This is a genomic window from Sphingomonas suaedae, assembly GCF_007833215.1.
GTDB lineage: Bacteria > Pseudomonadota > Alphaproteobacteria > Sphingomonadales > Sphingomonadaceae > Sphingomonas > Sphingomonas suaedae.
In genome coordinates this window covers 2,996,764-3,107,657 of record NZ_CP042239.1, presented here as the reverse complement: position 1 = coordinate 3,107,657, position 110,894 = coordinate 2,996,764, and the positions used below count along the sequence as shown (strand labels likewise).

The window sequence follows — 110,894 nt, the reverse complement described above, 5'->3', positions numbered from 1 at the left end:
GAGCTTCCCCAGAAACCCGCCCATCTTCTTGTCCGCCTCGGCCAGGAAGCCGCGTTCGGACAATTTCATCATTCCGGCTTCCTCGCTGCGCTTCACCGACCACACGATCGCCGAGCGATGCCCGGCCTCGTCGTCGTTCAGCGGCAGGATCGCGAACGGCCCCTGCGGGTAGAAAATCTCGAACGCGGTATTTTCGTGACTATGCTCATGGTGGAGGGAGGTCACGATCGCGGCATGGTCATAGGTCCAGCGCGCCACCCGCAGCAGCGCCGCGTCGCGCGTCGGCGACGCACGCCCCTCCGCACCGATCAGCAATTGCGCGCGCACCGTCTCGCCCGAATCGAGTGTCGCGGTGACGCCATGCGCATCGCGATCGACCGACAAGGCGCGGGTCTTCATCCGCACATCGACCAGCGGTGCGCGCTGTGCCGCCGCCATCAGCGCCCGGCGCAGGTCGCGATTCTCGAACATCGTGCCGAGCGCGCCCTCGCCCTCCTGCGGGTCGAAGTCCAGCTTGCCGGGCTTCAACCCGTCCGACACGCGGATGCTCTCGATCGGGCACCCCTTGCCCGCCAGATCCTCGGCCAGCCCGATGGCTTCGAGCATCCGCAACGGCGCTGCCGCAATCGCCGATGCGCGCCCGTCATGGCTCGCGGCGAGGATCGCGTCAGGATCGGCGGGATCGATCACGATGCTGGAAATGCCGTGCGCGTCGAGCGCCACGGCCAGCGCGCTCCCGACCAATCCGCCGCCAAGGATGAGAAGGTCTGCCTGGGTCATATCCCGCACCTAATCGCTCGCTCGGCTTGACGCCAGACTCCGCAGGGGGGATGATCGGAACGATTACCGAACATGCGGGTGGGAATGATGGCGAGCCGGGCGCAGCCGATGCTGTGGCGTGACACGATGAAGGCGGGGGCGCGGCGGAGCGGGGCGCTGATCGGCGCGATCGCGCTGTTCCTGTTCACGCTCGCGGCAGTGCTCGCGATCGGCACCTATAATGGTGAGGATCCCTCGCTCAACACCGCGGCGGGCGGCCCCGCGCGCAACCTGCTCGGCACGCCCGGCGCCTGGCTCGCCGATCTGCTGCTCGCGATCGGCGGGCTTCCGATCGTGCTGCTCGCGCCCGTCGGGCTGATCGTCGCGACCCGGCTGTGGCGGGGCGAGCCGGCGGGGCGGTGGCGGCGAATGCTGCTTGGTGCCCTGGGCGGCATCGCGCTGATGGGCGCGGCGCTGGCCTTCGTCTCCAGCCGGGCGGTAATGGAACTGCCCGGCGGCTGGGGCGGCGTGGTCGGGCTCGGCATCGCCGGGGCGGCGCGGGCCGCACTGGCCCTGACGGGCGAGCCGCAAGTCACGCTTTGGGGCGCCCGCGCGATCGGCCTGCTCTGCGGCATTGCCGGCGTCGTCATCTGGGCGCGCAGCGTACAGATCGATTTCCGCCAGCATCTGCGAATGCCCCGACTCCCTCAGCGTGAGGGCATGACGGCCGCGCCGTTCGATGCCGACGAAGTCGATGACGCGGCCGATGTCTTCACCCCCGCCGCGCCACGCCCACGTAAGGTCGCTACGCCCGATGCGCGCCCCGGCCCGGTGATCGCCGAACGCACGCCCGCCCCCGCACCGCCCAAGGCGAAGCCGGTGCAGGCCAGCCTCGACTTCAAGGGGACGTACCAGCTCCCCCCGCTCACCCTGCTCAAGGAGCCGCCCAAGAGCGGCAATGCCGCGATCGACAAGGCGGCGCTGGAGCGCAACGCCCGGCTGCTCGAAAGCGTGCTCGACGATTTCCATGTGAAGGGCCAGATCGTCGAGGTGCGCCCCGGCCCGGTCGTGACGATGTACGAGCTGGAACCCGCGAGCGGCATCAAGGCGAGCCGCGTGATCCAGCTCGCCGACGATATCGCCCGCAACATGTCCGCCATCTCCGCGCGCGTCGCGACCATCCCCGGGCGCAGCGTGATCGGCATCGAGCTGCCCAATGCCAAGCGCGAGACGGTGAGCCTGCACGAGCTGATCGGCAGCGAAACTTTTGTCGACATGGGCGCGCAGCTGCCGCTGGTGCTGGGCAAGAACATCGCCGGCGATCCGGTGATCGCCGATCTCGCCCCGATGCCGCATTTGCTCGTCGCCGGCACCACCGGTTCGGGCAAGTCGGTCGGCCTCAACTGCATGATCCTGTCGCTGCTCTACCGGCTGACCCCCGATCAGTGCCGCATGATCATGATCGATCCCAAGATGCTGGAACTCAGCATGTACAAGGATATCCCGCATTTGCTGGCGGACGTGGTCACCGACCCGCCCAAGGCGGTGCGCGCGCTCAAATGGGCGGTCGAGCAGATGGAGGAGCGCTATCGGATGATGGCGAGCGTCAACGTCCGCTCGCTCGGCAGCTTCAACGACAAGGTGCGCCAGGCGCTGGCCAAGGGGCAAAAGCTCGGCCGCAAGGTGCAGGTCGGCTACGACCCCGAAACGCGCCAACCGCTCTATGAGGAGGAGACGCTCGACCTCACCCCGCTGCCGCAGATCGTCATCGTCGTCGACGAGCTTGCCGATCTGATGATGACCGCGGGCAAGGAAGTCGAATTCCTGATCCAGCGCCTCGCGCAAAAGGCGCGCGCCGCGGGCATCCACCTCATCATGGCGACCCAGCGCCCCTCGGTCGACGTCATCACCGGCGTCATCAAGGCGAACCTGCCGACCCGGATCAGCTTTCACGTCACGTCAAAAATCGACTCGCGCACGATTCTGGGCGAACAGGGCGCCGAGCAGCTGCTGGGCAAGGGCGACATGCTCTACATGCCCGGCGGCAAGCAGATCGCCCGCGTCCACGGCCCGTTCGTGTCGGATGAAGAGGTGATGGCGGTCGCCGATCACTGGCGCGCGCAGGGCGCCCCCGATTACATCTCTGCGGTCACCGAGGAACCCGAAGGCGGCGAATTCGCCCTCGACGGCGCCCCGACCGGCGAGGATTCGCCCGAGGAACAGCTCTACCGCCGCGCGGTGCAGCTGGTGGCGGAGAGCCAGAAGGCGTCCACGTCATGGCTCCAGCGCCAGCTGCGCGTCGGCTACAACAGCGCCGCGCGCCTGATCGAACGGATGGAAAAGGACGGCCTCGTCTCCCGCCCCGACCATGTCGGCCGGCGCGAGGTGCTGATGGATCAGGACGGGCGACCGCTGTGATCTCTCGATGAACCGGATCGACGACGCCATTCAGTCCGTTCGAGAAGGGACTTCGCTGTACTGGGCCTTTTACGATCCCGGCCAAATGTTTGTCGAGGTCAGGTTCGACGCCGAGGCCGATTCAAGCCCCACCTTCATTGCCCCGCCGGGCTGGCAGATCGACCGCATCGAACAGAACGGCGTGATGTATGTGCGCCGTTATCAACCGATAGGCCGCGCCGCAATTGAACTCATGCTGGAAGAGATGCTTCAGCACGCGGGGACCTATCGGTATCGCTTCCATTCCTGGCTCCACGGCGACGGCCTCGTATAGCCACGCCGCAGCCCTCACCCCTCGATATCGATCAACCCGATCAGCCAATCGTGGAACAGCTTCACCGGCCGCTGCTCCAGCGCACGGGGGCGGCAGACGAACCAGTAGCTGTACGGGCTCTTGACGCTCGGCTCGCCGAACAACGTCGCAATGCGGGGATCGTCCGGATCGATTCGGTGCGAATCGAGCATGAACGCAACGCCCACGCCCTGCGCCGCCGCCTCCAGCATCAGCGATCCCGAATCGAACAGATCGATCGACACCGGCTCCAGATCCGGCAGGCCAAGCGCGGTGCGCCAGATCTCGAAACTGTCCGCCATGTCGCGATGCGCCAGGATCGAATAGCCGGCCAGTTCCTCGGGCCGCCCGATCGCCTGCGGCCCCTGCGCCAGCCGCCGTGCCGCTACCGGACGGATGCGGTTGCGGTCGAGGCGGCGGCCGTACAGCGTCGGTTCGATATCGCGCGCCAGCACGATCGCCGCGTCCAGCCCGTCGCCCAGCCGGGACATGCCATGCCCGCCGGTATCGATGTCGAGATGGAGCTGCGGGTGCACCGCACGCAATGCGGTAAGGTGCGGCAACAGCCGCTGGGTCGCGAACAGCGACGGCGTGCCCAATCTCAGCCGCAGCAGTTCGGCACCGCTGTTCATGCTCTCGATCGCGTCGCTCATCGTGTCGAGCGCGGGGGCGATCAGGTGCAGCAACCGTTCGCCCTCGGCATTCAGCTTCATCGCCTGATGCCGCCGCTCGAACAATTGCTTGCCGATGAACCGCTCAAGCGCCTGAACCCGGCGGCTCAGCGCGGGGGAGGATAGCGCCAGCTCTTCCGACGCCGCCTTGACCGATCCGAGCCGTGCGACCTGGACGAACGCTTCGATGGCGGTGAGGGGCGGAAGCCTGCGCATCGGTTATATTTCTGTGGTGCAGCGTAGCACTTTGCAACCCAATCTCGGGCGGGGCGTCCCCATGACACCCCTGTCATTGGCTATAACGCGTGAATGTTACAGATTGCAGAAATTGCAATCGCACGCGACTCTCTTCGCACTTGCACAAAAACTCGCCGCACTGCACATAGGGCGTGCCTTTCAGGCATCCTCTCCTAAACCTTTCATGGGCTGGTCCACGGACCGGCCCTTTTTTTTGCCCGAATCGCGCGCGAAACAAATCCAAACCTAGGCGATCCGGAACCCGCTGCCTATCTGGCGCGTCACGGATGCCAGGAAGGAGAGCCGATGGCCGACACCGAAGACGCCCCGACACGCAAGCTCCAGGTCGCCAATGCGCGGCCCGAGGACAGCGGCCGCGGGCTGGCGCATCTGCCCCGCGCAATGATGACCGATCTGGGAATTCAGCAGGGCGATGTCGTGGAGATCATCGGCAAGCGCACCACGCCGGCGCGCGCCGTCTTTCCCTATCAGGAAGATGAGGGGCTGGAATTGCTCCGCATCGACGGGCTTCAGCGTGCCAATGCCGGGGTCGGATCGGGCGATTTCGTCGAAGTCCGCAAGGCCGAATCGCGCCCCGCCACCCGGGTGGTGTTCGCGCCGGCCCGCCGCGATCTGCGGCTGGAGGGGTCGGGCGATGCGCTGAAACGCACCTTTCTCGGCCGCCCGCTCTGCCAGGGCGATACGATTTCGACGGTGGGGCAGCAGCGCGTCGCCGATATGCCGCCCAATGTGCTCCAGCATCTGCGCGCCCCTGCCTATGCGCTCCAGGAGATTCGCCTGCTCGTCGTCTCGGCGACCCCGCGGGGGATCGTCCATATCGATCCCGATACCGAGATCGAGCTGCGCAACGAGTTCGAGGAAGCGCGCGAACTGCGCCGCGCCGACGTCACCTATGACGATATCGGCGGTATGGCCGCGACGATCGACCAGCTGCGCGAGATGGTCGAGCTGCCGCTGCGCTATCCCGAGCTGTTCCAGCGGCTCGGCGTCGATCCGCCCAAGGGGGTTCTGCTCCATGGCCCGCCCGGCACCGGCAAGACGCGGCTCGCCCGCGCCGTCGCCAACGAATCGGATGCGCAATTCTTCCTGATCAACGGCCCCGAGATCATGGGCTCGGCCTATGGCGAATCGGAAAAGCGGTTGCGCGACGTGTTCGAGGAAGCGGCGAAGAACGCCCCCTCGATCGTCTTCATCGACGAGATCGATTCGATCGCGCCCAAGCGCGGCCAGGTCTCGGGCGAGGCCGAAAAGCGCCTCGTCGCGCAGCTGCTGACGCTGATGGACGGGCTTGAGGCGCGCGCCAATATCGTCATCATCGCCGCGACCAACCGACCCGAAGCGATCGACGAAGCGCTGCGCCGCCCCGGCCGCTTCGACCGCGAGATCATCGTTGGCGTTCCCGACGAGCGCGGACGCCGCGAGATTTTGGGCATCCACACCCGCGGTATGCCGATCGAGGAGCGGGTCGATCTCGATGAGCTTGCCCGCACGACCTTCGGCTTTGTCGGCGCGGATATCGCGGCGCTCGCGCGCGAGGCTGCGATCGAGGCGGTGCGGCGGATCATGCCGCGGCTCAACCTGGGCGAAAAGACGATCCCGCCCGAAGTGCTCGATACGCTCGCCGTCACGCGCGAGGATTTCGTCGAGGCGCTGAAGCGCGTCCAGCCCAGCGCGATGCGCGAGGTGATGGTGCAGAAGCCGAACGTGAAATGGGAGGATGTCGGCGGCCTCGACGACGCGCAGATGCGTCTCAAGGAAGGCGTCGAGCTGCCGATGCGCGATCCCGACGCGTTCCGGCGCCTCGGTATCCGCCCGGCCAAGGGCTTCCTGCTCTACGGCCCGCCCGGCACCGGCAAGACGTTGCTCGCCAAGGCGGTCGCGCGCGAGGCGGAGGCGAATTTCATCGCCACCAAGTCGAGCGACCTGTTGTCCAAATGGTATGGCGAGAGCGAGCAGCAGATCGCCCGGCTGTTCGCGCGCGCGCGTCAGGTTGCGCCCTGCGTCATCTTTATCGACGAACTCGACAGTCTCGTTCCCGCACGCGGCGCTGGGATGGGCGAGCCACAGGTGACCGAGCGGGTGGTCAATACCATTCTGGCGGAGATGGACGGGCTGGAGGAGCTTCAGTCGGTCGTCGTGATCGGCGCGACCAACCGGCCGAACCTGATCGACCCCGCGCTGATGCGGCCCGGGCGGCTGGACGAACTGATCTATGTCGGCGTTCCCGATGCGCCGGGGCGCGAGCGCATCCTCAAGATCCAGACGCAGAAGATGCCGCTCGCCGACGATGTCGATCTTGCCGCCGTGGCCGCGCGGACCGAACGCTTCACCGGCGCCGATCTGGAGGACGTTACCCGGCGCGCGGGCCTTGCCGCGCTGCGCGAACGTCCGCCCGCCAGCCAGGTGACGATGGCGCATTTCGAAGCGGCGCTCGCCGATTCGCGCGCGACCGTCACCGCCGAGATGGAGCGCGAATATGCACAGATCGTCTCGAAGATGAAGCAGGACGCGGTGGCGCTGAACCCGATCGGCTTTATCGGCCCGGGGATGCTTCGGGCGCGGAGTCAGACGTCCGAAGACTGAACCAGCCATAGACGACCAGCAGCGCCAGGGCGGCGGCCGCGACCATATAGGGGAGCGGCCGCCACCCACCGTAAAGCGCGACGCCGATCGAGGGGCCGAGGATAAACGCCGCGCCGTTGATCGACGTCACCTTGCCCGCCACCGACCCCTGTGCGTGCTGGCCCACCGCCAGCGACGATCCGGCGGTAAAGCCGGGGCGCGAGAATCCGAAGCCGAGCGTCGTCAGCGCATAGGCCGTGGCGATGCCATAAAGCGACGTCGCCACGCCCGTGGCGAAACAGCCCAGCGCACTGAGGCCAAGCCCGATCAGCATCAACTGACGCGGGTTGAGCCCCAGCAGCGGGATGATCCCCCATTGCGCGAGCAGCGCCGATCCCGCCCCCATCATCAGCACCAGTCCCGTCGCCTCGATCGCCTCCAGCGGCGCGACGCCCAGCCGGTCGATGATGAGAAACCCGATCACCTGCCCCGCCATCGCCTGGGCATGGCCGAGCACCAGTCCGCAGATCATCCAGGCGCGCACGCGCGGGTCGAGAAAACCGATCGGCTCGACCTTGTCGGCGGTCGCAGCGGTGACGCTGGCCCCGCTCGCCTGCCCGCCGATCGATGGATAGCTCGATGCGGCGCCATGGCTCAGCGGATCGTCGACATTGCGGGGCAGCAGCCGGGCGATCCCGATCAGCATCGCCAGCGCCACCCCGCTGAAGATCAGCGCCGGGCCGGCAAGCCCCACGGTCGGCCCGCCGCGCCACAAATCGCCCAGCACCAGATAGGGGGCGATGGCGGGACCCAGGATCGTGCCGAGCCCGAAAGCCGAGCCCAGCAGCGTCAGCGCCCGGGTCCGCTCCTCCCGGCTGGTCCGCGATGCGACGATCGCCTGGATCGCGGGCGGCGCCGCCGAGCCGAACCCGCCATAGAGCATCCGCGCGACGACGAAAAAGGCAAAGGCGGTGGCCGGCGCGATCCAGCCGTTGATTCCCGCAGCCAGGAACAGACCACAGAAGAACAGCGACGCGGTCAGCCCGATCTGCCCCAGCAACACCATGTTGCGGCGTCCATGCCGGTCGGACCGGTTGGCCCAGAACGGCGCGGCCAGCGTCCACAGCAATGCCGAGACCGAAAAGGCGGCCGCCACCGCGCTGTCGTGCACGCCGAGCGAGCGACCGAGCGCGGGTAGCACTGATTGCAGCGCGGTATTGCCCGCGGCGATGACGAACATCACCGCGAACAGGATCGCAAAGGTGCGATCGAATCGCGCCGGGTTCACCGCTCCCACACATGGCCGCGACGGATGTCGACGACCATCAGGTCATAGCGTTTGAGCCATTTGCCGCGCCCCTCATGCTGGATCCGCGCATGATCGGGATGCGTGCGCCAGGCCGCGGCGCTGGCATCGTCGGCCCAATAGCTGATCGTGATCTCACCGCCCTCGGCGCTGCCGACCCAGTCGACGCCGCAAAAGCCGGGCTGGCGCGCGACCAGCTCCGCCATCGCCTCCGCGGCAGCGGCATAGCCGGCTTCGTCCGAACCGGTCGATTCGGAGATGAAGATCACGGCGACCTGGCCTGTGCGCGGATGCGTCATGAGTTGCTGAATGAAACGATTCGCCTCCCCGCGCAACCGTCACAGCGCGAAGATCGTTAACGATCGCACGTCACTGATGACAGGAGCATGGCAACTGTCCTACAGCAGCGTGACACCGACAGAGGGAAGTTGATGACCGGTTCGACCACGATTGCCCGCGCGAAGCGCAAGCCCTCGCGCCCGCTCTCACCGCAGGCCATGTTCCTTCAGGGGTTTTTCAAACATCCGGTGATGGTCGGATCGATCATCCCATCCTCGGGCAAGCTCATCCGCAAGATGCTGGCGCCCGTGGACTGGGAGAATAGCAAGGTCTTTGTCGAATATGGCCCCGGTGTCGGCACCTTTTGTCGCGCCGTCCTCGACCGGCTGGCGCCGGACGCCAAATATATCGCGATCGACACCAATGCGGATTTCGTCGCCTATCTGCGCGCCTCGATCGTCGATCCGCGCTTTTCGGCGATTCACGGGTCGGCTGCGGACGTGAACGCGATCGTCGCCGATCACGGCGCGACCCATGCCGATTACGTTCTGTCCGGCCTGCCCTTCTCGACCCTGCCCGCAGGTGTGGGTGACACGATCGCGGCGGCGACGCATCGGGTGCTGCGCCCGGGCGGCCAGTTTCTGGTCTATCAGTTCAATCCCAATGTCCGCAATTTCCTGACCCCGCATTTCCCCCGCATCGACCATGCAATGGAATGGTGGAACGTGCCCCCGGCCCAGCTCTGGTGGGCGCACAAGGACATGCCTGGCGATTGACGGCGGGGTCCCGCCACCACACATCTGCCCGCATGGATCAGCTCAACCTTTCCGAGTCGGAGTGGCGCCAGCGCCTCACGCCCGCGCAATATCACGTCCTCCGCGAAGCGGGGACCGAACGCGCCTTTTCGGGCGCATTGTCCGACAACAAGGCCGATGGCGTCTATCGCTGCGCCGGATGTCATCTCGAACTGTTCGACAGCGACGACAAATATGATTCGGGGTCCGGCTGGCCCAGCTTCACCCGTCCGGTCGATGCGGACCATGTCAGCGAGCATCGCGACTCCAGCCATGGCATGGAGCGGGTGGAGGTGCGCTGCGCGCGCTGCGACGGGCATCAGGGCCATGTCTTTCCCGACGGCCCGCCGCCCTCGGGACTGCGCTATTGCATCAATTCGGTCGCGCTCGAATTCCGCCCGCGCGCAGCTTCTGACGACGATTGAACGCCGAATTGATTCGCTTGTGACAGCTCCGGTTCACGCATAGATCGGCACAGACCCCATCATGGCCACCCGCAAGCCAAAGCTCTCGCCCAAGGCGCGCCGCATCCTCCTGTGGGTGGGGGGCGGAACCGCGCTCGCCGCGCTTGCCGCCTTCATCGCGCTCCTGATCGCCGTCTATACGGCCAAGGCATCGCTGCCGAGCTATGAGGAACTGAAATCCTCGCCCAACGGCCAGATGATCCGCGTTCATGCCGCCGACGGCACGGTGATCGTCTCGCTGGGGCCCAGCTATGGCGAATGGATCGACTATGACAAGATCCCCGAGCCGATGCGCGATGCGATGGTGGCGATCGAGGATCGCCGCTTCCGCTCGCACTGGGGCGTCGATCCGGTGGCGCTGGCGCGGATCACCAAATTCGCGATCGACAATCGCGGCACCGGCCGCCGGCTTCAGGGCGCATCGACGATCACGCAGCAGGTCGCGCGCACCATCTTCCTGTCGAACAAATATGATGTCGGGCGCAAGATCCGCGAGATGATCCTGGCGCTCGCGCTCGAACGCAAGTTCAGCAAGGACCAGATTCTCGAACTCTACCTCAACAAGGTCTATTTCGGCGGCGGCGCTTACGGCATCGACGCCGCATCACGCACCTTTTTCGGTCACCCCGCCACCAACCTCACCCTCTCCGAGGCGGCGGTGATCGCCGGCCTCGTCAAGGCGCCGTCGCGCTATTCCCCGACCGCCGATGCCAAGGCCGCGGTCGGTCGCGCCAGCGTGGTGCTCGACGTGATGGTCGAGACCGGCGCGCTCACCGCTGCCCAGGCCGCCACCGCGCGCCCGGCCGAGGTCAAGCTGGCCGCCGCGCCGAAGCAGAACAGCGTCCGCTATTTCACCGACTGGGCACTGCCCCAGCTCGAGGTGCTGATCGACGAGACCGTCGCCCCGCTCGACGTTTGGACGACGATCGACCTCAAGATGCAGAACGCCGCGACCCAGGCGATCCAGGCGAACACCCCCGCAGGGGCGCAGGGCGCGCTGGTCAGCCTCGACCGCGACGGCGCGGTGCGCGCGATGGTCGGCGGTCGCGACTATGTGTCCTCGATCTACAACCGCGCGACCCAGGCGACGCGCCAGCCGGGTTCGGCATTCAAGCTGTTCGTCTATCTTGCCGCGCTGGAGGCGGGGCACAAGGTCGATGACCGGGTGGTCGACGAACCGGTGACGATCAAGGGATGGAGTCCGCGCAACAGTTCGGGCCGCTTCAACGGCGAGATGACGCTCCGCTCCGCCTTCGCCTATTCGATCAACACGGTCGCGGCAAAGCTCGGAAACGAGGTCGGCTTCGGTACCGTCGCCGACATGGCCCGACGCTTCGGCATCACCACGCCGGTCAACACCCAGCCCGCGATGGTGCTCGGCACGTCGAACGTGCGGCTGATCGATATGACGCGCGCCTTCGCTTCGGTGAGCCAGAAGGGCGTCGCGGTTACCCCCTATGCGATCACCCGGGTGACCGCGAACGGCGCGGTGATCTACAGCCATGAGGTGGATACTTCGCGCGTGCTGGTCGCCCCCTATGTCGCCGCGCAGATGACCGATCTGCTCCAGACTGCGGTCAATACCGGCACCGGCCGCGCGGCGCAGATCGGCCGCCCCGTCGCGGGCAAGACCGGCACCACGACATCGAACAAGGATGGCTGGTTCCTCGGCTTCTCCTCCGGCCTTACCACCGGCGTGTGGATGGGCCGCGACGATGCCAAGCGCGTCGGCGGGCTTCAGGGCGGCACTGCCCCGGCGCGCGCCTTTGCCGGGTTCATGAAGACCGCCGTCGCGGACCGCCCGGTCGAGGAGTTCGACACCGCAGTCACGCTGCCCGAATGGCAGATGGAGCCGGACGAGGAGGTGTGGGGCGAACCCGATAACGGCATCTATGTCGACGAAGACGGCAACCCGATCGCGCGCGACGCGCCGGTGACCGACCCGGATGCCGATCCTGCAGCGCCCGGCGTCGAGGGCGATGGCCAGATCGATCAGGACTGGATCGACCGGATGACCGGACGCGACGCTCCGCGCGACGCGCCCCCGCCACGGCGGGAACAGCCGCCGGTCGATCGCGTCCCACCCCGCGACATCCCCCGCGACCAACGCGATCAGCAGCGCGAGCCGCTACGCCAGCCTCAGGACATCCGGCCGAACGAGTGAAGCCGCATCGCATTGGCGCGCAGCCACGCCCGCTCGGGCGCAGGGTCGCGGCCATAGAGGGTGCGGACCAGCGCGTGGAATGCCCGGGCCGTGGTTCATATGGGTGCGGTGGGCCACTTCATGCGCCACGGTCGCGCGGCGCACCTCTGGCGGAGCCAGGATCAGCCGCCAGCTATAGCGGATCACCCCCGATGACGCGCAGCTGCCCCAGCGCCCCTTCGGATCGCCGACCGCGACCTTGCTGACCGATACGCCCGACAGCGCCGCATAGTCCGCCGTCTCGGCGCTCAGCGTGTCGAGCGCGGTGCGGCGCAGCCAGCGTTCGATCCGGCGTTCATAGCCCTCGCGCGGCCCGCCGGCGATGATCTGTCCGTCGTCGAGCAACGGCGTGCGCGGAAAGCCGCTGTCCCAGCCCAGCCCCACCCTCCTCGCCCAGATACAGGATCGTCGCACCCGGCGCGAACGGCTGGGGCGGGCTACGGTTGGCGAGCGCGCGGGCGATCCACTCGCTTTGTCCCTCCGCCCAGCGCATCGCCGGACCGACCGGCGCGCGCGGCGGCAGCGTCAGCCGGATCGTCCCCGTCGCATTGTCCACCGAAAGCCGCATCTGCCGTGCGCGCGGGTGGCGAACGACCTCGATCGGCGGCGTCACAGGATCCGGTCGACCATATGGTTCTCCAGCTCACCCGCCGTCACTTCGGACACGGTCCAGCCGCGTACCGATTCGCCCGCTTCATGAACCGACTCACGGCTTCCGCTCAGCAGATAATGCCAGTCGGGCAGCGGCTCCCCCGCCGCGCGCAGCCGATAGGCGCAGGTCTGGGGCAGCCAGGCGATCGACGCGACATTGCCCGCGCTCAGCCGCACGCATTCGGACACATAGGCATGGCGGTGGCGATAGTCGCTGCACCGCGCCTCATGCCGGTCCAGCAGACGGCAGGCGACATTGGTCGCATACAGCTCACCGGTATCGGCATCCTCGATCTTGTGGAGACAGCATTTGCCGCACCCGTCGCACAGCGCTTCCCATTGCGCGCGGTCGAGCGTGGCGAGCGGCTGCTCCCAGAAAGGCTTCACCCGATCCAGCGCTCGATCTCCGCGACGATTGCCTGCGGGTCCTGATCCTGCGGCAGCAGCGCGATCGGCTCGCCATTGGGACCCATCAGATAGGCCTGGCGCCCATGATCCATCAGATAGCCGCTCACCGTTTCGCGCTTGGCATAGGGCACGCGATAGACTTTGGCCGCCGCATCGACCTGCTCGGCGGTACCGGTCAGGCCGACCATGCGGGGATAGAAGGCGCTCGTGAATTCCTTGACCACCGCCGGCGTGTCGCGTGCGGGATCGATCGTCACGAAGACGGGCACGATCTTCGCGGCGAGTTCCGGATTCTGCTTGTCGAGCAGCTTCATCGCGCCGCCGATATTCTGGACATCGACCGGGCAGACATCGGGACAGAAGGTGTAGCCGAAATACATGATCCGGTATTTGCCCGCGAAATCCTTGTCGGTGACGGTCTTGCCGTCGCCATTCACCAGCGTGAAGGGCCCGCCGATCGAGGCGCCGGCAAGCGGCGCATTGGCGAGCGATTTCTCCGCCGGGGCGCCGCCGCCACAGGCGGCAAGGGCAAGGGTCAGCGGGAGCGCGAGAAGAAACATCCTGTTCATGACAAGGTGACCCATGATCTGATAGGGCGTGGCTGGCAAGACTTGCATCTGACCAGAGGTATGTTCCGACCATGTTGATCCGTTCGTCCGGCCTCGTATTCGCCGCGGCGCTGCTTTGCGTGGCGCTTCCCGCGGGCGCCCAGCGTTTTTCCGACAGCTACACCTTCCTCAAGGCGGTTCGCGAGCAGGACGGCAACAAGGTGACCGAATATCTCAACGAACCCGGTCAGACGATTGTCAACGCGAAGGATGAGAAGGGCGAGGCGGCGATCCATATCGTCACCAAGCGCCGCGACATGACCTATCTGCGCTTCATCCTGGCGCGCGGCGGGAACGTCAATCTTCAGGACGGGGCCGGCAACAGCCCGATGATGCTGGCGGTCGAAGCGGCCTGGCCGGAGGGCGTCCGCACGCTGATCGCGCTCAAGGGCGACGTCAATCTGGTCAATAATGGCGGCGAGACCCCGTTGATCCGGGCGGTCCAGCGCCGCGATTCGGAACTGGTCGAACTGCTGCTCAAGAACGGCGCGGACCCCGATATCGTCGATCGCATGGCGGGAATGAGCGCGCGCGACTATGCCGCCCGCGACACCCGCGCCCCGGCGATCGCCAAGGCGCTCAAGGACGCGCCCAAGGTGACGAAGCGCGCGGTTTCAGGGCCCAGCCTGTAGAGTCGTTTTCAGTCAGGCGGCACCGGCCCAGGCCGGGGCCCAGTTGCGAACGGCGTCAGGGACGGGATGAAGCCTCGTATTCGTCGATACCGGACCCCGGCCTCCGCCGGGTAATGATTCAGCTCAACCGGTTAGCGCTCCAGGGTCTAACGCTCAGCCGCTCCAGCCAAGCCCATCCGCATCGGGGTCGGTCAGCGTGATGACCCGCCGCGCGGCGCGGCGGGCAAAGGCGAGCGTGCATTTGCGCCGCGTGGCGCTGGCGAGCGGCACGGTGCGCGCCTCGCGCACGATCGCCGCGTCATAGCGATCCGCGACGATCACCCCTGCGCGTTCGGGCAGGAAATCGGGGCGTTCGAGCGGCGACAGGTCGAACCCGGCCGGGACCGCCCAGAAATAGCGGTCGCAATGTTGGAGATAGTCGGTCCATTTGCCGTCGCCCAGCAGATCGGCGCGCGAGACTTTCACCTCGACCAGCACGATCTCGCCGCGCTGATTGAGCGCCATCAGGTCCGCCCGCCGCCCATCGCCCAGCGGCACTTCCGCCATCGCGACGCAATCGTGGCGCAACAACATGCGGCACACGCCACGGGTGACGTCGGCGGCGATCAGCGGCGCGTCGATATCGACATCGTCCGCAACGGAAAGGGCCGGGGAAGGCGATGAAACCATTCCCGGCCCTTTAGAACATTTCACGAACGGGCGAAAGCCCGAACGCGCGCTCAGCGATAGAAGATGTGGTTGCCGACGCTGCCTACGCGCGCACGGCGCCAGCCGGGCGAGACATAGCGGGCATGAAAAAACAGCGCATTCGACACGCGGCTGTCCCAGGCGTCGTCGCGCGCGACCTGCGCCACTGCGAGCGCGGTCTTCCACGCGCGCGCACTGACCGACGGCTGAACGAGACGGCCACCCCGGACGAAGGAGAACTGGCCGCGCTGGGTCAGCACGCCACACACCGTCGAAGGAAAGCGGCCCGAGCGCACGCGGTTGAGGATCACCTCGGCGACGGCGAGCTGGCCTTCAAGCGGTTCGCCCTTGGACTCATAATAGACGCCGATGGCGAGGCAGTTGAGTTCGGCATCCTCGGCAATCGCGGGCTGCGCGGCGACAGCGGCGGCGAGCGACTGATAGGTCGCTTCCGACTCGTCGGTCGTGTCGGGAGTCTGGGCGTCTGCCGCATCTTCCTCGAGAGCGGCGAGCGATTCGGCCATCGTGGGAACCTGTTCGGGTTCCGCTTCGTTGATGGCTGCGACCGGGGTCGTTTCGGCCTCACCGGCAACGCCGGGAGCGGTCGCGCCAATGCCTGCGGCAATGGCAAGGGTCGTTGCTGCGATAATCGCAGCACGGATCGAGAAGGTCATTCAACTTCGATATTATGCGGTTGGTGCGCGATCCGGCCCTTCCCTTGCACTGATGCTTGGGCCGATCGGGCTTGCCCCCCGACTGCGTAACCGGCGGTCTCACACCCCGACGGCACAACGCTGTTAATGTGCGCGCGCCTTTGACGCCGCCGAAACGACTCGTCAACCGCTAATGGTCGTTTCAGCGGCGAACCGTTCCGCTTCAGCGATGTCCAGTTCGACCACCCATAGATCGGGATCGCGGCTGCGACGGCGCTGCCAATAGTCGACGACTTCACCCGGGTCCTCGGGCTGCAGCGGGCCGCTGCGCACCAGAGCGGGTATGCCTTCCGGGCCGATTCCACGCTCGAAAAAGCGCGGATTTCCCCCGCGTTCCGTCGCGAGGATCAGGATCGCCCCGGCCTCCGCATCGCCCCGTGCGAGCACCATCGCGCTCCCGCCCTCGGCATTGACGCGGCGGATCAGCGCATTGACGATCAGCCCGCTGGCAAGCCGCGGCGTCACGGCGCAGCGCGATAGCCGGGCAATCCGGCCAGCGGGATCCGCGATTTCATGAAGGTGCCGGTGCCGCGCGCCGCCTCCTCGCCCGATGCGTCGATCAGCCGCGCCTCCGCGACGAACACCCGCCGCTGCCCGCTTACCCAGCGGCCTTCCGCCACCACCGGCCCGGGCCCGAGCGGTTTTGTGAACAACAGGTTGAACGCCGTGGTCAGCAGGAACCGGTCCGTCACCAGACTGTTCGCGGCATAAAAGGCCGCATCGTCGAGCATCTTGAAATAGCTGGTGCCGTGCGCGGCCCCGCCGGCATGGAAATGCCGCGCGTCGATCGTAAACCGGATCCGGGCATGGCCCGGCTCCGGAATTTCCAGACGCGATTCGAACAGCTGATTGATCGGCGCGGCGGCGTAGAGCGATTCGAGCGCGCGATAATGCGCCTCCGCCCCCACCGCCCCGCCGGTCGCGTCAGGCGGCGGCGTCATGCGTTTCCGCTTCGGTCAGCAATGCATAGATCGCATCCGCCGACCCCGCACCGCGCAGCTTCGCGGTGAACGCCCGGTCGCGCAGCCGCCGCGAGACGCGCGCCAATGCCTTAAGATGCGCGGCACCCGCCGTCCGGGGGGAGAGAAGCATGAACACCAGATCGACGGGCGAATCGTCCACCGCACCGAAATCCATCGGCTTGTCGAGGCGACAGACGATGCCGCGCACCGACTCCAGCCCGTCGATCTTGCCGTGCGGAATCGCGATCCCACCGCCAAAACCGGTCGATCCCAGCTTTTCGCGTGCGCCGATCTGGGCCACGACATGCGCGGGATCGAGGCCATAGGCCCGCCCCGCGACATCGGCGAGCAGCGCAAAGAGTTTCTTCTTGCTGCCCGCACTCACGCCCGAGACCACCGCCTCGGGCGTTATCAGATCACTCAGGTCCAACATGATCCGCCGTCAGGCCGCCCGGTTGGGTTCGACCCATCCGATCGTGCCGTCCATGCGGCGATAGACCATGTTGTAGGTGCCGGTGCCGCTGTTCTTGAACAGCAGCGCGTTGGTGTTGCGCAGGTCCAGCATCATCACCGCGTCCGAAACGCTGGCGTCGGGCACATCGACCCGGGTCTCGGCGATGATCGGCGGAGCATCGACCGCTTCTTCCTCATCCGCCTCGGTCTGGAACACGGTGTAGCCCGCGTCGAACATCGCTTCCATTGCCGCCTGGGCCTGGCCGTTGTTGCGGTCCTTCAGGCGGCGCATATAGCGGCGCAGCTGCTTCTCGATCTTGTCGGCCGACCCGTCAAAGGCAAGATGCGCTTCCTGTGCGGAATGCGATCCCTTGAGCACCAGCCCCTGCATCACATGCGCGACGATATCGCAGGTGAAGCCATAATCGTGCGGGCCCTTGCCAAAGGTGACGTTGGCCGAAATCGCGCGGGAGAAATATTTGTCGGCGATACCCTGGAGCCGGTCGCTCACGTGCTGCCTGAGTGCATCGCCCGTGTCCACCTGATGACCTGAAACCCGGATATCCATATCGTCCTCCTAAACAAGAGGAGCACCTAGGAACGCGTCCAGACACCGTCAACCGGTGGCCGGAGCGCCCCATAATGCGTCCTCGAACCCGGCCATAAACGCCGAATGGCGGGCCAGTTCCTCGTCGCTCGGCACAAAAACACGCGCCGGGCGCAGATTGGTCTTCGCGACGCCGAATTCGATCCGTTCCGGCCCCGCCGCTTCCTCCACCGCCAGCCCGAGTGCGATCTGACGCCCGCCGGTCAATTCGATGAACACCTGCGCCAGCAATTGCGCGTCCAGCAGCGCGCCGTGCAGCTCGCGCGCCGACAGGTCGATGCCATAGCGCACGCACAATGCGTCGAGCGTATGCTTGGCGCCCGGGTGCCGCGCCCGCGCGATCTGCAGCGTATCGACCATCCGATCGAGCGACAGGATCGCCCGCCCGCACGTGCCCAGCTCGCCGTTCAGAAAGCCGAAGTCGAACATCGCATTGTGCGCGATCAGCGGACTATCGCCCAGAAAGTCGATCAGCTCGTCGCATACATCGTGAAAGCGCGGCTTGTCGGCCAGGAACGCCTCGGACAGGCCGTGCACGGCGAACGCCTCGACCGGCATGTCGCGGTCGGGACAGAGATAGCGATGGAAATGCCGTCCGGTCGGCACGCGGTTGATCAGCTCGACACAGCCGATCTCCACCAGCCGGTGCCCGGCGCTGAAGCTCAGGCCGGTCGTTTCGGTGTCGAACACGATTTCGCGCATGGCCTTCTTATCCTCCCGTTTCGGGCGTGAGGCAAGCGATGACCGCCGCAACTTCGGCGCGCGTCTCCTCTTTCGAGCCGGCGGTCGAGATGACGAAATCGGCGCGGGCACGCTTCTCCGCATCGGGCATCTGCCGTGCGCGGATCGCCTCGAACCGCTCCGCCGTCATTCCCGGGCGCGCCAGCACCCGCGCCCGTTGAACCTCAGCTGGAGCAGAGACGACGACGATCTTGTCGACCTGGCGCCATCCGCCCGCCTCGAACAGCAAGGGTATGTCGAGCAGCACCAGCGGCTTGTCGGCATTGGCCGCAAGAAACTGGTTGCGCGCATGGGCGACGGCGGGGTGGACGATCGCCTCCAGCCGCTTGAAGGCATCGGGATTACCGAACACCGCCTCGCCCAGCAGCGTGCGATCGACCCCCAATTCGGTCGTCGTATCGGGAAACGCCGCCTCGATGTGCGCGACCAGCGCCCCGCCCGGCCCTTGCAGCCGGTGGACCTCCGCATCGGCGTCGAACACCGGCACGCCTGCATCGGCGAACATCGCCGCGACGGTCGACTTCCCCATGCCGATCGATCCGGTAAGGCCGAGGACGATCGTCAAGGCCGTCGCCCCCTGATATGCTCCCGCGCAGGCAGGCGCCCGGAGCCGCAGGCGATTCGCTCTATCACGCTGGACCCCTGTCTGCGCAGGGGATCGAGAGCATCCTTGCTCATGCCGTCAACAGCGCGCGCAGCTCGGCATCATGTTCACGCGGCGCTGCGTTGCCGAAGAACAGCTCGAACGCCAGCGCCGCCTGTCCGATCAGCATCTCGAGCCCGTCGACGGTCTCCAGCTCGCGCGCCCGCGCCGCCGCGAGCAGCCCGGTCTCCAACGGCGCATAGACCGCGTCATAGACCAGAGCGTCATCAGGCAGACCGGAGAGATCGAGATCGAGCGGCGGATGTCCCACCATCCCCAGCGAACTCGCATTGACCAGCAGCGCCACGGGCGGCACCGGCGAATCGAGCGGCACCGCGTCGCCCTTGAGTCCAAAGGTCGCAAGCAATCCCATCGCCTTGAGCGGCGATCGGTTGAGGATCGTCACCCGCTCCACCCCGGCCCGCGCCAGCGCGAACAGCACCGCGCGCGCCGCGCCGCCCGCACCCACGACTGCCACCGGCGCGCCCTCCAGGTCGAACTCGGCGATCGGAGCATAGAATCCGGCCGCATCGGTGTTGGTCCCGATCAGCGCCCCGTCCTCACCGCGAAACACGGTGTTGATCGCGCCGATCGACTCCCGCACCCCGCCGGGATCGGGAACATGGTCGAGCGCCGCCACCTTGTGCGGGGCGGTAATGTTGCACCCGCGCCAGTCGGGATCGTCACGCCGGGCGGCGAAAAAGTCGCTCAGCCCCTCCGCCGTCACCAACGTCTTGGCATAGCGCGCGTCGAGACCCAGTTTCTCGATCCAGAATCCATGGATCAGCGGCGATTTGGACTGGGCAATCGGATCGCCGATCACTTCGGCAAACGGGGTGGTCATGACGTCAATTGGCCTCTGGTCCGCAGATAATCGAGGATGTTGAGCAGCGGCATCCCCAGGATCGTGTAGTGGCTGCCCTCGATCCGGCTGAACAATTGCACCCCCGGTCCCTCGACCCGGTAACAGCCGACGCAGCCGGAAATCGCGGGCCATTCCATGTCGAGATACTCGGCGATGAAGGCATCCGACAGCGGTCGCACCCACAACCGCGCGCGATCGACATGCCGCCACACCGCGCTGCCGTTCTCGGCGATCACCGCGGCGCTGTAGAGATCGTGGCGCTTGCCCGACAGCAGCTTCAGATGCCTCTGCGCGTCGGCGCGGTCGACCGGCTTGTCGAGCAGCGTCCCGTCCTCGAGTCCCACCACCGAATCCCCGCCCAGCACCAGGGTTCCCGGCACCCGCTGGCTGACCTTGACCGCCTTCATCTCGGCCAGCGCATCGGCCAGGTCGCGCGGCGCGACGTCACCCAGCGCCGCCTTGACCGCCTCCTCATCGACATTGGCCGCCAGTGCTTCGTGCGGCACCCCGGCGGCGGTCAACATAGCGCGACGCGACGCGCTGGTCGAAGCGAGAACGATCATGGCTGCCGTGCCGCCGTCGCGCGCTCGTTGCACAGCGTGATGATCGCCGCCGCAGTCTCCTCGATCGACCGGCGCGTCACGTCGATCACCGGCCAGCCATTGTCGGCGAACATCCGCCGCGCATAGGCGACCTCCTTCTGCACCGCGTCCTGCTCGACATAGCTGGTCTCGTCCTGCTGGTTGAGCGCGAGCAGCCGGTTGCGCCGCACCTGGATCAGCCGCTCCGGACTGGTGGTCAGTCCGACCACCATCGGGTTCTTCAGGCGATACAGCAGGTCGGGCGGCGGCGATTGCGGCACGATCGGGATGTTCGCGACCTTGTACCCGCGATTGGCGAGGTAGATCGACGTCGGGGTCTTCGACGTGCGCGACACCCCGGCCAGCACGATCTCCGCCTCCTCCCAATTCTCCCAATTGACGCCATCGTCATGCGCGATGGTGAACTGGATCGCGTCCACGCGCGCGAAATAGGCGGCGTCGAGCATATGCTGCCGCCCCGGCCGCGCCTTCATCTCCTGCCCCAGCAAATTGGACAGCGCATGGTTCACCGGATCGAGCGGCGCCACCGCGGGCAGGCCGATCGCGCGGCACCGCGTCTCCAACTGGCGACGGATCTCCGGATTCACCAATGTGAAGATCACCAGCCCCGGATTCTGCGCGATCTCGGCCAGAATCCGCTCGAGATGCGTCTCGCTGCGCACCATCGGCCAGAAATGACGCAGCACCTCGACATCGTCGAACTGCGCCAGCGCCGCCTTGGCGATATTCTCCAGCGTCTCGCCGGTGGAGTCGGACAGGAGGTGCAGGTGCAATTTCATGTGTCTTCGCTCCAGGCACCGGCCCGCTCCCCCATCTGGCCACCCAACGCCAGTACTCTAAGGGTGGCGGGGTGGGGGAGCGGGCTGGTGCCGCCATTCAGCGGAGCTGAATTCCCCCATGCGCATGGATCTGTGGAAAACATGGGGGAAATCGCTAGCGCAACCCGCCACCCCCGCCAAGCGGTGGAGTCCGTCCACGCTCCGGACGCTCCGTCCACACCCCCTTCCACAGCAGCCCGAAACCCCGCACAGCCTGTGGATAATGGGGACGGCCGATCCGACTCCCCGTGGAATCCCGCGACTCCCATCCGTCAATCTGTTGGCAGATCGGGGACGAACGCCTAAGCCCCGGCATCCACGCACCAACACACATCTACATCCTTCTTAGATTCTATTTCTTATATTGTTGAGAGACGAGCGGCCCTGTGACTCCCGAGCTGAATCCCAAGCCTTTGCTTCGCGTGCTCGCGGGGGAACGTGTCGATGCCCCGCCGATGTGGCTGATGCGTCAGGCGGGCCGGTACCTCCCCGAATATCGCGCGCTGCGGGCGGAAAAGGGCGGCTTCCTCGAACTGGTCAGCGACAGCGAGGCCGCAGCGGAGGTCACGCTTCAGCCGATCCGTCGCTTCGGCTTCGACGGCGCGATCCTGTTCTCCGACATTCTCGTCGTCCCTCATGCGCTCGGTCAGGATCTGTGGTTCGAGGCAGGCGAGGGGCCGCGCCTCGCCCCCAGGCTGGTCGATCATGCGCTGGAAAGCCTCACCGCGGCGCCTGAGCGGCTCGACCCGGTCTATGGCACCGTGTCCCGCGTCGCCGCCGCCTTGTCGCCCCAGGTGACGTTTCTGGGCTTTGCAGGCAGTCCCTGGACCAACGCGACCTATATGGTCGCGGGGCAGGGCAGCCGCGACCAGAGCGAGACGCGCCGCATGGCCTATGGCGACCCGGCGGCATTCCAGGCGATCATCGACGCGATCGTCGCCATGACGATCGACTATCTCGCGAAACAGATCGAAGCGGGGGTGGAGGCGGTACAGCTGTTCGACAGTTGGGCCGGATCGCTCAGCCCTTCACAGTTCGAACGCTGGGTCATCGCCCCCAATGCTGCGATCGTTGCCGGGTTGCGCGCCCGCTGCCCCCAGGCCAGGATCATCGGATTCCCCAAGGGTGCGGGCGGCAAGCTCGCCGCCTATGCCCGTGAAACCGGGGTCGATGCGATCGGCCTGGACGAAACCGTCGATCCCGCCTGGGCGCATCGCGAACTCCCCGCAGGGATGCCGGTTCAGGGCAATCTCGACCCGCTCGCGCTGATCGCCGGGGGGGATGAATTGCGGACCGCCGCGACCCGCGTGGTTGATGCGCTGCGCGATCGGCCCCATATCTTCAATCTCGGGCACGGCATTCAACAGGATACGCCGATTGCCCATGTCGAGCAGCTGATCGCGATCGTTCGGGGGACACCAGCAGCATGACCGGATTTCTGAGCTTCGCCTGGCTGTGGGTGAAGGCCGCCCACGTTATCTTCGTGATCTTCTGGATGGCCGGGCTGTTCATCCTTCCGCGCTATCTGGTGCATCATCAGGAATCGCTCGGCGATGCGGCGCAAGCAAAGGCCTGGGCGGAGCGCGAGGCCAAGCTGCGCCGCGTGATCCTCACCCCGTCGCTCGTCATCGTCTGGGTGCTCGGCATTGCACTGGCGATCAACCTCGGCCTGTTCGAGGGCGGTTCGGGTCTCGGCTGGCTGCATGCCAAGCTGCTGCTGGTCCTGCTGCTGTCGGGCTATCACGGCTGGGCCGTCGCCTATTCGAAGAAGCTGTCGGCGGGGCAGGGATCGCTCAGCTCGAAGCAGCTACGGCTCGCCAACGAGGTCCCGGCGATCTTCGTGGCGCTGATCGTCATCCTCGCGGTGGTGCGCCCCTTCTGAGTGCGCGCACCCTGCTTGTAATGTTGGACTTTTCTTGTTGTCCTCAGGGCGCATCCCCGGATGCCGCTCTTTGACCGGTTGAATCCTGTCATTCGACGGCGCGACAGCGTCGCTTCGCGGTCGATAACCGTCGCAAAGCGGCCTGTCGGTGTCGCGTCCGTGTCGCGCTGGAGGTGACTCGATGTCGCCCGGCTGTCGCGTTGGTGTCGCGTTCCGGGCCGCAACCGGTCGCAAACCCGTCCCGTCCGCCGCAAACCCGTGTGTTTCTGTCAGTCTGTCAGGCTGATGTCAGCCAGATGGGTTGACTTGCCACCGACCCAATTTTAATCCGCTGCTGTCGTGTCGCTGTCCAGTGGCACCGGCATCCTTCCTTTTCCTCAAGCCATCGCCGCGTTCCAACGCCCGGAATCCTCCAAAGCGATCGCCAGACGGACTCCCCCATGCATCTCAAAGATCTCAAGAAAACCGCGCCCGCCGAACTGGTGACGATGGCCGAGGAACTCGGCGTCGAGAGCGCATCCACGCTGCGCAAGCAGGACCTGATGTTCGCCATCCTCAAGGCCCAGGCCGAAAATGGCGAGCTGATCATGGGCGAGGGCACGATCGAAGTGCTCCAGGACGGCTTCGGCTTCCTGCGCAGCCCCCAGGCCAACTATCTCGCCGGCCCCGACGACATCTATGTCTCGCCCAACCAGGTCCGCAAATTCGGTCTGCGTACCGGCGATACGGTCGAAGGCGAGATCCGCGCGCCCAAGGACGGCGAACGCTATTTCGCGCTGACCAAGCTGGTCAGCGTCAATTTCGACGACCCCGAAGCGGTCCGCCATCGCGTCAATTTCGACAATCTGACGCCGCTCTATCCCGACGAGAAGCTGACCCTCGACCCGGCCGATCCGACCCAGAAGGACAAATCGGCGCGCGTCATCGACATCGTCTCGCCGCAGGGCAAGGGACAGCGCACCCTGATCGTCGCGCCGCCCCGCGTCGGCAAGACGGTGATGCTGCAGAACATCGCCAAGGCGATCACCGACAACCATCCCGAGGTGTTCCTGCTCGTCCTGCTGATCGACGAGCGGCCCGAGGAAGTCACCGACATGCAGCGCAGCGTGAAGGGCGAGGTGGTCAGCTCGACCTTCGACGAACCCGCCACGCGCCACGTCCAGGTCGCCGAAATGGTGATCGAAAAGGCCAAGCGCCTGGTCGAGCACAAGAAGGATGTCGTCATCCTGCTCGACTCGATCACCCGCCTCGGCCGCGCCTACAACACCGTCGTGCCCAGCTCGGGCAAGGTGCTGACCGGCGGTGTCGACGCCAATGCGCTCCAGCGTCCGAAGCGCTTCTTCGGCGCCGCGCGCAATATCGAGGAAGGCGGCTCGCTCTCGATCATCGCCACCGCGCTGATCGATACCGGCAGCCGCATGGACGAAGTCATCTTCGAAGAGTTCAAGGGCACCGGCAACTCCGAGATCGTCCTCGACCGCAAGGTTGCCGACAAGCGCATCTTCCCCGCGCTTGATGTCGGCAAGTCGGGCACGCGCAAGGAAGAGTTGTTGCTCGACAAGGCGACGCTGTCGAAAATGTGGGTGCTGCGCCGCATCCTCATGCAGATGGGCACGACCGACGCGATGGAATTCCTGCTCGACAAGATGAAGGATTCGAAGACCAACGAGAATTTCTTCGACTCGATGAACTCGTAAGCCAAGACAGGGGTTTAGCTGGATATGAGTGAAATCTGGGGCCATATCGTCAACGACTTTGCGGGTCTGTTCGCGGGCAACGCATCGGCCTGGCTCGCCTTCGGTCAAGTGATCCTGATCGACATCGTCCTTGCAGGCGACAATGCGATCGTGATCGGCGCGCTGGCTGCGGGTCTTCCAGCCGATCAGCGCAAGAAGGTGATCCTGATCGGCATCATCGCCGCGCTGGTGATGCGCATCGCCTTCGCACTGGTGGTGACCCAATTGATGGCGATCGTCGGGCTGATCTTTGCGGGCGGTGTGCTGCTGCTGTGGGTCGCGTGGAAAATGTACCGCGAGATCGGCCATGCCGGGGAGAGCGCGGGTTCGCCCGAAATCGTGGGTGACGAACATTCCGGCCTCAAGCCCGCCAAGAGCTTCGCCGGGGCCGCCTGGGCGGTGGCCTTGGCGGATGTGTCGATGAGCCTCGACAATGTCCTGGCGGTCGCGGGCGCAGCGCGCGAGCATCCGGGCATCCTGATGGTCGGGCTGGTGATCGCCGTCGCATTGATGGGCGTCGCGGCGAACATCATCGCCAAATATATCGAACGCTATCGCTGGATCGCGTGGATCGGCCTGCTGGTGATCCTCTATGTTGCCGGATCAATGATTTATACCGGCATCACCGACCAGGATGTGGGGCTGCTCCAGCTCTTCGTCTAAGGCATTGATCCAGAACTAGAAATGGGGCGGCATCCGCAAGGACGCCGCCCTTTTTATATCAGCCGATATGTTCGGCAAAGAAGGCTTCGGTCCGGCTGTCGGCCAGTCGCGCAGCGGCATCCGAACGCCGCTTTCCCATCTCGGTCGCAAAGCCGTGATCTTCGCCCGGATAGTCGTGCAAAGTCACCTTGGGATGATCGTCGAGCCCCTCATGCATCTTGGCCTGGACCGGGGCGGGGACGAATCCGTCATCACCGGCGATGTGGAGCATCAGCGGCCGGGCAATGGCGTGTTTCTCGCCCAGCAATCCGTCGATGCCGACGGCATAATAGCCGACGCTGGCATCGGCATCGGTGCGCGCTGCGGTCATATAGGCAAGGCGACCGCCCAGGCAGTAGCCAGTAACGCCAACCTTGCCGCCGCTTGCTTCCCGTGCCGCCCGGATCGTCGCCTCGATATCGGCGACTCCCTTGTCCTGGTCGAACTTGCCCATCCAGTCGAGCGCCTGTTTGAACTCCGCCTCGACATCGGGGTCGAGCTCGATGCCCGGCTCCAGCCTCCAGAACAGGTCGGGGGCCAAAGCGAGATAGCCGAGCGACGCGAAATGATCGCATTTGCGGCGAATCCCCTCGTTCACGCCGAATATCTCCTGGATCACGACAATCGCACCGCGCGGCGTGCCGCTGGGGTCGGCGCGATAGGCGCTAAAGGTCCCGCTTCCGTCCAGCGTCTCAATCTGGAGCCTTGTCATCATATCTTCTCCTTGGTCATCGGTAACGACGCTCATGCTCGAGCAGCCATTCTTTGGTGGCGGGTCCGTCCCCGGCCGAATAGGCGCCGAGCGTTCCGCCCGCCGCGAGCACGCGGTGGCAGGGGACGATGATCGGTAGCGGATTGCGTGCGCATAATTGGCCGATGGCGCGTGCTCCCGAGCCGAGTTCGCGGGCGAGCGCGCCATAGCTCATGGTTTCGCCGTAGGGGATTGCGAACAACCCGTCCCGCAACACACGGCCACGCGCAGAGTCGATCGGCGGAAGCGGCAGGTCGAACGCTTTCCGATCGCCGGTGAAATAGGCCAGAAGCTGGTCGGCGGCCGCTCGAACCGGCCCTGTGGTTCCGGCATTGTCTGGACCGTCGGAACCGATCGCCACGCGCAGCACATGGATTTCATCGCCCTCGATCCGGATCGGGCCGATGGGCGTTGCGATCTGGGCATGGTCGCGCGCATACATGGGGTGAGCGTAGGGCAGGGGATGCTCCCTGCTCAAGCGGAGAAGAGTGATGAAGATCAATGTCGAGGTGGACTGCACCCCCGAAGAGATGCGCCGCGCAATGGGGCTGCCAGATTTCACCCCGGTGCATGACCGCTATATCCAGATGCTGCTCGATTCGATCGACAAGGGCGGGGTCAGTCCCGAAATGGTTGAAGGGATGATGAAGAGTTGGATGCCGATGGGCGAGGCCGGGATGAATTTCTGGCGCGGCATGTTCGACATGGGTGGCAAGGCGACGCGCGGGTCCGAGTGAGCGACACCATCTTCGCGCTGTCGAGCGGGCAGCCGCCCGCCGGTATAGCGATCATCCGAATTTCCGGACCTGGCGCGTTTGATGCGGTCGCGGCGCTGGCCGGAACGTTGCCGTCACCGCGCCGGGCATCGCTGCGGAGGCTCAGCCATGGCGACACGCAACTCGATCATGCGCTCGTGCTGATCTTTCCCGGTCCCGCGACAGCGACGGGAGAGGATCTCGCGGAGTTGCATCTGCATGGCGGCCGCGCGGTCGTACGCGCGGTTGAGGCAGCGCTTGCAACTTTTCCGTGCCTTCGACCTGCGGAGGCGGGCGAGTTCACCCGTCGTGCGCTCATCAACGGGCGAATCGACCTGACGGAGGCGGAAGGGCTGAGCGACCTGCTCGCCGCGGAGACCGAGGCACAGCGTCGCGCTGCCCTGCGGAGTGCGGAGGGCGGCATTCGCGTTCTGGTCGAGCGATGGGCCGGTCGTGCGCTTTCGCTGTCGGCGACGGTGGAGGCGATGCTCGATCATGGCGACGAAGACGATGTCGTCGCGCAAAGCGATGCGCTGAAAGACGTGGTGGGTGGTGCGGCGGCGCTAGAAGCGGAGATCCTCGCGACCATTCACCAGCCAGGCGTCGAGCGAATGCGAGACGGGGTTCGCGTGGTCCTTGCCGGACCGCCGAACGCGGGTAAGTCGACCTTGCTCAATGCATTGACACAGCGAGAGGCGGCGATTGTCTCGCCGCTGGCCGGCACGACCCGAGACCGGATCGAAGTGCCGGTCATGCGCGAGGGTGTCGCCTATCTGCTGACCGATACCGCCGGGCTGCGCGCGGCGCCGAGGGATATGGTGGAAGAGATCGGTATCTCGCGCGCGCAGGCCGCTATTGCGGATGCCGACATTGTGCTGTGGCTTGACGACGCACCACCGCCGAATACCGACTATCTTGCACTTCATCCACGCTGCGACGCGGCCGGGCGAGGGGGATCCGCTCCTGGACGGCTCTCGCTATCCGCGACGACCGGAGAGGGTATCGCCGAGTTATGGGACGAAATCGCGGCGCGCGCCGCCAACCTGCTTCCTGCGGCAGATGTGGTTCCGTTCAACCAACGTCAACGCAACCTCGCCGCGGAAGCGGCACAGGCGCTGCGGGACGCATCCGGGATGGCCGATCCGCTTCTGGTCGCAGAGGAACTGCGGCGTTCGCTACGCGCGTTCGATCGAATCACGGGCACCGCAGATGTCGAGGCGATGCTCGACACCTTGTTCGGGCGATTCTGCATCGGCAAATGAGTGTTTCACGTGGAACGGTTTTGACCTCATCCGCTGGCGCCGCTAATGCCGCGACATGCGGACATTCGACGTGATCGTGATCGGGGGCGGCCATGCCGGTACCGAAGCGGCAGCTGCGGCTGCCCGGTGCGGCGCGCGGACCGCATTGGTCACGTTTGACCCAGCGTTGCTCGGCGCCATGTCCTGCAACCCGGCGATTGGCGGTCTCGGCAAGGGGCACCTTGTTCGCGAGGTCGATGCGCTCGATGGGCTGATCGGCCGAGCCGCTGATGCCGCGGGTATCCACTACCGGTTGCTCAACCGCTCCAAGGGGCCGGCCGTCCAGGGTCCTCGCGTCCAGGCCGATCGCATCCTTTATGCGCGCGCGATCCAGACGATGCTCGCGGCGCAAGACGGGCTTGAGGTGGTAGCTGGCGAAGCGGCGGCACTGCTGATCGAGGGCGGGCGGATCATCGGCATTCGCCGCGCCGGTGGCGAGCCGCTTCATGCAGGCGCGGTGATCCTCGCCACTGGTACCTTTCTAGGCGGTCGCATCTATCGCGGAGAAGAGCGCGAAACGGGGGGCAGGGTGGGTGAGCGCTCTGCGACCGCGCTGGGCGTACAGTTGCGCGAGTGCGGGCTGCCGATCACGCGGCTCAAGACGGGGACCCCGCCCCGTCTCGATGGTCGCACGATTGATTGGGCCGCGCTGGAGGAACAGCCTTCCGACACCGACAGCTGGCGTATGTCTCCGATGACGCGTGGTCCCCGCCTGCCCCAGCTCGCCTGCGCAATCACTCGCACCACCCTCGACACGCATGAGATCATTCGGGGTGGTCTCGACCGGTCTCCCCTGTTCAGTGGCGCAATCGAAGCGGGTGGGCCGCGCTATTGTCCGTCGATCGAGGACAAGATCTACCGTTTTGGCGACCGTGACGGGCATCAGATATTCCTGGAGCCGGAGGGGCTGGATACCCATCTTGTCTACCCCAACGGTCTTTCCACCTCGCTCCCGATCGATGTTCAGGCGGCGATGGTCCGCTCGATTCCCGGCCTCGCGCGCGCGGCGATCGTTACCCCGGGCTATGCGGTCGAATATGACCATGTCGATCCGCGCTCGCTGTCGCATGGTCTTGAGAGTCGGGACCTGCCCGGCTTATATTGTGCGGGCCAGATCAACGGCACTACCGGCTATGAGGAGGCGGCGGCGCAAGGGCTGGTCGCCGGGATCAACGCCGCTGGGGCGATACTGGGGCGCGCGCCGACCGTCTTTGCTCGGGACCTCAGCTATATCGGGGTGATGATCGACGATCTGACGCTTCAAGGGGTTACCGAGCCCTATCGGATGCTGACAGCGCGCGCCGAGCATCGGCTAAAGTTGCGCGCCGACAACGCCCAGACCCGCCTCGGAACGCTGGGACTGGAGGCCGGGTGTATCGGGCGGGAGCGCCAACGCTTTATTGAAGCGCGGCGAGCGGAACGAGAGAGACTGTACGCCCGCTTCTCCGTACAGCGTACCGCGCATATGCTGGGTCAGGCTGGCGCACCGGTGTCTCAGGACGGTGCGCGACGCTCTGCCTTTGAATGGTTGCGCTTCCCCGGCGTCACCACTGATCATCTCAGCGTCGATCTTGCTGGTGCCGACCCCGACCTGCTCGCCGAATTGGTCGAAGACGCGCGTTATGCCCCTTATCTGGAGCGTCAGGCGCAGGAACAGGCGGCGTTGGGCCGCGCCGATACCACCCCCATCCCCGTCACGCTCGATTACAGTACGATACCGGGCCTGTCGAATGAGATGGTCGAGCGGTTGGACGCGGCACGCCCCGTGACATTAGGCGAGGCGGCGCGCATTCGCGGCATCACGCCGGCTGCGCTCACAGTGATTCTACTCCATGTGAAACGCGCAGCATGACGGAAGATGACGCGCGCGATTGGATTCGTGCCCGCCACGATGTTTCACGTGAAACGCGCCTGGCAAAATTTGTCGATTTGGTGCGGCAGGAGGCTCCCCGGCAGAATCTAGTCGCTCCCTCGACACTCAATCAGATTTGGGCGCGCCATATCGTCGATTCGGCGCAGCTGCTCGACCATATCGACGGAGCAGGGGGTGTGTGGCTCGATATCGGCAGCGGTGCGGGACTACCAGGCCTCGTCCTCGCGATACTGCGCGATGACCCTGTCGAGTTGGTGGAGCCGCGCAAACTACGTACCGCATTTCTTGAAGCAGCTTCGGCAGAGCTAGGGCTCAACAACGTCATTGTCCGAACCGCCAAGGTCGAGCGCACAGAAGGGTATGCGGCGATTGTTACCGCTCGTGCGGTCGCCTCGCTCGATAGCTTGTTCCGCATCGCGGCGCACCGCACGGACTCGTCCACAATCTGGGTGCTCCCCAAGGGAAGAAATGCCCAATCGGAGGTGGAAGATGCGAGGCTATGGTGGCAAGGTTCGTTCCACGTGGAACCGAGCGTGACCGCACCGGACTCGCTCATCGTTATCGCGAAAGAGGTACGTCCCCGATGATCTGCATCGCCATTGCGAATCAGAAGGGCGGCGTGGGGAAGACCACGACCGCGATCAATGTGGGAACCGCCTTGGCGGCGACTGGCCAGCGGGTGTTGTTGCTGGACCTTGATCCGCAGGGCAATTGTTCGACGGGCCTCGGCATCGGCCGCGCCGAACGCGAGCGTTCGACCTATGATTTGCTGATCGGTGAGACGAGCCTTGAGGACGTCGCGGTGCCGACGCGCGTTCCGGGCCTCGATATCGTGCCCGCTACGGTCGACCTTTCGGGCGCGGAGATCGAACTGATCGAGTTCGAGGCGCGTACCCATCGCTTGTCCACTGCCATCGACCGAAGCGAAGCCCGATGGGACGTGGTGCTGATGGATTGCCCGCCCTCCCTGGGCCTGCTGACGATCAACGCCATGGTCGCATCCGATGCGCTACTCGTGCCCCTCCAGTGTGAATTCTTCGCGCTGGAGGGGCTCAGCCAGTTGCTCACCACCGTCGAGCGGATTCGCGGACGCTTCAACCCCGGTCTGTCGATTCTCGGCGTGGTCCTTACCATGTACGACCGCCGCAATCGCCTGACCGACCAGGTCGCCGACGATGTTCGTGCGGTACTTGGCAAAGTGGTATTCGACACCGTCATACCCCGAAATGTCCGTTTGTCCGAGGCGCCGAGCCACGGCCTTCCTGCGTTGATCTACGATTATCGCTGCGCGGGATCCGAAGCCTATATCGCCCTTGCGCGCGAAGTGATCGATCGTCTGCCCAAACTGAAGAAGGCCGCATGACCGAAGAGACGCCCCAAGGGACCGCCACGCCCGCTGCCTCCTCCCCCGCGCTCAGCACGCGCAAGACCCGCCCCGGCCTTGGCCGGGGCCTTAGCGCGTTGCTTGGCGACGCCGAGCGCGAGGAACCGGTCCGCCCTGGCACCGAACCGTCGATGGGCGTGCGGATGCTTCCGGTCAGCTCGCTTGCCCCGCATCCCGAACAGCCGCGCCGTCATTTCGACGAAGACGCACTGGAGGAACTCGCCAAATCGATCGCGATGCGCGGGCTGATCCAGCCCATCGTCGTGCGGCCGCATGGCAAGGACTATCAGATCGTTGCCGGCGAGCGCCGCTGGCGCGCGGCTCAGCGCGCGCGGCTGCACGAGGTGCCCGTGATCGTCCGCGACCTCGACGAGGCGCAGACGCTCGAAATCGCGATCGTGGAGAATATACAGCGCGAGGATCTCAACGCGATCGAAGAGGCGGAGGCCTATTCGAAGCTGATCAACGATTTCGGCCACAGCCAGGAGGCGCTGGCGAAGATCGTTCACAAGTCGCGCAGCCATATCGCCAATTTGATCCGCCTGCTCGACCTGCCGCAAAGCGTGCGTCAGCGCGTGGTCGAAGGCGGACTGACCATGGGCCATGCCCGCGCGCTGATCGGCGCGCCGGACCCCGAAAAGCTCGCCAGGATCGTCGTGGAACGCGACCTTTCGGTCCGCGACACCGAAAAACTCGCCCGCGAAGCCAAGCCGCGCACTGCGGGGAAGGGCGGGGACAAGGTCGGCGGCGCCAGCAACGCCGATATCGCCGCGCTGGAACGCCAGCTTGGCGATGTGCTGGGGCTGAACGTCAAGATCAGCTTTGGCGAAAAGGGCGGGGCGCTGACGCTGACCTATTCGACGCTGGATCAGCTGGATATGATATGCCAGCGCCTTACGGGGGAAAAAATCTAACTATCTGAAACGGTTGGATGGAAACCAAGGGGCGTCACCCTCGCGCCGCACCCCGCGCCAGTACCGCCAGCTCATGATCGGCGAGCACCTGGCCCGCATTTCCTCCGCCACGCGTCATCGCCCGTTCCGCCTCGCGCGCGCGTTCTACGGCACGCGCCAGCATCGGGCTGTTCCAGCGTTGTAACGCGCGGACCGTCGCGGCTTCTTCCTTGAAAAAGACGCGGTGCTTCTTGACCACTTCGCCAGGGCTCATCCCATGATCGATATCGGCGCGCATCTCGGACAGCGCCATCAGGCGCCGGACCAGCCCGCGCAGCAACGGGATGGTCGAGACGCCAGCCGCATCTAGCCGAGCCAACTCGACACCGATTTCGGCCGGACGGCCGCCGACCACCGCGTCGATTGCGCCCGACATCTCGGCTTCGCCCAGATCCGCGCCGATTGCGTCGAGCGCCTCGATCCCCGCCTCGCGCGGCCGGTCGGGGGCGGCATCTAGATACAGCGACAATTTCTCGATCTCGCGGGCCAGCACGGCGCGATCGCCTCCGGACATGGCGGCAAGGCGGTCCGCCGCCCCACCCACCAGCCGAAGCCCGTGTTCGCGCGCGATCCCGGTCGCCAGCTGCCCGGCGGTCCGCGCATCGGGAACGTAACAGGCATGTGCCATCACATTGGGCGCGGCGAGCGCGAGCTTGAGCAGCCGTCCAGTCCCCTTGAGCGCGCCGCCCACCGCGACCACCGGATTTCCGGCCGTCTCGGCCTCGACCAGTATTCGCACCGCATCGGTGCCGCTATCGTCGATTCCCGTCACGCGAATATAACGTGCGCCTCCGAATAGCGACAGCGACGCGGCCTCCCCGGCAAGCAAACCGGCATCGTCTTTCAGGTCGCTGCCGTCGATGTCGACCCGCTCGGCGTCATTCCCCATCGCCCGGCCCAGCCGCGCCGCCAGGTCGTTGGCGCCCGCTTCATCGGGTCCGTACAGCAGGAACAGCCGGATATCCGCCCCCGGCTTGTCCAGCCGCGAGCGGATTTGTGCCTCGTTTGCCTTCACTGGTTCGCGGAGGTGCGCGCGTAACGGGCGAGCCGCGCGACGATCTGATCAGCGACGATGCCCGACAGGCGTTCGAGCGCGCTCTTCTCGGCTGCGATCGTCGCATATTCCGACCCCGCAACGTCGATGCCGGCGTCGGACCCCGCCGTAGCATCCAGCACCGTTTGCCCGGTGGCGAGATCGATCAGCTGATAGCGCGCGCGCAAGGTGCGGCGCTCGCGCGTCACGACATCGTCGCTGCGCACGCCCAAGCCTTCGATCCGGTCGTCCAGCTTGATCTCCAGCCGATAGGTGCGCGCGCCACTGCGCGTCGCTTCGATCCGGTCGCGCACGGCGTTGGAGACCAGCCAGCCCGCCTCGCCCTCGATCGGCGCGACTTCCACGCCGGACAGCATTGTCTGCACCGGCCCGCCGACACCCCCGCCATAGAGCGGCCGCAGCCCGCAGCCCGAAAGAACGGGGCCGAGCGCGGCGATTACGATCAGGAGCGTTGCGCGCTTCATGCGACGATATTCACCAGCCGGTCGGGCACCACGATGACCTTTTTCGGAGTTGCACCCTCCAGAATGCGCTGCACGGCGGGATTTGCCAAGGCCATCGTTTCGAGATCGCCCTTGTCGGCACCCTTGGCGGCCTTGACGGTGTCGCGCAGCTTGCCGTTGACCTGGATCGCGATCGTGACCTCGTCATCGACCAGCAGCGCCGGGTCGACCGCCGGCCATGCGGCATCGGCGATCAGGCCGTCACTTCCCATCGCGGCCCAGGCTTCCTCGGCGAGATGCGGCACCATCGGTGCGGCGATCAGGATCGCGGTGCGGATCGCATGGGCACGCGACGCGCTGGGTAGAGCCTTTTCGAGTGCGTTCACCAGCGCATAGAGCTTGGCGACCGCCTTGTTGAACTGCAGCCCCTCGATATCCGCAGCGACGCCCGCAATGGTCTGGTGCAGCACGCGGTCGAGGCCCTTGTCCTCGCCCTCCCATGCCTGCAGCCCGTCGAACAGCCGCCACAGGCGCTGGACGAAGCGCCAGGCACCTTCGATGCCGTTCTCGGTCCACTCCAGATCGCGCTCGGGCGGCGAATCTGACAGCACGAACCAGCGCACCGCGTCCGCGCCATATTGGTCCACGATCGGTTCGGGATCGACCGTGTTCTTCTTGGACTTGGACATCTTCTCGATGCGCCCGACGGTGACCGGGCCGCCGCCTTCCGCTTCGATCAGAACGTCGTTCTTGCGCACCACCTCGCCCGGCGACAGCCAGCGGCCGTCGCTCGCCTTGTAGGTCTCGTGCGTCACCATGCCCTGGGTAAACAGCCCCTCGAACGGCTCGGCGATGTCGATCATTCCGATTCGCTTGAGCGCGCGCGTCCAGAAACGGGCATAGAGCAGGTGCAGGATCGCATGTTCGACCCCGCCGATATATTGATTCACCGGCAGCCATTGTTCGGCCACTGCGCGGTCGAACGGCTTGTCGCCCGGCTGGCTGGCGAAGCGGATGAAATACCAGCTCGAATCGACGAAGGTGTCGAGCGTATCGGTCTCGCGCCGCGCGGGCTTGCCGCATTGCGGACAATCGACATGCTTCCACGTCGGATGCCGGTCGAGGGGGTTGCCGGGGATATCGAAGCTGACATCCTCGGGCAGCACCACCGGCAGCTGCTTCTTGGGCACCGGCACCGCGCCGCAAATCTCGCAATGCACGATCGGGATCGGCGTGCCCCAATAACGCTGGCGCGACACGCCCCAATCGCGCAGCCGCCACACCGTCGTTCCCTTGCCCCATCCTTCGGATTCGGCGCGGCGGATCACCTCACGCTTCGCGTCGGCGACATCCATGCCATTCAGGAAGTGAGAGTTGACGAGCGTTCCGGGGCCGGTGAAGCTTTCTTCCTCGAAATATTCGCTTTGGGTTTTTTCGCCATCGGAGACGACCCGGCGGATCGGCAGGCCATATTTGGTCGCGAATTCGAAATCGCGCTGGTCATGCGCCGGCACCCCGAACACCGCGCCGGTGCCATAGTCCATCAGCACGAAATTCGCGATATAGACCGGCAATTCCCATGCGGAATCAAAGGGATGCGCCGCGCGGATGCCGGTGTCGAAGCCCAGCTTCTCCTGCGTCTCGATCTCCGCTGCGGTGGTCCCGCCGAGCTTGCACTGCGCGATGAAGTCCGCCGCCGCCGGATCCTTCGCGGCCAGCGCCTGCGCGATCGGGTGATCCGCCGCGATCGCCACGAAACTCGACCCGAAAATCGTGTCGGGGCGTGTCGTGAACACCTCGACGCTTCCGCCGTCGCTGAGCGCGAACCGGAACTGCATGCCCTGCGACTTGCCGATCCAGTTTTCCTGCATCAGCCGAACCTTGTCGGGCCATTTGTCGAGGCTTTCGAGTCCATCGAGCAGCTCGTCGGCGAAGTCGGTGATCTTGAGGAACCACTGGTTGAGCTTCTTCTTCTCGACCAGCGCCCCTGATCGCCAGCCGCGCCCGTCGATCACCTGCTCATTGGCGAGCACGGTCATGTCGACCGGGTCCCAGTTGACCGTCGATTCCTTGCGATAAACCAGGCCGTTCGCGAACAGATCGAGGAACAGCGCCTGTTCGTGCCCGTAATAGTCCGGCTCGCACGTCGCGAGTTCGCGGCTCCAGTCGATGGCGAGGCCGAGGCGCTTCAGCTGCGCGCGCATCGTCGCGATATTGTCGCGGGTCCAGCCGCCGGGATGGACCTTCTTCTCCATCGCCGCATTTTCGGCGGGCATCCCGAACGCGTCCCAGCCCATCGGGTGGAGCACTTCCATGCCCTTCATCCGCCGATAGCGCGTCAGAACGTCGCCCATCGTATAGTTGCGGACGTGCCCCATATGGATGCGCCCCGACGGATAGGGAAACATCTCAAGCACATAGGATTTGGGCTTGGGCGAATGATCGTCCGCAGCGAAGGTGCGGCGCTCTTCCCACAGCTTCTGCCACGCCGAATCGGCTTTCAGCGCGTTGAACCGCGACACGGGCATTCCTTCATTCAGCTAGGCGGCGGGACCGCGCCCGCCACCAATTCAGTCTCCGGCGATGGCGGCGCGGCGCAGGTCGCGGGCGCGGGTGAGGATGATGTCCTCCAGCTTCTGCACCGTTGCCGCCTCGACCGGCGAATCGACCCATTGGCCGCCCTGGTTCACCTGGCGCAGCGCGGTCACGCGCAGTGCGTCGGCGCGCAAATCCTGGTCCAGGATGGTCACCGTAACCTTCATCCGCTCGGTGGCGAGGTTCGGGTTCACATACCAATCGGTGACGATCACGCCGCCATTCGAATCGGTCTGGACGATCGGCATGAACGAAATCGTGTCGAGCGCCGCGCGCCACAGATAGGCGTTGACCCCGATCGTGGTGACTTTCGACGCGGCAAGGTCTGCGCGCGGGCGATCGCCTCCGCCGCACGCGGCGAGGGTGAGGGCGACACTGCCCAGGATCGCGGTGCGCAACTGGCGGTTCATCGGCATCTTCCTATGGGAAATCTCATGAAGCGGAGTGCATCTATAGATGCTGGCGCGCGCGCCGCAAGCGCAAGCCGCCGTTCTCCTCCTGTGCGCCCCCCTGTGCGCGCCCCTGTGCGCCTTGTGCAACACCCCCGGCAAAATCGGATTCGGGCGGTGGAACATTGCGGCCGAATCATGGTAGGCGCTACAGACGAGTTAGGGGTTCTGATGCGTACAGGTCGGATCATTGCTGGAACGGCACTTGGGGCGCTCGGCGTCGCCGGGTTCGTTGCCGCGCCCGCTCTGCTCGCCCAGACGTCCAACCCGCAACAGCGGGTGGTTACGAAGCGCTCGGCCCCGCTGGGCATCGGAACCTTCACGCCTGCGGCCGCCGATCCAAAGCTCGCCGCCGCGCTGGCCCGCGCTGGTCTGTCGGGGACCGGCTTCCGCTTCACCCCTGCCGAACCGCGCGGGGCGGGCAACCGCAGCGTCACCGTCGCCGTCCGCGCGCGCAGTGCACGTCCGGCTGCCAATGCTATTGCCGATCGCGGCGCAGCGGCGCCCACTTCGGTCACGCTTCAGCCGATCGCCTATAATCTCGGCGTGTCGGTGGGGTGGAAGCGGTTCGCCATCACCGGCGACCTCTCGAAGCTCGACCTGGCGGGTCAGCCGGGCAGCCGCGAATCGCTCGATCTGGGCGTCACCTATTCGGGCAAGCGTGCCTCCGCCCGGATCAAGGCCGCGACCGAACGGCCGCTGGAACAGACACCGCGCCTGATCGCCGCCGATCCGAATTATTCGATCGATGTCGGCGGTTCCTATTCGATCACCCGCAAGATCGATGTCACCGCAGGCGTGCGGTACAAGAGCGAGAAGGATCGCCTCCCGCAGCTCACCGATGACCGCCGCGACAGCCAGGCGGTCTATGTCGGAACCGCGATCCGCTTCTGATCCGGTGCCCAGGCGTCGATTCCCGCCCAGCCATAGACGCCTAGCGGCCTGAGCGCGCGCCAGCGGCGCTCGTCCATTCCCCCCAAGGCGATCACCGGTATTGGCAATCCGCGACTCATCAGCCCGAATCGGACCCGGCCCAGCGCGCGCGTGCCGGGATGGGAGCGCGTGGCATAGATGGGGGAAGCGAACAGCAGCTTCGCCCCCGCGCGCACCGCCGCAACCGCCTCACGCCGCGAATGGACCGGAGCGGTGAGCGCGCCTGCCCGGCGTTCGTGCCGCCCGTCGGCGCCGCGACCCGGCACGCTTCCTGCGACGACGAGCGTCAGTCGCTTGCGCCGCGCGATCCGGACCACCCGGTCGAACAGCGCGCGCCGATCCGCGCTGGGCGTCGCATAATGGCGGAACACCACGCCCGAACCCCGGGGCAGCGCTTCCAGCGCATTCCAAAGCGCGTCGCCCAACCGCTCGTCGGTCATCAACCATCGGCGGGGCAGCGGCGCGTTGCGGGGGTGGCGGGGCGGCATCGCCCCTCCTATAGCGTCGCACATGCCGTCCGACACCGCGCAATCCCGCCTCGCCGATATCCATGCCCGAATCGACCGTGCCGCCAGAATGGCGGGACGCGAGCCTGGCGATGTCGCGCTGATCGCCATTTCAAAAACGCACGAAGCCGATTCGATCCGCCCGCTGATCGACGCGGGCCAGCGGCTGTTCGGCGAGAATCGGGTACAGGAAGCGGCGGCGAAATGGCCGGAGCTTCGCGCCGAATATCCGGATATCCGCCTGCATCTGGTGGGTCAGCTCCAGTCGAACAAGGCGCGCGAGGCGGTGGATCTGTTCGACGCGATCCATTCGGTCGATCGCCCTTCGCTGATTGCGGCGCTGGCAAAAGCGATGGCCGAGAGCGGGCGTCGGCCGGACTGCTTCATCCAGGTCAATATCGGCGACGAGCCGCAAAAGGGCGGCGTGGCCGTGATGGAGCTTCCCGCACTGCTGGACGCGGCACGTGCCGCGGGCCTTCCCGTCGTGGGCCTGATGGCGGTCCCGCCGATCGGGGTTGATTCGGCGCCTTACTTCGCATTGTTGGCAAAGCTGGCGCGAGAGGCTGGTCTATCGGAACTGAGCATCGGCATGTCCGACGATTTCGAGACGGCGGTGACACTGGGCGCCACCCATGTCCGTGTTGGCACCGCGCTCTTCGGGACTCGCGCATGAGCATTTCCATCCGGTTCGACGCGCTGATCTTCGACTTTGACGGTGTGCTTCTCGAAAGCGAGTATGAGGGCAACCGCCATATCGCGGAGTATCTGACCGCGATCGGGCATCCGACTTCGCCGGAAGACTCGATGGCCAATTTCATGGGGCTGGCGGGGCGCGAGTTCATCGATGCGATCGAGACCTGGATCGGGCGGAGCCTTCCGGAGGATTTTCACGGCGCACGCGAGACGGAGAATCGCCGGGCGCTGGCCGAGGGCGTGGCGGAGGTGGAGGGGGCAATCCGTTTCGTTCGCGCGCTCCCGGAAGCGTTGCCGCGCGCGATCGCGTCGTCGAGCAACAGCCACTGGATCGCGACGCATCTCGACCATCTCGGCATTCGCGATGCCTTTGACGGGCGGATCTTCAGTGGGCGGGAGCATGTTGCACGGGGCAAGCCTGCGCCCGACATCTATCTCCATGCCGCTGCGCAACTTGGGGTGCCGATCGAACGCTGTGCAATCCTCGAAGATTCGCCCGTCGGCGCGACCGGCGCGGTCGCATCGGGCGCGCATGTCCTCGGCCTGTGCGCGGGCAATCATTGCGGACCGGATCACGGCGCACGGCTCCGCGCCCTTGGCGTCCGGGATATCGCGCACGACTTCGCCGAAGTCGCGCGACTGCTGGCTTAGGCCGTTCCGCCGACGATCAGCCCGTCCAGCAAAAGCGTCGGCTGGCCCACCCCAGCGGGAACCGACTGGCCGCCCTTGCCGCACATGCCGATGCCCTCGTCGAGCGCGAAATCGTTACCGATGCCGATCACTCTGGTCAGGCAGGTCGGCCCGTCACCGATCAGCGTCGCGCCCTTGATCGGGGCGCCCAGCTTGCCGTCCTCGATCTTGTACGCCTCGGTGCAGGAGAAGACGAATTTGCCCGAGACGATATCGACCTGACCGCCGCCGAACGACTTGGCGAAGATGCCCTTCTTCACCCGGCTCATCAGTTCGGCGGGATCGTCCGTGCCGCCCTTCATGAAGGTGTTGGTCATGCGCGGCATCGGTGCGTGCTGAAACGATTCGCGACGGCCGTTGCCGGTGGGCTCGACGCCCATCAGCCGCGCATTCATGCGATCCTGCATATAGCCGCGCAGGATGCCGTCCTCGATCAGCACCGTCTCGCGTGTCGACGTGCCTTCGTCGTCGATCGACAGCGATCCGCGGCGGTCGGTGATCGACCCGTCATCGACCACGGTGACTCCGGGCGCGGCGACGCGCTCGCCGATGCGGCCGGAAAAGGCGCTGGTACCCTTGCGGTTGAAGTCGCCTTCCAGGCCATGGCCGATCGCCTCGTGCAGCAGGATGCCGGGCCAGCCCGGACCGAGCAGCACGGTCATCTCGCCCGCGGGCGCGTCGACCGCGTCGAGATTGACCAAAGCCTGCGACAGCGCCTCGTCGATCGCCCGGTTCCAGACTTCGGGCTGAAACAGTCGGTCATAGAGGGCGCGGCCGCCGGTGCCGAAACTGCCGGTCTCGCGCCGCCCGTTTGACTCGACCACGATCGAGACGTTGAGCCGGACCAGTGGGCGGATGTCGGTGGCGATGAAGCCGTCCGGGCGGACGATCTCGACCACGCACCATGACCCGAGCAGGCTTGCGGAGACCTGCACCACGCGCGGATCGCGGGCACGCGCGGCGGCGTCGATCGTCTGGCAGAGATTCACCTTGTCGGCGAACGGGACCAGGCCGAGCGGGTCGGCGTCGGTGTAGAGGTGGCGGTTGGTGCGCGGCGGCGGAGCGGCTTTCGGCCCGGTCGCGGGATCGATCAGCGCCATCGTCTCGCCCGCACGCAGGATCGCCGCTTCGCTGATCTCATTGGCATGGGCAAAGGCGGTGGCCTCGCCGCTGACCCCGCGCAGGCCGAAGCCCGAATCGGTGTTGTAGGACGCGGTCTTCAGCCGCCCGTCGTCGAAGCCGAACGATTCTGACTTGCGATACTGGAGGTAGAGCTCGCCATCCTCGGCCTTGCCCAGGATCGATGCGGTCAGGCGTTGCGCGGCGTCGGCATCGAAACCGTTGCGGTAGAGAAAGCCTCGGGGATCTGAATACATCCGCCGAATATAGGGGCCTTAGAGGCTGGCGCCAGACGCGATATCGGGCAACGCGCTCTGGTCCGCCCCATCGGCCGGGCCGCCGATCAGTACGAAGCGGCGGTCGCAATAGCCGCAATCGACATAGCCATGCTCGTCGATCTGCAGGAACACGCGCGGATGGCCGAGCGCGGCGGGGATGCCCGCATGGGCGCCGTCACAGACGACGCGGGCATGGGTGACGCGGGTGACTTCGGGCGGCGCGATCATGGACCTGCGGTTAGCAAAGCGCCGGAGGGGCGGCAATGGCTTGTTGGGGCTTGTTGGATGCGGATTCGCTTGCCAATCGGCGCGCCCCGTCCCACTTCCGCGGCATGAGCGACGCGGCGATCGAGATCGAGGGCCTTTCCAAGGTCTATTCCGGGGGCAAGCAGGCGCTGGATGCGGTGAGTTTCGCCGTGCCGCGCGGGCAGATTTTCGGGCTGTTGGGACCCAATGGCGCGGGCAAGTCGACGCTGATCAACATTCTGGCCGGCCTGGTCAACAAGACCGGCGGGATGGCGCGCGTCTGGGGCTTCGACATCGATGCCCAGCCGCGCAACGCCAAGCGGGCGATCGGCATCGTCAACCAGGAGATCCTGTTCGACCCCTTTTTCACCCCGTTCGAGACGCTGGAGATCCAGGCCGGGCTGTACGGCGTGGCCAAGGGCGCGCGCCGCACGATGGAATTGCTGCGCGCGGTGCATCTGGAGGACAAGGCCAACGCCTATTCGCGCACGCTGTCGGGCGGCATGAAGCGCCGACTGATGGTGGCGAAGGCGATGGTGCATTCGCCGCCGGTGCTGGTGCTCGACGAGCCGACCGCTGGGGTAGACATCGAGTTGCGCCAGCAGCTCTGGGCCTATGTCCGCGATCTCAACGACAAGGGCGTCACGGTGGTGCTGACCACCCATTATCTCGAAGAGGCCGAGGAATTGTGCGATCGCATCGCGATCATCAACCAGGGCAGGCTGATCGCCAACGAACCGACCCGCGAGCTGGTCGGCAAGACCCAGGAAAAGGCGGTCGAGGTGGTCGTCGACCGGGATATCGGTACCGTTCCAGAAAATGCCTGTTTCCAGAAGATCGAGGCGAAGGGCGAGCGGACTTTGGTCATCACCTATCGCAAGGATCGCGCGAATGCGGGCGAGGTGCTGGGCGCGGTGCAGGCGGCGGGGTTCGGCATCGTTGACGTCAGCACGCGCGAGGCGGATCTGGAGGACGTGTTCCTGAGCCTGACGCGGGCGGCCAATGCGGCGTGACCCGCGCCGTCGGCGCGCGGAAGTTGACACTGACTCTACACTATCGCCGCCGTTTCGCGGGACCCGGAGGGCGGGTGGCGCAAAGGCCCGCGCGGCGAGGGTGTCCGGATTTCGCATCGGACCATTCAGATATGCCGAATCGGGGTCTGTAGGAAAGCGGATTCGTTCGTCTGTCGCGCGGGGAGTGCGAACGGCGCGTCGTGCTAAACTGAACGCTCTACATCCCTTTGCCCTGAGCTTGTCGAAGGGCCGTAGTCGCGCCTTCGTGGGCGCAAGTACGGTGCTTCGACAAGCTCAGCACAAACGGAAATGTGGGTCAGATACGCGCGATAGCCTAGCGGCGATGCGCGTCGAAGAAGCGCCACATGACGTCATTGTCCGCGGTCCAGACATGGCCGCCGCCGCGCAGGATATGGGACACCACCTCGGCGCCCGCGCGGCATTGCGTGTGAAGACGTTCGTAGAGATTGGCGGCGAGGTCGCGGCGCAGCGGCCCCGCGCGGCAGCCGTTGAGCGCGGCCCAGCGCGTTTCCGCTGCTTCCATCGTATATTGCCAGTATCCCGCGCCGCCGCCCTGCACCGGATTGGTGCCGTCGGCGTCGCCGGCAAAGCTGATCACCGGCATCGGGCGGCTGGGGGTGCACGTCGCCGGATCGGGGCGGGTCGGGTCGCTCGCCAGCGGGTTGCCCGCGCGCAGGCCGACCACCGGGGCGATGGCGGCGAAGCGGTCGGACGCGACGCAACCCAGCCATGACGTCATCCGTCCGCCGCCCGAAAGGCCGGTGGCATAGACCCGGGTACGGTCGGCGCAGCCCTGTTCCGCGAGCCAGTCGATCGCGGTCTTGAGAAAGGCGACATCGTCGGCATCGCCCGGTCCGGGGATCTTGCCGGTGACGGTGGGGACGCCGGGAATGTTCCAGACGAAGCCCCGCTCGACCGGGATGCCGGCATCGGGCGCGGCGACGAGGAAGCCGTGGCGGTCGCTGCTCGCTTCCAGCTTTGACTGAGCCAGGATCGCGGCGCCATCGCCACCGCTGCCGTGGAGGGCGAAGACCAGCGGGAGGTGGCCCGGTCTCGCGCGCGCGGGGACGTGGAGCAGCATGGAGCGCCCGGTGTCGCCGACCGTCACCCGTGCCGTGGTGCCCGGTGCGACCGGGCAGCTTGGGGCCGCCAGCGCGGGAGTGATCGCTGCGAGCAATGCGGCGGCGGCGAGGATCAGGCGCAAGCTATCTCTCCAACGACGGGCAATTCAGCCCATAAGCAAGCTGGTCACCCCGGCCTTGTGCCGGGGCCCACGGTACCCAGATCCGGGACTGGAACCTCTTGTCTCGCGCTTGCCGCGCGGTGGACCCCGGCACAAGGCCGGGGTGACAATAAGAGGTAAGGGCGCGGCAACCACCCTTTGTTTGATTTCGCCGCGCTTTGTCGCATAGCGGCTGCCCGCCATCGGTGCGCGAAGGAACGAGTTTGGTTCACGATCCCCATCAATCCGACGTCCTGGTCATCGGCTCCGGCGCCGCCGGGCTGACCGCCGCGCTCAATCTGGCGGAGCGGTTCAGGGTGACCGTGCTGGCCAAGGGCGGGCTGGACGAGGGGTCGACCGCCTGGGCGCAGGGCGGGATCGCGGCGGTGCTGGAGCCGGGCGATACGTTCGAGAGCCATATCGAGGACACGATGGTCGCGGGCGCTGGCCTGAACGACCGTGCGACCGTGGAATTGGTGGTCGAAAACGCCCCTGCAGCGATTGCGCGGCTGGTGGAACTGGGCGTGCCGTTCAACATGGACGGCCCCGAAGGCAATCGGGCGCTGCACCTGACGCGCGAGGGCGGGCATAGCGCGCGGCGCATCGTTCATGTCGATGATGCGACCGGCTGGGCGGTGCAGGAGGCGCTGATCCGCGCCGCGCGCGCCAATCCCAACATCACCCTCGTCCCCGACATGGTCGCAATCGACCTTGCGACCGGGCGCAACGAGCTGCGCTATTCGGGCGCGGGCAGGGTTTGGGGCGTCTATGCGGTCAACCGCGCCACCGGGCGGGTCGAGCTGTTCACCGCCAATGCCACGGTGCTGGCGACCGGCGGGGCGGGGCGCACCTACCTCTTCTCCACCGCGCCCAAGGGGGCGACGGGGGACGGCATCGCGATGGCGTGGCGCGCGGGATGTCGCATCTCGAACATGGAGATGATGCAGTTCCACCCAACCTGCCTCTACAATCTCGACGTCAAGAATTTCCTGATTACCGAAGCGGTGCGCGGTGAAGGCGGGCGGCTGATCAATCCGCAGACCGGCAAACGCTTCATGAGCTATTATGATGCCGAACGGATGGAACTGGCGCCGCGCGACGTGGTCGCCCGCGCGATCGATGCCGAGATCAAGCGCGATGGCCTCGATTATGTCCATCTCGACATCAGCCATATGCCGCCCGAATTCGTGAAGGGGCATTTCCCCAACATCTACGACAAGCTGATCGGCCTGGGCATCGACATGACGACGGGGCCGATCCCCGTGGTGCCCGCGCAGCATTATACCTGTGGCGGGATCGTCGTCGACCTGGACGGGCGCACCGACCTGCCGGGGCTCTATGCCGCAGGCGAATGTACCGAAAGCGGGCTGCACGGCGCCAATCGCCTCGCCAGCAACTCGCTGCTCGAATGTTTCGTGTTCGGCGAGGCGGCGGCGCGCCATATCGCGGCCAACTGGGACGATCTGCCGCCGCCGCCGCCGATCCGGCCATGGGACGAGAGCCGCGTTACCGATTCGGACGAAGAGGTGGTCATCAAGCAGAACTGGACCGAGATCCGCCGCTTCATGTGGAATTATGTCGGCATCGTTCGGACGACCAAGCGGCTCGAGCGGGCCGCCCACCGGATCAAGATGCTGAACGAGGAGGTCGCGGATTATTACGGCCATTTCCGCGTGACGCCCGACCTGATCGAGCTGCGCAACCTGCTCCAGTCGGCCGAACTCATCGTCCGCTCCGCGCTGAACCGGCATGAGAGCCGCGGGCTTCATTACACGCTCGATTATCCGGAAACCGCTCCGGAGGCGCGCGATACTGTATTGGTTCCCTGAATTTTTGGATGAATCTTCACGCTTTGCCGTCATAATCCCCGGATTCGTCGCAGATGGTGTCGCGGACTCTTGAGCCGAAGCGCTGCGACGCCGCATGATCGCTTTGGGCAAGGGGCGTGGTATCGTGTTGGGGATGCAGGAGTTTACGATTCTTCAGCGGGCATTGACGTTGGCCGGCCTTGCGCCTGCGCTGTTGATCGGCGCGGGGGTGCATCGTGACGACCTTCCCGAAAATCTGACGCCGCCCAGCTATCGCGTGTCGATGCCGATCCCGGCCGCGCCGCAGCCCGCACCCGTCTTTCCCGCTCCCGCCGCGCTGACCGCGACGATCGCGTCGCTGGCGAAGGAATTTGGCGGGGTGGTCGGCATCTCGGTCCGCAGCCTCGACTGGGGATGGCAGGTCGATGCCAATGGCCAGCGCCCGATGCCGCAGCAGAGCGTGAGCAAATTATGGGTCGCGATGACCGTGCTCGACGCGCGCGACAAGGGCAGGTTGACGCTGGACGATCCGGTGACGGTGACGCGCGACAATCTGACCCTGTTCCATCAGCCGATCGCATCGCTGGTGGTGAAGAACGGCGTCTATCGCACCACCGTGCGCGAATTGCTGCTCCGCGCGATGCAGTCGAGCGACAATACGGCCAATGACCGCCTCCTGACCCTGGTCGGCGGGCCACAGGCGGTCCGCGCCTTCATCGCCGAAAAGGGGCTGGGCGCGATCCGATTCGGCCCGGGCGAGCGGTTGTTGCAGGCGGGGACTGCGGGCTTGGCGTGGAAGCCCGAATATTCGATCGGCCACGCCTTTTATCAGGCGCGTGCCGCGTTGCCGGTCACCGTGCGGCGCGCATCGTTCGACGCCTATATCGCCGATCCGCCCGATGGCGCCTCGTCCTCGGCGATCGCGCTGGCACTGGCGCGGCTCAAGGCCGGTGAGTTGCTGTCGCCCGCGTCGAGCAATTTTCTGATCAACGTAATGCAGGGCGCACGCACCGGTCGCGCACGGATCAAGGGCGCCACCCCGCCCGACTGGAAATGGGGCCACAAGACCGGCACCGGCCAGGATCTGGGTGCACGCACCGCCGGCTTCAACGATGTCGGCGTCCTGACCGCCCCCGATGGCAAGGCCTATTCGATTGCGGTGATGATCGGGGATACGTCACGACCGGTGCGCGAACGCCAAGAACTGATGCAGGCGGTGGTTACTTCGGTCGTGGCCAACCACCGCTGAGCGCCGCGCGTTTAGCCTGGAATACTCTACAGGCCCTTGCCTTGATGGAACGTCCGGAGGACCTTCCACCCGGTCATTGTCGAAGGGCGGTGCCCCGTCGTCACTGAGCGCGGGATCCGTGCTTCGACAAGCTCAGCACAAACGGCGCAATGAGTTGGGTTCCACGCGCGATGCTCTAAACACGGCCCCTGCGCCGTGAATCTGCGCATGTCGGCATTTTTATGCATCGCGCGATGTAAACCAACAATTTTGTCGTCGCGATTCGCCGGATCGGATAGATTGCCCGCGTCCTGTCATCATTGGGAGCGAGTCGATGGCCACCAAGACCGACCTTGCCGCACAGACGAATGAGAGCGAAAATCCTTCGTTGATCGTTGTCGAAGGCGAAGCCGAGGTCTCCCCGACTGTTTCGGCAAGTTCCGATGTCAAATTGAATTTCGTCAATCACTCGAACGACATTAATAATTCGGATGTCGTCATTTTCAGCCGGAACGTCAGCACCGATTTCGACGAAATCGCGATCGCCTGGACGGTGATCCGCAATTGTGGGCAGGGGTGGAGCCACCCTTTCGTCTATCCGATGACATCCCAACTCGGCTGTAGCGATGCGTGGGGCAATCATTCGCCGTCGCTTACCGCCTGTCCGGGCCAGCGTTTCGCGATGACGCTCGACGCTTCCGGCGCGCAGCTCAAGCTTCAGGGGGCTGCGAACGCGCCTGCGGAGATCGAACTGCTCAACGCGCTGCCGCAGGGCGCGGTCAATGCGGGCGTCTACAAGGATGGCCGGTTGTTCGCGCTCCAATCGGGCATCGTGCCGCAGCAAAAGGCGGTGTTCGAATTCAAGCCGACGATCTGGATCGGCGTCGTCTCCCAAGTCGTGGAGGGGCAGGTGATGAACAGCGCCATCCTGTCGGACATCAATACGGAGATTTCGCTGCTCGGCATCGCGAGCGCCGATATCGTGATGACCGGCGGCGGCGCGGGGCCAACCGCACAACCGTTCCAGTTCACGCTCGCCAACATCGTCATGGCCTGAGCAAGCCTTTCGGGGCGATCCGCAAGACAGCGCCTTGGGGCTTTGTTCAACGGGACGGCTCGGCTATCTCCGCGCGATGCCCCATCTCTATCTTGTCGACGGCTCGAGCTTTATCTTTCGCGCCTATCATGTGCTTCCCAAGCTGACGAACAAGCATGGGGAGCCCGCGGGCGCGGTCTATGGCTATGTGTCGATGCTGTGGAAGCTGGCCGACGATCTGCACAAGGCGGATGGGCCGACGCACCTTGCGGTGATCCTCGACAAGAGCGAGCATACGTTCCGCAACGAGCTGTACGACCAGTATAAGGCGCACCGCCCGCCCGCGCCCGAGGATCTGGTGCCGCAATTCCCGATGATCCGCGACGCCACCCGCGCGTTCAGCCTGCCCTGTATCGAGGAGCTGGGCTGGGAGGCGGACGACCTGATCGCCAGCTATGCCAAGGCGGCGCTGGCGCAGGGATGGCAGGTGACGATCGTCAGTTCCGACAAGGATCTGATGCAGCTGCTGACCGAACCGGGCATCGACATGCTCGACACGATGAAGGACCGGCGCATGGGTCCCGATACGGTGGTCGAGAAATTCGGGGTCGGGCCGGACAAATTGGGCGAGGTGCTGGCGCTGATGGGCGACAGCGTCGACAATGTCCCGGGTGTGCCGGGGGTGGGGCCGAAGACTGCGGCCAAGCTGATTCTGGAGCATGGCGATGTCGAGGCAGTGCTGGCCGCCGCGCCAATGATGAAGCCGGGCAAGCTGCGCGACAATCTGATCGAACATGCCGATATGGCGCGGCTGTCGCGCAAGCTGGTCGAACTCGCCTGCGACGTGCCGCTGCCCGACCCGCTCGATTCGATGGAGCTGAACGGGATTCCGGAGGCGCCGCTGCGCGCATTTCTGGAGCATCACGGGTTCAAGTCGCTGCTCGCCCGGCTGGGACAGGTGGCGGATGCGCCGGTCGAACGCGTCGAGGTTCCCGGGCTGGAGCCCGATCCGCCCTGCGACCATGATGCCTATGAGACCGTAACCGACGAAGCGGCGCTGGATCGCTGGATCACGGTCGCGCGGCACCAGGGCTGGGTGGCGATTGATACCGAGACGACCGGCACCGATGCGCATCGCGCCGAGCTGGTCGGGGTCAGCATGGCGCTGCACCCCAACCTCGCCTGTTACATCCCCGTCGCGCATGGCGGGACCGACATGTTCGCCGAAAAACCGGTGCAGCTCGACCGCGCCACCGTGATCGCGAAGCTCAAGCCGCTGCTCGAGGACCCCTCGGTGCTCAAGATCGGCCACAACCTCAAATATGATCTGATCATTCTGGGGCGGCTGGGAATCGACGTCGCGCCCTATGACGACACGATCGTGATGAGCTTCGATCTCGATGCCGGGCTGCACGGCCATGGCATGGACGAGCTGGCGGCGACGCATCTGTCGCACAGCTGCATCGCGTACAAGGATGTGACCGGGAGCGGGAAGAAGCAGATCGGGTTCGCCGAAGTCGATCTGAAGGCGGCGACCCGCTACGCCGCCGAGGATGCCGACGTCACGCTGCGGCTGTGGCGGCGGCTGAGGCCGCGGCTTGCCTATGAAGGCGCGACGCGGGTCTATGAGATGGTGGACCGGCCGCTGGTCGCGGTGATCGCCGGGATGGAGCGCGCGGGGATCAAGGTCGATGCCACCGTACTTGCCCGTCTGTCGGATGAATTTTCGAAGCAGATTGCGAGCCTGGAGGCGGAGATTCACGGCATCGCCGGGTTCAAATTCACCATCGGCAGCCCGAAGCAATTGGGCGATGTGCTGTTCGACAAGATGGGGATCAAGGGCGGGCGCAAGGGCAAGAGCGGCGTCTATTCGACCGACGTCAACGAGCTGGAGCGGATCGCGGCGGACAAGGATTCGCCGGGACGCGAGATGGTGGTGAAGGTGCTCGACTGGCGGCAGCTTTCAAAGCTCAAATCCACCTATACCGACGCGCTTCAGGCGCAGATCAACCCGGAGACGGGGCGGGTGCATACCAGCTACAGCCTCACCGGCGCGCAGACCGGGCGGCTGTCGTCGACCGACCCGAACCTCCAGAACATCCCGATCCGTACCGAGACGGGGCGCCAGATCCGCGATGCATTCGTCGCCGAGCCGGGCAATGTCATCCTGTCCGCCGACTATTCGCAGATCGAACTGCGCCTCGCCGCGCATATCGCCGACGTGCCCGCTCTGCGGGAAGCGTTCGAGGCGGGGGAGGACATCCACAACCGCACCGCGACCGAACTGTTCGGCGAGGTCAATCGCGACACGCGCGGACGGGCGAAGACGATCAACTTCGCGATCCTCTATGGCATCTCGCGTTGGGGACTGGCGGGCCGGCTCGACGTGACGCCCGACGAGGCACAGGCGATGATCGACCGCTATTTCGAACGCTTCCCGGGGATCAGCCGCTATATCGCCGACACGCTGACCAGCGCCAAGGAAACGGGCTACACGACCACATTGTTCGGACGGAAGACACATTTTCCGCGGATCAAGGCGCCCAACCAGAATGAGCGTGCGGGCAGCGAGCGTGCGGCGATCAACGCGCCGATCCAGGGCACCAGCGCCGACATTATCAAGCGCGCGATGATCCGCATGGGCCCCGCGCTGGCCGACGCCGGCCTGCATGACGTCAGGATGCTGCTGCAGGTGCATGACGAACTGGTGTTCGAACTGCCCCAGGGCGATGTCGAGGCTGCGTCGGCGGTGATCCGCCGGGTGATGGAAACCGCAGCGCAACCGGCGGTGACGCTCACGGTGCCGCTGGGGGTCGAAATCGGCGTCGGGCCGAGCTGGGGCGCGGCGCATTGACCGCGGTCGAAGCCAGCTTCGCACCGCTGATCGACCTGTATATTCCGCTGCTGCTGGGCGCGGGCGTCCTGATCCTGATGGTCGCCTGGTTGCCGCTGCTGCTCGAAAAGGCGCCCTTGTCGCTGCCGATCATCTGTGTCGGGGTTGGGGCGCTGCTGTTCTCGTTCGACCGGTTCGCCCCATTTGCGCTGCACCCGATCGAGGGGCCGTTTCTGGTCGAAAAGGCCGCCGAACTGATCGTTATCGTCTCGCTGATGGGGGCGGGGCTGAAGATCGACCGCGCGCTCAACTGGAAGAATTGGCGGCTGTGCGTGCGACTGCTCGCCATCGCGATGCCGCTGACGATCCTGGCGCTGACCTTTCTGGGTCAGGCGGTGCTGGGCGTAGGCCTCGCGACGGCGCTGCTGCTCGCCGCCTCGCTCGCACCGACCGATCCGGTTCTGGCGTCCGATGTCCAGATCGAAGCGCCCGAATCGGACAGCGATGACGAGGCGCGGTTCGCGCTGACCTCCGAAGCCGGACTCAACGACGCGCTGGCCTTTCCCTTCGTGCATCTCGCGATCGCGGTGGCGGCCGGAGGCTGGGCGGTGTCGACTCTCGCCGCATGGGCGCTGGATGCGGTCGTGGTCCGCATGACGGTGGGGCTGGCGCTGGGCTGGGCGGGCGGCTGGGCGCTCGGCAAGATCATCTATCGCCTGCCCGGCGACACCCAGCTGTCGCGCACCGGCGACGGATTCGTCGCGCTGGGCGCCACGCTCGCCATCTATGCGGTGACCGAGATTGCCCATGGCTACGGGTTTCTCGCCGTGTTCGTCGCGGGGCTGATGCTGCGCCGGGCTGCGCGCGACAACGACTTCAACGCGCGGATGCACGATTTTGCCGACGAGACCGAACGGCTGCTGATGATGGCGCTGCTGGTCATGTTCGGCGGTATGCTGACCGCTGGCGGGCTGTTCTCGATGATCGGCTGGGCGGAGCTGGGCTTTGCGCTGGTCGCGCTCTTTGTCGTGCGGCCGCTGGCGGGGTGGATCGCACTTGCCGGATGCCGCCTCTCGCCCTTCGAACGGCCGGTGATCGCTTTCTTCGGCATTCGCGGGCTGGGATCGGTCTTTTATTTCGCCTACGGGATCAATCATGGCCAGTTTGAGGAGCCAGTGCGCCTGTGGGGGGCGCTCGGCGTGGTGATCCTGATCTCGATCCTGTTCCACGGGATCACCGCCACCCCGGCGATGCGGCTGGTCGAGCGCGGGCGGGTGAAGGCCGCGTGAAGCAGAATGACGATCTGAACGCGCTCGCCAAGGGCGGGCGGACCAATATCCTCGGCTTTGCGCTGCGGCTGGCTGCACGGCTGCCCTTCCTGTTCATCGCCGGGCGCCTCTATGGCGCCGATACGGTCGGCCGGTTCGCGCTTGCGATCGTGGTGGTCGAACTGGCGGCGCTGCTTGCCACGCTTGGTCTCAAGCGGGGGCTGGCGCAGGCACTTGCCTCGACCGATCGGCCCCATGCGCATGTCGTGTGGGACGGGATGGTGGTTGCCTTCATCGTTTCGATGATGGCCAGCGCAATCCTGTTCGTCTTTCCCGAGCTGATGTTCCCCAACAGCGGCACCACCGGACTCGACCGCTATCTGGCGGTGATCGTGTTCGCGATCGCCTGGTCGGACGTCAGCCTCGCAGCGCTTGCCTATCGCCACAATGTGAAGGCGACCGTCACGGCGCGCGCGATCGTCGAGCCGTGGACGATCAGCATCGCCGCCTGGGGACTCTATTATGTCTCGGCCCGTGACGGACTCATCATGGCCTATGTGCTGTCGATGGCGGCGGCGCTGGTGGCGAGCCTGATCCCCTTCATCCGCAGCTATGGCCTGCCGCATGGCTGGTCGCCGCGGGTGACGCCATTGCTTCAATTGGCCCGACGCAACGTGCCGCTGGCGGGCGCGGACGCGATCGAATGGGGGACGCGCAATATCGACCGCTTCATCCTGGGGCTGCTGTTTCCGCCGGCGATCGTCGGCATCTATTATATGGCGCAACAGGTCGCCTCGCTCCCGCAAAAGCTCAAGACCAGCTTCGACCCGATCCTGGGGCCGGTGATCGCGCGCAACCTGGCCGCCGGCAATCGCGTCGCGATCGCGCATCAGGTCAAGCAGGTCGGCTTCTGGATCATCACCGCGCAGGCGGCGCTGCTGCTGATGGGCGGCATCCCGGCGGAGGGGGTGATGGGCGTGGTCGGGCCGCAATTCGTCGCGGGCGCGGGGGCGCTCTGCTTCCTGCTCGCGGCGGAGGTTCTGGCGTCACCCGGCGCGGTGGCGGAGGCGGGGCTGGTCTATATGGCGCGGCACCGCAACCTGATGGTGTCGATCCTGCTGCTCGGATTCCAGGCGGCGCTGAGCTTTGCGCTGGTGTTCCAGATGCGCGCGCTCGGGTGGAGCGTGAACGTGCAGGCGGCGGGACCGGCGGTCGCGCTGGCGCTGACGCTCGCGCTCGGCTCGACGATCAAATGCTGGATGCTGTCGCGCCTGACCAAGGCGTCGGTGTTCAGCCTGCGCCCCGGCTTCGTCGCGGCGATCCTGGTCGCGGGACTGGTCGGATGGGGGTTCACCCGGCTGCCGCACGAGCTGGAGTGGCTGGAACTGTCGGTCGGCGTTCCGGCGATCTTCCTCGTCTATTTCGCCGTGATCGGCAAATGGGCGTTCGGGCCGGAAGACCGCCAGCTGTTCAAGAAGATGCCGAAGAGCGAACCGACGCTGCCGGACGAGAAGGTTTGAGTCCCAACTCCCGTTTGCCCTGAGCCTGTCGAAGGGCCGATCCTGACCTGAAGATCCGGGAGCCGCGCTTCGACAAGCTCAGCGCAAGCGGCTGGCTGGGCGTCCCAATCAATGCCGGAAGTGGCGCATTCCGGTGAAGACCATCGCCAGGCCCGCATCGTCGGCGGCAGCGATGACTTCTTCGTCGCGGATCGAGCCGCCGGGCTGGATCACCGCGGTGGCGCCTGCCTCGACCGCTGCGAGCAGCCCGTCGGCGAAGGGGAAGAAGGCGTCGGACGCGACTGCGCTGCCGATGGTGCGCGGCTCGGCCCAGCCGGCCTTTTCAGCGGCGTCCTTGGCTTTCCATGCGGCAATCCGGGCGGATTCGAGGCGGTTCATCTGGCCCGCGCCGACACCGGCGGTGCTGCCGTCCTTGGCATAGACGATCGCGTTCGACTTGACGTGCTTGGCTACGGTCCAGGCGAACAGGCAGTCGGCCAGCTCCTGCCCGGTCGGCGCGCGCTGGGTCACCACCTTGAGCGCGTCCTGCGTCACCCGCCCGCTGTCGCGCGACTGGACGAGCGCGCCGCCGGCGATCGTCTTGAGCATCAGCCCGGGACGCGCGGGGTTGGGCAATTCGCCGCAGATCAGCAGGCGGAGGTTCTTCTTGGTCGCGAAGATCGCCTTCGCTTCGTCGCTGGCGCCGGGGGCGACGACAACTTCGGTGAAGATATCGGTGATCGCCTGTGCGGTGTCGGCGTCGAGCGGGCGGTTGAGCGCGATGATCCCGCCGAAGGCCGAGACCGAATCGCAGGCGAGCGCGGCCTTGTACGCATCGACCAACGTCTCGGCGGTGGCGACGCCGCACGGATTGGCGTGCTTGACGATCACCACGGTCGGCGGGCCGTCGCGGAATTCGCTGACCAGTTCGAGCGCGGCGTCGGCGTCGTTATAGTTGTTGTAGGAGAGTTCCTTGCCCTGCAGCTGCTCGGCCTGGGCGATGCCCGGCGCGGCGGGACCGGTGGGCAGATAGAGTGCGGCGGACTGGTGCGGGTTCTCGCCATAGCGCAGCTCCTCGCCGCGCTTGAACACCAGCGGCAGCGTTTCGGGGAAGCGCTCGCCCTGGTCGGCAAAGGCGAACCAGCTGGCGATGGTCGAATCATATTGGGCGGTCAGGGCATAGGCCTTGGCAGCGAAGCGCTTGCGGTCGTCTAGGGTGGTTTCGCCCTTGGCGACGATCGCGTAATCGACCGGATCGGTGACGATCGCCACATAGGCGTGGTTCTTCGCCGCCGAGCGGACCATCGACGGGCCGCCAATATCGATATTCTCGATGATCTCATCGCGGTCGGCGCCCTTGGCGACGGTCTGGGCGAAGGGGTAGAGGTTGACGACGACCAGATCGATCATGCCGATCGCGTGTTCGCTAGCGGAGGCCATATGCCCCGCATCGTCGCGCACCGCGAGCAGGCCGCCATGGACCACCGGGTGCAGCGTCTTGACGCGGCCGTCCATCATCTCCGGAAAGCCGGTGAGGTCGGAGATGTCGCGCACATCCAGCCCCGCGTCGCGCAATGCCTTGGCAGTTCCGCCGGTCGAGACGAGTTCGACGCCCTTGGCGGCAAGCGCTTGGCCAAGTTCGACGATGCCGGTCTTGTCCGAGACCGAGAGGAGCGCGCGGCGAATGGGGATGCTGGTCATGGCGGCGGGCTTTACCGCTCGGGGCTAGCGCTGCAAGCCCCGAGTTTCGACACCGGCCCGCTCTCCTTGCAGGCTAACGCGCGCGGTGGAACAGCCAGGAGACGCTCCCGCCGCCGACGGGGGCCTCTCCGGTCAGGACGATCTGTTGCGTTTCACGTGGAATGCCCTTGCCGTCGATCCAGACGCTTTCCTCGATCGCCAGCGATGCGCCGCGCGCGCGGAACTGCCAGACCGCGCCGGAGCGGGTGCGCAGCAAAGCGCCCGAATGATCCGCAGTCGGCGATGCCTCCACGCCGGGGTGAAGGTGGAAGCGGATCGCGAAGGGAACGTCGCCGGTCTTGCCGCCGCGCTTGGCGGCAGGGAGCAGGCTGTCCTCGCCGCGCACGTCGCGTCCGTCGGTGCCGAGCGCGACGGTGCGGCGGTGAATCACGCCGTGGCGGCGGGCATAGCCGTCGTGCGCGGCATCGATGCGGCTCGCCGTCTCGGTCTCGGTGCGGCTCAGCTCCATCTCGACCACGCCACGGCCCAATGTGCCGTCGGGGTGGATTGCGGTGGAGTTGCTGTCGCGCACGATCAGCGTCGAGTGGGCGGCGGTGGTGCGAAGCCCCTCGGTCAATGCCGCGGGCAGGCGCAGGTCCGCGCCGCGCGCGCCGCCGCAACTTACCACGATCCGCTCCGGCCCGTCGGAAAATTCGATGGCGAGGGTGGAGGCGCAGCCGCCCGCCATTACCCGCGCGATTGGCGGCGGGGCGGCGTCCATGATGACGACGGTGCGCTGTTGCGCGAGCCGCTGATAGCCCCATTCATGCGCCTGGCGCAGCGGGCGGACGCGCGCTCCGGTCGCCTCGATCGTCTGGTCGATCACGTCGCCGGACAGCGGGATGCCGCCCTGCCAGCTCGCCAGTCCGCGATCGCCATGACAGACGCCGAGCAGCGCGGCCACCATCCGGTCCAGCGTTTCGACCACGAAGTGGGGCGTGTCGAGTCGCCGTGCGGCATAGGTTTCGCGCAGCAGCGTCAGCAGCTGGATCGCGTCGAGCAGCGCCAGCGGCGAGCGGCCGGTGATGCCGCCGTCGCGGCTGATCGCGCTGGCGAGCGCGCGGGCGAGCCCCGCTTCGCCGAATGCGCGGCGCGGATCGCCGCCGGGGATCATCAACCCGGCGGTCAGCACGCCGCACCAGGCGGCAATGCGGGGCGCACCCACCGGCGCGCGATCCGCCGCCCGGTCGAGATGGCGCGCACCCCGGGCGAGGGCGTGGAGGACGGTTGAGCGATAGACGAGGTCCGTGCTCGACAGGATCAGCGGTGCGTGGGCGGTCCAGAACTGGATGCGTCGCCCCCACAGGTCCGCGCGCCAGGCGGGATCGGCGACGCGCCCCGCATGTGCGCCCAGCCATTTGCGCATCAGCGCCTCGGCCCGGGGCGCCGCTTGCTGGCGGGTGGCGACGGTCGACAGGTCGCGCAGCCAGGAGAAACCATGGAAATAGTCGGCAAAGGGGGCCGACCAGTCGGGCTTGGCCGGGTTGAGCGTCACCACGTCATGGCTTTCGCCGTGAAACATCAGCCGCCCTTCGAGCAACGCATTGCCGCGCGCGGGATCGCCCATGAACGGATCGTCGGTAACCGCGATCAGCTTAAGCGGATGGCGGCCACGGAGCCGCAGCGAATGGATCGGAGTGCGCCAGCTCATCCGAAAGAGGCGATCGGAGATGCGGTCCGCGAGCGAGAGGCCACGATCGCCACCGATCCGGATCAGGCGCTTGCCATGCGCGATCCCGTCAGCGCCCAGCCCGTCGGCGGCATCGTCATCGCCGCCCCCGCTCACCCGGCTCTCAACGCCTGGATATTGTCGGCATAGGCCGATGGTCCGCCCTTGAACGCCGCGGTCCCGGCGACCAGCGCGTCGGCCCCGGCAGCGATGACGCGCGCCGCATTGGTGCGATCGACGCCGCCATCCACCTCGAGATCGATCGAGCGACCGCTGGTGTCGATCCGCGCGCGCAGGGCGGAAATCTTGGCAAGCTGGCTTTCGATGAACTTCTGTCCGCCGAAGCCGGGGTTGACGCTCATCACCAGGATCAGGTCGACCAGATCCATCACGTGATCGACGACATCGACCGGGGTCGCGGGATTGAGCACCACGCCCGCGCGCTTGCCCAATGCCTTGATCGTCTGGAGCGTGCGGTGGAGGTGCGGGCCGCTTTCGGGATGGACCGACAGGCAGTCGGCGCCGGCCTCGGCAAAGGCTTCGAGCATCGGATCGACCGGGGCGATCATCAGATGGACGTCGAACGGCTTGGCGCTGTGCGGGCGCAGCGCCTTGATCACCGCCGGGCCGATGGTGATGTTGGGCACGAAATGGCCGTCCATCACATCGATATGGATCCAGTCGGCGCCCGCCGCGTCGATCGCGCGCACTTCCTCCCCCAATTTGGCGAAATCGGCGGACAGGATGGACGGGGCAATGCGCACGGGGTTCATCTCTGTCCCTTTATCACCTCATGAATCGCCCGCAACACGCATCAGGCGCACCATGAAAAAGCCGTCCAGCCCGCCTTGTTCCGCCAGCATACCCGGCAGGGTGCGCAGCCAGCCGCGTGGGTGGGCGACCAGCCCCTCGGGCAGCTCGTCGGGCAGCACCGGGTCGATCGCAAACTCCGGGTGGTCGGTCAGGAACCGCTCGATCTGCGCCTCTCCCTCCTCCGGTTCGAGCGAGCAGGTGGCGAAGACGAACAGCCCGCCAGGCCGCACCCAGCGCGCGGCGCGGGGGAGAAGCTGGCCCTGTAGCTCGGCCATTTCGGCGATCAGGCGGGGTCGGACGCGGTGGAGAACGTCGGGATGGCGGCGGAAGATACCGGTGGCGCTGCACGGTGCGTCGAGCAGCACGGCATCGGCCTCGAAGTCCGGCGCCCATTTCAGCAGGTCGGCGGCGATGACGGTGGCGGAGAGGCCGGTGCGTTCGAGATTCTCATGAAGTCGCGCCAGACGACTTTCGGAGGCATCGACTGCGGTGACATCCCATCCGGCGGCGGCCAGCTGGAGCGTCTTTCCGCCCGGCGCCGCGCACAGGTCGAGCGCGCGGCCGCTCCCGCTTCCGTTTCTGGCACCGATCAGCCGGGCCGGAAGCGAGGCGGCGATGTCCTGTACCCACCATTCGCCCTCGGCAAAGCCTTCGCGCTCGGGGATGCTGGTGCCCGCGGCAATACGGACATGACCGGGGAGCAGGCTTTCGCCCGCGACCGGGGTTGCGCCGCGCAGGGTCAGATCAAGCGGGGGCGGGGCAGCAATGGCGGCGCAGGCGGCGTCGGCGACACGCTCGCCCCAATTGCCCGCGATCCGGGCATAGACGGCGCCGGGGAGCGCTGGCGGATCGGTCAGCACCGCATTCTGGCGCATCAACGTGCCGAACACGCCATGGACCAACTTGCGCGGGCCGCCATCGACCAGCGGCAGCGCGGTCGAGATCGCGGCGTGCGGCGGGGTACCGAGCCGCAACGCCTGGACCAGCGCGATGCGCAGCACGAAGCGCGCCTTGGCATCGTCGGGCAGGCGGTTGCGCGTCGCGCTGTCGATCAGGTCGTCGAGGTCGGCGAGGCGGCGGAGCACTTCGGCGGCGATGGCATGGGCAAGGCCGCGATCGGACGGGGCGAGTCCCTGGGTCGAACCGTCGAGCGCCTGTTCGATGGCGAGACCGCGGCGCAGGACTGCGTCGAGCAGTCGCAAGGCGGCGCGGCGTGCAGGGGTGCCGGGGGGATCGGACGGGGTGCGGTGGTTGGAAGGCCGGGGCATCAGCCGCCCCTACGCCGATTATGGCGAGGGTTCACCCCCAAAGCAGCATGGCGAGCGGCATGCAGACAGCAGCGAACAGGCCAAACCAGAGCGCGATGCCGATCCAGAGCGCCAGCCAGTCGCTTCGGCGCGGGCGCGCACGGACGCCACGCGGCACCATCCGGAGCGACGAAGGGATACGAACGCGGCCCAGAGTCACCGCGCCGATCGCGCGGCGTCCGACCCCATGAAAGAAACGCGCGGTGCTTCCCGAGAATATTCCGGCGACGACGACATCGACGACGAAGCCACCGGCGTGCTGGACCACCGCACCGACGACCTCACCGACCGCTTCACCGATCGCGTCGTCAATCATCCACGCCCGTGGGGATCGAGTGCGCTGCCGCGACGCGGTGCGGGTCGAACACCGAGCGCCGAAGGGCGTTTGCCCGGCTCGGGCGCGGCGAAGGCGTCCAGCGGCGCGCTCGCGCCCATCGCCAGCGCCATTTCCTCCAGCGCGGCGATGCGGTTGCCGGTGTCGGGATGGGTCGAGAACAGGCTGTCGTCGCCGCGCGACAGGCCGGGGACGATATAGAGCTGCGCCGCCGCCGGGTTGCGCTGGGCGACCGGATTGGGGACCGCCGCCGCGCCGCGCGCGAGCTTGGCGAGCGCTGAGGCGAGCGCGCGGGGGTTGCCGGAGATTTCGGCGCCGCCCTTGTCCGCGCCATATTCGCGGGTGCGGCTGATCGCCATCTGGACGATCATCGCGGCAAAGGGCGCGACGATCACCGCGAGGATGGTCGCCAGCATCGCGCCGCGATTGTCCCCGCCGCCGCGGAAGAACAGGCCGAAATTGGCGAGCATCGAGATCGCGCCCGCGATCGTCGCGACCATCGTCATGATGAGCGTGTCGCGATTGCGGACATGCGCGAGTTCGTGCGCCATCACGCCTGCAATCTCGTCGCGGTTGAGCAGGTTGAGCAGACCGGTTGTCGCGGCGACGGCCGCATTTTCCGGATTGCGGCCGGTGGCGAAGGCGTTGGGGTGCGGCGAATCGATGATATAGACCTTCGGCATCGGCAGCTGCGCGCGCTGGGCCAGCCCGGCGACGAGGCCGTGGAATTCGGGGGCGCTGGCCGCATCGACCTCGCGCGCGCCGTGCATCTTCAGGACGATCTTGTCGGCGTTCCAATAGGTGAAGAGATTCATCCCCACCGCGAACAACAACGCCAGGATCATCCCGCCGCGTCCGCCGATGGTAAAGCCCAGGGCCATGAACAAAGCGGTCAGCGCCGCCAGCAGCATCGTCGTCTTGAAACCGTTCACTTGTATGCGCTCCTTTGCGCCCCCAATGTGGGATCGATCGCCATTTGCTTCAATCGAGGATCGCATGGGCAAGCGCCCCCCGCACCTGAAACCGCCCGCCTATCTTTCCAAGAGCTCGCCTTTGCCCAAACCGGGCGCGGGGACGAAGGCGGAGACCGACCCGCTGGGCGCCGATCCGACCCGCTATGGCGACTGGGAGCGCAAGGGCATCGCCGTCGATTTCTGAAACGCTGGCGGAACGAAAGCGGAGCCAGCGCGTCGAGCGGCGATGACTCCCCGCGCCCGCACCCTGATCACCCGGATCGCCATCGGCATTGGCGCGACATTACTGGTCCTGATCCTGCTGCTGGCGATGATGCCCTGGGGGATGTTCAAGGGCCGCGCCGAGCGCGCGCTGGCGGAGCGGTTCGATGCACCGGTGACGATCGGATCGATCGAGCGGACCGGCTGGTTCTCGTTCAACCCGATGCTGGATGTTCGCGACCTTCGCATTGCCCAGCCGAGATGGGCCGGGGACGGCGCGATGGTGCAGGTCGACCATGTCGCGGTGCGGCTGCCGGTGCTGCCGATCCTGATCGGGCGCGTGCGCCCGGAGCCGTTGGCGGCGACCAATGGCCGACTGGTGCTGATCCGCGCAAAGGACGGGCGCAAGAACTGGGACCGGCGCCCCGAACGGCGCAGCGGTGGGGGTGGCGGACTCGATTCGCTCATGGTGCGCAACCTGACGCTCGACTATCGCGATGCGCTCAAGGACCGGCGCGCCGTGCTGCGGGTCGATTCGGACGATCGTGGTTTCCGCGCATCGGGGCGCGGGAGGCTGGCCGACGAGCCGATCGAGATCGCCATCCGCGGTGCGCCGATTGCGGGTAGCGCGCGCTGGCCCTTCGGTGCGGCGCTGATCGGCACGCGCACGCGCATCGTGGCGCAGGGGTCGACGGCATCGCCGCTCGATACGCGCGACATGGCGTTCGACCTGCGCGCGCGCGGCAACGATCTGCTCGACATCGATCGCGTGATCGAGGCGGGACTGTTCGGGACGCAGCCGGTGGCCGTGGCTGGGCGCGTCTCGCGCAAGAATGATGTGTGGCGGATCGAGCGGCTGTCGGGAACGATCGGTCGCTCGCGCCTGTCGAGCGCGGTAGCGACCGTCGACAAGGGAACCGAGCGGACGAAGATCGACGGTACGCTGCGGCTGGCCGTGCTCGATTTCGAGGATCTGGCGAACGATCGTGGCCGCGCCATCGCCGCTGCAAAGCGCGCTGAAGCAGGACCCCGCATCGTTCCGGCGACGCGGATCGATCTGAGCAATCTGGACGATGTCGATGGTGTGCTGAAGGTGAAGGTCGATCGGCTCGTCTCGCGATATGAGGAGCCGTTTCGCAAGATTTCGGCGACCCTGACGCTGGACCAGGCGCGGCTGACCGTCGATCCGTTCGAAGTTGGCATGGTGCGCGGCGTGCTGGGCGGGCGCGTGGTGGTCGATCAGCGGGGCGGTGCAGCGGAACCGACGCTCAACCTGGACCTGACGCTCGACGGCACGACCATCGGCACGCTTGCCGGGGGCGGCGAGATCGATGCGACGCTGCGCGGCATGGCGAAGCTGACCGGGACGGGAGAAACCGTGCGTCAGGCGGTCGGGCGTTCGACCGGGCAGGTTGCGCTGGTGTCGGGACCCGGGCGAATCCCGTCGAAGCTCGCATCGTTCCTGGGGCTGGATGTCGGGCGCGGCGTGTTTGCGGATGAGGATGCGGTGGCGTCGCTGCGCTGTCTGATCGTGCGGATGGACGTGAAGGACGGAACGGCGCAGATGAACCCCTTGCTGGTCGATACCTCGCGCTCGCAATCGCGCTTTTCGGGGACGATCGACCTTGCGACCGAAAGCCTCGCCCTCAGCATGATGGGATCGCCCAAGAAGGACAGCATCCTGCGCCTGACCAAGCCGGTGCCGATCCGCGGGACGATCAAGGGACCCGAGCCGCGCGTGCCGGGAGAGAAGACCAATGTCGGCGGTGTGCTCAAAATGATCGGCGATGCGATTGCAGGCGACCGCCCGCCGCTGGCGACCGATGCGGACTGCAAGGGGCTGGCGGCGCGGGCGATGGGTTAGGGTCGTTTTCAGTTAGGCGGCACCTAAAGCGCGTCGCGTATCTTCAGTACGGTGTTCCAGTTGCGTGCGGTGGTGACGGGGTCGCGTGTTGCCTTGCCCAGCGGCGCGTGCAGCGTTGAGCGCGCCTGCCCCTCGGGGAAGTCGATATAGAGTTCGCGGTCAATCGCCCGCGCGCGTTCGGGGCCGTCATGGTCGGTCATCAACGCGTCGACGGCGTCGGCATCGACGGGCTTGCGATGAAAGGTGACGACGAGAAAGCTGGGGCGGTCGCGCGCCGCCTCCGTAAACGGGTTGGCGGCGACGAGGGCGGCCATGTCTTCGGGGGTGCGCACGAAGATTTCGGATTTCAGGCCGGTCGCCTGGGCGAGCGCGTCGTGGATTTGAGATTCGAGCAAATCCGCTTTGGCATCGGGGGCGGTGAAGACCACATTACCCGACGCGAGCAGGGTCCTGACGTCGGTAAAGCCGAGCCCTTCGACAACCGCTTTCAACTCGACGGACTTGAGCTGACGCTTGCCTAGATTGATTCCCCGCAGCATGGCGGCCCATCTCACCGCGCTTCCTCCCGCATGGGGCGCGCGAGCAGGGCATCGACGACGGTCCGAACCGGCGTGCCGTCGAGCAGGGCGCAGACCGCCTCGGTCACCGGCATTTCGACGCCGACGGCGCGGGCCGCCTCGCGCAGCACCGGGGCGGTGGCTGCACCTTCCGCCACCGTGCGGCGGTCGGCGAGCAGCTCGGACGCGGCCTTGCCCTGGCCGAGCCCGACGCCCAGCGAGAAGTTGCGCGAATTGGTCGAGGAACAGGTCAGGACGAGGTCGCCAAGGCCGGAGAGGCCCGCCAGCGTCTCGGGCCGGCCTCCGCGCGCGACGCCGAACCGCGTCATCTCGGCAAAGCCGCGTGCGATCAGCGCGGCGCGGGCGTTGAGGCCGAGCCCGGCGCCCTCGACCACGCCACAGGCAATGGCGAGGACGTTTTTGACGGCGCCACCAATCTCCGCGCCCGCGACATCGGACGAGCCATAGGTACGGAAGGTCGCGCTGCCGAGGCGATCGGCGAGCGCGTCGCGCAGCGCCTCGTCCTCGCACGCCAGCGTGACGGCGGTGGGCAGGCCCTTCGCTACCTCATGCGCGAAGGTGGGGCCGGACAGGACCGCCACCGGGGCATCGGGGTGCAGTTCGCGCGCGACTTCGGCGACGAGCTTCTGCGTCCCCGCCTCGATCCCCTTGGCGCACAGGACCAGCGGGCGGTTGCCGGCGGGGAGTTGCGACAGGACCGCGCGCAGGAACTGGGCGGGAACGACGACGAGCAGCGCGTCGCAATCGGACAGGTCGGCAAGGTCGCTGGTGGCGCGGATCGCGGGGGACAGCGGGACGCCGGGCAGGAAGCTGCTGTTTTCATGGCGAGTGTTGACCGACGTCACGACGTCATCCTCACGCGCCCACAGCGTGACGGGCTGGTCGCCCCGTGCCGCCACCTGCGCCAGCGCGGTGCCCCATGCGCCGCCTCCCAGCACCCCGATCTTCATGCCTTCACCCCCGCTCCACGTACCTTTTCCGCATCCGGATCGAGCGGCCAGCGCGGACGCGCGGGCAGATCGAGCGGATCGGTGAGGCCGAGCGCGAACCGCTCGACCCCGGCCCAGGCGATCATGGCCGCATTGTCGGTGCAGAGCCAGAGCGGCGGCGCAATGAACGGCAGGCCATGGTCGGCGGCGAGCGTGGTGAGCGCGGCGCGGACGGCGGTGTTGGCCGCGACCCCCCCAGCGACGACCAGGGCAGTTGCCTCCGGCGCCTTGGCGAGCGCGATGCGGGTGCGATCGGCGAGGCAATCGACCACCGCCTGCTGGAACGAGGCGGCGAGATCCTCGGGCGCGAACTTGCCCACCTTGCGCGCGACGTCGCTCTTGAGGCCGGCGAAGGAGAAATGCGGCTCCCCCGATCCGACCAGGGGGCGCGGCAGCGGGATGGCATGGGGGTTACCGAGCGCCGCGGTGCGTTCGACCGCCGGGCCGCCGGGAAAGCCGAGGCCGAGCAATTTTGCGGTCTTGTCGAACGCCTCGCCCGCGGCATCGTCGATCGTGGTGGCGAGGCGGCGATAGCGGCCGATCCCCTCGACCAGCAGCAGCTGGCAATGCCCGCCCGAGACGAGGAGGAGTAGATAGGGGAAGGCGAGGTCCGGTTCGGACAGCCGCGGGGAGAGGGCGTGGCCCTCGAGATGGTTGACCGCGACCAGCGGCTTGTTCGCGGCGTGCGCCAGTGCCTTGCCGGTGACGAGGCCCACCATCACGCCGCCGATCAGCCCGGGACCGGCGGTGGCCGCGATGGCATCGACATCGGCAAGCGTGACCTGCGCCTCTTGCAGCGCGGCTTCGATCAGCGGCCCCAGCGCCTCGACATGGGCGCGTGCGGCGATTTCGGGGACGACGCCGCCGAACGGGCGATGCGCCTCATCCTGCCGTGCGAGGCGGTGGGAGAGGATGCGGCGGTCGTCCGTCACCAGCGCGGCGGCGGTTTCGTCACAACTCGATTCGAGGCCGAGGATCAGCATCGCGCCGATCTAGGGATTCATCCTCAGCTTGTCGAAGCCTGTGCGAGGATGGAGGCCACCCTGGCCTCCGACTCGGCGTGCAGCGCCCAGAAGTCGCGGACCGGGTCGCCCGCGAGCAGCCCCTGAAGCACGGCGAGGTGGGAATGCCAGCCGCCGCCGAAATTGGCCATCGGGCCGGGGCCGGTGATGCCGCTGTGGGTCAGGACGAGGCGGGTCTTGTCCGCACCCTCGGCGAACAGCTCGAACCGGGCGGTGCCCTGCTTCCCCTCGTCCCAGCTGATCGCGAAGACATGGGGCGGGTCATATTCGACCACCCGCTCGCGCCCGACCGCGCCTTTCCACTTGGCATATTTCTCGGGATAGGGGACGGGGTCGGCGGAGAGATTGTCATGGTCGAATACCAGTTCGACCTCTTCGCCCGCGCGCGCATCGGTGCCGCCCGAGAACCAGCGGCGGCGCAGATCGGCCTCGGTCAGATAGCGCCACACCGTTTCGGGCGGCGCGTCGAGAACGCGTTCGATGCGCAGCGTGTCGGGGGCGAGGATTTCGAGTGCGGTCATGATGGGCCTCCGTCAGGCGAGATTGAGCTGCCAGGCCACGCCGAAGCGATCGCTGACCCAGGCGAAGTTGCGGCTCCACCCGTAATTTCCGGGCGGCATCAGAACGCCGCCTTCCTCCGACAAGGTCGCGAACAGGCGGTCGAACCCGGCTTCGTCGTCGCAGTCGAGGAAGAAGGACCAGGAGGGAGTGAAGTCGAAGCCGTGCGCGATGAAGCTGTCGTGCACCATCACGGCCTGCCCGGCGATGATGACATGGGCGCGGATGATCGTACCGTCGGGGCCGGGGCCGTCGGGGCCGAAGCGCTCGACCGACTCGATGCGGCTGTCCGGGATGTGTTTGACATAGAAATCGAGCGCGGCCTGCGCCTTGCCGTGCTGGAACATCAGGAACGGGGTGGCCCGGGTCATTCGGCGTCTCCTTTCGCGTCGCGGAGCAGGGTTTCGAGCGAATCGAGCCGGGCGTTCCAGAAGCCCGCCCATTGCTGGAGCCACTGGTTGGCTTCGGCCAGCGGGGCGGCATTGAGCGTGCAGCGATGGGTGCGGCCGTCGCGGCGGCGGGTGACGAGGCCGGCGCGCTCGAGCACCTGGACGTGTTTCGATGCACCCGCGAGCGACATCGCATAGGGCTGGGCCAGCTCGCCGATACTCTTCTCGCCGCGCGCGAGGCTGGCGAGGATCCCGCGCCGGGTGGGATCGGCGAGCGCGTGGAAGGTCATGTCGAGTCGTTCAACCATTTGGTTGAATTACTCGGCGCCCACGGAACTGTCAACCGATCGGTTTAACTTCGTGCAAGCACCGCATCGGCGACGAAAGGGTTGGTGCGGCGTTCCTGCCCGAAATTGCTCGGCTGGCCATGGCCGGGGACGAAGACGGTTTCGTCGCCGAGCGGCCAGAGCTTGCCGGTGATCGCGTCGAGCAGATCCTGATGATTGCCCATCGGGAAATCGGTGCGACCGATCGATCCCTGGAAGATCACGTCGCCGACGATGGCGAGCTGGCTGGTGGGGTGGTGGAACACGACATGGCCGGGGGTGTGGCCCGGACAGTGATAGACGTCGAGCGTCAGGTCGCCGATGGTGACGGTGTCGCCATCGACCAGCCAGCGGTCGGGCTCGAACGGCTTGCCATCGATGCCGTAATTGCGTCCGTCATCGTCGAGTCGGCTGATCCAGAAGCGGTCGGCCTCGTGCGGCCCTTCGATCGGGACGCCCAGCTCTGCCGCAAGTTTCCCGGCCTGACCGCAATGGTCGATATGGCCGTGCGTAATCAGCAGTTTCTCGATCGTGACGCCATGCTGCTGCGCGGCCGCCTTCAGCCGGTCGAGATCGCCGCCCGGATCGGTGAAGGCACCGCGCATCGTGCGGGTGCACCACAGCAGGGTCGAATTCTGCTGAAGCGGGGTGACGGGCACGATGGCGGCGCGCAGCGGGGGCGTGGACATGGCCCGGAGATAGGCCGGGCGGGCTCCAGCGGCAACAGAGGCTTGCGGGCGGGCGCTTCGCCCTGCATGGCCGATGCGATGCGTGCCGACGCCCCTTTCGTGCTGCTCGACGATGCCCGGCCCGGGGGAGTCGCCGCGCGCCTGTACACCGCGCCGCTGCGGGTGGTCGCGGCGCACACGCCGGAGGATGTAGCTCCCGCATTGGCCGAACTGGAGACGGCGAGTCGAGACGGACTCTATGCGGCGGGACATCTCGCTTATGAGGCGGGCCATGCGCTGGAACCGCGCCTGGCGCCGCTGGCGGGCCGCGGCGACGGGCCGCTGCTGTGGTTCGGAGTGTTCGAGGGCTGTCGCGAGATCGCGGCGGGGGACGTGGCGTCGCTGCTCCCTGATCCGGCGGGTGCCTGGGTCGGGCGGCCGGAGCCGCAGATTTCGCGCGGGGAGTATGACGCCGCCTTTGCCCGGGTGCATGACTGGATCGAGGCGGGGGATATCTATCAGGCCAATCTCAGCTTTCGCGCGGCGGTGCGGCTGATCGGCGATCCGCTGGCCGCCTATGCCGCGATCCGCGCGCGGGCGGCGGCGGGCTATGGCGGGATCGTCTGGACCGGGAGCGACTGGCTGCTCTCCTTTTCGCCCGAACTCTTCTTTGCGCTGCGCGACCGCAAGCTGATCGCCCGGCCGATGAAGGGGACGACTCCGCGTGGTGCGACTCCGGAGGAGGATGAAGCAGCGCGGACGGCGCTGGCGGCTGACGCCAAGCAGCGCGCGGAAAACCTGATGATCGTCGATCTGATGCGCAACGACCTGACCCGCATCGCCGCGCCGGGCAGCGTCGCGGTGCCCGAATTGTTCAAGGTCGAAACCTATCCGACGCTGCACACGATGGTGTCGACCGTGTCGGCGACGCTGGCGCGCGATATCGGCCCGGCCGCCGCGCTTTCGGCGATCTTCCCCTGCGGATCGGTGACCGGCGCGCCCAAGATCCGGGCGATGGAGGTGATCGCGGCGGTCGAGCCCGACGCGCGTGGCGCCTATACCGGATCGATCGGACGGATCGATCCTTCGGGGGACGCCGCATTCAACGTGGCGATCCGCACGCTGCATCTGCGCGACGGGGAGCAAGAGGCGACGATCGGGCTGGGATCGGGCGTGGTCGCCGATTCGCGCGCGGGCGAGGAATGGGACGAGTGCCTGGCCAAGGGGGCATTCCTGACGCGGGGCCAGCGCCGCGTCGATCTGATCGAGACGATGGCGTTCGACCCGGCGCACGGCATCGCGCTGCTCGACCGGCATCTGGAGCGGATGAAGGCGAGCGCGGACGTGTTCGGTATCGCGTTCGATCGCCATGGCGTGCGCAATGAGCTTCAGGCCGCGACCTTCCGGCTGCGCGCGCCCGCGCGGGTGCGGCTGTTGCTGTCGGCCGAGGGGCGCATCGCGATCGGCACCGCGCCGTTGCCCGAGGCTCCTGCCGGACCGGTCACCGTCGCATTGGCGCGCCGCCAAGTCGCGCCGCGCGACTTCCGTCTGGCGCACAAGACCAGCGACCGCCGCCCCTGGCCCCGGATCGCGGGGGCGTTCGAAACGCTTTATGTCGATGACAAGGGCTATCTGACCGAGGGCAGCTTCACCTCGATCTTCGTGCCGCGCGCCGATGGTGTGTTGCGCACGCCGCCGCTGACGCGAGGGTTGCTACCTGGGATATTGCGGGCGGAGTTGCTGGCCACGGATCGCGCGGTCGAAGCCGACCTGCGGCCCGAAGACCTCGAGCGCGGCTTCCTCATCGGCAATGCCGTTCGCGGCCTTGTTTCGGCTGTTACGGTTGCGGACCGGGCCATCGCCACTCTATAGCGCGCCCGATTTTCCCTTCAGAGAGGCGTTTTCCATGCAGACCTCCGCTGCGCTCAACCGCATCCAGCCCTCCGCCACGCTCGCGATGACGAGCCGTGTGCTGGAACTGAAGCGTGCCGGGGTCGATGTGATTGGCCTTGGTGCGGGCGAACCCGATTTCGACACGCCCGATTTCGTCAAGGACGCGGCGATCGAGGCGATCCGCAAGGGTGCGACCAAATATACCAATGTCGATGGTACCGCCGAGCTGAAGGCCGCCATCGTCGGCAAGTTCGCGCGCGAAAACGGCCTGACCTATGCGGAGAATCAGATCAGCGTGAATTCGGGCGGCAAGCACACGCTGTTCAACGCCTTCTGCGCCACGATCGACGCGGGGGACGAGGTGGTGATCCCGGCGCCCTATTGGGTCAGCTATCCCGATGTCGTCCAGTTCGCGGGCGGCAAGCCGGTGTTCGTCGCGGCGGGCGCCGACCAGAATTACAAGATCACGCCCGAGCAGCTCGACGCCGCGATCACCGCGAAGACCAAATGGGTGGTGCTCAACTCGCCGTCCAACCCGACCGGCGCGGCCTATAGCGCCGCCGAGCTCAAGGCGTTGGGTGCGGTGCTCGAACGGCACCCGCACGTGCTGATCTTCGCCGACGATATGTACGAGCATATCCTGTACGACGGATTCGAATTCGCAACGATCGCCCAGGTCTGTCCGACGCTGATCGACCGCACGCTGACCGCGAACGGCGTGTCGAAGGCCTATGCGATGACCGGCTGGCGCATCGGCTATGCCGGCGGGCCGCAATGGCTGATCAAGGCGATGGGCAAGCTGCAGTCGCAGTCGACATCGAACCCGTGCAGCGTTTCGCAGGCGGCATCGGTCGCGGCGCTGACCGGCGACCAGTCGTTCCTGAAGGACCGCGCCGCTGCGTTCCAGAAGCGTCGCGATCTCGTCGTTGACATGCTGAACGCGATCGATGGAATGAACTGCCCCCGCCCCGAAGGCGCCTTCTATGTCTATCCCGAGTTCAGCGCGCTGATCGGCAAGACCACGCCCAAGGGCGTGACGATCGACAGCGACGAGACGATGGTCGGCTATCTGCTCGATGACGCCAAGGTGGCGGCAGTGCACGGCGCAGCGTTCGGCTTCTCGCCCGCGCTGCGGATCAGCTATGCGACCAGCGAGGATGTGCTGACCGAAGCGTGCGGGCGCATCCAGGAGGCGTGCGCGGCGTTGCGCTAGAAAGACGGGTTCAGCTTGCACTGGAGAAACGAAACGGGCCAGAGCGCTTCGCTGAACGGCAGGATGAACCACTGGGCCAGCGCAGGTTCATCGACCGGAAGCTAATCTTTGCTTGGATTCGTCGCCGGGGACCCCATCTCCGCGCCAACCAATAAGGATTGACCTCATGTTTGCGGCCTTGAAATCGCAGTTCCTCCGCCGGTTTGTGGCAGGGTTTTCGCTGGGCGCGATCGGCATGGTCGCGCTCCATGCCGAACAGGTCGCGGCGACCCCGTTCTTCTGATGCTGCGCGCCTCCGCGCTCGGCCTTGCGGGCCTTGGGGCTTTCGCTTTTGCGGGAGCGGCGGGGCTGGTGCCGCCGGTGTTCGCAGGGAGCGGCGGGGACAAGGCGGTCGCCATTCCTGCCGCGACGATCGATGTGGCGCCCGCAACGGGCGATCAGGTCGCGGTGCTGGCGGGCGGCTGTTTCTGGGGCATGGAGGCGGTGTTCGAGCAGGTGAAGGGCGTGAAATCCGTCACCAGCGGCTATGCCGGGGGCACGCGCGCCACCGCCACCTATGCACAGGTGATGACCGACCGAACCGGCCATGCCGAGGCGATTCGGATGGTCTATGACCCGCGCGTGGTCAGCTATGCGACGCTGCTGCGCATCTATTTCTCGGTCGCGCATGATCCGACGCAGCTGAATCGGCAGGGACCGGACACCGGCCCGAGCTATCGCTCGGCGATCTTTCCGCAAAATCCGGGGCAGCAGCGGGTTGCGACCGCCTATATCGCGCAGCTGGGCAAGACCGGCGCCTGGCCGCAGCCGATCGTCACGAAAATCGAAGAGGGCGCCTTCTATCGCGCCGAAGCCGAGCATCAGGACTTCGCCCGGCGCAACCCCGCGCATCCCTATATCGTCCGCTGGGACAAGCCCAAGGTCGCGGCGTTCCGGGCGGCGTTCCCGAGCCTCGCCCGCTAGAGTCGTTTTCAGCAGAGCTGAATCGGCACCGGCCCGCTCCCCCACCCGGCCACCCACAAGGTATCTTCAATGGGTAGCCGGGTGGGGAGCGGGCCGGTGCCGCCTAACCGAAAACGACTCTAGGCGAGGCCGAGTTCGGCGAGCTTTCCCGCCAGTTCGGGCGGTAGTGACGCCATGTCGCCGGTCCCCAGATCGGCGGGCGCGTCGGTAGCTTCGAGATAGCGCCAGCCCTGATGCGCGCGCTTGGCCTGTGGGACCACCTGCACCAGGTCTGGATCGAGCAGGATCGCACAGCCCCCGCCCTCCGCCTCGCCGAACCCCAGGATCGGCGAGCGCGCGACAAGCTGGTGCTTGAGGATCCAGAACAGCGATCCCTGTCCCGCAATCTCTTCGTGCCGCTTGGGCAGATAGCGGGTGGTGAGCGCGACCGGCCCGTCCAGTCCGCGCAGCGCCAGCCGCTCGCGCAGATGCGCGACGCTGGGATTGCCGAACGCGACTTTGGTGAGATGGAGCGCCATCGCCGCGATCTGGGAGCGGCATGGCCCCGGGTCAAGCTACCAGCCGACGAGTCCGGACGCGACGGCAAGCCCCAGAAAGGCAAGGAAGCCCATCGAATCGGTCACCATGGTCACGAACACCGACGATGCTACCGCCGGGTCCTGATCCATCCGGTCGAACGCGACCGGGACCAGCACCCCGGCCAGCCCGGCGACAAGGATGTTGATGATCATCGCCGCTGCGATCACCCCGCCCAGCGCGGGATTGCCGAAGACGAGTCCCGCGCCCAGCCCCAGCAGTACGGCGATCGTCCCGCCATTGAGCAGCGCGACGAGGATTTCGCGCCGGATCATGCGTACCGTGTTCGACTGGGTCAGCTGATTGGTGGCGAGCGCGCGCACGACGATCGCCATCGTTTGTGTGCCAGCATTGCCGCCGACCGAGGCGACGATCGGCATCAGCACCGCGAGCGCCACCATCTGTTCGATCGCCCCGCCGAACAGCGCGATGATCGACGAGGCGATCAGAGCGGTGAACAGGTTCGCGATCAGCCAGCGGACCCGCGCGATATAGGTGTCGCGAATCGGCTCGTTGATGTCGCCATCGCCCGCGCCCGACAGCAGCAGCGCGTCCTCGCCGGCCTCCTCGGAGATGATATGGACGATGTCGTCGACGGTGATCACGCCGACCAGCCGCCCGCTATCGTCGGTCACCGCGGCGGAGATCAGCGCGTATTTCTGGAAGATCAGCGCGACTTCCTCCTGGTCCATATCGACCGGGATCAGCGTCTGTTCGCGCTTCATCACATCGGCGATCGACACCAGCCGCGGGGTGCGCAGGATCCAGGACAGCGCGCAGGTGCCGACCGGGTGATGCGCGGGGTCGACGACGAAGATTTCCCAGAAATCGGTCGCCAGCTGCTCCTCGCCGCGCAGATAGTCGAGCACGTCGCCGACGGTCCAATGTTCGGGCACCGCGATCAGCTCGCGCTGCATCAGGCGACCGGCGGATTCCTCGGGATAGGACAGCGCCTCCTCGATCGCGGCGCGATCGTCGGGGTCGAGCGCGCGAAGGACGGCACGCTGGTCGGCCTCCTCCATATCCTCGATGATCGCGACCGCGTCGTCGGTATCGAGCTCGGCGGCGATGTCGGCGAGTTCGTGTGGTTCGAGCGAATCGATCAGCGCATCGCGCACCCAGTCGTTCATCTCGGCGAGCACTTCGCCGTCGATGAGTCCCGAGATCGCGGCGGCGAGCGGCTGGCGCTGATCGGCGGGGGTCAGTTCGACCAGGTCCGCGATGTCGGCAGGGTGGAGCGGCTCGACCTTCTCGCGCACCGCCTCGACATCGCCGCTTTCGACAAGGTCGAGAATGGCGCGCACGAAATCGGGACTTAGCCGATCCTGCGCCTCGGGCGCGTGCGATTCGGGCGTTGCCACTGCGGTTTCGGTCTCGTCGGTCATCGAGCCTCCCCGGTTGCGCGCCCAGCCTCCCTCTAACGTGCTCGAATCCCGCTGCCAATCCGCCGCAGCGCGTGCGCGATTTGCAACCGGGGCCGTGCGGCCCTAGGGGACCGACAAAGTTGTTCTTCCGGAGTATGAGTTTCGATGTCCGATCTTCCGACCCGCCTCGTGATGACCCTCGACACGGGCGAGGTGCAGATTCGCCTGCGCCCCGATCTTGCGCCCAAGCATGTCGAGCGGATCGTCAAGCTCGCCGATAGCGGCTTTTACGATGGCGTGGTGTTTCACCGCGTGATCGACGGCTTCATGGCGCAGGGCGGCGATCCCACCGGTACGGGCATGAGCGGATCGAAGGAACCGAACCTGCCCGCGGAATTCAGCCGCGCGCCGCACCTGCGCGGCGTCTGTTCGATGGCGCGCACCAACGATCCCGACAGCGCCAACAGCCAGTTCTTCATCTGCCTGGACGACGCCACCTTCCTTGACGGCCAGTATACCGTGTGGGGCGAGGTGACCGAGGGCATGGAGAATGTCGACGCACTGCCCAAGGGCGAGCCCCCGCGTGAGCCGGGCAAGATCGTCACGGCGCGCAGCGAAGCTTAATTTTCGGCTTCGCCGAGCGGGTCGGTGCCGCAAGACACAAGCCCGGTTCACGCCGAGTTCAACGCCGAACCGTCAGAGGTTGGATATGTTTGGCACAACCATGACACTCCGACCGCTGGCGGCACTCGCCGCCATCACCCTTCCGCTCGCTCTGCCCGCCACCGCGCAGCAGGGGACGCTCGCGCAGGTCCAGCAGCACCTCCGGGCGACCCAGACCATGACCGCAGCGTTCAGCCAGACCGATCGCGCGGGCAAGACGCTCGACGGTGTGCTGACGCTCAAAAAGCCCGGCAAGGTCCGCTTTCAATATGAAAAGGGCGTCCCGTTGCTGATCGTCGGCGACGGCAGCGCCTTGTGGTTTATCGACTATTCCGTGCGACAGGTATCGCGCTGGCCGGTCAAGGATTCGCCGCTCGGCATCCTGCTCGATCCCGAGCGCAACGTCGCGCGCTATGCGAAGGTGCTGCCGACCGGCAATCCGGACGTGGTGAGCATCGAGGCGCATGATCCCAAGCGTCCCGAATTCGGCCGCATCACCATGGTGTTCGCGCGCAACGCTTCGGCGCCGGGCGGGCTGATGCTTCAGGGCTGGGTCGCGCTCGATTCGCAAAACAACCGCACCACCGTTCGCCTGTCGAACCAGAAGTTCAACGCGAAGATCAGCGACGGAGCGTTCCGCTGGAACGATCCGCGGAAAAAGGGCGGGCGCCGCTGACGCGCGCATTCATGCTGGCGACAGCTTTACCGCGCTAGACCGGTATTTGCGGATGGGGCTTCGGGATTTTTCCCCCTGTTGCCCGAAGGTGTACCCATCCTGCCTGCGTGACGAACGCCAGGTCGGCCCTCGCTCCATGCCCCCGGAGCGGGGGCCTTTGGCGTTTTGGTGCGCCGCGTTCGCGGCGGTTCGCGGTTCCAGCCCGCTCCCCCACCCGGCCACCCATAGGATACTGGCGTTGGGTGGCCGGGTGGGGGAGCGGGCTGGAACCGCAATCAGACAAATGTCTGGCTAGCGCCATCGGGCGATCGTCCCTAGATCACCCTCCCATGAAAATCGCCTCCTGGAACATCAATTCGGTCCGCTTCCGCATGGAGATTGTCGAGCAGTTCCTCCGCGAGGAAGCGCCCGATATCCTGTGCCTTCAGGAAACCAAGGTTGTCGATGGCGATTTCCCCCACGCACCGCTGCGCGCGCTAGGCTACGACCATATCGTCATCCATGGCCAGCGGATGCACCACGGCGTCGCGATCATCAGCCGCGTTCCGCTGGTCGAGGACGACCGGTTGGACTGGCAGGCCAATGGTGAGGCCCGGCATGTCGGCGTGCGGCTGCCGAACGGGGTGCGGCTCGAGAATGTCTATGTTCCCGCCGGTGGGGACGTGCCTGACCGCGAGACGAACCCCAAATTCGGCCAGAAGCTCGATTTCGTCGAGCGGATGACGCGCTGGTCGGAGGGGCTGGGCGACCTGCCCGTGATCCTGACCGGCGATTTCAACATCGCCCCGCTCGAATGCGATGTGTGGAGCCACAAGCAATTGCTCGGCGTGGTCAGCCACACCCCGGTCGAGGTTGATGCGCTGACGCGGATGCAGGCGGCAAACGACTGGGTCGATCTGGGGCGAACCTTCATCCCGGCGCCCGAACGTTGTTTCACCTGGTGGAGCTATCGCGCAAAGGACTGGGCGGCGTCGGATCGCGGACGGCGGCTCGACCATATGTGGGCGAGCGGCGATGTCGCGGCTCAGGCGACCGCGCATCGGGTGTGCGAGCCATGCCGCGGCTGGCTCAAACCATCGGACCATGTTCCGATCGTCACCGAGTTCGACTTTTGAGCGCCGCCACCCCCGCCGATCCCCGCGCCGCCGCGCGGGCGATCGACGCGATGCGCCGTGGCTGGCCGATCGCGATCCGGGGCGGGGAGGGCGCCCTGTCGCTGCTCGCGGTCGAGACCGCCGATGCCGAGCGACTTGCCGCGTTCGACCCGCACATCGCGGCACCCTTGTTGATCTCCGCCGGGCGCGCGGTGACGCTGAAGCTTACCAATCAGCGCGATGCCGCAGTGCCGGATGCGCCGGTGATGATCGCGCGCCGCCCCTGGCTCGATTTCGACACAGCGGTCGCGCTCGCCGATCCGCAGCTCGACCTGTCCACGCCGATGAAGGGCCCGTTCCGCGCGACCGCGGCGCTGGTGCCCGACGCCGCTGCGGCGGCGCTGCGCCTTGCACGGATTGCGGGGCTGCTGCCCGCCTTCTTCGTTCATCCCGAGGCGCCCGGGCGGCGGATCGCCGAGGCGATCACGCTCGCCGATATCGATTCCCATCAGGATCCGGCGCGGCTGCGCCTCGTCACCCGTGCGCGGCTGCCGGTGGCAGGAGCGGAGGATGCCGAGATTGTTGCCTTCCGCACGCCCGAATCACCCGACGAGCATCTGGCGCTGCTGATCGGCCAGCCCAATGGCGCACCGCCGCTGGTGCGGTTGCACAGCGAATGCCTCACCGGCGACGTGCTCGGCAGCCTGAAATGCGATTGCGGACCCCAGCTCCATGCCGCGATCCATGCCATTGCGGAAAATGGCTGGGGCATCCTGCTCTATCTGCGGCAGGAGGGGCGCGGGATCGGCCTGGTCAACAAACTGCGCGCCTATGCGTTGCAGGATCAGGGGTTCGATACGGTCGATGCCAATGTCCGGCTGGGTTTTGCGGTCGATGCGCGCGATTTCGGAGTTGCGGGACAGATGCTGCGCCAATTGGGGCAGCACCGGGTGCGGCTGCTGACCAACAATCCCGACAAGGTGGCCGGTCTGGCTGCGGCGGGCGTGAAGGTCGTGGAGCAGGTGCCGCATCGTCTGCCGCCCAATCCGCATAACGAACGCTATCTCGCCACCAAGCGCGACCGGACGGGGCATCAGCTCTGAAGGCTGCCTATTGCGCGGGCAGGCGATTCTTCAGCCTAAAAATTAGGCAGCCGTTCGCGCCTGCACAATTTTTTACCTTTCGGTAACGACCGCCTCGATGCGGATCGGCGGAATCACGCCGATTCCGACTCTGGCACGCCCCTTGCTGATTGGTCTCCGGGTCAAATGCGAAAGGGGGCGGAATGAAACTCGTCATCGCCATCATCAAGCCGTTCAAGCTCGATGACGTCCGGGAGGCACTCACCGAATTGGGTGTCGCGGGCATGACCGTGACCGAGGTCAAGGGGTTCGGGCGGCAGAAAGGCCAGACCGAAATCTACCGCGGCGCGGAATACAGCACCAACATGGTGCCGAAACTGAAAATCGAAGTGGTCTGTGCCTCCGATCTGGCCGGCCGGGTGGTCGAAGCGGTCCAGGCTGCGGCGAACACCGGCGCGATCGGCGACGGCAAGATTTTCGTGCTCGATGTCGGTCAGGCGGTGCGCATCCGCACCGGCGAGACCGATCAGACCGCGCTGTGAAGGGGGTAATGATGAAAACTGCTTTGAAGATTGCCGCCGGCGCGAGTGTCGCGCTGTTTGCGGCGATGCCCGCCTGGGCACAGGACGCGGCTGCCGCTGCGGCGCCGACGCCCGACAAGGGCGACACCGCCTGGATGATGACCGCCACCGTACTGGTCATGGCAATGATCGTTCCGGGCCTCGCGCTATTCTATGGCGGCCTGGTCCGCACCAAGAACATGGCATCCGTGCTGACGCAGGTGCTCGGCGTCGCGGCGTTCGCGATGCTCCTCTGGGTGATGTACGGCTATGCGCTGTCGTTCGGCGGGGACGCCAACCAGTTCATCTCGACCGGCAAATTCCTGCTCGCCGGGGTGACGGCCGATTCCAACGTCGCCACCTTCACCGATGGCGTGGTCATTCCCGAATTCGTGTTCATCGCGTTCCAGATGACCTTCTCCGCGATTACCGTCGCACTGGTCATCGGCGGCCTGGTCGAGCGCATGAAATTTTCGGGGCTGATGGTGTTCGCGCTGATCTGGCTCACCATCGTCTATTACCCGATCGCGCACATGGTCTGGTATCTGGGCGGCACCGATGCGGCGACCGGTCTGATCTTCGGCTGGGGCGCACTCGACTTTGCGGGCGGCACCGTGGTTCACATCAACGCGGGCGTTTCGGCGCTGGTCGGTGCGATCATCCTCGGCAAGCGGACCGGCTATCCGACCGAGCGTATGGCGCCGCACTCGCTGACCATGACGCTGATCGGTACCGGTCTGCTGTGGGTGGGCTGGTTCGGCTTCAACGCCGGTTCGGCGCTCGAAGCCAATGGCTCGGCGGGCCTTGCGCTCATCAACACCTTCGTCGCGACCGCCGCCGGGGTGCTGTTCTGGATGCTGACCGAGCGGGTTCTGGGTCACAAGCCGTCGCTGCTGGGCGCATGTTCGGGTGCGATCGCAGGTCTGGTCGCGGTAACCCCGGCGGCGGGCAATTCCGGTCCGTTCGGGGCGATCCTGCTCGGCGCGATTGCCGGTGTGATCTGCGCGATCTTCGTCGTTTCGATCAAGCCGAAGCTGAAGATCGATGAATCGCTCGACGCCTTCGGCATCCACGCGCTGGGCGGCATCATCGGGTCGATCCTGACGGCCGTGACGATGCTTCCGGCCCTGGGTGGGCCGGGCGCTGCGGACTATGAACTGGGCGCGCAATTGTGGATCCAGATCAAGTCGGTTGGTGTGGCCATCATCTGGGCCGGTGTCGGCTCGGCGATCGCCTTCACCATCGCCAAGGCACTGACCGGCCTGCGCGTCAGCCCCGAAGTCGAGCAGGAAGGCCTCGACCTCGGCGAGCATGGCGAGCGCGCCTACAACTACTGACAAGATCGGGCCGCACCCCGTGCGGTGCGGCCCCACAGGGGTTCCTCCTGCGGACAACTGGGTCGGTGCGAAAGCGCCGACCCTTTTTTTATGCGAGGTCAGCCTTGACGAAGTTCGCGCAACGCTCGCCGATCATGATGCTCGGCGCATTGGTATTGCCGCCGATCAGGCGCGGCATGATCGAGGCGTCGGCCACGTACAGCCCCTCGACCCCGCGCACGCGCAGGCGCGGGTCGCACACCGCGCCGTCGTCCGATCCCATCCGGACGGTGCCGACCGGGTGATAGATGGTGTCGGCGCGCGCGCGGATCAGCCGCTCCAGCGTCGCGTCGTCGTCGAACGGGTAGCGGTCCTTGCCGCCGAACGCCGCGAGCGGCGCCTGCTCAAGGATGCGGTACATCATCCGCGTCCCCTTCATCAGCCCGGCCAGGTCGCGCGGATCGGACAGGAATTGCGGATCGATCAGCGGCGCGGCGCGCGGGTCGGGGGATTTCAGCCGCACGGTGCCCCGGCTCTCGGGACGCAGAACGCAGGCGTGGCAGCTGAACCCGTGCGCCTTGACCTTCGCGCGCCCATGATCCTCGACGATCGCGATCAGGAAATGGAGCTGGATATCGGGCATTTCCAACGCCGGATCGGTCTTGAGAAAGGCTCCCCCCTCCGCATAGGGAGAGGTCATCATGCCGCTGCGGCTGCGCAGCCAGCGCCACATGCCGCCAAGCCCTGCGAGCGAGCCGCGCAGCGATCGACCGAGGAACAGATTCCCTGGCGTTTCGAACGCCGCGACATAATCGAGATGATCCTGAAGATTGCCGCCGACCTCCGGCCGATCGACCCGCACGGGAATCCCCATCTCCTTGAGGTGAGTGCCGGGACCGATGCCCGACAGCATCAGCGTCTGTGGCGTGCCGAACACGCCGCCCGCCATCACCACCGCGCGGCGGGCGCGTATCATCCGCGTCTGTCCACCGCGTGTGTAGGCGACGCCCCACACGCGCCCGTCCTCAAACAGCACGCGCTCGACCGTCGCCTCGCAAATGATCCGCAGATTGGAGCGGTCGGTGAGATAGCCGCGCGCGGCGGTCCAGCGTTCGCCGTCCTTTTGCGTCACCTGATAGACGCCGACCCCCTCCTGGCGCGAGCCGTTGAAATCGTCATTGCGCGGGATCTGCAGCGCGGCTGCCGCCTCGACAAAGGCACGGGTGCCGGGATGGACATGACTCTGGTCGCAGACGTGCAGCGGCCCGTCCGCGCCATGCCATGCGTCGGCGCCCCGTTGGTTCGCCTCGCTGCGTTTGAAGACCGGAAGGACATCGTCCCATCCCCAGCCGGTGCAACCAAGCGCCGCCCAATTATCGTAATCCCATGGCACGCCGCGGATGTAGAGCATCGCATTGATCGCGCTCGACCCGCCCAGACCGCGCCCGCGCGGCTGATAGCCGCGACGCCCGTTCAATCCCGGCTGGGGCACCGTCTCGAACGCATAGTTGGTCGCCGGGGTCTGCATCGCGATGCCGCCGGGCATCAGCGTCCGAAAGCTGGTGTTGCGCCCGCCTGCTTCCAGCACCGCGACCGAGTAGCGACCGTCCTCGCTCAGGCGACCTGCGGCGGCGCTTCCTCCGGACCCGGCTCCGATGACGACGATATCGGCTTCTTCCACGCTGTCCCCGCCTCTTCCCGCGCCAGCCAGCGCGCCTTGATGGTCTCGGATGTATCGCGACTGCCGTCATGGCTCCATCCGGGCGGCGCGATCATGTACATGAGTCGTGCGTGCCAGTTCGGGGCAGTCCACACATCCTTCGCGATCCCCCACCATTCGTGGAAGGCGGCGCGGATCAGGTTGAAGTCGGGCAGGTTCTTGACGATGCCATAGCGCGGGCGATCATCGTCGCGCTCTGCCTCGAACGTCCCGAACATCCGGTCCCAGATGATGAAGACACCCGCGTAATTCTTGTCGAGATAGCGCGGGTTGGTCGCGTGATGAACGCGATGGTGCGACGGTGTGTTCATCACCGCCTCGAACCAGCGCGGCATCCGGCCGATCACCTCGGTATGAATCCAGAATTGATAGACGAGGTTCAGCCCCGCGACGAAGAACACCATCGCCGGCGGGAAGCCGATCAGGAACAAGGGCAGACGGAAGAGAAAGCCGAGGCTGAAGAAGCCGGTCCAGGTCTGCCGCAGCGCGGTCGACAGGTTATAATGCTGGCTGCTGTGGTGGATGACATGGCTCGCCCAGAACCAGCGGACGCGGTGCGCCGAGCGGTGGAAGACATAATAGGCCAGATCGTCGAGCACGAAGGCAAGGATGAACCAGTACCAGGCATAGCCGATGTCGAAGAGGCGGAATTGGTGCACCCACACCGCCATTCCGAACACCAGCCCGCCCGCCAGAACACCTGCAATGGTGCTCCCGAAGCCGAGCATCAGCGATGTCAGCGTGTCGCGGGGACAATAGCGGCTGCGGTCCTTGATCCGTGCGACCACCATCTCCGCCAGCACCAGCAGGACGAAGGCCGGGACGGCAAGATCGACCGGGTCCGGCAGGTTCGGCATCGGCTCTCCTTACACTTATGTAAATAAGCGCCAATGCCATGGTCTGGCAATGGGTCAATCCGGGGCCAGCGCCTCGGCAAAAGCGCGGGCCGCTTCCGCATCGGCGACGGTGATCCGGAACATCGCGCCCGGCTCAAGCTGCAGCGTGATCGTGGTGCCCTCGGGGGACGGATGCGCCATCGCGATCCGCACGTCGGCGAAGCGGGTGGCGCGATGGCGGGCACCGAGCGGTTCGATCAGCACCAGGTCGCCGGGTCCGCCCGTGACCGCAGCAAGTTCGCCGCTCGCCGAGACGATGCCGACCTTGGCGTCGAATCCTGATACCAGCGCCTCGGCTAGCTTCACAGCGTCGTCGCCCGACTCCAGACGCTGAGTCCCCCCGAGTCTCAGCAGCCAGGCGATCCCCGCCAGCGCCAGTACCGCCGCCAGCGACCCAGCGGCGAGCCACCAGTTCATGGGGTCAGGCCTGACCCGACAATGCGTCGAGCATCGGCCGGATGCTGCTGATGTCATAGCCTGCGTTCGCGGCCTTGCCGACCAGCGTGTCCGGATCGGTGCCGCGGCTGGCCTCGGCCAGTGCCCACAAATTGGTCGAACGCGTCCCCGACCGGCAAAAGGCGAAGACCGGGCCGCCCGCGCCTTCCAACGCGCCGCGCATCGCCTCGACTTGCGGCATCGAGAAACCCGCATGGGTGACGGGGATCGCATGATAGGACAGGCCCAGCGTTTCCGCCACCGTGCGGATCGCGTCGCCCGATGGCTGGCCTGGCTCCTCCTCGTCCGGGCGGTTGTTGACGATCGCCCTGAACCCCGCACGCGCGATCTCGGTCAGTTCGGCCGGGGTGATCTGGGAGGAAACCGAAATCGTCTCGTCGATCGTTCGCATCAGTGCGCCACTCCTAGCTGCCGGGGCGGGTTTCGACGACAGGAGCCGCGTCCGCCCATGATTTCATCAGATCCTGTGCCCGTACCAGCCCCTCATGCACCGGCTTGATCTCCGCAGACTGGCATCCCAGATCGAATTTCACCTGCAGATCCGGCGTCGCGCCCCAGCTGATCACGCCATAGGGCATGTCGGTGATCGTGCGCTGACACGGCAGTGTGGCGCCGGCATAGCGGCGCGCAGGCGCGAGCAGCGCGGCGAGCCGCGCATAGCCGTCGCGCCCAACGCTGATCCGCTTGGTCTTCAGCACATAATCGCGAAACGCCTTGGTCGGACCTTCATCGGCATAGGTATAGACGCCGGTGCCATCGGGGCCGAGCGTCCAGTCGAACAGCGGCTTGCCCCAGCTCTTGATCGTCAGGCCGACCGGTTCGGTGGGGGCCGGGGCCAGGGGCAGCGTCGCGCAGCCCGACAGCGCGAGCATCGCCAGCAACATCGCACTACGCATCGACAGCCTCGCGGATCGCTTCAAGGAACGCTTCGCCATACGCCGCAAGCTTGCGCGCGCCAATGCCTGGGATCCGCGACAATTCGGCGAGCGTCGCGGGACGCGTTGCCGCCATCTCGCGCAGCACCGAATCGTGGAAGATGACATAGGGCGGCACGGCCGCTTCCTGCGCCAATGTGCGGCGCTTGTCGCGCAGCGCCTCGAACAGCGGATCGCCGACCGGGTTGGCGACTGCGCCGCTGCCCTTGCGTCGCCGCTCACGTTTCGGCGGCAATACCAGATCCAGACCCGCTTCGCCCTTCAGGATCGGGCGCGCGCCGGGTCCGAATTCCAGCCCGCCATGCGGATTGGTGCGCAGCGCGTCGCGGAGCAACAGCGCGCGGCCAACCGGCTTGAGCAACGCTGCCTCGTCGCCCTCGACGATCCCCCAGACCGACAGCGATTCATGTCCGTTCATCAGGCTGCGTTCGCTCGACTGGCCGGTCAGCACGCTTTCGACATAGCCCGCGCCAAAGGTCTGGCCGGTGCGGAACACGGCGGAGAGATATTTCTGGGCGGTGACGCTGGCGTCGATCGACTTGGGCGTTTCGAGGCAATTGTCGCAATTGCCGCAGCGTTCGGGCGGCGTCTCGCCAAAATGGCGGAGCAGGATCGCGCGGCGGCACCCGGCGGTCTCGACCAGCGCGCCAAGCGCGGTGAGGCGGGCACGTTCGCCGGGTTGGCGGTCGGACTCGACCTCGCCGATCCGCTGGCGCGCGCGGGCAAAATCGTCGGCGCCCCAGAACAGCTGCGCCACCGCAGGGTCGCCGTCGCGCCCCGCACGCCCGGTCTCCTGATAATAGGCCTCGATCGATTTGGGCAGGCCGGCATGGGCGACGAAGCGGACATCGGGCTTGTCGATCCCCATGCCGAATGCGACGGTGGCGACGATCACCATATCCTCGGACTCGACGAATGCCGCCTGATTGCGGCGACGCACGTCCGGATCGAGTCCCGCATGATAGGGCAGCACGGGACGCCCATTGCCGGAGAGCTTTTCGGCGAGCGTCTCGACCGCCTTGCGCGTCTGGGCATAGACGATCCCGGGGCCCGTCTGTCCGGCGATGAAGTCGGCCACCTGTCGTGTCATATTGTCGCGCGGGGAGATGGCGTAGCGGATATTGGGCCGGTCGAACCCCGCAACGATCATCCCGTCGCGCGGAATGCCGAGCTGGTTCAGGATATCGTCGCGGGTGTGCGCATCGGCGGTCGCAGTCAGCGCGAGGCGGGGAACGTCAGGAAAGGCGTCCATCAAGGGACGCAGCAGGCGATAGTCAGGGCGGAAATCATGCCCCCATTCGCTGACGCAATGCGCCTCGTCGATCGCGAACAGCGCGAGCGGCGCGGCGCGCAGCAGGTTGCGAAACGCCTCGTTCGATGCGCGCTCAGGCGCGACATAGAGCAGGTCGAGTTCGCCCCCGCGGAATCGCTCGATCGTCTCGGCGCGGTTGGTATCGACACTGGTCAGCGTCGCGGCGCGGATGCCCACCGCTTCGGCAGCGCGCAGCTGATCGTGCATCAGCGCGATCAGCGGCGAGACGACGACGCACGTCCCCTCCATCATCGTCGCGGGCAGCTGATAGGTGAGCGACTTACCCGCGCCGGTCGGCATCACCGCCAGCGTGCGCTCCCCGGCGAGCACGCGATCGACCACCTGGCGCTGGACGCCGCGAAAGTCGGGAAAGCCAAAGGTGGTGCGAAGGACGTCCTGGGGGTTCATCGCCGCAACCTATAGCCCGGTCCGCGCCGATGTCGTGTCATTTGCGCGGGAAATCCTGGGCCAAGGCTCAGTCCGCTCCCTCCGTCCAGTCGGGGAACGGCGCTTGGTCACGATCGTGTTTCAGCACCTGTCGGACCCTATCCAGCCGGGTCTTCTCAGACGCTTCGATCTTCCCGGTTGCCGACAGCATTTCTCCCACCTCAATGACCGAAGTCCCGGTTTCAACGTCCCGATTCAGCATGAAGAGCTGTGTGAGGATCGCGAAGGCGGGGCGCAGGACCGCGGGCACGGCGGGATGCCGCTTCGCGCAGCGCAATGCGGTAGCCGATGCCGAAGTGAGATACGGAAAGAGATCGGACCGCATCCGCTCCTTGAGACTGAGGGTCGCGGCGAATTCCGAGGCGGGTGTCTTGGCGCGCTTCGCTACGATTGCGGCGGCGGTGGTGGACTGGCGAAGATATTCGGCGCAGACAGGCGCGGTGGCCTCGCCATCGACCAGCTTTTTCAGGCTGCGCCTGGCTTCGTTAAGATAGGCGAGCGGGTCCGCGCCCGGCTCGGTTCCGGCTGCTTCCATCGCATAGCTGGCGGCGAACAGGATCGACATCGCCTGGGCGTGGAGCTGTTCGGCGCGCAAATCGCGATGCGCGCCTTTGACGATCGCGCGATAGGTGGCGACGTGCGGCTGGAGGATCGCGATCGCATCGCGGTGGCGACCGGCCTTCAGTACCGCTTTGGCCTTCGGCACCGCAGCGATCGCTGCATCGACATCCGCCTGGGTGACCGGTTTGGCTGCTGGCCCCGGCCTGGAGAGGGCTTTTTGCGTTTCGGTGGCGTCCAGCATCGCGCGCGGCGCAATCGGGGCACTGGCAGTCAGCGCACCCGCTGCGAGCGAAGCGATAATCGCGCTTGGCATCATGACGTCGTCCCCCTCTCCAAGGTGTAAGGATCGCCCTCGCTTCTAGTCAGCGCGGCTGCCTTGCAGCAACCCGCGCGCGCCCGACTTCACCCCGGAGGGGGATTTCGCGGCGGCATGATTGTCCCGGATTACGCCGATTCGGGCAGATATCCCAGGTCGGCAAGAAACGCGCGCAATGCGGTCGGGTAATCGGGATATTCGATCAATTGCCCCTCGGGACATTCGCCATCCTCTTCGCGGCGCACGACCTTGCAATAGTCCGGCCATACCCTGCTCTTACGGTCATATTCGGCCAGGATGGTCTTCCAGGCCGCGTCGAACTGACCGAGCCGCGCGGCATTGGCGGCGTACGCGGCGCAGGCGCCATTGGGATATTCGTCCTCGATACAAGCCTTGCGCGTTTCGGCGGCGGCCCTCTCGAATGCCCTGGCGAAGCGCGGTTCGGCCGAGACGTCGCGTACCGCGCCATCGACGATGTTGAGGATTTTCGGCGGCGACCAGCTGCCGCCATAGCTGGCAAAGGCATAGAGGAAGCGGTCGTCGCGGACGACGAAGTCGCGCACGCCATCGCCGTCCAGGTCGCGGGGCCAGCCAAGCGCCTCGCCATCATAGCTGCCCAGCTCGACCAGCTTCCAGCCCGCGCCGCCCTCTGGCAGCGCGACGCGCAGGATCTGGCAACAGTGCATTCCGCCGCTATAGGTCTGGAAGAAGGCGGCGATTCCGCCATCCTTGCTCAGCCGGCCGATCATCAGGAAATTCTGCATCGACGAACCGTCGAGGGTGAGCGGCGGCCCGCCCGCGCGGCTGAGCGTCAGGACGGGGTTCATGTCCCCATCTTCGCAGTCCTCACCCAGCGGTGCGCATTGCACCATCGCGAAGGTTGCGGTGACATCGCCCTGTCGAAACACCTGGCGCCCATCCGCCATCGCCCATTCGATCTTCTGGCCATCCCGCACGGATTTGCCGGATTGCGCTGCTCCGGTCAGCGCCAGGAGCGCGAGCAGGGGAACGACAAGCCGGAAGGTCACGCGATTGCTCTCCAATGGCGTATCGCTACCATCGCGCCGGATCAGCGGCAATCGGAGCAAGGGTGATGGAATCTGACGCGATTCGCGACAATACGGACCGGCATCGGTACGAAGTGACGATCGACGGGCATCTCGCCCATGCCGATTATCGGGTCGAAGGCGATGTCATCACCTTCACCCACACGATCGTGCCGCCCGCGCTGGAGGGGCGGGGGATTGCGAGCGGCCTGATCCGCCACGGCTTGTCCGAAGCGCGGGCGCGGGGGTTGCGCGTGGTTCCCCAATGCCCGTTCGTCGCCGCCTATATCCGCAAGCACCCCGAATGGGCGGACCTGCTGGCGGCGCCGCTGGACTAAAGCGGGCGGGGTTCACCGTCGGTCAGCAGATGGGTGCAGAGCTGCGCCTGAGCAGTGTCCGCTTCGTCCAGCGCTGCGACCGCGACCCAGCCTTCGCCGCGCAGTCGCGTGGCGGTGTCGGCATCGGTGCCGAAGGGGAGGAACAGCCGCCGTCTTTCGGGCCTGGCGATCCCTGCATCGAGCAGCGGATCCGCATAGAGTGAAAAGCCGACCGCCGGTTCGTCGCCCTGCGCGCCGATCACCGAATAGCTGCCGCCGCGCCCGATCTCACCGCGTACGCCCTGCGCGAAGAGCGAAAAGCCGATCCAGCTCTGATATTCGAAACCGTGCCGTTCGGTCGGGTCCAGCGTCAGTGCGACACGGCCCTCCACCGCCTGCGCAACTGCCTCCAGCCCATCGAGCCGCGACGCGAGCGCGCCGCTGCTATCGTGCGCACGCAGCCGCGAGATCGCCGCGTCGAACGGACCCGCAGCTTCGATCAGCGGAAGGAATGCAGCGTCGATCGCGGCGACGCCGGCCGCATCCTTGGCGTCCAGCGCATCGCGCAGCGCCGCGAGCCGATCCGCCGCCATGCCGGGGGCCAGCTGCTCGACCAGATCGGGCAGGGTGAAATCGATGGCCAGGCCCGGAACCCCCGCCGCCTCCAGCGCGGCGACCGCGACAGTGACGATTTCGCGCACCGCCGCCACGCCATCGCGCCCGATCAGCTCGCAGCCGATCTGCAGCATCGCCCGCTCGGGGCGCAATTCGCTGGCGCGCAGCTTGAGCACCTGCCCTGCATAGGAGAGACGCACCGGGCGCGGGTGATGCGCCATTCGCGTCGCAGCGATGCGGCCGATCTGCGCGGTGATATCGGGGCGAATGGCCAGCGTGCGGCGCGAGACCGGGTCGGTAAAGCGCACCGCATCCTTGCCGCTCGCCGCCTTCAGACGGGTTCCGAGCGCTTCCTCGAACTCGGCGAGCGGCGGATCGACGCGCTCATAGCCGTGCAGCCGCGCGACATCGAGCACCCGCGCCTCGAGTGCCGCCGCCGCATCGGCAAACGGGGGCAGGCGGTCGTGAAAACCCTCGGGAAGCAGTCCGTTCATGCCATCAAACCTCGTCACCCCGGCCTTGTGCCGGGGTCCACTGAGCCGTCGGCGCGAAGACCCAGGCTCATGCGCGGCGCTTGCCGCACTGTGGACCCCGGAACAAGTCCGGGGTGACGATTATGATCGTCAGAACTTCAGCGCCATCGCGGTCTTGACGCCCGGCAGTGCGCGGACCTTGGCGATCAGGTCCGGCGTCACCGCCTCGTCGACCGACAGCAGCAGGACCGCCTCGCCGCCCGCGTCGCGTCGGCCGAGGTGGAAGGTGCCGATATTCACGCCGGCATCGCCCAAGGTGGTGCCGATCCGACCGATAAAGCCGGGCGCGTCCTCGTTGACGACATAGAGCATGTGGCCGGCAAGGTCCGCCTCGACCTTGATCCCGAACAGTTCGACGAGGCGCGGGGTGCGGTTGCTGAACAAGGTACCCGCGACCGAGCGTTCGCCGGCATCGGTCCTGACCGACACGCGGACGAGCGTGTGATAATCGCCCTCCTTCTCGGTCTTGATCTCACGCACCTCGATCCCGCGCTCCTTGGCGAGGAAGGGGGCGTTGACCATGTTCACCGTGTCCGAATGGACGCGCAGGAAGCCGGCGAGCACCGCGCTGACGATCGGCTTCTGGTTCAGCTCCGCTGCCGCGCCTTCGCTGTGGATCGACACGCGGCCGATGCTGCCATGCGCCAGCTGGCCAACCAGGCTGCCGAGCTTTTCGGCGAGTTCCATGTACGGCTTGATCCGCGGTGCTTCCTCCGCCGACAGGCTCGGCATGTTGAGCGCGTTGGTGACGCCGCCATTGACGAGATAATCCGCCATCTGCTCGGCGACCTGGATCGCGACATTGACCTGCGCTTCGTTGGTCGATGCGCCGAGATGCGGGGTCGAGATGAAGTTGGGGGTGCCGAACAGCGGCGATTCCTTGGCCGGCTCGGTCACGAACACGTCGAGCGCCGCGCCGCCGATATGGCCCGAATCGAGCCCTTGCTTGAGCGCGGCCTCGTCGATCAGGCCGCCGCGCGCGCAGTTGATGATTCGCACGCCTTTCTTGGTTTTGGCCAGATTCTCGGCGGACAGGATGTTGCGCGTCTGATCGGTCAGCGGCGTGTGCAGCGTGATGAAGTCGGCGCGGGCGAGCAGCTGGTCGAGCTCGACCTTCTCGACGCCGATTTCCAGCGCGCGTTCGGGGCTGAGAAAGGGATCGAAGGCGACGACCTTCATCTTGAGGCCCAGCGCCCGGTCCGCGACGATCGACCCGATATTGCCCGCGCCGATAAGACCCAGCGTTTTGCCGGTCACCTCGACGCCCATGAAGCGGTTCTTTTCCCACTTGCCCGCCTGAGTGGACTTGTCCGCCTCGGGCAGGTCGCGGGCGAGCGCGAACATGAGGGCAATGGCGTGTTCGGCGGTGGTGATCGAATTGCCGAACGGCGTGTTCATCACCACCACGCCCTTTGCCGAAGCGGCGGGGATATCGACATTGTCGACGCCGATGCCGGCGCGGCCGACGACCTTGAGGTTCGTCGCGGCGTCGAGGACGTCCTTCGTCACCTTGGTCGAGCTGCGGATGGCAAGGCCGTCATACTGGCCGATGATCGCCTTGAGCTCCTCCGGCGTCTTGCCGGTGATCTCGTCCACCTCGACCCCGCGCTCGCGAAAGATCTGCGCGGCCTTGGGGTCCATTTTGTCGCTGATGAGTACTTTGGGCATTCTAATCTCCCTCTCCCCTTCAGGGGAGAGGGCCGGGGAGAGGGGCAGTGTCTCGTCCGGCCCTGTCAAATGATATGGAAAATTCGAGAGGGACTGCCCCTCTCCCAACCCTCTCCCCTGAAGGGGAGAGGGCTATTGGGTTAGGCAGCCTTCGCGGTGGCGTAGGCCCAGTCGAGCCAGGGGCCGAGCGCGGCGATATCGGCGGTGTCGACTGTTGCGCCGCACCAGATGCGCAGCCCCGGCGGGGCGTCGCGATAGCCGGCGACGTCATAGGCGGCGTCCTCGGCCTCGAGCAGCGATGCGAACTTCTTGATAAACGCTTCGTCGGCGCCCTCGACCGTCAGGCACACGCTGGTCTTCGACCGCGACGCCGGATCGGCGGCGAGATGGCCGAGCCAGTCGCGCTCCGCGACGATTTGGTCGAGCGCGGCGGCATTGGCATCGCTGCGCGCGATCAGCCCGTCGAGGCCGCCGAGCGACTTGGCCCATTCGAGCGCGAAGATCGCGTCCTCGACCGCCAGCATCGACGGGGTGTTGATCGTCTCGCCCTTGAACACGCCCTCGGCCAGCTTGCCCTTGGCCATCAGGCGGAACACCTTGGGCAGCGGCCATGCGGGGGTGTAGGTTTCGAGGCGTTCGACCGCGCGCGGGCCGAGGATCAGGACGCCATGGCCGCCCTCTCCGCCCAGCACCTTTTGCCAGCTGAAGGTCGCGACATCGATCTTGTCCCAGGGCAGGTCATAGGCGAACACCGCGCTGGTCGAATCGGCGAAGGTCAGGCCCGCGCGGTCGTCCGGAATCCAGTCGCCATGGGGCACGCGCACGCCGCTGGTCGTGCCGTTCCAGGTGAACAGCACATCGGTGTTCCAGTCGATCTGCGACAGGTCGGGCAGCTGGCCATAATCGGCGCGCAGGACCGTCGGATCGAGCTTGAGCTGCTTGGCCGCGTCGGTCACCCAGCCCTCGCCAAAGCTCTCCCAGGCGAGCGTGGTGACGCCGCGCGCGCCGAGCATCGTCCACATCGCCATTTCGAATGCGCCGGTGTCGGAACCGGGGACGATGCCGATGCGGTGCGTGTCGGGCAGGCGCAGCATCTCGCGCATCAGGTCGATACAATATTGGAGGCGGGCCTTGCCGAGCTTCGAGCGGTGCGAGCGTCCAAGGACTTCGGTCGCGAGCTTCGACGCGTCCCAGCCCGGAGGCTTGGCGCAGGGACCCGAAGAGAAATGGGGGCGAGCCGGCTTCGTAGCGGGCTTTGCAATGGACGCAGTTCCGGCGTCGGCGGCAACAAACTCAGTCATGTCAGTCTCTCCTTGCAGAGAGCACGCGCGGCGTTGGGACCGCGTGGCCCGTCGGCGGCCCTAACGATGGGGGACGGCAAGTCAAGCGAATCAAGGTATCGCGTGAAACCGACTGCCGGAGCGCGCAGGATAAGTACAGGTTAACCAAAATGGGTTAGGAAGGCGTCATGTATGTGCGTATCCTTCTCGTTTCGCTCCTGCCGATGCTGCTCGCCGGATGCCTGTTTGGCGGCGATGGCGCTCGGGTGGCGCCGCGTCAGGGACCGATTCGCCCCGATCCGCGCGGCCCGGTGACGCTCGACGTGCCGACCAGCCGCGAAACGCAGCAATGTTTCGCCGATCTGTCGCGCGAACGGGTCCGGTTCAGCCCGTTGCCCGATCGCGACTATGGCGGGGGATGCCAGGTGATCGGTGCGGTGCAGCTGATCGATATCGGCATTCCCGTTTCTGGGCTGAAGGCGATGCGCTGCCCGCTCGCGCGCAATTTCGTCGCCTGGATGCGACACGCTGCGGTTCCGGCGGCGCGCGAAATTCTGGACGGTGAGCTGGTGCGGGTCGAAACCTATGGCACCTATGCGTGTCGCGGCATCGTGGGGGGCAGTGCCGCCTCGTCGCTCAAGGTTTCGGAGCACGGGCTGGGCAATGCCGTCGATGTCGCCGCCTTCGTCTTGCGCGACGGGCGCAAGATCAGCGTGCTGGGCGACTGGTCGGGCGGAAGCGCGGAGGAGCGCGAATTTCTGCGCGTCGTCCACCGTTCGGCCTGTCGCCGCTTCAAGACGGTCCTCGGCCCCGAATATAACAGCGCCCACGCCAATCACTTCCATTTCGATATGGGCGGCAAGCCATATTGTCGCTGACGCACGGCGCTTTGCGTCGCGGTCGAAACCCGCTAATCGCCCGTCGATGACCGACAAGAAAGTGCCATCGCGCGTCTTTGCCCGCGCGAGCCAGGATGCGGAGACTGCGCGTACCGCCGTCTCCACCCCCCAGACCGAACACCCCGCCTATCGCCTTGCCTTTCAGGACATGGAGTTCCTGCTGCGCGAGGATCTGCGACCGGTCCGCTTCCAGCTGGAGCTGCTCAAGCCGAGCGTGCTGATGGACGAGGCGAAGATCGCCTCGCTGTTCGTCATCTATGGGTCGGCGCGCATTCCCGAACCGGCCAAGGCCCAGGCGCTGCTCGATCTCGCGACCGACGATCAGTCACGGCGGATCGCCGAGCGGCTGATCGAGAAGTCGAAATATTATGACGTCGCGCGCGAGCTGGCGCATCTCGCCAGCTGCTATCCGACCGACGAGGACGGCCAGCGGCATTTCGTCGTCACCTCGGGCGGCGGACCGTCGATCATGGAGGCGGCGAATCGCGGCGCGGCGGATAAGGGCTGCGAATCGGTGGGGCTCAACATCGTGTTGCCGCACGAACAGGCGCCCAACGAATATGTGACGCCCTCGCTCAGCTTCCAGTTCCACTATTTCGCGCTGCGCAAGATGCACTTCCTGCTACGCGCGCGCGCGGTGGCGGTGTTTCCGGGCGGGTTCGGAACGTTCGACGAATCGTTCGAACTGCTCACCTTGATCCAAACCGGCAAGATCGATCCGATCCCGGTGCTCTTCTATGGCAAGGAATTCTGGACCCGCGTCGTCAATTTCGAGGCGCTGTGCGAGGAGGGGGTCATCAGTCCCCGCGATCTAAACCTGTTCCACTTCTGCGAGACGGCCGAAGAAGGCTGGGCGATTGTCCAGAAATTCTGGGAGGATCGCGAAGGTTGACCCAAGCCAAGACCGTCGAGCGTTTAGACTGTATCGCTCTACAGCCGTTTGCCCTGAGCTTGTCGAAGGGCGGGACCCTGTCGTCGCTGAGCGCGGGAGCGGTGCTTCGACAAGCTCAGCACAAACGGCAGAATGTGTCGGGTTAGACGCGCGATGCCCTAGCGCCGCAGCGAACGCCGGGATCCAGTGTCGCGGTCAAGACTGAAACCTGCGCCACCCAGCGCGCCGACTGAACGCCAACCTCTGAGGGACGGCCTTTCACCCGATACGGTTTATTCCTTCTTCGCGGCTTCCTCGGCAGCGGCCGGATCGACCGATGGCGCGCCCGATGCCGGGGTTCCGGCATTACCAAGCTCGGTCGGGGCCACTTCATTGCCTGCCGCCGCGTCCTGGCCCTCGGCGGGCACTGCTTCGGGGGCGGGGAGCGGCAGGTTCGATCCCTGTGCATTGAGATAGGCGATGACGTTCGCGCGCTCCTGCGGGTCCGACAGGCCGGCAAAGGTCATCTTGGTCCCGGGGGCATATTTGCGGGGGCTGGCCAGCCACGCGTCCATCGCGGCGAAGTCCCAGTTTCCGGGAACCGCCTTCAGCGCCTCCGAATACGCGAATCCTGCGACATGGCCGTGCGGCTTACCCATCGAGGCCCACAGGTTCGGGCCGACGCCGTTCGCGCCGCCCTGGGTGATCGTGTGGCACGCCGCGCATTTGGCGAACGACGCCTGGCCCTTGGCGACATCGGCCGCCGCGAGACGGTTGGCGATCGGCTCGACCGTGGCAGCCCCGCCTTCACCCTCGGCACCATCGGCGCTCTCGACCGGATAGCCCGCCTTTTCAGGAGCTTCGCTGTGATAGAGCATCCCGCTGACGATCGACAGGCCCAGGGCCGACGCGCAGCCGAACAGGACCCAGCCTGCGATCGTGTTCATGCGATTGTCCATTGCGCGCCCGTCTGCCCCGTGTTGATCTTGGCCGGTTCCTTTAGTGCGCGGTTTTGCGCACCGCAACCCGGGCTTGCCGCAACTTCGCCCGCTCTGTAAGCGCGCGCGCCAATGGACAATTTCGCCGCCCCCGCCCGCCCGATCGTCGAACGCATGACGCAGGCCGCGCTTGCGGAACCCGGACGGGCGGTCGCGTTCCAGGGCGCGCCGGGCGCAAACTCGCATATCGCCGCGCTCGAAGCCTTCCCGACCGGCCTGCCCCTGCCCTGTTTCAGCTTCGAGGATGCGATCGACGCGGTGCGCGATGGGCGCGCCGACCGAGCGATGATCCCGATCGAAAATTCGCTCCACGGCCGCGTCGCCGATATCCATTTCCTGCTGCCCGAATCGGGGCTGGTCATCATCGGCGAGCATTTCCTGCCGATCCGCTATGCGCTGATGGGATTGGGTACCCGCGCCGGGGTGCGTCAGGCAATGAGCCACCCCCAGGCGCTGGGCCAGTGCCGCCACTGGCTGAAGGCGCAGGGGATCGCACCCCTCTCTTACCCCGACACGGCGGGCGCTGCGGCAATGGTGGCCGATGCCAAGGACCCCGCGTTAGCCGCGCTCGCCCCGCCGGGCGCCGCGCCGCTCTATGGCCTGACGGTCTTCGAAAGCGACGTCGCCGATGCGGATCACAACATGACCCGCTTCGTGGTGCTCGCGCGCAATGCGCCGCCGCTCCCCGACCATGGCCCATACATGACCACCTTCGTGTTCGAGGTGAAGAATATCCCCGCCGCGCTCTACAAGGCGCTGGGCGGCTTTGCGACCAATGGCGTCAACATGACCAAGCTGGAAAGCTACCAGCGCGGCGGCAGCTTCGCTGCGACCGAATTCTATTGCGATATCGTCGGACGGCCGGGCGATGCGCCGGTCGATCGCGCGCTGGAGGAACTGAAGTTCCACACCAAGTCGATGCGGCTGCTCGGCACCTACCCACAGGCGCGCGCGCGGCCGGAGTAATTCGATTCGTTTCAGTTAGACCGCACCAGTCCGCGCCCCCACCCGGCCGCCCAACGATAGTATATTCTATGGGTGGCCGGGGGGTGGCCGGGTGGGGGCGCGGGCTGGTGCCGCGTCAGCGAAGCTGAAAACAACGCTACCGCTCGCGCGTCGCCATGAACTTCACCTTCGAATAGCGCTCGGCAACATAGCCGATTTCCCAGGCCGACTTCGCGAGGAAGACGGGGTCGCCGTCGCGGTCCTTGGCCATCGCGCCGCGATTGAGCTCCATGAACTCCTTCACATCCCCCGCCTCGCCGCCGATCCAGCGCGCGGTGTCGAACGGCGCGGGTTCGAGGTTGGCGCCGACCTTATACTCGGCATCGAGGCGCGACAGCAGCACGTCGAGCTGGAGCTGGCCGACCACGCCGATGATCCAGTTCGACCCGATATCGGGATAGAAGACCTGGATGACGCCCTCTTCGGAAAGGTCGTCGAGCGCCTTGCGCAACTGCTTGGTCTTGGTCGGGTCCTTCAGCACCACGCGACGCAGGATTTCGGGCGCGAAATTGGGCAGGCCCGTGAAGCGCACGCTCGCCTTTTCGCTCAGCGTATCACCGACGCGCAGCGTGCCGTGGTTGGGGATGCCGATGATGTCGCCGGGAAACGCCTCGTCGGCCAGCTCGCGCTGCTGGGCGAAGAACATGATTGGCGAATGGATCGCGATCGGCTTGCCATGGCCGGTGGGGGTCAGCTTCATGCCGCGCTTGAACGTCCCCGAGACGAGCCGCATGAAGGCGATGCGGTCGCGATGATTGGGGTCCATGTTCGCCTGCACCTTGAACACGAATCCGGTGACCTCGTCGCGGTCCGGCGCCACCGGCGCTGGTTCGGCGGGCAGGGCGTGCGGCGGCGGCGCGTGGCGCGCGATCGCGTCGATCAGCGAATCGACGCCGAATTCCTTGAGCGCGGAGCCGAAATAGACCGGGGTGAGGTCGCCATTGCGATAGGCGTCGCCGTCGAACGTCGCATAGCCGGCAAGGCCCAGTTCGGCCTCTTCGCGGACCTTGGCGAGCGTCTGTGCCGAGATCAGCGTATCGAGCTGCGGATCGTCGAGGCCGCTGGTCTGCACCACCTTGCCCTGGAATTCGCGGCTGTCGCCCTCGGGCAGCAGCAGGCGGTGGTCGACCAGATCGTATATTCCTTCGAACTGCCCGCCCATCCCGACCGGCCAGGTCATCGGCGCGACATCGAGCGCGAGCAGGTCGGCGATCTCGTCGAGAATCTCGAACATCTCGCGGCCTTCGCGATCGACCTTGTTGACGAAGGTGATGATCGGCACGTTGCGTAGGCGGCATACTTCGAACAGCTTGCGCGTCTGGCTCTCGATGCCCTTGGCCGCGTCGATCACCATCACGGCGGAATCGACCGCGGTCAGGGTACGATAGGTATCTTCGCTGAAATCCTCGTGCCCCGGCGTGTCCAGCAGGTTGAACGTCACCCCGTCCCGCTCGAAGGTCATGACCGAACTGGTGACGGAGATTCCGCGCTGCTGTTCGATCTTCATCCAGTCCGATCGTGCGCGCCGCGCAGCGCCACGCGCCTTCACCTCTCCGGCGAGATGGATCGCGCCGCCGAACAGCAGCAGCTTTTCGGTCAGCGTGGTCTTGCCGGCGTCGGGGTGGGAGATGATCGCAAAGGTACGGCGGCCAGAAGATATCTTGGCGGGAGTCGGATGTTCGGGCATCGCGGCCCTCTAGCGGCAAGCGGCCGATGAATCCACGGGCGCGATTTGCGAAACACTCGCTTGCGCAGCTTGCACTGTCGCGACTCGGCGACCGGTGTCATCCTTCGCGCACGCCACGCCTGCTGCGGGGCGTACAGAGCGAAGGATGCGAGCCATGAGCACCATCACCACCAGCGACGGCACCGAGATTTTCTACAAGGATTGGGGGCCGAAAGATGCCACGCCGATCGTCTTTCACCATGGCTGGCCGCTGAGCGCGGACGATTGGGACAACCAGATGCTGTTCTTCCTCGCCAAGGGCTATCGCGTCATCGCGCATGACCGGCGCGGCCATGGCCGGTCGAGCCAGACCGACACCGGCAACGAGATGGACACCTACGCCGCCGATGTCGCCGCGCTGGCTGCCGCGCTCGATCTCAAGGGCGCGATCCATATCGGCCATTCGACCGGCGGGGGCGAGGTCGCGCACTATGTCGCGCGCGCCGAACCCGGCCGCGTGGCAAAGGCCGTGCTGATCGGTGCGGTGCCGCCGGTGATGGTGCAGAAGGACAGCAACCCCCAGGGACTGCCGCTCGAGGTGTTCGACGGCTTCCGCGCCGCGCTGGCCGCCAACCGCGCGCAATTCTACATCGATGTACCGACCGGCCCGTTCTACGGTTTCAACCGCGAGGGCGCGAAGGTCAGCCAGGGTCTGATCGACAATTGGTGGCGCCAGGGGATGATGGGCGGCGCGAAGGCGCATTACGATTGCATCAAGGCGTTCAGCGAAACCGATTTTACCGAGGATCTCAAGGCGATCGACGTTCCGGTGCTGGTGATGCACGGCACCGACGACCAGATCGTGCCGATCCATGATTCGGCGATGAAGGCGATCGACCTGCTCCGCCACGGCACGCTCAAAACCTATGACGGACTGCCGCATGGCATGTGCGCGACGCATCCCGAGGTGGTGAACCCCGATCTGCTCGCCTTTATCGAGGGGTGAGTTCGGCGTGGCGGGCCGGTCGCCGGTCCGCCGCGTTCAGCTGCGGCGCTTGCGCGACTTGCGGCGCTCGCGTTCCAGCAACACGATCCGCTCGAAACAGGCCATCACCTGTTCGCGCGGATGGCGCCGTTCGATCCGCCGCAGCCGGAAATGGACATGCGCCATTTTCTGGTAATAGCGGGTGAAGACCGTGTTGATCGCCGCCCCTGCCGCCGCGCTTATCACTGGCGCCGCACGGGCTGCGATCGACTGGCCGAAGGTGCGGCCCATGCGCGGCACCACCGCGCCGATGACGCCCGAGACCGACTGGTGGCTGAGCGCGATCCGCCCCGCCCACAGTCCGGTGTCGGTGGCGTCGTCGTCGGTCAGCGGCCCGCCCAGCCCGAACACGGCGATACACTGCGCCCGCACCTGCGGATCGTCGATATCCTCGCCATAATAAGCGGCAATCTGCTGGATCGAGCGCAGGATCAGCGTGGTGGTGACGGCGAGATCGGCAAGCGTCATACCGATCCCGCCGATGCCCCCGATCGCTCCGGTGAACCCCGCTGCAAAGCGATGAAATCCTTCGCTATTCTTGACCGGGCGGGCGTCGCCGGGGGCACGGCGGGTGGACCTGTTGGTACGAAAGGCAAAGGCGTAGCTCTGGCGCAGCGCGAGATCGAGCATTCCCTGGAGCTTGGCTTCCCAATCGTCCGGCAGCCACTCGACGACGTTATCAGCCTGTTTGCCTGCCTGGGCAGCGAGGTTCATCAGGACGCTTCCGGCATCCTCATGATATTCGGCGATAGCGAGAAGTTCGACGAGGTCATCCTCGCCGAACGCCGCGCATGCATTGCCGGGATCGATCGACTCCAAGCCCCATGTCCCCCCGCAGCCAGGCTATTGCCGCTGTGCGCCAGTGCAAGCACCAATCCATACCAGCGTGGGACGGTTTAGCACGGCATCCATGTCACGCGCATGGCGAAGCGTCGCGTTTCCCCCGCCGGGATCGCGATCATTCCCGGCTTGTCGCGGATGTCGCCCGCAAATTCCGCAGGATCGGCATGGCCCTGCCAGGGTTCGACGCATATGAAGCGCGCGCCGGGCTTGGTCCAGATGGCGAGGGTCGACGTGCCTTCGAACGCAATATCGAGCTGAGGGCCATCGACGGTGCCGTAGCGGAGCGAGCGGCTGGCGGGCGCCATCCAGATCAGCGCGTCGTCATGGAACAGGTCGTCGCGCAACCACAGGGTTTGCCCCTCGAGCGGGCTTTCGCGCTCGCCCGGGGCGATCAGGCCCTTGTCGAGCGCGGCCAGCGCTCCGGGCTCCTCGCGATCGAACAGGAGGCGATGCTCCTCCCTCGTCTCGCCATAGGGCAGCGGCCAGGCAAAGGCGGGGTGGAAGCCGAAGCTCGCTGGAAGTGCCGTCGCCGTGTCAGGATTGATGACCTCGACCTCCGTGACCAGCGTCGCGCCGTCGAGGCGATAGGTCGCGCGCAGTTCGAACGCGAAGGGATAGGTCGCGCGGGTCTCCGCATCGTCGCGCAGGGTGAAGGTCGCGTGGGTCTCGCCCGAATCGGTCACGGCAAACATGCGCCGCCGCGCGAAGCCATGCTGCTGCATCGGATAGGCGCGGCCATCGACCCGCAACACATCCCCGTTGAGCCGCCCGACGATTGGGAACAGCAGCGGCGCGTGGCCGGTCCAATAGGCGGGATCAGCATCGGTCATCAGCTCGCGACCCTCGGCATCGCGCAGACTGACCAGTTCGGCGCCCAGCGGGTCGATCCGCGCGCTCAGCGCCGCGTTGCCGATCGCGATCATCTCACCCCTCGCGATGGACGGCGAAACCGGCGAAATCCTGGTTCACCGGCATCAGCTCCAGCCGGTTGATGTTGAGATGCGGCGGCAGCGTCGCGACCCAGAGCAGGGTTTCGGCGATATCCTCCGGCGTCATCGGATGGACCCCGGCATAGAGTTTGTCCGAGGCATCACGGTCGCCGCCGGTGCGCACGGTCATGAACTCGGTTTCGACCATGCCCGGCTCGATCGAGGTGACGCGAACCCCGGTGCCGTGCAGATCGGCACGCAGCGCGAGGCTGAAATGGTTCACGAACGCCTTGGTCCCCGCATAGACATTGCCTGCCGGATAGACATAGCTGCCCGCGACCGAACCGAGGTTGATGATCGCGCCCTTCCGCTTGATGAGCATCGGAAGCAATTTGTGGGTGATCGACATCATCGCGGTGACGTTGGTGTCGACCATCGTCTTCCAGTTATCGAGATCGGCGTCCTGCGCCTTCTCCAGCCCGCGCGCGAGCCCGGCATTGTTGATCAGCAGATCGATTTTGGCGAAGGGTTCGGGCATCGAGGCGAGCGCTGCGTCGCGTGCAGCCTCGTCGCGAATGTCGAATTCCAGCGTATGGACCATGTCGCTCTTAAGCGCCGCCAGTCGGTCGGCGCGGCGTCCGGTCGCAACGACATGCCAGCCCGAATCGGCAAAGGCATGGACCGCCGCTTCGCCGATCCCTGCAGTGGCGCCGGTGATGAGTACGGTGGGCATGGCGTTACTCCTTGCTAGTCACCCCGGCTTTGTGCCGGGGTCCACCGGGCCGCACGCGCGACCCTATTGGCTCGAGCGCTGCGCTAGCGGCGGAGTGGACCCCGGCACAAGGCCGGGGTGACTAAAAAGAGCTTCACCCCCGCAGGCTCGCGCCCAGCTTCGCCGCCGCCGCGACGATCTTGTCCGCCACCGCCTTGATCTCTGCGTCGGTGAAGCTCTTCTCGCCCGGTTGCAGCGTCACTTCGACAGCGAGGCTCTTCTTGCCCTCCTCGACGCCTGCGCCGGTGAACAGGTCGAACAGCCGCGCATCGGTGATCACCGCCTTGTCCGCACCCTTGACCGCGCGGACGAGATCGCCTGCCGCCAGGCTCGTCGGCACGATGAAGGCAAAGTCGCGCGTCACCGGCTGCAGCGCCGGGGGCGTGTAGGGGGCCCGCGCGAACCCGGTCGCGCGTTTGGCGGGAATCGCGTCGAGGAAGAGGTCGACCGCAGCGACCGGGCCTTCGAGGTCGAAGCGCTTGGTCAGGCTCGGGTGGACCATCCCGAAGGCGGCGAGCACCATCTTCGGTCCCAGCCGCAGCGTCGCCGACTGGCCGGGATGCCAGGCTGCACCGGCCTCGCCCATTACCTGAAGGTTGCCGACCGGCGCACCGGCGGCTTCGAGCAGCGCCAGCGCCTCACCCTTGGCATCGAACGCGCCGAAAGGCTGTGCCTTGCCATTCGCCCAGCCGCGGGGGCTGCGCTCGCCCGCGAGGAGGACGGTGAGGGTCAGGCGTTCGCCATCGCCAAGATAGCGGCGGCCGAGTTCGAACAGGCGCACGCTCGTCGCGCCACGCTTCACATTGCGCGCCGCCGCCATCATCAGGCCGGGGAGGAGCGAGGGGCGCATCACCTTCAGGTCCTCGCTGATCGGATTGGCAAGCGTCCATGCGCCACCGCCGACCGCGTTGGCTTCGTCCTGCGCGATGAAGCTCCACGTCACCGCTTCGTTCAGGCCGCGCGCAGCGGCGGTGCGGCGGATTCGGCGTTCCATCTTCTGCTCGGGTGTCGCGGTCGGCTTGGCGACGCCGGGCGTGCGCGGCAGCGGGGTGGAGGGGACCTTGTCGATCCCCTCGATCCGGATCACTTCCTCGACCAGGTCCGCAGGTCCGTCGACGTCGCGCCGCCAGCTGGGCGCGGTGACGCGAAAGCCGTCGCAGGCGTCGTCCAGCTCGCACGGGTCGCCATTGGCGTCGAGCGGCTGAACGGTGAAGCCCAGCGATTCGAGAATGTCGCGCTGCCGTTCCGCCGGGATTGCCAGCCCGCCCAGCGCCTCGGCGAGCGTCGGATCATAGCCCAGGATCGCGCCGACGCGCGGCGGCTTGCCCGCGCGGGTCACGTTGCTCGCGGTGCCGCCGCAGAGTGCCAGCACCAGCCGGGTGGCAATCGCCAGCCCGTCATCGAGAAATTCGGGATCGACCCCGCGTTCGAACCGGGTGCGCGCGTCGCTGGTCAGCATCAGCTTCTGCCCGGTGCGGGCAATATGCGCGGGATCGAAATAGGCGCATTCGATCAGCACATCGGTGGTGGTGTCGCTGCACCCCGAATCCTCGCCGCCCATGATGCCGCCGATATCGTGCACCGCCGCGTCATCGGCGATCACCGTCATGCTCTCGTCCAGCGCATAGCTCTTGCCGTTGAGCGCCAGCACCGCTTCGCCCGCCTTGGCCCGGCGCGCGACCAGCCCGCCTTTGAGCGTCGCCATGTCATAGACATGCAGCGGGCGGCCCAGCCCCAGCATCACGAAATTGGTGATGTCGACCAGCGCGCTGATCGGCTTTTGCCCCACCGCCTTCAACCGGCGTTGCAGCCAGTCGGGCGATGGACCGTTGCGGACACCGCGCACGCTCTGCGCGTAAAATGCGGGGCAGCCTTCGGAATCGTTGGTGCGAACGTTCGGGCCATCGCCCTGCGGATCGATCGCGGGCAGCCCGGCCACCACCGCATCGAGCGGCTTCAGCGTGCCAAGCCCAGCGGCGGCGAGATCGCGGGCGATGCCGCGCACACCCATGCAATCCTGACGGTTCGGCGTGATCGAGACGTCGATCACCGGATCGTCGAGTCCCGCATAATCGGGATAGGGCGTGCCGACCGGCGCATCCTCGGGCAGTTCGATGATGCCGTCATGATCGTCGCCCAACTCCAGCTCGCGGCTGGAACACATCATTCCGTTCGAGTCGACCCCACGCACGGCGGCGACCTTCAGCACCATGCCGTTGGCCGGCACGGTCGCGCCGGGCAGGCCGAGCACGCCGACCAGGCCCGCGCGGGCATTGGGCGCGCCGCACACGATCTGCAGCGGTTCGCCATCGCCAGCATCGACGGTCAGCACCTGCAGCTTGTCGGCCTGCGGATGGCGCTCGGCGGTCAGCACGCGCGCGACCTTGAACGCGGCCAGCGCGGCGCCGGGATTCTCCACGCCCTCGACCTCATGCCCGATGCGGTTGAGGCCATCGACGATCGCGGTCAGGTCCGCGTCGGTGTCGAGATGCTCCTTGAGCCAGCTCAGCGTGAATTTCATGCGCCGACTCCCCCCGACAAAGTGGGCACGTCGAGCGCCGAGAAGCCGTAATGCTTCAGCCAGCGCAGATCGCCGTCGAAGAATGCGCGCAAATCGTCCATCCCGTATTTGAGCATCGCGAGGCGATCGACCCCGGTGCCAAAAGCAAAGCCCTGCCATTCGTCGGGGTCGAGCCCGCACGCCTCGATCACGCGGCGATGGACCATGCCGCTGCCCAGCACCTCCATCCAGCCGCCATTCTCGGCGTCGCCCGATCCGCCAATCTCGCGCTTGCCGTTCTTCCAGGTGAACCCGACATCGACTTCCGCGCTGGGCTCGGTGAACGGGAAATAGCTTGGACGCAGGCGCAGGACGATGTCGTCGCGTTCGAAATAGGCCTTGAGGAAGGTTTCCAGCGTCCATTTGAGGTGACCGAGCGTGATCCCCTTGTCGATCACCAGCCCTTCGATCTGGTGGAACATCGGCGTGTGCGTCGCGTCGCTGTCGCTGCGATAGACGCGGCCCGGCGCGATGATGCGGATCGGCGGGGGCGTCGACGTCATCGTGCGGATCTGCACCGGCGACGTGTGGGTACGCAGCACCATCGGCCGGTCATGCTCGCCCGCGAGATAGAAGGTGTCGTGCATCGCCCGCGCCGGATGCGTCTCGGGAATGTTGAGCGCGGTGAAATTATGCCAGTCGTCCTCGATCTCAGGGCCCGTCGCGACGGCAAAGCCCATATCGGCAAAGATCTCGGCCAACTCGTCCATCACCTGGCTGATCGGATGGACGGTTCCGGCGGGGACGCCATCGACCGGCAGGGTCATGTCGAGCGTCTCGCTGGCGAGCTTCGCCTCCAGCGCCGCGCCCTCCAGCGCCGCCTTGCGCGCCGCGATCGCCTCGGTCACCGCCTCGCGCAGGCCGTGGATGCGCGGACCCGTCTCCTGCCGCTCCTCGGGGCTCATGCCGCCCAGCGTCTTGAGCAGACCGGTGACAGCCCCCTGTTTGCCCAGCGCATGGACGCGCACTGCCTCCAGCGCATCGACGCCGGAAGCCGCGTCGATCGCGGCGAGAAGGTCGGTCTTGAGTTGGTCGAGATCGGTCATCGGAATTCCGTTCAATGGTCTAGTGGTCCGAACCGCAGTCAGGCGCGAAGGTCAAGTCCGGCTACCCAGCAACGCGACGCCGAACGCGATGAAAACGCCGCCGCTCACGCGGTTGAACAGCCGCTGGCGGTTGGCCGGCGCGAGCCAGGCGGCGAACGAGCGGCCACCCAGCGCATACATGCCGAACCAGAACGCCTCGATCGCGGCAAAGCTCGCGATCAGAATGGCGAGCTGGGGCGCGAATGGCGCGCTGGTGTCGATGAATTGCGGGAACAGCGCGGCGGCGAAGATGATCAGCTTGGGATTGGAAAATCCCGTGCCAAGCCCGGCGCCGAACATCGCGGTGAGCGAGGGCGGGGCGGGCTTTTCCGCTTCGGCATCGCCGCCGACCGGCGCACGCCACGCCTTGATCCCCAGCCACACCAGATAGCCGACGCCGACATAGCGCAGCAGATCGAACAGCATCGGCGACGCCTTGAGCAGCGCGCCAAGGCCAGCGGCGGAGGCGAGCAGGCAGACGAGGTTGGCGGTCATCAGCCCGGCCATCGAGGCGATCGAGCGGCGCGCGCCGTGATGAATGCTCTGCACCATGACATGCAGCATGTTCGGCCCCGGTGTCGCGGAGATCAGGAACACGGCGGTGACATAGAGCCACCAGGTCTGGAGCGTCATCAATCGTTCCCTTCAAACCCAATTCGTCACCCCGGCCTCCGTGCCGGGGTCCACCGTGCCGCAAGCGCGGCGGCGGAGCCTCTCGCGTATCGCCCGCCTCCCGGTGGGGCCCGGAACAAGTCCGGGGTGACGAACGGAGGGTGGTCCGCCTTGGACCAAGAAAAAGGGCGCCGGTGGATGTCCACCGGCGCCCCATTATTCGGTCGCTACAGGCTGCCTCAGGCGGCCTGGGGCAGAGCCGCCTTCGCCTGCGCGATGATGGCGGTAAACGCCTCACCTTCGTGCATGGCGATATCGGCCAGGACCTTCCGGTCGAGTTCGATGCCGGCGAGCTTCAGCCCGTGCATGAACTGCGAATAGGTCAGGCCTTCGGCGCGGACGCCGGCGTTGATGCGCTGGATCCACAGGGCGCGGAAGCTGCGCTTCTTCACCTTGCGGTCGCGATAGGCGTATTGGCCGGCCTTTTCGACGGCCTGGCGCGCGATGCGGATGGTGTTCTTGCGACGGCCATAATAGCCCTTCGCCTGATCCAAAATCCGCTTGTGCTTCGCCTTGGTGGTTACACCACGTTTGACACGTGCCATGGTCTGCTACTCCTTACTTGAGGCCGTAGGGCGCCCAGAGGCGCACATGGCCGGCATCAGCTTCGGACAGGACCGACGTGCCGCGGTTGGTGCGAATATACTTCGCGTTATGGCTGCTCAGGCGGTGACGCTTGCCGGCGACGCCGTGCTTCACCTTGCCCGTTGCGGTGAATTTGAAGCGCTTCTTCACACCGCTCTTGGTCTTCATCTTGGGCATTTTCGTCTCCTTTTGCGCGCGACGATCACGAACAGCCCCGGCAGCCCTTGTTAGCCGGGCGGTTCCCCTGAATCGCGGAAAGGCGGGCCGATAGTCGGTTTGAGGCAGTTTTGCAACCGATGCTTGTTTGCGTGAGAACGCTGTCGCGTTCTGCGGCACCGGCCCACTCCCCCACCCGGCCACCCATTCCAGAATATCCTGCCGATGGGTGGCCGGGTGGGGAGTGGGCCGGTGCCGCGCGCGCCGTGAGGCGCGCAACTATTCAGTGCGCGCTGCCTTGGCACCCCAGCAGTTCGACGAGTTCCTCGATTCGCGCCGGATCGCCCGCCGCGATCACCTCGCCATTGCTGTCAGCGTGGAGCGGATCGCCCTGCCAGTCGCACATGCGCCCGCCCGCGCCCTCGACCACCGGCACCAACGCCGCGAAATCGTGCAGCTTCAGCCCCGCCTCGATCACCAGGTCGAGATGTCCCGACGCGACCAGCCCGTAATTATAGCAGTCACCCCCCAACACCGTACTCATCACCGCCGAATCGACATGTTCGAACGCATGAAGCTGGCCGTCGGTAAACAAGGCGGGAGAGGTGGTGGCGAGCAGCGCTCGGGAGAGTTCGCGGCAGGTGCGGGCGTGCGCGGGCTTGCCGTTGAACAAGGTCGTGCGCCCGGTGACGCCCAGCCAGCGCTCGCCGATGATCGGCTGATCGATGATGCCCAGCACCGGCCAGCCATCCTCCAGCAGAGCGATCAGCGTGCCGAAGATCGGCCGACCGACGATGAAGCTGCGCGTCCCGTCGATCGGATCGAGCACCCAGGTGCGGCCGCTGGAACCCGCCCGCTCAGCTTCTTCTTCGCCGATAATCGCGTCCATCGGCCGTTCTGCGATGATCAGGCGTCGCATCGCGGCTTCGGCTTCACGGTCGGCAATCGTCACAGGCGACGAATCGCCCTTGGCCTCCAACCCATGCTCGGCGCGGAAATAGGGGCGGATCGCCGCCCCCGCCGCATCGGCGAGGCGCTGGGCGAGATCGATATCGGCTTGGCTGACAGGCATCGGCCCCGCCTAGCGGCGGAAAGGCGCGATGAGAACCGCCTTATGCGCCCCAGAGGTCGCCAGCCCGCTCCCCCACCCGGCCATCCAACGTCAGTAATCTATTGGGTGGCCGGGTGGGGGAGCGGGCTGGCACCGCAGCCGGTTCAGCCCAGCTGAGCCGAACCTAAAACGGCAGCCAGCGCCGCTTTTCGCTGAACTTCATATAGCCGACATTTGCGCCCGCACGCCATCCGACGCCGAGTCGTACCGGGATCAGCACTACATCGCCACGGCGCAGATAGGTGGCGGAAAAACCGCCCACGAAATAGAGTCGCCCCTCGCCCGCCGGGAAACGCTTGTAGAGTTCCTGGCTGTCATAGAGATTGTAGACGAGCACGAACACCTTGTTGGCATCGCCGCCAACGTCGAATCCCACCGAAGGGCCGGTCCAGTACACATCGCGCTCGCCCTCGACCGCATGGACCATCGTTCCGGAACCATAGCGCAGTCCGACGACGATCGCACCCGATCCTTCGGACCCGGCGATATAGGCGTTGGGCTCGCCCTGTTCCTTCAAGATATCCTCGATCAGCGCGGCGAGTCCTGACGCGCCTTTGCCGAACACGCCCTCAGCCGCGGCGACGAGCCGGACCTGATCGAAGGTGGTCGGCACTTCGGGTTTCTGCAACTCGCCCCCCGCAACGGGAGGCGCCCCTGCGGGTGCCGCGGGCGGCGGCGCGGGCTGTTGATCCTGTTGCCCGTCATAGGGCGGGGCATAGGGGGCGCCAGGATCGACCGGTTCGCCTGGATAGGCTTGTTCGTCGGGTATCTGCGATTGCGGCCGGTCGAGATCGGCGTCGATCGCGCTGTCGGGATCGACGGTCTGGATGCTCTGCGCCAGCGCGGGACCCGCCATCATTGGCGGCACCGCCAGCGCCATCCCGATCCAGATCAACAATCGTCGCATTCAAACCCTCCCGCATTCTACGCTTTGGACTCGCCCTGGACTCGCGGCAATGAACCGGCGATGACCCGAGTCGAATTTGCGCCAAACCGCCGCAAAACGGCCCATTGATCGCACGCGCGACGCTCGCTATAGCGCCCGCTCGCTACAGACATCCGGAGACGTGGGTGAGTGGCTGAAACCAACGCTTTGCTAAAGCGTCGTACGGGGAACCGTACCGAGGGTTCGAATCCCTCCGTCTCCGCCATTTTGGACCTTTTTTAGGTCGCCACGCCCCTAAAAAACCGCTAAAAACTCCCGGAAATCAGCGGTTTTTTCGTTCCGCTGCGTTTCACCCAATTCCACACCATCCCACACGAAGTGTGGGGCAAAGTGTGGGGTAAAATGGAGTAGGAAGCGATGGGGAAGCTCACGGCGGCCAAGATCCGCTCGTTGACCGAGCCCGGTAAATATTCCGATGGCGACGGCCTTTTCCTCCAATTGGACGGAAAAAGCTCAGCGCGGTGGTTCCTCCGCATTCAAGTGAACAAGATTCGGCGGGATATCGGACTTGGTTCGTTGAAGTCGGTATCGCTCGCCGATGCGCGCGAGGCGGCATTCACAGTGCGGCGCAAGATCGCTCAGGGAATCGACCCCGTGGAGGAGCGCAAGCAGGAGCGGATCACGGTTCCGACGTTCCGCGAGGCGGCGAACAGCGTTCATGAGGAACACCGCGCAGCATGGAAGAATGGAAAGCACCAGCAGCAGTGGATTTCGACGCTGGAGTCCTATGCCTTTCCGGCATTCGGCGATCGACCGGTGAACGAGATTGAAGGGCCTGCCATTCGTGACGTGCTCGCCCCGATCTGGTTGAGCAAGCCGGAGACAGCACGTCGCGTGCGCCAGCGGATCGCCACGGTTCTCGACTGGGCATGCGCGAAGGGGTTCAGGGCGACCGAGGCGCCGATGCGCTCGATTGCGAAGGGTCTGCCGCGCCAGCCCAAGAAGGATCGGCATTTTGCCGCGATGTCCTATGCCGATGTCCCGGCGTTCGTCGAGAAACTGCAGGAGCGGGAGTCGGTCGGCCGAGTTGCGCTCGAAGCCCTCATCCTGACCGCTGCACGGTCAGGGGAGATTCGCGGCGCATGCTGGTCGGAACTGGATCTGGAGAACCTCATCTGGTCGGTCCCCGCCGAGCGCATGAAGATGGGACGGACTCATCTTGTGCCGCTATCCGATGCGGCCGTCGCCGTGTTCGAGCGGGCGAACGCCTTCAAGGTCGGAGCGAGCGACCTCGTGTTTCCAGGACAGAATGTGAAAAGGCCGCTGTCCGACATGACCTTGCTCAAGATTTTGCGCGACATGGAGCTTGCCGTCACAGTTCACGGGTTCCGTTCTGCTTTCCGGGACTGGGTTGCGGACAAGACCGATTATCCAGGAGAGGTGGCCGAAGCTGCGCTGGCGCACGCGGTGTCCAATAGGGTCGAGGCTGCGTATCGGCGCACCGATTTTCTCGACAAGCGTAGGCTGATGATGGCGCAATGGGGCGCGTTCGTGTGTGGAAGCGGTTCCACTGGAAAAGCTGTGGGCGGGGATGCAGCCGCTACACCGTCATAGCCTGACGCCAGTGATGTGGTCGATGCCGCGCGTCAACACGAAGTCGGCCATGGCCGAAATCAGCGCGTTGCCAAGCTCCCGCCGCCGCAGGCCGCCGTGGCGGCTCGGCAGACAGAGGCGTGGGCTCTCCCAAGCGGGATCAACATGAACGCTCCCGACGCAAAGATGCGGGAAAACCTCGCCGAGGAGATGGGGCCGCCAACTCGGTAGCAGTCCCGCGTTACCTTCTCGAAGGTCGAGACCACATGCACCAACGGGAATGCGTCGCTTTCGATGGCTCCAACCTGATGCGTCAAGTGAAGGCATGTCGCCTTACTCGACCTTACCGCTATCGACTTCGGGTGTGTTTGCGGTGGAATGCCAGTGCCTCGCATGTGGCGGCGTCGGGTCAGGAGTCCTCCGAGCAGGTGTAGTGGATCGGGTTCATTAGCCAGGCATTCACAGAAGATTGGCGCCAGCCAGCGCATCGAGCGCTGATCGCGATTTGCTTGGGGAACGTCCCCTGATTGATCTTCCGATACAGCGTCGAGCGGCTGAGGCCGGTGGCGTCGAGTACCGCAGGAAGACGGAGAATTCGGTCGATAGGCTCGGGCATGACTGGCTCGCGGAGTTGGTCAGAGGAACAGGCAGGTTCCCTCAGAATTTCGCAAGGGCTGCCTCGCTTAATCGAACTGGCGGGAAGAAAAACCAACGTTAGCGTGAGCTGATCTCATGCCCGTGGCGTGTCGGCGTCCCGCGCGGTCGCGCGGTCGCGCGGTCGCGCTCTAGGGCGCTGTCGCGTCGCCGAGTCGCTGCGCGTCTCGGCCCATGCGGGTTGCGGTCGCTGACGCGTCGGCGTTGCCGGCAGATCGAACGTGGAGCTGGATGAGCGTGCGCGGGCGGACTTCTGCGAAGCAGCCGCCAGGGTCCGCAGCATCTTTGTTTTGCCGCGTGACACACTCGATGGGCTCCGCTGGAGCCTTGCGCTGGCGCGCAGGATCTGTGGACGCCGCGCTATGCGCGTCGGCGCTGGTTTCGCCCCCGGCAAAGGGGCTGGGCGGTCGCTGCCCTTAGTCCCGCCGCAGCGTGCCGCAACCCGGCTGCTCCGGGTCCTTCGCTGTGCTGCGGCCCTTTGGGTGCGACCCGCCTCGATCGGCGGGACTGCGGTGCGCTCCTTGCCGCCCACCCCTTTCCCGGGGCCGATGCGGTGGAAATTCTGGCGACAGGCGTCCGGCGTTGACGTCGAGCTAGCCCGGCTGGAGCGTCGCGTGCGGCGCATGGATGCCACGACGCGCGCGGTGTTCCTGATGCATCGGCTGGATAGCCTTGGCTGTGTCGAGATCGCCGCGCGTCCCGGTGTCGCGGTGGCCGAGGTCGAACGGCGCATGGCTGAGGCGATGCTGCTGCTGATTCAGGCCGACGCCGATGACTGAATCTGTGCGGACGCGATGGGTCTTGCCTTCGCATCCGCGCATGCCACAGGTTCACGACAATGTTGCGGACGTCTGGTGCGCCGCCTGTACACCTTTTCGTTCCGAACGTCCGGATATCCGGTGAAGTCCAACTGGACGAAAAAGGGGAAGAGGTGCCAGCAAAGAGGCGGCGTTGGGGCAGCACGCCTCCCCATTTCTTGTAATTGGCACGCAGACTTCTGATCGCCTAGCTGGCTCACTGCGCGCCCCCGATCACCGGGGCAAGACGGACAGGGATGCGCCATGATCGACGTTCACCTCCTGCGCTATGCGCTGGCGGCTGCGGAGACCGGTAGTTTCAGCCGGGCCGCCGGGAAATTCAGCGTGAAGCAATCCACGCTTAGCAAACGTATCCGCACTCTTGAGCTCCGCCTGGGCCTATCGCTGTTCGACCGATCCACACAAGGGGTCGCGCCGACCGCAGTCGGTCAGCGTTTCCTCGATCGCGCTCGTGCCATCCTGATTGATCTGGAGGCGCTGTCGATTGAATCGGAGGCCCTCGCCAAGGGGAATGCTGGCAAGTTGCGGATCGGCTTTCAGAGCTCGCTCGCCGCGGGCGATTTGAGAGCGATCCTCGAAGCGTATCGGACCGCCTGCCCCGAAGTCGCGCTCGAGCCAATGGAAGGTGCACGCGATACGCTCCTGACCCAGATCGATCGCGACCGACTCGATGTCGCGATCGTCGCCGGCGATACCGGAGAGCCCGGTCATCGTTCGCTGTGCCTGTGGAGCGAGCCACTCACCGTCGCAATGGCGCGAGGCCATCCGCTCGAAACGCGTGCGCAGCTCTATTGGACCGATCTGCGCAACGCTTCCTTCCTCGTAACGGTGGCAGATCCGGGCCCGCTGATTGCCGCGATGATCCGCGCGCGCATGTTGGGGGCCAGCTTCACCCCAAGCATATCCCACCAGAATGTCAGCCGCAGCAATCTCCTGAGCTTCGCTGGCGGCAACTGCGTGGCCATCACGGCCGGCGCAGTCGTCAGGGCTGATCCGGCAATCGTGCTGCGACCCGTCCAAGACGCTTTCGGTCCGACGCGGATCGACCAGGTCCTGCATTGGCGGGAAGACAACCCCAACCCGGCGCTCGCCCGGTTCCTGGCGCT

General features: G+C 66.2%; 113 protein-coding genes and 1 tRNA gene (2 of these 114 only partly in view). 47 read left to right on the top strand and 67 right to left on the bottom strand.

Features of this window, described 5'->3' with window-relative positions; all coding sequences use genetic code 11:
• Positions 1–780, bottom strand: partial view of an FAD-dependent monooxygenase gene (locus tag FPZ54_RS14690; RefSeq protein WP_145848394.1) — the 5' portion only. It extends 438 nt beyond the left edge of the window; the window shows 780 of its 1,218 coding nt (coding positions 1–780); it begins with the start codon at positions 778–780; its stop codon lies off the left edge, out of view.
• Positions 781–867: 87 nt separating this feature from the next.
• On the opposite strand from FPZ54_RS14690, the gene FPZ54_RS14685 reads away from it, so the two are divergent.
• Positions 868–3,177, top strand: coding sequence for an FtsK/SpoIIIE family DNA translocase (locus FPZ54_RS14685; RefSeq protein ID WP_145849897.1), 2,310 nt, complete (start codon positions 868–870; stop codon positions 3,175–3,177).
• Between the two features lie 7 nt (positions 3,178–3,184).
• Positions 3,185–3,490 (top strand): hypothetical protein, encoded by a 306-nt coding sequence (locus FPZ54_RS14680; protein ID WP_145848392.1) that lies wholly within the window; start codon positions 3,185–3,187, stop codon positions 3,488–3,490.
• Between the two features lie 14 nt (positions 3,491–3,504).
• On the opposite strand, the gene FPZ54_RS14675 is transcribed toward FPZ54_RS14680, so the two are convergent.
• Entirely contained in the window at positions 3,505–4,395 is an 891-nt protein-coding gene (locus FPZ54_RS14675) for a LysR substrate-binding domain-containing protein (protein ID WP_145848391.1), read from the bottom strand.
• A 327-nt stretch (positions 4,396–4,722) separates the two neighbouring features.
• On the opposite strand from FPZ54_RS14675, the gene FPZ54_RS14670 reads away from it, so the two are divergent.
• Positions 4,723–7,020 carry a CDC48 family AAA ATPase gene (locus FPZ54_RS14670; protein WP_145848389.1) on the top strand — a complete coding sequence of 766 codons (2,298 nt, stop codon included), beginning with the start codon at positions 4,723–4,725 and terminating at the stop codon, positions 7,018–7,020.
• On the opposite strand, the gene FPZ54_RS14665 is transcribed toward FPZ54_RS14670, so the two are convergent.
• Both FPZ54_RS14665 and FPZ54_RS14660 read right to left on the bottom strand, forming a co-directional pair.
• Positions 6,971–8,239 (bottom strand): MFS transporter, encoded by a 1,269-nt coding sequence (locus FPZ54_RS14665; protein WP_145849895.1) that lies wholly within the window; start codon positions 8,237–8,239, stop codon positions 6,971–6,973. The genes FPZ54_RS14670 and FPZ54_RS14665 overlap by 50 nt on opposite strands.
• Before the next feature lie 44 nt (positions 8,240–8,283).
• A complete protein-coding gene (locus FPZ54_RS14660) occupies positions 8,284–8,604 on the bottom strand; it encodes an antibiotic biosynthesis monooxygenase (protein WP_145848387.1) in 321 nt (106 codons plus the stop codon).
• Positions 8,605–8,736: 132 nt separating this feature from the next.
• On the opposite strand from FPZ54_RS14660, the gene FPZ54_RS14655 reads away from it, so the two are divergent.
• The 3 genes from FPZ54_RS14655 to FPZ54_RS14645 all read left to right on the top strand — a co-directional run bounded on the left by FPZ54_RS14655 (position 8,737) and on the right by FPZ54_RS14645 (position 12,006).
• Positions 8,737–9,360 carry a class I SAM-dependent methyltransferase gene (locus FPZ54_RS14655; protein WP_145848385.1) on the top strand — a complete coding sequence of 208 codons (624 nt, stop codon included), beginning with the start codon at positions 8,737–8,739 and terminating at the stop codon, positions 9,358–9,360.
• Between the two features lie 32 nt (positions 9,361–9,392).
• Complete coding sequence (gene msrB, locus FPZ54_RS14650) at positions 9,393–9,803, top strand: peptide-methionine (R)-S-oxide reductase MsrB (protein ID WP_145848384.1); 411 nt, start codon at positions 9,393–9,395, stop codon at positions 9,801–9,803.
• Positions 9,804–9,864: 61 nt separating this feature from the next.
• Positions 9,865–12,006 (top strand): transglycosylase domain-containing protein, encoded by a 2,142-nt coding sequence (locus FPZ54_RS14645; protein ID WP_145848382.1) that lies wholly within the window; start codon positions 9,865–9,867, stop codon positions 12,004–12,006.
• On the opposite strand, the gene FPZ54_RS14640 is transcribed toward FPZ54_RS14645, so the two are convergent.
• The 3 genes from FPZ54_RS14640 to FPZ54_RS14630 form a co-directional block, all read right to left on the bottom strand.
• Positions 11,971–12,429 (bottom strand): M48 family metallopeptidase, encoded by a 459-nt coding sequence (locus FPZ54_RS14640; protein ID WP_338419521.1) that lies wholly within the window; start codon positions 12,427–12,429, stop codon positions 11,971–11,973. The genes FPZ54_RS14645 and FPZ54_RS14640 overlap by 36 nt on opposite strands.
• 225 nt (positions 12,430–12,654) lie before the next feature.
• Complete coding sequence (locus FPZ54_RS14635; protein WP_145848380.1) at positions 12,655–13,083, bottom strand: YcgN family cysteine cluster protein; 429 nt, start codon at positions 13,081–13,083, stop codon at positions 12,655–12,657.
• Positions 13,080–13,673, bottom strand: a complete 594-nt coding sequence (locus FPZ54_RS14630) for an SCO family protein (RefSeq protein WP_145848378.1) — start codon at positions 13,671–13,673, stop codon at positions 13,080–13,082. Before FPZ54_RS14630 ends, FPZ54_RS14635 begins: the two co-directional genes overlap by 4 nt.
• Positions 13,674–13,744: 71 nt before the next feature.
• Here FPZ54_RS14630 and FPZ54_RS14625 point away from each other — a divergent pair, with 71 nt between their 5' ends.
• Positions 13,745–14,344 (top strand): ankyrin repeat domain-containing protein, encoded by a 600-nt coding sequence (locus FPZ54_RS14625; protein ID WP_145848376.1) that lies wholly within the window; start codon positions 13,745–13,747, stop codon positions 14,342–14,344.
• A 153-nt stretch (positions 14,345–14,497) separates the two neighbouring features.
• Here FPZ54_RS14625 and FPZ54_RS14620 read toward each other — a convergent pair whose 3' ends face one another.
• The 11 genes from FPZ54_RS14620 to FPZ54_RS14570 form a co-directional block, all read right to left on the bottom strand.
• A complete protein-coding gene (locus FPZ54_RS14620; RefSeq protein WP_145848375.1) occupies positions 14,498–15,013 on the bottom strand; it encodes an MmcB family DNA repair protein in 516 nt (171 codons plus the stop codon).
• 50 nt (positions 15,014–15,063) lie between these two features.
• On the bottom strand, positions 15,064–15,705 hold the full coding sequence (locus tag FPZ54_RS14615; RefSeq protein ID WP_145848373.1) for a cell wall hydrolase: 642 nt from the start codon (positions 15,703–15,705) through the stop codon (positions 15,064–15,066).
• A gap of 162 nt (positions 15,706–15,867) precedes the next feature.
• The gene (locus tag FPZ54_RS14610) at positions 15,868–16,209 is read right to left on the bottom strand and encodes a DUF1491 family protein (protein WP_145848371.1); all 342 of its coding nucleotides are present in this window, start codon (positions 16,207–16,209) and stop codon (positions 15,868–15,870) included.
• The gene (locus FPZ54_RS14605) at positions 16,206–16,685 is read right to left on the bottom strand and encodes a PaaI family thioesterase (protein ID WP_145848370.1); all 480 of its coding nucleotides are present in this window, start codon (positions 16,683–16,685) and stop codon (positions 16,206–16,208) included. Before FPZ54_RS14605 ends, FPZ54_RS14610 begins: the two co-directional genes overlap by 4 nt.
• The gene (locus FPZ54_RS14600; RefSeq protein WP_145848368.1) at positions 16,669–17,139 is read right to left on the bottom strand and encodes a PTS sugar transporter subunit IIA; all 471 of its coding nucleotides are present in this window, start codon (positions 17,137–17,139) and stop codon (positions 16,669–16,671) included. The genes FPZ54_RS14605 and FPZ54_RS14600 overlap by 17 nt, the downstream gene beginning before the upstream one ends.
• 9 nt (positions 17,140–17,148) lie before the next feature.
• Positions 17,149–17,727 (bottom strand): ribosome hibernation-promoting factor, HPF/YfiA family, encoded by a 579-nt coding sequence (hpf, locus tag FPZ54_RS14595; protein WP_145848366.1) that lies wholly within the window; start codon positions 17,725–17,727, stop codon positions 17,149–17,151.
• Between the two features lie 48 nt (positions 17,728–17,775).
• Positions 17,776–18,468: a DNA polymerase III subunit epsilon gene (gene dnaQ, locus FPZ54_RS14590; protein ID WP_145848365.1), complete on the bottom strand. Its 693-nt coding sequence runs from the start codon at positions 18,466–18,468 to the stop codon at positions 17,776–17,778.
• 7 nt (positions 18,469–18,475) lie between these two features.
• Positions 18,476–19,072, bottom strand: a complete 597-nt coding sequence (coaE, locus tag FPZ54_RS14585) for a dephospho-CoA kinase (protein ID WP_277872292.1) — start codon at positions 19,070–19,072, stop codon at positions 18,476–18,478.
• A 109-nt stretch (positions 19,073–19,181) separates the two neighbouring features.
• Positions 19,182–19,994: a shikimate dehydrogenase family protein gene (locus FPZ54_RS14580; protein WP_145848363.1), complete on the bottom strand. Its 813-nt coding sequence runs from the start codon at positions 19,992–19,994 to the stop codon at positions 19,182–19,184.
• Positions 19,991–20,578: a Maf family protein gene (locus tag FPZ54_RS14575; protein ID WP_145848362.1), complete on the bottom strand. Its 588-nt coding sequence runs from the start codon at positions 20,576–20,578 to the stop codon at positions 19,991–19,993. Before FPZ54_RS14575 ends, FPZ54_RS14580 begins: the two co-directional genes overlap by 4 nt.
• Positions 20,575–21,396 (bottom strand): pyruvate, water dikinase regulatory protein, encoded by an 822-nt coding sequence (locus FPZ54_RS14570; RefSeq protein WP_145848359.1) that lies wholly within the window; start codon positions 21,394–21,396, stop codon positions 20,575–20,577. Before FPZ54_RS14570 ends, FPZ54_RS14575 begins: the two co-directional genes overlap by 4 nt.
• A 425-nt stretch (positions 21,397–21,821) precedes the next feature.
• Here FPZ54_RS14570 and hemE point away from each other — a divergent pair, with 425 nt between their 5' ends.
• From hemE to FPZ54_RS14550, 4 genes are all read left to right on the top strand, one after another.
• Positions 21,822–22,865 (top strand): uroporphyrinogen decarboxylase, encoded by a 1,044-nt coding sequence (gene hemE, locus FPZ54_RS14565; RefSeq protein WP_277872291.1) that lies wholly within the window; start codon positions 21,822–21,824, stop codon positions 22,863–22,865.
• On the top strand, positions 22,862–23,317 hold the full coding sequence (locus tag FPZ54_RS14560; RefSeq protein ID WP_145848357.1) for a CopD family protein: 456 nt from the start codon (positions 22,862–22,864) through the stop codon (positions 23,315–23,317). Before hemE ends, FPZ54_RS14560 begins: the two co-directional genes overlap by 4 nt.
• A 440-nt stretch (positions 23,318–23,757) precedes the next feature.
• Positions 23,758–25,014, top strand: coding sequence for a transcription termination factor Rho (rho, locus tag FPZ54_RS14555; RefSeq protein ID WP_145848355.1), 1,257 nt, complete (start codon positions 23,758–23,760; stop codon positions 25,012–25,014).
• 24 nt (positions 25,015–25,038) lie between these two features.
• The gene (locus FPZ54_RS14550; protein WP_145848353.1) at positions 25,039–25,716 is read left to right on the top strand and encodes a TerC family protein; all 678 of its coding nucleotides are present in this window, start codon (positions 25,039–25,041) and stop codon (positions 25,714–25,716) included.
• Between the two features lie 58 nt (positions 25,717–25,774).
• On the opposite strand, the gene FPZ54_RS14545 is transcribed toward FPZ54_RS14550, so the two are convergent.
• Positions 25,775–26,470 carry a dienelactone hydrolase family protein gene (locus FPZ54_RS14545; RefSeq protein WP_145848351.1) on the bottom strand — a complete coding sequence of 232 codons (696 nt, stop codon included), beginning with the start codon at positions 26,468–26,470 and terminating at the stop codon, positions 25,775–25,777.
• Positions 26,471–26,483: 13 nt separating this feature from the next.
• Positions 26,484–26,948: a methylated-DNA--[protein]-cysteine S-methyltransferase gene (locus FPZ54_RS14540; RefSeq protein ID WP_145848349.1), complete on the bottom strand. Its 465-nt coding sequence runs from the start codon at positions 26,946–26,948 to the stop codon at positions 26,484–26,486.
• A gap of 49 nt (positions 26,949–26,997) precedes the next feature.
• Between FPZ54_RS14540 and FPZ54_RS14535 the strand changes: the two genes are divergently transcribed.
• From FPZ54_RS14535 to FPZ54_RS14510, 6 genes are read left to right on the top strand one after another with little or no spacing between them, the layout of a single operon-like run.
• Positions 26,998–27,243, top strand: coding sequence for a DUF6489 family protein (locus FPZ54_RS14535; protein WP_145848347.1), 246 nt, complete (start codon positions 26,998–27,000; stop codon positions 27,241–27,243).
• Positions 27,240–28,523 (top strand): tRNA uridine-5-carboxymethylaminomethyl(34) synthesis GTPase MnmE, encoded by a 1,284-nt coding sequence (gene mnmE / locus FPZ54_RS14530; RefSeq protein WP_145848345.1) that lies wholly within the window; start codon positions 27,240–27,242, stop codon positions 28,521–28,523. Before FPZ54_RS14535 ends, mnmE begins: the two co-directional genes overlap by 4 nt.
• 55 nt (positions 28,524–28,578) lie before the next feature.
• Positions 28,579–30,414 carry a tRNA uridine-5-carboxymethylaminomethyl(34) synthesis enzyme MnmG gene (mnmG, locus tag FPZ54_RS14525; protein WP_145848343.1) on the top strand — a complete coding sequence of 612 codons (1,836 nt, stop codon included), beginning with the start codon at positions 28,579–28,581 and terminating at the stop codon, positions 30,412–30,414.
• The gene (rsmG, locus tag FPZ54_RS14520; RefSeq protein ID WP_145848342.1) at positions 30,411–31,022 is read left to right on the top strand and encodes a 16S rRNA (guanine(527)-N(7))-methyltransferase RsmG; all 612 of its coding nucleotides are present in this window, start codon (positions 30,411–30,413) and stop codon (positions 31,020–31,022) included. The genes mnmG and rsmG overlap by 4 nt, the downstream gene beginning before the upstream one ends.
• Positions 31,019–31,798: a ParA family protein gene (locus tag FPZ54_RS14515; RefSeq protein WP_145848340.1), complete on the top strand. Its 780-nt coding sequence runs from the start codon at positions 31,019–31,021 to the stop codon at positions 31,796–31,798. The genes rsmG and FPZ54_RS14515 overlap by 4 nt, the downstream gene beginning before the upstream one ends.
• Positions 31,795–32,733 carry a ParB/RepB/Spo0J family partition protein gene (locus FPZ54_RS14510; protein ID WP_145848338.1) on the top strand — a complete coding sequence of 313 codons (939 nt, stop codon included), beginning with the start codon at positions 31,795–31,797 and terminating at the stop codon, positions 32,731–32,733. The genes FPZ54_RS14515 and FPZ54_RS14510 overlap by 4 nt, the downstream gene beginning before the upstream one ends.
• Positions 32,734–32,767: 34 nt before the next feature.
• Here FPZ54_RS14510 and holA read toward each other — a convergent pair whose 3' ends face one another.
• Genes holA through FPZ54_RS14490 form a run of 4 tightly spaced genes read right to left on the bottom strand, consistent with a single transcriptional unit; the run spans position 32,768 to position 37,274 of the window.
• Complete coding sequence (gene holA, locus FPZ54_RS14505) at positions 32,768–33,787, bottom strand: DNA polymerase III subunit delta (RefSeq protein ID WP_145848335.1); 1,020 nt, start codon at positions 33,785–33,787, stop codon at positions 32,768–32,770.
• Positions 33,784–34,290 carry an LPS assembly lipoprotein LptE gene (lptE, locus tag FPZ54_RS14500; RefSeq protein WP_145848333.1) on the bottom strand — a complete coding sequence of 169 codons (507 nt, stop codon included), beginning with the start codon at positions 34,288–34,290 and terminating at the stop codon, positions 33,784–33,786. Before lptE ends, holA begins: the two co-directional genes overlap by 4 nt.
• Positions 34,287–36,791, bottom strand: a complete 2,505-nt coding sequence (leuS, locus tag FPZ54_RS14495) for a leucine--tRNA ligase (RefSeq protein WP_239019594.1) — start codon at positions 36,789–36,791, stop codon at positions 34,287–34,289. Before leuS ends, lptE begins: the two co-directional genes overlap by 4 nt.
• Before the next feature lie 48 nt (positions 36,792–36,839).
• The gene (locus tag FPZ54_RS14490; protein ID WP_145848329.1) at positions 36,840–37,274 is read right to left on the bottom strand and encodes a DUF3576 domain-containing protein; all 435 of its coding nucleotides are present in this window, start codon (positions 37,272–37,274) and stop codon (positions 36,840–36,842) included.
• Between the two features lie 210 nt (positions 37,275–37,484).
• Between FPZ54_RS14490 and FPZ54_RS14485 the strand changes: the two genes are divergently transcribed.
• Complete coding sequence (locus FPZ54_RS14485; protein WP_186456784.1) at positions 37,485–38,207, top strand: hypothetical protein; 723 nt, start codon at positions 37,485–37,487, stop codon at positions 38,205–38,207.
• On the opposite strand, the gene FPZ54_RS14480 is transcribed toward FPZ54_RS14485, so the two are convergent.
• Positions 38,180–38,734 (bottom strand): thiamine phosphate synthase, encoded by a 555-nt coding sequence (locus FPZ54_RS14480; RefSeq protein WP_145848328.1) that lies wholly within the window; start codon positions 38,732–38,734, stop codon positions 38,180–38,182. The two genes, FPZ54_RS14485 and FPZ54_RS14480, sit on opposite strands and share 28 nt — an antisense overlap.
• A gap of 22 nt (positions 38,735–38,756) precedes the next feature.
• On the opposite strand from FPZ54_RS14480, the gene FPZ54_RS14475 reads away from it, so the two are divergent.
• Positions 38,757–39,425, top strand: a complete 669-nt coding sequence (locus tag FPZ54_RS14475) for a YggS family pyridoxal phosphate-dependent enzyme (protein WP_145848326.1) — start codon at positions 38,757–38,759, stop codon at positions 39,423–39,425.
• Complete coding sequence (locus tag FPZ54_RS14470; protein WP_239019593.1) at positions 39,422–40,096, top strand: HAD family hydrolase; 675 nt, start codon at positions 39,422–39,424, stop codon at positions 40,094–40,096. Before FPZ54_RS14475 ends, FPZ54_RS14470 begins: the two co-directional genes overlap by 4 nt.
• Here the strand turns inward: FPZ54_RS14470 and tldD are convergent.
• Together tldD and FPZ54_RS14460 are read right to left on the bottom strand one after the other, a co-directional pair.
• Positions 40,093–41,511, bottom strand: coding sequence for a metalloprotease TldD (gene tldD / locus FPZ54_RS14465; protein WP_145848325.1), 1,419 nt, complete (start codon positions 41,509–41,511; stop codon positions 40,093–40,095). The two genes, FPZ54_RS14470 and tldD, sit on opposite strands and share 4 nt — an antisense overlap.
• Positions 41,512–41,529: 18 nt before the next feature.
• A complete protein-coding gene (locus tag FPZ54_RS14460) occupies positions 41,530–41,760 on the bottom strand; it encodes a zinc-finger domain-containing protein (protein ID WP_145848323.1) in 231 nt (76 codons plus the stop codon).
• 104 nt (positions 41,761–41,864) lie between these two features.
• Here FPZ54_RS14460 and FPZ54_RS14455 point away from each other — a divergent pair, with 104 nt between their 5' ends.
• Entirely contained in the window at positions 41,865–42,791 is a 927-nt protein-coding gene (locus tag FPZ54_RS14455; RefSeq protein WP_145848322.1) for an ABC transporter ATP-binding protein, read from the top strand.
• A gap of 334 nt (positions 42,792–43,125) precedes the next feature.
• Here FPZ54_RS14455 and FPZ54_RS14450 read toward each other — a convergent pair whose 3' ends face one another.
• Positions 43,126–44,016: a CE1 family esterase gene (locus FPZ54_RS14450; RefSeq protein ID WP_239019592.1), complete on the bottom strand. Its 891-nt coding sequence runs from the start codon at positions 44,014–44,016 to the stop codon at positions 43,126–43,128.
• Positions 44,017–44,258: 242 nt separating this feature from the next.
• On the opposite strand from FPZ54_RS14450, the gene nadB reads away from it, so the two are divergent.
• The 6 genes from nadB (at position 44,259) to FPZ54_RS14420 (ending at position 53,727) form a co-directional block, all read left to right on the top strand.
• Positions 44,259–45,863 (top strand): L-aspartate oxidase, encoded by a 1,605-nt coding sequence (gene nadB, locus FPZ54_RS14445; RefSeq protein WP_145848320.1) that lies wholly within the window; start codon positions 44,259–44,261, stop codon positions 45,861–45,863.
• 94 nt (positions 45,864–45,957) lie between these two features.
• Positions 45,958–47,091: a serine hydrolase gene (locus tag FPZ54_RS14440; protein ID WP_239019591.1), complete on the top strand. Its 1,134-nt coding sequence runs from the start codon at positions 45,958–45,960 to the stop codon at positions 47,089–47,091.
• A gap of 313 nt (positions 47,092–47,404) precedes the next feature.
• The gene (locus tag FPZ54_RS14435) at positions 47,405–48,127 is read left to right on the top strand and encodes a hypothetical protein (protein WP_222428319.1); all 723 of its coding nucleotides are present in this window, start codon (positions 47,405–47,407) and stop codon (positions 48,125–48,127) included.
• 76 nt (positions 48,128–48,203) lie between these two features.
• Positions 48,204–50,960, top strand: coding sequence for a DNA polymerase I (polA, locus tag FPZ54_RS14430; protein WP_145848318.1), 2,757 nt, complete (start codon positions 48,204–48,206; stop codon positions 50,958–50,960).
• Entirely contained in the window at positions 50,957–52,228 is a 1,272-nt protein-coding gene (locus FPZ54_RS14425) for a cation:proton antiporter (protein ID WP_239019590.1), read from the top strand. The genes polA and FPZ54_RS14425 overlap by 4 nt, the downstream gene beginning before the upstream one ends.
• Positions 52,225–53,727 carry a lipopolysaccharide biosynthesis protein gene (locus FPZ54_RS14420; RefSeq protein WP_145848316.1) on the top strand — a complete coding sequence of 501 codons (1,503 nt, stop codon included), beginning with the start codon at positions 52,225–52,227 and terminating at the stop codon, positions 53,725–53,727. Before FPZ54_RS14425 ends, FPZ54_RS14420 begins: the two co-directional genes overlap by 4 nt.
• Before the next feature lie 108 nt (positions 53,728–53,835).
• Here FPZ54_RS14420 and purH read toward each other — a convergent pair whose 3' ends face one another.
• The 6 genes from purH to htpX all read right to left on the bottom strand — a co-directional run bounded on the left by purH (position 53,836) and on the right by htpX (position 60,501).
• The gene (purH, locus tag FPZ54_RS14415) at positions 53,836–55,407 is read right to left on the bottom strand and encodes a bifunctional phosphoribosylaminoimidazolecarboxamide formyltransferase/IMP cyclohydrolase (protein WP_145848314.1); all 1,572 of its coding nucleotides are present in this window, start codon (positions 55,405–55,407) and stop codon (positions 53,836–53,838) included.
• Between the two features lie 73 nt (positions 55,408–55,480).
• Complete coding sequence (locus tag FPZ54_RS14410) at positions 55,481–57,232, bottom strand: heparinase II/III family protein (protein WP_422396539.1); 1,752 nt, start codon at positions 57,230–57,232, stop codon at positions 55,481–55,483.
• Positions 57,229–57,888, bottom strand: coding sequence for a ribulose-phosphate 3-epimerase (gene rpe / locus FPZ54_RS14405; protein WP_145848312.1), 660 nt, complete (start codon positions 57,886–57,888; stop codon positions 57,229–57,231). The genes FPZ54_RS14410 and rpe overlap by 4 nt, the downstream gene beginning before the upstream one ends.
• 18 nt (positions 57,889–57,906) lie before the next feature.
• Positions 57,907–59,196: an RsmB/NOP family class I SAM-dependent RNA methyltransferase gene (locus FPZ54_RS14400; RefSeq protein ID WP_145848310.1), complete on the bottom strand. Its 1,290-nt coding sequence runs from the start codon at positions 59,194–59,196 to the stop codon at positions 57,907–57,909.
• A gap of 31 nt (positions 59,197–59,227) precedes the next feature.
• Positions 59,228–59,551, bottom strand: coding sequence for a hypothetical protein (locus FPZ54_RS14395; RefSeq protein WP_145848308.1), 324 nt, complete (start codon positions 59,549–59,551; stop codon positions 59,228–59,230).
• Positions 59,548–60,501 (bottom strand): zinc metalloprotease HtpX, encoded by a 954-nt coding sequence (gene htpX / locus FPZ54_RS14390; protein WP_145848306.1) that lies wholly within the window; start codon positions 60,499–60,501, stop codon positions 59,548–59,550. Before htpX ends, FPZ54_RS14395 begins: the two co-directional genes overlap by 4 nt.
• Before the next feature lie 64 nt (positions 60,502–60,565).
• On the opposite strand from htpX, the gene FPZ54_RS14385 reads away from it, so the two are divergent.
• Together FPZ54_RS14385 and FPZ54_RS14380 are read left to right on the top strand one after the other, a co-directional pair.
• Positions 60,566–60,727, top strand: coding sequence for a DUF1674 domain-containing protein (locus tag FPZ54_RS14385; protein ID WP_145848304.1), 162 nt, complete (start codon positions 60,566–60,568; stop codon positions 60,725–60,727).
• Between the two features lie 42 nt (positions 60,728–60,769).
• Positions 60,770–62,608, top strand: a complete 1,839-nt coding sequence (locus tag FPZ54_RS14380; RefSeq protein WP_145848302.1) for an AsmA family protein — start codon at positions 60,770–60,772, stop codon at positions 62,606–62,608.
• Positions 62,609–62,631: 23 nt separating this feature from the next.
• Here the strand turns inward: FPZ54_RS14380 and FPZ54_RS14375 are convergent, their stop codons facing one another.
• Genes FPZ54_RS14375 through FPZ54_RS14345 form a run of 7 tightly spaced genes read right to left on the bottom strand, consistent with a single transcriptional unit; the run spans position 62,632 to position 67,159 of the window.
• Complete coding sequence (locus tag FPZ54_RS14375; protein WP_186456783.1) at positions 62,632–63,147, bottom strand: DUF1697 domain-containing protein; 516 nt, start codon at positions 63,145–63,147, stop codon at positions 62,632–62,634.
• A gap of 11 nt (positions 63,148–63,158) precedes the next feature.
• Entirely contained in the window at positions 63,159–64,136 is a 978-nt protein-coding gene (locus FPZ54_RS14370) for an NAD(P)H-dependent glycerol-3-phosphate dehydrogenase (RefSeq protein ID WP_145848298.1), read from the bottom strand.
• Positions 64,133–65,158: a tRNA (adenosine(37)-N6)-threonylcarbamoyltransferase complex transferase subunit TsaD gene (tsaD, locus tag FPZ54_RS14365; protein ID WP_145848297.1), complete on the bottom strand. Its 1,026-nt coding sequence runs from the start codon at positions 65,156–65,158 to the stop codon at positions 64,133–64,135. Before tsaD ends, FPZ54_RS14370 begins: the two co-directional genes overlap by 4 nt.
• A gap of 23 nt (positions 65,159–65,181) precedes the next feature.
• Positions 65,182–65,718: an SRPBCC family protein gene (locus tag FPZ54_RS14360; protein WP_145848294.1), complete on the bottom strand. Its 537-nt coding sequence runs from the start codon at positions 65,716–65,718 to the stop codon at positions 65,182–65,184.
• 12 nt (positions 65,719–65,730) lie between these two features.
• Positions 65,731–66,126: a VOC family protein gene (locus FPZ54_RS14355; protein ID WP_145848292.1), complete on the bottom strand. Its 396-nt coding sequence runs from the start codon at positions 66,124–66,126 to the stop codon at positions 65,731–65,733.
• A complete protein-coding gene (locus tag FPZ54_RS14350) occupies positions 66,123–66,452 on the bottom strand; it encodes an ArsR/SmtB family transcription factor (protein ID WP_145848290.1) in 330 nt (109 codons plus the stop codon). The genes FPZ54_RS14355 and FPZ54_RS14350 overlap by 4 nt, the downstream gene beginning before the upstream one ends.
• Before the next feature lie 44 nt (positions 66,453–66,496).
• Positions 66,497–67,159 carry an MBL fold metallo-hydrolase gene (locus tag FPZ54_RS14345; protein ID WP_145848288.1) on the bottom strand — a complete coding sequence of 221 codons (663 nt, stop codon included), beginning with the start codon at positions 67,157–67,159 and terminating at the stop codon, positions 66,497–66,499.
• Between the two features lie 78 nt (positions 67,160–67,237).
• Between FPZ54_RS14345 and pabB the strand changes: the two genes are divergently transcribed.
• The 3 genes from pabB (at position 67,238) to msrA (ending at position 71,207) form a co-directional block, all read left to right on the top strand.
• On the top strand, positions 67,238–69,010 hold the full coding sequence (gene pabB / locus FPZ54_RS14340; RefSeq protein WP_186456782.1) for an aminodeoxychorismate synthase component I: 1,773 nt from the start codon (positions 67,238–67,240) through the stop codon (positions 69,008–69,010).
• Positions 69,011–69,044: 34 nt separating this feature from the next.
• A complete protein-coding gene (locus FPZ54_RS14335; RefSeq protein ID WP_145848286.1) occupies positions 69,045–70,244 on the top strand; it encodes a pyridoxal phosphate-dependent aminotransferase in 1,200 nt (399 codons plus the stop codon).
• Between the two features lie 282 nt (positions 70,245–70,526).
• A complete protein-coding gene (gene msrA, locus FPZ54_RS14330) occupies positions 70,527–71,207 on the top strand; it encodes a peptide-methionine (S)-S-oxide reductase MsrA (protein ID WP_145848284.1) in 681 nt (226 codons plus the stop codon).
• Positions 71,208–71,326: 119 nt separating this feature from the next.
• Here msrA and FPZ54_RS14325 read toward each other — a convergent pair whose 3' ends face one another.
• Both FPZ54_RS14325 and mgtE read right to left on the bottom strand, forming a co-directional pair.
• The gene (locus tag FPZ54_RS14325) at positions 71,327–71,725 is read right to left on the bottom strand and encodes a DUF1489 family protein (RefSeq protein WP_145848282.1); all 399 of its coding nucleotides are present in this window, start codon (positions 71,723–71,725) and stop codon (positions 71,327–71,329) included.
• 36 nt (positions 71,726–71,761) lie between these two features.
• Complete coding sequence (gene mgtE / locus FPZ54_RS14320; protein ID WP_145848280.1) at positions 71,762–73,168, bottom strand: magnesium transporter; 1,407 nt, start codon at positions 73,166–73,168, stop codon at positions 71,762–71,764.
• Positions 73,169–73,312: 144 nt separating this feature from the next.
• Between mgtE and FPZ54_RS14315 the strand changes: the two genes are divergently transcribed.
• The 6 genes from FPZ54_RS14315 to FPZ54_RS14290 all read left to right on the top strand — a co-directional run bounded on the left by FPZ54_RS14315 (position 73,313) and on the right by FPZ54_RS14290 (position 78,559).
• Entirely contained in the window at positions 73,313–73,771 is a 459-nt protein-coding gene (locus FPZ54_RS14315) for a peptidylprolyl isomerase (protein WP_145848278.1), read from the top strand.
• Between the two features lie 100 nt (positions 73,772–73,871).
• On the top strand, positions 73,872–74,486 hold the full coding sequence (locus tag FPZ54_RS14310; RefSeq protein WP_145848276.1) for a LolA family protein: 615 nt from the start codon (positions 73,872–73,874) through the stop codon (positions 74,484–74,486).
• A gap of 329 nt (positions 74,487–74,815) precedes the next feature.
• Positions 74,816–75,601 carry an exodeoxyribonuclease III gene (locus tag FPZ54_RS14305; protein ID WP_145848275.1) on the top strand — a complete coding sequence of 262 codons (786 nt, stop codon included), beginning with the start codon at positions 74,816–74,818 and terminating at the stop codon, positions 75,599–75,601.
• Between the two features lie 50 nt (positions 75,602–75,651).
• On the top strand, positions 75,652–76,683 hold the full coding sequence (gene ribA / locus FPZ54_RS14300; RefSeq protein ID WP_239019820.1) for a GTP cyclohydrolase II: 1,032 nt from the start codon (positions 75,652–75,654) through the stop codon (positions 76,681–76,683).
• A gap of 182 nt (positions 76,684–76,865) precedes the next feature.
• Complete coding sequence (locus tag FPZ54_RS14295; RefSeq protein ID WP_145848270.1) at positions 76,866–77,204, top strand: P-II family nitrogen regulator; 339 nt, start codon at positions 76,866–76,868, stop codon at positions 77,202–77,204.
• Positions 77,205–77,215: 11 nt separating this feature from the next.
• Positions 77,216–78,559 (top strand): ammonium transporter, encoded by a 1,344-nt coding sequence (locus tag FPZ54_RS14290; RefSeq protein ID WP_145848268.1) that lies wholly within the window; start codon positions 77,216–77,218, stop codon positions 78,557–78,559.
• Positions 78,560–78,647: 88 nt separating this feature from the next.
• Here FPZ54_RS14290 and FPZ54_RS14285 read toward each other — a convergent pair whose 3' ends face one another.
• From FPZ54_RS14285 to FPZ54_RS14250, 8 genes are all read right to left on the bottom strand, one after another.
• Positions 78,648–80,219, bottom strand: coding sequence for a GMC family oxidoreductase (locus FPZ54_RS14285; RefSeq protein ID WP_145848265.1), 1,572 nt, complete (start codon positions 80,217–80,219; stop codon positions 78,648–78,650).
• Positions 80,153–81,115, bottom strand: a complete 963-nt coding sequence (locus FPZ54_RS14280) for a sterol desaturase family protein (protein ID WP_145848264.1) — start codon at positions 81,113–81,115, stop codon at positions 80,153–80,155. The genes FPZ54_RS14285 and FPZ54_RS14280 overlap by 67 nt, the downstream gene beginning before the upstream one ends.
• Before the next feature lie 54 nt (positions 81,116–81,169).
• A complete protein-coding gene (locus FPZ54_RS14275; RefSeq protein WP_145848262.1) occupies positions 81,170–81,571 on the bottom strand; it encodes a hypothetical protein in 402 nt (133 codons plus the stop codon).
• Between the two features lie 4 nt (positions 81,572–81,575).
• A complete protein-coding gene (locus FPZ54_RS14270; RefSeq protein WP_145848260.1) occupies positions 81,576–82,001 on the bottom strand; it encodes a protein tyrosine phosphatase family protein in 426 nt (141 codons plus the stop codon).
• 13 nt (positions 82,002–82,014) lie between these two features.
• A complete protein-coding gene (locus FPZ54_RS14265) occupies positions 82,015–82,506 on the bottom strand; it encodes a hypothetical protein (protein ID WP_145848258.1) in 492 nt (163 codons plus the stop codon).
• The gene (gene recQ / locus FPZ54_RS14260; RefSeq protein ID WP_145848256.1) at positions 82,499–84,265 is read right to left on the bottom strand and encodes a DNA helicase RecQ; all 1,767 of its coding nucleotides are present in this window, start codon (positions 84,263–84,265) and stop codon (positions 82,499–82,501) included. The genes FPZ54_RS14265 and recQ overlap by 8 nt, the downstream gene beginning before the upstream one ends.
• A 67-nt stretch (positions 84,266–84,332) precedes the next feature.
• Positions 84,333–85,181, bottom strand: a complete 849-nt coding sequence (locus FPZ54_RS14255; RefSeq protein WP_145848254.1) for a hypothetical protein — start codon at positions 85,179–85,181, stop codon at positions 84,333–84,335.
• A 128-nt stretch (positions 85,182–85,309) separates the two neighbouring features.
• Entirely contained in the window at positions 85,310–86,209 is a 900-nt protein-coding gene (locus tag FPZ54_RS14250; RefSeq protein WP_186456781.1) for a hypothetical protein, read from the bottom strand.
• Positions 86,210–86,274: 65 nt separating this feature from the next.
• Here FPZ54_RS14250 and FPZ54_RS14245 point away from each other — a divergent pair, with 65 nt between their 5' ends.
• Positions 86,275–86,565: a GNAT family N-acetyltransferase gene (locus tag FPZ54_RS14245; RefSeq protein WP_145848250.1), complete on the top strand. Its 291-nt coding sequence runs from the start codon at positions 86,275–86,277 to the stop codon at positions 86,563–86,565.
• On the opposite strand, the gene FPZ54_RS14240 is transcribed toward FPZ54_RS14245, so the two are convergent.
• From FPZ54_RS14240 to FPZ54_RS14230, 3 genes are all read right to left on the bottom strand, one after another.
• Complete coding sequence (locus tag FPZ54_RS14240) at positions 86,562–87,653, bottom strand: ATP phosphoribosyltransferase regulatory subunit (protein ID WP_145848249.1); 1,092 nt, start codon at positions 87,651–87,653, stop codon at positions 86,562–86,564. The two genes, FPZ54_RS14245 and FPZ54_RS14240, sit on opposite strands and share 4 nt — an antisense overlap.
• A 129-nt stretch (positions 87,654–87,782) precedes the next feature.
• Positions 87,783–89,360 carry a phosphoglycerate dehydrogenase gene (gene serA / locus FPZ54_RS14235; protein ID WP_145848247.1) on the bottom strand — a complete coding sequence of 526 codons (1,578 nt, stop codon included), beginning with the start codon at positions 89,358–89,360 and terminating at the stop codon, positions 87,783–87,785.
• 140 nt (positions 89,361–89,500) lie between these two features.
• The gene (locus FPZ54_RS14230; RefSeq protein WP_145848244.1) at positions 89,501–90,661 is read right to left on the bottom strand and encodes a phosphoserine transaminase; all 1,161 of its coding nucleotides are present in this window, start codon (positions 90,659–90,661) and stop codon (positions 89,501–89,503) included.
• A gap of 173 nt (positions 90,662–90,834) precedes the next feature.
• Here FPZ54_RS14230 and FPZ54_RS14225 point away from each other — a divergent pair, with 173 nt between their 5' ends.
• Together FPZ54_RS14225 and FPZ54_RS14220 are read left to right on the top strand one after the other, a co-directional pair.
• Positions 90,835–91,518 (top strand): extensin family protein, encoded by a 684-nt coding sequence (locus FPZ54_RS14225; protein WP_422396538.1) that lies wholly within the window; start codon positions 90,835–90,837, stop codon positions 91,516–91,518.
• A gap of 46 nt (positions 91,519–91,564) precedes the next feature.
• A complete protein-coding gene (locus tag FPZ54_RS14220) occupies positions 91,565–92,431 on the top strand; it encodes an LOG family protein (RefSeq protein WP_145848240.1) in 867 nt (288 codons plus the stop codon).
• A gap of 272 nt (positions 92,432–92,703) precedes the next feature.
• Here FPZ54_RS14220 and FPZ54_RS14215 read toward each other — a convergent pair whose 3' ends face one another.
• Positions 92,704–93,369 carry a c-type cytochrome gene (locus FPZ54_RS14215; protein WP_145848237.1) on the bottom strand — a complete coding sequence of 222 codons (666 nt, stop codon included), beginning with the start codon at positions 93,367–93,369 and terminating at the stop codon, positions 92,704–92,706.
• 111 nt (positions 93,370–93,480) lie between these two features.
• On the opposite strand from FPZ54_RS14215, the gene FPZ54_RS14210 reads away from it, so the two are divergent.
• Positions 93,481–94,374, top strand: coding sequence for a prephenate dehydratase (locus tag FPZ54_RS14210; RefSeq protein ID WP_145848234.1), 894 nt, complete (start codon positions 93,481–93,483; stop codon positions 94,372–94,374).
• Positions 94,375–94,510: 136 nt separating this feature from the next.
• Here the strand turns inward: FPZ54_RS14210 and FPZ54_RS14205 are convergent, their stop codons facing one another.
• Complete coding sequence (locus FPZ54_RS14205) at positions 94,511–96,100, bottom strand: peptide chain release factor 3 (protein ID WP_145848232.1); 1,590 nt, start codon at positions 96,098–96,100, stop codon at positions 94,511–94,513.
• Positions 96,101–96,254: 154 nt separating this feature from the next.
• On the opposite strand from FPZ54_RS14205, the gene FPZ54_RS14200 reads away from it, so the two are divergent.
• Entirely contained in the window at positions 96,255–97,085 is an 831-nt protein-coding gene (locus tag FPZ54_RS14200) for an alpha/beta fold hydrolase (protein WP_186456780.1), read from the top strand.
• Positions 97,086–97,121: 36 nt separating this feature from the next.
• On the opposite strand, the gene FPZ54_RS14195 is transcribed toward FPZ54_RS14200, so the two are convergent.
• From FPZ54_RS14195 to FPZ54_RS14150, 10 genes are all read right to left on the bottom strand, one after another.
• Positions 97,122–97,943, bottom strand: a complete 822-nt coding sequence (locus FPZ54_RS14195) for an EcsC family protein (RefSeq protein WP_145848228.1) — start codon at positions 97,941–97,943, stop codon at positions 97,122–97,124.
• 77 nt (positions 97,944–98,020) lie between these two features.
• Positions 98,021–98,890: an aldose 1-epimerase family protein gene (locus tag FPZ54_RS14190; protein WP_145848226.1), complete on the bottom strand. Its 870-nt coding sequence runs from the start codon at positions 98,888–98,890 to the stop codon at positions 98,021–98,023.
• 1 nt (position 98,891) lies between these two features.
• A complete protein-coding gene (locus tag FPZ54_RS14185) occupies positions 98,892–99,629 on the bottom strand; it encodes an SDR family NAD(P)-dependent oxidoreductase (RefSeq protein ID WP_145848224.1) in 738 nt (245 codons plus the stop codon).
• A 133-nt stretch (positions 99,630–99,762) separates the two neighbouring features.
• Positions 99,763–102,189, bottom strand: coding sequence for a phenylalanine--tRNA ligase subunit beta (gene pheT, locus FPZ54_RS14180; protein ID WP_145848222.1), 2,427 nt, complete (start codon positions 102,187–102,189; stop codon positions 99,763–99,765).
• On the bottom strand, positions 102,186–103,274 hold the full coding sequence (pheS, locus tag FPZ54_RS14175; protein ID WP_145848220.1) for a phenylalanine--tRNA ligase subunit alpha: 1,089 nt from the start codon (positions 103,272–103,274) through the stop codon (positions 102,186–102,188). The genes pheT and pheS overlap by 4 nt, the downstream gene beginning before the upstream one ends.
• Positions 103,275–103,325: 51 nt before the next feature.
• Entirely contained in the window at positions 103,326–103,946 is a 621-nt protein-coding gene (locus FPZ54_RS14170; RefSeq protein ID WP_145848218.1) for a LysE family translocator, read from the bottom strand.
• Between the two features lie 218 nt (positions 103,947–104,164).
• Positions 104,165–104,530 (bottom strand): 50S ribosomal protein L20, encoded by a 366-nt coding sequence (rplT, locus tag FPZ54_RS14165; RefSeq protein ID WP_145848216.1) that lies wholly within the window; start codon positions 104,528–104,530, stop codon positions 104,165–104,167.
• Positions 104,531–104,543: 13 nt separating this feature from the next.
• Positions 104,544–104,747 carry a 50S ribosomal protein L35 gene (rpmI, locus tag FPZ54_RS14160; RefSeq protein ID WP_066581118.1) on the bottom strand — a complete coding sequence of 68 codons (204 nt, stop codon included), beginning with the start codon at positions 104,745–104,747 and terminating at the stop codon, positions 104,544–104,546.
• A 262-nt stretch (positions 104,748–105,009) separates the two neighbouring features.
• Positions 105,010–105,798, bottom strand: coding sequence for a histidinol-phosphatase (hisN, locus tag FPZ54_RS14155; RefSeq protein WP_145848214.1), 789 nt, complete (start codon positions 105,796–105,798; stop codon positions 105,010–105,012).
• Positions 105,799–105,961: 163 nt separating this feature from the next.
• Positions 105,962–106,744 carry a DUF1134 domain-containing protein gene (locus FPZ54_RS14150; protein WP_145848212.1) on the bottom strand — a complete coding sequence of 261 codons (783 nt, stop codon included), beginning with the start codon at positions 106,742–106,744 and terminating at the stop codon, positions 105,962–105,964.
• 154 nt (positions 106,745–106,898) lie between these two features.
• Here FPZ54_RS14150 and FPZ54_RS14145 point away from each other — a divergent pair.
• Both FPZ54_RS14145 and FPZ54_RS14140 read left to right on the top strand, forming a co-directional pair.
• Positions 106,899–106,988, top strand: a tRNA-Ser gene (locus FPZ54_RS14145).
• A 152-nt stretch (positions 106,989–107,140) separates the two neighbouring features.
• Positions 107,141–108,337, top strand: coding sequence for a tyrosine-type recombinase/integrase (locus tag FPZ54_RS14140; protein WP_145848210.1), 1,197 nt, complete (start codon positions 107,141–107,143; stop codon positions 108,335–108,337).
• Positions 108,338–108,725: 388 nt separating this feature from the next.
• On the opposite strand, the gene FPZ54_RS14135 is transcribed toward FPZ54_RS14140, so the two are convergent.
• Positions 108,726–108,932: a helix-turn-helix transcriptional regulator gene (locus tag FPZ54_RS14135; protein WP_145848208.1), complete on the bottom strand. Its 207-nt coding sequence runs from the start codon at positions 108,930–108,932 to the stop codon at positions 108,726–108,728.
• 652 nt (positions 108,933–109,584) lie between these two features.
• On the opposite strand from FPZ54_RS14135, the gene FPZ54_RS14130 reads away from it, so the two are divergent.
• Together FPZ54_RS14130 and FPZ54_RS14125 are read left to right on the top strand one after the other, a co-directional pair.
• Entirely contained in the window at positions 109,585–109,749 is a 165-nt protein-coding gene (locus tag FPZ54_RS14130) for a sigma factor-like helix-turn-helix DNA-binding protein (RefSeq protein ID WP_186456779.1), read from the top strand.
• 282 nt (positions 109,750–110,031) lie between these two features.
• Positions 110,032–110,894, top strand: partial view of a LysR family transcriptional regulator gene (locus tag FPZ54_RS14125; RefSeq protein ID WP_145848204.1) — the 5' portion only. 142 nt of this gene lie beyond the right edge of the window; 863 of the gene's 1,005 nt are visible here — the first part of the coding sequence; its start codon is at positions 110,032–110,034; its stop codon lies beyond the right edge, outside the window.

Bases quoted from the DNA above. Each gene is read 5' to 3' on its own strand.
- FPZ54_RS14135 (WP_145848208.1), bottom strand. From the start codon at position 108,932: ATGCCCGAGCCTATCGACCGAATTCTCCGTCTTCCTGCGGTACTCGAC.
- tsaD (WP_145848297.1), bottom strand. From the start codon at position 65,158: ATGCTGATCCTCGGCCTCGAATCGAGTTGTGACGAAACCGCCGCCGCG.
- FPZ54_RS14205 (WP_145848232.1), bottom strand. From the start codon at position 96,100: ATGCCCGAACATCCGACTCCCGCCAAGATATCTTCTGGCCGCCGTACC.
- rsmG (WP_145848342.1), top strand. From the start codon at position 30,411: ATGACGGAAGATGACGCGCGCGATTGGATTCGTGCCCGCCACGATGTT.
- FPZ54_RS14570 (WP_145848359.1), bottom strand. From the start codon at position 21,396: ATGAAATTGCACCTGCACCTCCTGTCCGACTCCACCGGCGAGACGCTG.
- FPZ54_RS14325 (WP_145848282.1), bottom strand. From the start codon at position 71,725: ATGGCGCTCCATCTCACCAAAGTCGCGTTCGGCAATCCCAGCGTCGCG.
- FPZ54_RS14270 (WP_145848260.1), bottom strand. From the start codon at position 82,001: ATGCGAACGATCGACGAGACGATTTCGGTTTCCTCCCAGATCACCCCG.
- FPZ54_RS14435 (WP_222428319.1), top strand. From the start codon at position 47,405: ATGGCCACCAAGACCGACCTTGCCGCACAGACGAATGAGAGCGAAAAT.
- dnaQ (WP_145848365.1), bottom strand. From the start codon at position 18,468: ATGCGCGAAATCGTGTTCGACACCGAAACGACCGGCCTGAGCTTCAGC.
- FPZ54_RS14380 (WP_145848302.1), top strand. From the start codon at position 60,770: ATGACTCCCCGCGCCCGCACCCTGATCACCCGGATCGCCATCGGCATT.
- FPZ54_RS14600 (WP_145848368.1), bottom strand. From the start codon at position 17,139: ATGTTGGACCTGAGTGATCTGATAACGCCCGAGGCGGTGGTCTCGGGC.
- FPZ54_RS14345 (WP_145848288.1), bottom strand. From the start codon at position 67,159: ATGTCCACGCCCCCGCTGCGCGCCGCCATCGTGCCCGTCACCCCGCTT.
- mgtE (WP_145848280.1), bottom strand. From the start codon at position 73,168: ATGACCGACGAGACCGAAACCGCAGTGGCAACGCCCGAATCGCACGCG.
- mnmG (WP_145848343.1), top strand. From the start codon at position 28,579: ATGCGGACATTCGACGTGATCGTGATCGGGGGCGGCCATGCCGGTACC.
- FPZ54_RS14560 (WP_145848357.1), top strand. From the start codon at position 22,862: ATGACCGGATTTCTGAGCTTCGCCTGGCTGTGGGTGAAGGCCGCCCAC.
- FPZ54_RS14460 (WP_145848323.1), bottom strand. From the start codon at position 41,760: ATGATCGCGCCGCCCGAAGTCACCCGCGTCACCCATGCCCGCGTCGTC.
- FPZ54_RS14275 (WP_145848262.1), bottom strand. From the start codon at position 81,571: ATGAACTGGTGGCTCGCCGCTGGGTCGCTGGCGGCGGTACTGGCGCTG.
- FPZ54_RS14475 (WP_145848326.1), top strand. From the start codon at position 38,757: ATGCCGTCCGACACCGCGCAATCCCGCCTCGCCGATATCCATGCCCGA.
- FPZ54_RS14255 (WP_145848254.1), bottom strand. From the start codon at position 85,181: ATGATGCCAAGCGCGATTATCGCTTCGCTCGCAGCGGGTGCGCTGACT.
- pheS (WP_145848220.1), bottom strand. From the start codon at position 103,274: ATGACCGATCTCGACCAACTCAAGACCGACCTTCTCGCCGCGATCGAC.
- FPZ54_RS14210 (WP_145848234.1), top strand. From the start codon at position 93,481: ATGGACAATTTCGCCGCCCCCGCCCGCCCGATCGTCGAACGCATGACG.
- FPZ54_RS14230 (WP_145848244.1), bottom strand. From the start codon at position 90,661: ATGACTGAGTTTGTTGCCGCCGACGCCGGAACTGCGTCCATTGCAAAG.
- FPZ54_RS14670 (WP_145848389.1), top strand. From the start codon at position 4,723: ATGGCCGACACCGAAGACGCCCCGACACGCAAGCTCCAGGTCGCCAAT.
- purH (WP_145848314.1), bottom strand. From the start codon at position 55,407: ATGACCAGCATCCCCATTCGCCGCGCGCTCCTCTCGGTCTCGGACAAG.
- recQ (WP_145848256.1), bottom strand. From the start codon at position 84,265: ATGAACCCCCAGGACGTCCTTCGCACCACCTTTGGCTTTCCCGACTTT.
- pheT (WP_145848222.1), bottom strand. From the start codon at position 102,189: ATGAAATTCACGCTGAGCTGGCTCAAGGAGCATCTCGACACCGACGCG.
- FPZ54_RS14170 (WP_145848218.1), bottom strand. From the start codon at position 103,946: ATGACGCTCCAGACCTGGTGGCTCTATGTCACCGCCGTGTTCCTGATC.
- FPZ54_RS14675 (WP_145848391.1), bottom strand. From the start codon at position 4,395: ATGCGCAGGCTTCCGCCCCTCACCGCCATCGAAGCGTTCGTCCAGGTC.
- FPZ54_RS14615 (WP_145848373.1), bottom strand. From the start codon at position 15,705: ATGACCTTCTCGATCCGTGCTGCGATTATCGCAGCAACGACCCTTGCC.
- FPZ54_RS14655 (WP_145848385.1), top strand. From the start codon at position 8,737: ATGACCGGTTCGACCACGATTGCCCGCGCGAAGCGCAAGCCCTCGCGC.
- FPZ54_RS14335 (WP_145848286.1), top strand. From the start codon at position 69,045: ATGCAGACCTCCGCTGCGCTCAACCGCATCCAGCCCTCCGCCACGCTC.
- FPZ54_RS14580 (WP_145848363.1), bottom strand. From the start codon at position 19,994: ATGACCACCCCGTTTGCCGAAGTGATCGGCGATCCGATTGCCCAGTCC.
- FPZ54_RS14550 (WP_145848353.1), top strand. From the start codon at position 25,039: ATGAGTGAAATCTGGGGCCATATCGTCAACGACTTTGCGGGTCTGTTC.
- FPZ54_RS14680 (WP_145848392.1), top strand. From the start codon at position 3,185: ATGAACCGGATCGACGACGCCATTCAGTCCGTTCGAGAAGGGACTTCG.
- FPZ54_RS14660 (WP_145848387.1), bottom strand. From the start codon at position 8,604: ATGACGCATCCGCGCACAGGCCAGGTCGCCGTGATCTTCATCTCCGAA.
- FPZ54_RS14480 (WP_145848328.1), bottom strand. From the start codon at position 38,734: ATGCCGCCCCGCCACCCCCGCAACGCGCCGCTGCCCCGCCGATGGTTG.
- FPZ54_RS14310 (WP_145848276.1), top strand. From the start codon at position 73,872: ATGACACTCCGACCGCTGGCGGCACTCGCCGCCATCACCCTTCCGCTC.
- FPZ54_RS14305 (WP_145848275.1), top strand. From the start codon at position 74,816: ATGAAAATCGCCTCCTGGAACATCAATTCGGTCCGCTTCCGCATGGAG.
- FPZ54_RS14240 (WP_145848249.1), bottom strand. From the start codon at position 87,653: ATGAACGGACTGCTTCCCGAGGGTTTTCACGACCGCCTGCCCCCGTTT.
- FPZ54_RS14510 (WP_145848338.1), top strand. From the start codon at position 31,795: ATGACCGAAGAGACGCCCCAAGGGACCGCCACGCCCGCTGCCTCCTCC.
- FPZ54_RS14605 (WP_145848370.1), bottom strand. From the start codon at position 16,685: ATGACGCCGCCGCCTGACGCGACCGGCGGGGCGGTGGGGGCGGAGGCG.
- FPZ54_RS14265 (WP_145848258.1), bottom strand. From the start codon at position 82,506: ATGCGTAGTGCGATGTTGCTGGCGATGCTCGCGCTGTCGGGCTGCGCG.
- FPZ54_RS14350 (WP_145848290.1), bottom strand. From the start codon at position 66,452: ATGGTTGAACGACTCGACATGACCTTCCACGCGCTCGCCGATCCCACC.
- FPZ54_RS14295 (WP_145848270.1), top strand. From the start codon at position 76,866: ATGAAACTCGTCATCGCCATCATCAAGCCGTTCAAGCTCGATGACGTC.
- FPZ54_RS14630 (WP_145848378.1), bottom strand. From the start codon at position 13,673: ATGAACAGGATGTTTCTTCTCGCGCTCCCGCTGACCCTTGCCCTTGCC.
- FPZ54_RS14215 (WP_145848237.1), bottom strand. From the start codon at position 93,369: ATGGACAATCGCATGAACACGATCGCAGGCTGGGTCCTGTTCGGCTGC.
- lptE (WP_145848333.1), bottom strand. From the start codon at position 34,290: ATGAAGCGCGCAACGCTCCTGATCGTAATCGCCGCGCTCGGCCCCGTT.
- FPZ54_RS14515 (WP_145848340.1), top strand. From the start codon at position 31,019: ATGATCTGCATCGCCATTGCGAATCAGAAGGGCGGCGTGGGGAAGACC.
- FPZ54_RS14280 (WP_145848264.1), bottom strand. From the start codon at position 81,115: ATGCCGAACCTGCCGGACCCGGTCGATCTTGCCGTCCCGGCCTTCGTC.
- pabB (WP_186456782.1), top strand. From the start codon at position 67,238: ATGCGTGCCGACGCCCCTTTCGTGCTGCTCGACGATGCCCGGCCCGGG.
- rho (WP_145848355.1), top strand. From the start codon at position 23,758: ATGCATCTCAAAGATCTCAAGAAAACCGCGCCCGCCGAACTGGTGACG.
- FPZ54_RS14440 (WP_239019591.1), top strand. From the start codon at position 45,958: ATGATCGCTTTGGGCAAGGGGCGTGGTATCGTGTTGGGGATGCAGGAG.
- FPZ54_RS14360 (WP_145848294.1), bottom strand. From the start codon at position 65,718: ATGACCGCACTCGAAATCCTCGCCCCCGACACGCTGCGCATCGAACGC.
- FPZ54_RS14490 (WP_145848329.1), bottom strand. From the start codon at position 37,274: ATGAACCGCCAGTTGCGCACCGCGATCCTGGGCAGTGTCGCCCTCACC.
- FPZ54_RS14535 (WP_145848347.1), top strand. From the start codon at position 26,998: ATGAAGATCAATGTCGAGGTGGACTGCACCCCCGAAGAGATGCGCCGC.
- FPZ54_RS14370 (WP_145848298.1), bottom strand. From the start codon at position 64,136: ATGAAGATCGGGGTGCTGGGAGGCGGCGCATGGGGCACCGCGCTGGCG.
- polA (WP_145848318.1), top strand. From the start codon at position 48,204: ATGCCCCATCTCTATCTTGTCGACGGCTCGAGCTTTATCTTTCGCGCC.
- FPZ54_RS14185 (WP_145848224.1), bottom strand. From the start codon at position 99,629: ATGCCCACCGTACTCATCACCGGCGCCACTGCAGGGATCGGCGAAGCG.
- FPZ54_RS14620 (WP_145848375.1), bottom strand. From the start codon at position 15,013: ATGGTTTCATCGCCTTCCCCGGCCCTTTCCGTTGCGGACGATGTCGAT.
- FPZ54_RS14485 (WP_186456784.1), top strand. From the start codon at position 37,485: ATGCGTACAGGTCGGATCATTGCTGGAACGGCACTTGGGGCGCTCGGC.
- FPZ54_RS14290 (WP_145848268.1), top strand. From the start codon at position 77,216: ATGAAAACTGCTTTGAAGATTGCCGCCGGCGCGAGTGTCGCGCTGTTT.
- serA (WP_145848247.1), bottom strand. From the start codon at position 89,360: ATGCCCAAAGTACTCATCAGCGACAAAATGGACCCCAAGGCCGCGCAG.
- FPZ54_RS14575 (WP_145848362.1), bottom strand. From the start codon at position 20,578: ATGATCGTTCTCGCTTCGACCAGCGCGTCGCGTCGCGCTATGTTGACC.
- FPZ54_RS14470 (WP_239019593.1), top strand. From the start codon at position 39,422: ATGAGCATTTCCATCCGGTTCGACGCGCTGATCTTCGACTTTGACGGT.
- FPZ54_RS14220 (WP_145848240.1), top strand. From the start codon at position 91,565: ATGACCGACAAGAAAGTGCCATCGCGCGTCTTTGCCCGCGCGAGCCAG.
- FPZ54_RS14685 (WP_145849897.1), top strand. From the start codon at position 868: ATGGCGAGCCGGGCGCAGCCGATGCTGTGGCGTGACACGATGAAGGCG.
- rpe (WP_145848312.1), bottom strand. From the start codon at position 57,888: ATGAACCCCGTGCGCATTGCCCCGTCCATCCTGTCCGCCGATTTCGCC.
- FPZ54_RS14375 (WP_186456783.1), bottom strand. From the start codon at position 63,147: ATGCTGCGGGGAATCAATCTAGGCAAGCGTCAGCTCAAGTCCGTCGAG.
- FPZ54_RS14385 (WP_145848304.1), top strand. From the start codon at position 60,566: ATGGGCAAGCGCCCCCCGCACCTGAAACCGCCCGCCTATCTTTCCAAG.
- msrA (WP_145848284.1), top strand. From the start codon at position 70,527: ATGCTGCGCGCCTCCGCGCTCGGCCTTGCGGGCCTTGGGGCTTTCGCT.
- rpmI (WP_066581118.1), bottom strand. From the start codon at position 104,747: ATGCCCAAGATGAAGACCAAGAGCGGTGTGAAGAAGCGCTTCAAATTC.
- hisN (WP_145848214.1), bottom strand. From the start codon at position 105,798: ATGCCTGTCAGCCAAGCCGATATCGATCTCGCCCAGCGCCTCGCCGAT.
- rplT (WP_145848216.1), bottom strand. From the start codon at position 104,530: ATGGCACGTGTCAAACGTGGTGTAACCACCAAGGCGAAGCACAAGCGG.
- FPZ54_RS14625 (WP_145848376.1), top strand. From the start codon at position 13,745: ATGTTGATCCGTTCGTCCGGCCTCGTATTCGCCGCGGCGCTGCTTTGC.
- FPZ54_RS14190 (WP_145848226.1), bottom strand. From the start codon at position 98,890: ATGATCGCGATCGGCAACGCGGCGCTGAGCGCGCGGATCGACCCGCTG.
- ribA (WP_239019820.1), top strand. From the start codon at position 75,652: ATGCGCCGTGGCTGGCCGATCGCGATCCGGGGCGGGGAGGGCGCCCTG.
- FPZ54_RS14315 (WP_145848278.1), top strand. From the start codon at position 73,313: ATGTCCGATCTTCCGACCCGCCTCGTGATGACCCTCGACACGGGCGAG.
- FPZ54_RS14140 (WP_145848210.1), top strand. From the start codon at position 107,141: ATGGGGAAGCTCACGGCGGCCAAGATCCGCTCGTTGACCGAGCCCGGT.
- FPZ54_RS14665 (WP_145849895.1), bottom strand. From the start codon at position 8,239: ATGTTCGTCATCGCCGCGGGCAATACCGCGCTGCAATCAGTGCTACCC.
- FPZ54_RS14395 (WP_145848308.1), bottom strand. From the start codon at position 59,551: ATGATTGACGACGCGATCGGTGAAGCGGTCGGTGAGGTCGTCGGTGCG.
- FPZ54_RS14400 (WP_145848310.1), bottom strand. From the start codon at position 59,196: ATGCCCCGGCCTTCCAACCACCGCACCCCGTCCGATCCCCCCGGCACC.
- FPZ54_RS14245 (WP_145848250.1), top strand. From the start codon at position 86,275: ATGGAATCTGACGCGATTCGCGACAATACGGACCGGCATCGGTACGAA.
- FPZ54_RS14540 (WP_145848349.1), bottom strand. From the start codon at position 26,948: ATGTATGCGCGCGACCATGCCCAGATCGCAACGCCCATCGGCCCGATC.
- FPZ54_RS14150 (WP_145848212.1), bottom strand. From the start codon at position 106,744: ATGCGACGATTGTTGATCTGGATCGGGATGGCGCTGGCGGTGCCGCCA.
- FPZ54_RS14455 (WP_145848322.1), top strand. From the start codon at position 41,865: ATGAGCGACGCGGCGATCGAGATCGAGGGCCTTTCCAAGGTCTATTCC.
- hpf (WP_145848366.1), bottom strand. From the start codon at position 17,727: ATGGATATCCGGGTTTCAGGTCATCAGGTGGACACGGGCGATGCACTC.
- FPZ54_RS14355 (WP_145848292.1), bottom strand. From the start codon at position 66,126: ATGACCCGGGCCACCCCGTTCCTGATGTTCCAGCACGGCAAGGCGCAG.
- FPZ54_RS14645 (WP_145848382.1), top strand. From the start codon at position 9,865: ATGGCCACCCGCAAGCCAAAGCTCTCGCCCAAGGCGCGCCGCATCCTC.
- tldD (WP_145848325.1), bottom strand. From the start codon at position 41,511: ATGTATTCAGATCCCCGAGGCTTTCTCTACCGCAACGGTTTCGATGCC.
- msrB (WP_145848384.1), top strand. From the start codon at position 9,393: ATGGATCAGCTCAACCTTTCCGAGTCGGAGTGGCGCCAGCGCCTCACG.
- FPZ54_RS14200 (WP_186456780.1), top strand. From the start codon at position 96,255: ATGAGCACCATCACCACCAGCGACGGCACCGAGATTTTCTACAAGGAT.
- FPZ54_RS14545 (WP_145848351.1), bottom strand. From the start codon at position 26,470: ATGATGACAAGGCTCCAGATTGAGACGCTGGACGGAAGCGGGACCTTT.